The sequence below is a fragment of the Pseudomonas soli genome (assembly GCF_021283165.2).
In the GTDB taxonomy this organism is placed as follows: Bacteria; Pseudomonadota; Gammaproteobacteria; order Pseudomonadales; family Pseudomonadaceae; genus Aquipseudomonas; species Aquipseudomonas soli.
Genome location: NZ_CP128543.1, coordinates 2,370,350 through 2,482,906, shown reverse-complemented (window position 1 = coordinate 2,482,906; position 112,557 = coordinate 2,370,350). Strand labels below are relative to the sequence as shown.

Annotated in this window: 113 protein-coding genes, 1 tRNA gene and 4 pseudogenes (1 of these 118 running past the window's edge); 49 read left to right on the top strand and 69 right to left on the bottom strand. The window is 61.2% G+C overall.

Features of this window, described 5'->3' with window-relative positions; all coding sequences use genetic code 11:
* Window positions 1-1,045, bottom strand: the 5' portion of a protein-coding gene (locus LU688_RS11680) for an MFS transporter (RefSeq protein ID WP_038705870.1). It extends 260 nt beyond the left edge of the window; only the first 1,045 of its 1,305 coding nucleotides appear in the window; it begins with the start codon at window positions 1,043-1,045; its stop codon lies beyond the left edge, outside the window.
* Between the two features lie 259 nt (window positions 1,046-1,304).
* Here LU688_RS11680 and LU688_RS11675 point away from each other — a divergent pair, with 259 nt between their 5' ends.
* A complete protein-coding gene (locus tag LU688_RS11675; protein ID WP_094010376.1) occupies window positions 1,305-2,222 on the top strand; it encodes a LysR family transcriptional regulator in 918 nt (305 codons plus the stop codon).
* Window positions 2,223-2,284: 62 nt separating this feature from the next.
* Here the strand turns inward: LU688_RS11675 and LU688_RS11670 are convergent, their stop codons facing one another.
* Window positions 2,285-3,025: a hypothetical protein gene (locus LU688_RS11670; RefSeq protein WP_094010377.1), complete on the bottom strand. Its 741-nt coding sequence runs from the start codon at window positions 3,023-3,025 to the stop codon at window positions 2,285-2,287.
* 429 nt (window positions 3,026-3,454) lie between these two features.
* Here LU688_RS11670 and LU688_RS11665 point away from each other — a divergent pair, with 429 nt between their 5' ends.
* The 6 genes from LU688_RS11665 (at window position 3,455) to LU688_RS11640 (ending at window position 14,757) form a co-directional block, all read left to right on the top strand.
* Window positions 3,455-6,850, top strand: coding sequence for an Ig-like domain-containing protein (locus tag LU688_RS11665; RefSeq protein ID WP_094010378.1), 3,396 nt, complete (start codon window positions 3,455-3,457; stop codon window positions 6,848-6,850).
* 169 nt (window positions 6,851-7,019) lie between these two features.
* Entirely contained in the window at window positions 7,020-7,982 is a 963-nt protein-coding gene (locus LU688_RS11660) for an SCO family protein (protein WP_023629912.1), read from the top strand.
* Window positions 7,983-8,184: 202 nt separating this feature from the next.
* The gene (locus tag LU688_RS11655) at window positions 8,185-11,415 is read left to right on the top strand and encodes a DEAD/DEAH box helicase (protein WP_094010379.1); all 3,231 of its coding nucleotides are present in this window, start codon (window positions 8,185-8,187) and stop codon (window positions 11,413-11,415) included.
* Window positions 11,416-11,514: 99 nt separating this feature from the next.
* On the top strand, window positions 11,515-12,792 hold the full coding sequence (locus LU688_RS11650) for a bifunctional O-acetylhomoserine aminocarboxypropyltransferase/cysteine synthase (protein WP_023629910.1): 1,278 nt from the start codon (window positions 11,515-11,517) through the stop codon (window positions 12,790-12,792).
* 63 nt (window positions 12,793-12,855) lie between these two features.
* Window positions 12,856-13,623 (top strand): hypothetical protein, encoded by a 768-nt coding sequence (locus tag LU688_RS11645; protein WP_094010380.1) that lies wholly within the window; start codon window positions 12,856-12,858, stop codon window positions 13,621-13,623.
* Between the two features lie 72 nt (window positions 13,624-13,695).
* Window positions 13,696-14,757, top strand: coding sequence for a PDDEXK-like family protein (locus tag LU688_RS11640; protein ID WP_094010381.1), 1,062 nt, complete (start codon window positions 13,696-13,698; stop codon window positions 14,755-14,757).
* A 59-nt stretch (window positions 14,758-14,816) separates the two neighbouring features.
* Here LU688_RS11640 and LU688_RS11635 read toward each other — a convergent pair whose 3' ends face one another.
* On the bottom strand, window positions 14,817-16,244 hold the full coding sequence (locus LU688_RS11635) for a DUF8371 domain-containing protein (protein WP_143067519.1): 1,428 nt from the start codon (window positions 16,242-16,244) through the stop codon (window positions 14,817-14,819).
* 259 nt (window positions 16,245-16,503) lie between these two features.
* Here LU688_RS11635 and LU688_RS11630 point away from each other — a divergent pair, with 259 nt between their 5' ends.
* Together LU688_RS11630 and LU688_RS11625 are read left to right on the top strand one after the other, a co-directional pair.
* Complete coding sequence (locus LU688_RS11630; protein ID WP_110605676.1) at window positions 16,504-18,258, top strand: flavin monoamine oxidase family protein; 1,755 nt, start codon at window positions 16,504-16,506, stop codon at window positions 18,256-18,258.
* Window positions 18,255-19,934 carry an alpha-keto acid decarboxylase family protein gene (locus LU688_RS11625; RefSeq protein WP_094010384.1) on the top strand — a complete coding sequence of 560 codons (1,680 nt, stop codon included), beginning with the start codon at window positions 18,255-18,257 and terminating at the stop codon, window positions 19,932-19,934. Before LU688_RS11630 ends, LU688_RS11625 begins: the two co-directional genes overlap by 4 nt.
* 84 nt (window positions 19,935-20,018) lie before the next feature.
* Here the strand turns inward: LU688_RS11625 and LU688_RS11620 are convergent, their stop codons facing one another.
* A complete protein-coding gene (locus LU688_RS11620; protein ID WP_160291170.1) occupies window positions 20,019-20,315 on the bottom strand; it encodes a DUF3077 domain-containing protein in 297 nt (98 codons plus the stop codon).
* A 368-nt stretch (window positions 20,316-20,683) separates the two neighbouring features.
* Between LU688_RS11620 and LU688_RS11615 the strand changes: the two genes are divergently transcribed.
* The 11 genes from LU688_RS11615 (at window position 20,684) to LU688_RS11565 (ending at window position 31,968) form a co-directional block, all read left to right on the top strand.
* Window positions 20,684-21,589 carry an AraC family transcriptional regulator gene (locus tag LU688_RS11615; protein ID WP_094010386.1) on the top strand — a complete coding sequence of 302 codons (906 nt, stop codon included), beginning with the start codon at window positions 20,684-20,686 and terminating at the stop codon, window positions 21,587-21,589.
* Window positions 21,590-21,825: 236 nt separating this feature from the next.
* Complete coding sequence (locus LU688_RS11610) at window positions 21,826-23,136, top strand: ABC transporter substrate-binding protein (RefSeq protein ID WP_094010387.1); 1,311 nt, start codon at window positions 21,826-21,828, stop codon at window positions 23,134-23,136.
* A 71-nt stretch (window positions 23,137-23,207) separates the two neighbouring features.
* Window positions 23,208-24,131, top strand: coding sequence for a carbohydrate ABC transporter permease (locus LU688_RS11605; RefSeq protein WP_038705865.1), 924 nt, complete (start codon window positions 23,208-23,210; stop codon window positions 24,129-24,131).
* 10 nt (window positions 24,132-24,141) lie between these two features.
* Window positions 24,142-24,975, top strand: a complete 834-nt coding sequence (locus LU688_RS11600; protein WP_023632338.1) for a carbohydrate ABC transporter permease — start codon at window positions 24,142-24,144, stop codon at window positions 24,973-24,975.
* Window positions 24,976-25,029: 54 nt separating this feature from the next.
* Complete coding sequence (locus LU688_RS11595) at window positions 25,030-26,142, top strand: ABC transporter ATP-binding protein (protein ID WP_160291169.1); 1,113 nt, start codon at window positions 25,030-25,032, stop codon at window positions 26,140-26,142.
* Window positions 26,143-26,153: 11 nt separating this feature from the next.
* Window positions 26,154-27,623 carry a mannitol dehydrogenase family protein gene (locus LU688_RS11590; protein ID WP_160291168.1) on the top strand — a complete coding sequence of 490 codons (1,470 nt, stop codon included), beginning with the start codon at window positions 26,154-26,156 and terminating at the stop codon, window positions 27,621-27,623.
* Window positions 27,624-27,639: 16 nt separating this feature from the next.
* Window positions 27,640-29,130, top strand: a complete 1,491-nt coding sequence (gene xylB, locus LU688_RS11585; RefSeq protein ID WP_160291167.1) for a xylulokinase — start codon at window positions 27,640-27,642, stop codon at window positions 29,128-29,130.
* 41 nt (window positions 29,131-29,171) lie between these two features.
* The gene (locus LU688_RS11580) at window positions 29,172-30,116 is read left to right on the top strand and encodes a carbohydrate kinase family protein (RefSeq protein WP_160291166.1); all 945 of its coding nucleotides are present in this window, start codon (window positions 29,172-29,174) and stop codon (window positions 30,114-30,116) included.
* Window positions 30,117-30,197: 81 nt separating this feature from the next.
* Window positions 30,198-30,662 (top strand): hypothetical protein, encoded by a 465-nt coding sequence (locus LU688_RS11575; protein WP_160291165.1) that lies wholly within the window; start codon window positions 30,198-30,200, stop codon window positions 30,660-30,662.
* A gap of 356 nt (window positions 30,663-31,018) precedes the next feature.
* Window positions 31,019-31,582, top strand: coding sequence for a hypothetical protein (locus tag LU688_RS11570; RefSeq protein WP_160291164.1), 564 nt, complete (start codon window positions 31,019-31,021; stop codon window positions 31,580-31,582).
* Window positions 31,579-31,968: a hypothetical protein gene (locus LU688_RS11565; RefSeq protein ID WP_232888020.1), complete on the top strand. Its 390-nt coding sequence runs from the start codon at window positions 31,579-31,581 to the stop codon at window positions 31,966-31,968. Before LU688_RS11570 ends, LU688_RS11565 begins: the two co-directional genes overlap by 4 nt.
* 103 nt (window positions 31,969-32,071) lie before the next feature.
* Here LU688_RS11565 and LU688_RS27955 read toward each other — a convergent pair.
* From LU688_RS27955 to LU688_RS11550, 3 genes and pseudogenes are all read right to left on the bottom strand, one after another.
* Window positions 32,072-32,530, bottom strand: a pseudogene (locus LU688_RS27955) (DUF6998 domain-containing protein).
* Window positions 32,531-32,677: 147 nt separating this feature from the next.
* The gene (locus LU688_RS11555) at window positions 32,678-32,986 is read right to left on the bottom strand and encodes a DUF3077 domain-containing protein (RefSeq protein ID WP_232888022.1); all 309 of its coding nucleotides are present in this window, start codon (window positions 32,984-32,986) and stop codon (window positions 32,678-32,680) included.
* Window positions 32,987-33,062: 76 nt separating this feature from the next.
* The gene (locus tag LU688_RS11550) at window positions 33,063-33,299 is read right to left on the bottom strand and encodes a hypothetical protein (protein WP_232888023.1); all 237 of its coding nucleotides are present in this window, start codon (window positions 33,297-33,299) and stop codon (window positions 33,063-33,065) included.
* Between the two features lie 460 nt (window positions 33,300-33,759).
* Between LU688_RS11550 and LU688_RS11545 the strand changes: the two are divergent.
* Window positions 33,760-33,980: pseudogene (locus LU688_RS11545) on the top strand (transposase); the annotation flags it as partial.
* A 650-nt stretch (window positions 33,981-34,630) separates the two neighbouring features.
* Here the strand turns inward: LU688_RS11545 and LU688_RS11540 are convergent.
* The 16 genes from LU688_RS11540 to thrS all read right to left on the bottom strand — a co-directional run bounded on the left by LU688_RS11540 (window position 34,631) and on the right by thrS (window position 52,329).
* A complete protein-coding gene (locus tag LU688_RS11540) occupies window positions 34,631-36,679 on the bottom strand; it encodes an AIPR family protein (RefSeq protein WP_232888024.1) in 2,049 nt (682 codons plus the stop codon).
* Entirely contained in the window at window positions 36,679-37,692 is a 1,014-nt protein-coding gene (locus LU688_RS11535; RefSeq protein WP_232888025.1) for a PD-(D/E)XK motif protein, read from the bottom strand. The genes LU688_RS11540 and LU688_RS11535 overlap by 1 nt, the downstream gene beginning before the upstream one ends.
* Window positions 37,685-40,450: a Z1 domain-containing protein gene (locus LU688_RS11530; protein WP_232888026.1), complete on the bottom strand. Its 2,766-nt coding sequence runs from the start codon at window positions 40,448-40,450 to the stop codon at window positions 37,685-37,687. Before LU688_RS11530 ends, LU688_RS11535 begins: the two co-directional genes overlap by 8 nt.
* Complete coding sequence (locus LU688_RS11525) at window positions 40,451-41,965, bottom strand: ATP-binding protein (RefSeq protein ID WP_232888032.1); 1,515 nt, start codon at window positions 41,963-41,965, stop codon at window positions 40,451-40,453.
* Window positions 41,943-42,374, bottom strand: coding sequence for a very short patch repair endonuclease (locus tag LU688_RS11520; RefSeq protein ID WP_269152088.1), 432 nt, complete (start codon window positions 42,372-42,374; stop codon window positions 41,943-41,945). The genes LU688_RS11525 and LU688_RS11520 overlap by 23 nt, the downstream gene beginning before the upstream one ends.
* Before the next feature lie 2 nt (window positions 42,375-42,376).
* On the bottom strand, window positions 42,377-43,903 hold the full coding sequence (locus tag LU688_RS11515; RefSeq protein WP_232888028.1) for a DNA cytosine methyltransferase: 1,527 nt from the start codon (window positions 43,901-43,903) through the stop codon (window positions 42,377-42,379).
* A gap of 97 nt (window positions 43,904-44,000) precedes the next feature.
* The gene (mads1, locus tag LU688_RS11510; protein ID WP_094988466.1) at window positions 44,001-44,183 is read right to left on the bottom strand and encodes a methylation-associated defense system helix-turn-helix domain-containing protein MAD1; all 183 of its coding nucleotides are present in this window, start codon (window positions 44,181-44,183) and stop codon (window positions 44,001-44,003) included.
* A gap of 669 nt (window positions 44,184-44,852) precedes the next feature.
* Window positions 44,853-44,929, bottom strand: a tRNA-Pro gene (locus LU688_RS11505).
* Between the two features lie 99 nt (window positions 44,930-45,028).
* Window positions 45,029-45,385 (bottom strand): MerR family transcriptional regulator, encoded by a 357-nt coding sequence (locus LU688_RS11500; protein ID WP_023629031.1) that lies wholly within the window; start codon window positions 45,383-45,385, stop codon window positions 45,029-45,031.
* Window positions 45,366-45,668, bottom strand: coding sequence for an integration host factor subunit alpha (gene ihfA, locus LU688_RS11495; RefSeq protein ID WP_009394049.1), 303 nt, complete (start codon window positions 45,666-45,668; stop codon window positions 45,366-45,368). Before ihfA ends, LU688_RS11500 begins: the two co-directional genes overlap by 20 nt.
* A gap of 4 nt (window positions 45,669-45,672) precedes the next feature.
* On the bottom strand, window positions 45,673-48,054 hold the full coding sequence (pheT, locus tag LU688_RS11490; RefSeq protein ID WP_232888029.1) for a phenylalanine--tRNA ligase subunit beta: 2,382 nt from the start codon (window positions 48,052-48,054) through the stop codon (window positions 45,673-45,675).
* Between the two features lie 31 nt (window positions 48,055-48,085).
* Window positions 48,086-49,102, bottom strand: a complete 1,017-nt coding sequence (pheS, locus tag LU688_RS11485) for a phenylalanine--tRNA ligase subunit alpha (protein ID WP_023629191.1) — start codon at window positions 49,100-49,102, stop codon at window positions 48,086-48,088.
* 111 nt (window positions 49,103-49,213) lie between these two features.
* Window positions 49,214-49,570, bottom strand: coding sequence for a 50S ribosomal protein L20 (gene rplT / locus LU688_RS11480; protein WP_003250671.1), 357 nt, complete (start codon window positions 49,568-49,570; stop codon window positions 49,214-49,216).
* Window positions 49,571-49,597: 27 nt separating this feature from the next.
* Window positions 49,598-49,792, bottom strand: a complete 195-nt coding sequence (rpmI, locus tag LU688_RS11475) for a 50S ribosomal protein L35 (protein WP_003250667.1) — start codon at window positions 49,790-49,792, stop codon at window positions 49,598-49,600.
* 63 nt (window positions 49,793-49,855) lie between these two features.
* The gene (infC, locus tag LU688_RS11470; protein WP_023629190.1) at window positions 49,856-50,407 is read right to left on the bottom strand and encodes a translation initiation factor IF-3; all 552 of its coding nucleotides are present in this window, start codon (window positions 50,405-50,407) and stop codon (window positions 49,856-49,858) included.
* Window positions 50,407-52,329 carry a threonine--tRNA ligase gene (gene thrS / locus LU688_RS11465; protein WP_110605561.1) on the bottom strand — a complete coding sequence of 641 codons (1,923 nt, stop codon included), beginning with the start codon at window positions 52,327-52,329 and terminating at the stop codon, window positions 50,407-50,409. Before thrS ends, infC begins: the two co-directional genes overlap by 1 nt.
* A 336-nt stretch (window positions 52,330-52,665) precedes the next feature.
* On the opposite strand from thrS, the gene LU688_RS11460 reads away from it, so the two are divergent.
* The 3 genes from LU688_RS11460 (at window position 52,666) to LU688_RS11450 (ending at window position 54,895) form a co-directional block, all read left to right on the top strand.
* The gene (locus LU688_RS11460) at window positions 52,666-52,968 is read left to right on the top strand and encodes a hypothetical protein (RefSeq protein WP_110605562.1); all 303 of its coding nucleotides are present in this window, start codon (window positions 52,666-52,668) and stop codon (window positions 52,966-52,968) included.
* 162 nt (window positions 52,969-53,130) lie between these two features.
* A complete protein-coding gene (locus tag LU688_RS11455) occupies window positions 53,131-53,343 on the top strand; it encodes a cold-shock protein (RefSeq protein ID WP_007956027.1) in 213 nt (70 codons plus the stop codon).
* A 124-nt stretch (window positions 53,344-53,467) separates the two neighbouring features.
* Window positions 53,468-54,895, top strand: a complete 1,428-nt coding sequence (locus LU688_RS11450) for an ATP-binding cassette domain-containing protein (protein ID WP_160291157.1) — start codon at window positions 53,468-53,470, stop codon at window positions 54,893-54,895.
* Here the strand turns inward: LU688_RS11450 and thpR are convergent.
* A complete protein-coding gene (thpR, locus tag LU688_RS11445; protein ID WP_160291156.1) occupies window positions 54,859-55,404 on the bottom strand; it encodes an RNA 2',3'-cyclic phosphodiesterase in 546 nt (181 codons plus the stop codon). The genes LU688_RS11450 and thpR overlap by 37 nt on opposite strands.
* Before the next feature lie 216 nt (window positions 55,405-55,620).
* On the opposite strand from thpR, the gene lpxO reads away from it, so the two are divergent.
* The 5 genes from lpxO to LU688_RS11420 all read left to right on the top strand — a co-directional run bounded on the left by lpxO (window position 55,621) and on the right by LU688_RS11420 (window position 61,158).
* Window positions 55,621-56,520: a lipid A hydroxylase LpxO gene (lpxO, locus tag LU688_RS11440; RefSeq protein ID WP_023632669.1), complete on the top strand. Its 900-nt coding sequence runs from the start codon at window positions 55,621-55,623 to the stop codon at window positions 56,518-56,520.
* A 139-nt stretch (window positions 56,521-56,659) separates the two neighbouring features.
* Window positions 56,660-57,004 (top strand): carboxymuconolactone decarboxylase family protein, encoded by a 345-nt coding sequence (locus tag LU688_RS11435; RefSeq protein WP_038705853.1) that lies wholly within the window; start codon window positions 56,660-56,662, stop codon window positions 57,002-57,004.
* A gap of 78 nt (window positions 57,005-57,082) precedes the next feature.
* Entirely contained in the window at window positions 57,083-57,652 is a 570-nt protein-coding gene (locus LU688_RS11430) for a GNAT family N-acetyltransferase (protein ID WP_160291155.1), read from the top strand.
* A 142-nt stretch (window positions 57,653-57,794) separates the two neighbouring features.
* Window positions 57,795-59,624, top strand: a complete 1,830-nt coding sequence (locus LU688_RS11425; protein WP_038705852.1) for an SLC13 family permease — start codon at window positions 57,795-57,797, stop codon at window positions 59,622-59,624.
* Between the two features lie 115 nt (window positions 59,625-59,739).
* Window positions 59,740-61,158 carry a GGDEF domain-containing protein gene (locus tag LU688_RS11420; RefSeq protein WP_094010413.1) on the top strand — a complete coding sequence of 473 codons (1,419 nt, stop codon included), beginning with the start codon at window positions 59,740-59,742 and terminating at the stop codon, window positions 61,156-61,158.
* A gap of 1 nt (window position 61,159) precedes the next feature.
* Here LU688_RS11420 and LU688_RS11415 read toward each other — a convergent pair whose 3' ends face one another.
* Entirely contained in the window at window positions 61,160-61,921 is a 762-nt protein-coding gene (locus tag LU688_RS11415) for a sulfite exporter TauE/SafE family protein (protein ID WP_023631840.1), read from the bottom strand.
* Window positions 61,922-62,022: 101 nt separating this feature from the next.
* On the opposite strand from LU688_RS11415, the gene LU688_RS11410 reads away from it, so the two are divergent.
* The gene (locus tag LU688_RS11410; protein ID WP_094010414.1) at window positions 62,023-62,940 is read left to right on the top strand and encodes a LysR family transcriptional regulator; all 918 of its coding nucleotides are present in this window, start codon (window positions 62,023-62,025) and stop codon (window positions 62,938-62,940) included.
* A 121-nt stretch (window positions 62,941-63,061) separates the two neighbouring features.
* Here the strand turns inward: LU688_RS11410 and LU688_RS11405 are convergent, their stop codons facing one another.
* The gene (locus LU688_RS11405; protein ID WP_031315428.1) at window positions 63,062-63,253 is read right to left on the bottom strand and encodes a hypothetical protein; all 192 of its coding nucleotides are present in this window, start codon (window positions 63,251-63,253) and stop codon (window positions 63,062-63,064) included.
* Between the two features lie 609 nt (window positions 63,254-63,862).
* On the opposite strand from LU688_RS11405, the gene LU688_RS11400 reads away from it, so the two are divergent.
* Complete coding sequence (locus tag LU688_RS11400) at window positions 63,863-64,423, top strand: cysteine hydrolase family protein (protein ID WP_094010415.1); 561 nt, start codon at window positions 63,863-63,865, stop codon at window positions 64,421-64,423.
* On the opposite strand, the gene LU688_RS11395 is transcribed toward LU688_RS11400, so the two are convergent.
* From LU688_RS11395 to LU688_RS11385, 3 genes are all read right to left on the bottom strand, one after another.
* The gene (locus tag LU688_RS11395; RefSeq protein ID WP_023631242.1) at window positions 64,424-64,777 is read right to left on the bottom strand and encodes an SH3 domain-containing protein; all 354 of its coding nucleotides are present in this window, start codon (window positions 64,775-64,777) and stop codon (window positions 64,424-64,426) included.
* Between the two features lie 47 nt (window positions 64,778-64,824).
* Window positions 64,825-65,316, bottom strand: a complete 492-nt coding sequence (locus LU688_RS11390; RefSeq protein WP_023631241.1) for a GNAT family N-acetyltransferase — start codon at window positions 65,314-65,316, stop codon at window positions 64,825-64,827.
* A 78-nt stretch (window positions 65,317-65,394) separates the two neighbouring features.
* The gene (locus LU688_RS11385) at window positions 65,395-66,099 is read right to left on the bottom strand and encodes an SDR family oxidoreductase (protein WP_160291153.1); all 705 of its coding nucleotides are present in this window, start codon (window positions 66,097-66,099) and stop codon (window positions 65,395-65,397) included.
* Between the two features lie 103 nt (window positions 66,100-66,202).
* On the opposite strand from LU688_RS11385, the gene LU688_RS11380 reads away from it, so the two are divergent.
* The 6 genes and pseudogenes from LU688_RS11380 (at window position 66,203) to LU688_RS11355 (ending at window position 70,693) form a co-directional block, all read left to right on the top strand.
* Complete coding sequence (locus LU688_RS11380; protein WP_094010416.1) at window positions 66,203-67,114, top strand: LysR substrate-binding domain-containing protein; 912 nt, start codon at window positions 66,203-66,205, stop codon at window positions 67,112-67,114.
* 116 nt (window positions 67,115-67,230) lie between these two features.
* Window positions 67,231-67,371 (top strand): annotated as a pseudogene (locus tag LU688_RS11375) (alpha/beta hydrolase); the annotation flags it as partial.
* Between the two features lie 297 nt (window positions 67,372-67,668).
* Window positions 67,669-67,854, top strand: coding sequence for a hypothetical protein (locus LU688_RS11370; RefSeq protein WP_102682584.1), 186 nt, complete (start codon window positions 67,669-67,671; stop codon window positions 67,852-67,854).
* Between the two features lie 531 nt (window positions 67,855-68,385).
* Complete coding sequence (locus tag LU688_RS11365) at window positions 68,386-69,342, top strand: nucleoside-specific channel-forming protein Tsx (RefSeq protein ID WP_094010417.1); 957 nt, start codon at window positions 68,386-68,388, stop codon at window positions 69,340-69,342.
* A 97-nt stretch (window positions 69,343-69,439) separates the two neighbouring features.
* Window positions 69,440-70,255 carry an alpha/beta fold hydrolase gene (locus LU688_RS11360; protein ID WP_023629164.1) on the top strand — a complete coding sequence of 272 codons (816 nt, stop codon included), beginning with the start codon at window positions 69,440-69,442 and terminating at the stop codon, window positions 70,253-70,255.
* A gap of 108 nt (window positions 70,256-70,363) precedes the next feature.
* Window positions 70,364-70,693: a DHCW motif cupin fold protein gene (locus LU688_RS11355; protein ID WP_094010418.1), complete on the top strand. Its 330-nt coding sequence runs from the start codon at window positions 70,364-70,366 to the stop codon at window positions 70,691-70,693.
* Between the two features lie 468 nt (window positions 70,694-71,161).
* Here LU688_RS11355 and LU688_RS11350 read toward each other — a convergent pair whose 3' ends face one another.
* On the bottom strand, window positions 71,162-71,473 hold the full coding sequence (locus LU688_RS11350) for a hypothetical protein (protein ID WP_232888030.1): 312 nt from the start codon (window positions 71,471-71,473) through the stop codon (window positions 71,162-71,164).
* Window positions 71,474-71,689: 216 nt separating this feature from the next.
* On the opposite strand from LU688_RS11350, the gene LU688_RS11345 reads away from it, so the two are divergent.
* Window positions 71,690-72,028, top strand: a complete 339-nt coding sequence (locus tag LU688_RS11345; RefSeq protein ID WP_232888031.1) for a hypothetical protein — start codon at window positions 71,690-71,692, stop codon at window positions 72,026-72,028.
* A gap of 178 nt (window positions 72,029-72,206) precedes the next feature.
* Here LU688_RS11345 and umuC read toward each other — a convergent pair whose 3' ends face one another.
* On the bottom strand, window positions 72,207-73,478 hold the full coding sequence (gene umuC / locus LU688_RS11340) for a translesion error-prone DNA polymerase V subunit UmuC (protein ID WP_232888064.1): 1,272 nt from the start codon (window positions 73,476-73,478) through the stop codon (window positions 72,207-72,209).
* Window positions 73,468-73,896, bottom strand: a complete 429-nt coding sequence (locus tag LU688_RS11335) for a LexA family protein (RefSeq protein ID WP_050704511.1) — start codon at window positions 73,894-73,896, stop codon at window positions 73,468-73,470. Before LU688_RS11335 ends, umuC begins: the two co-directional genes overlap by 11 nt.
* A gap of 106 nt (window positions 73,897-74,002) precedes the next feature.
* On the opposite strand from LU688_RS11335, the pseudogene LU688_RS11330 reads away from it, so the two are divergent.
* A pseudogene (locus tag LU688_RS11330) lies at window positions 74,003-74,698 on the top strand (SOS response-associated peptidase family protein).
* Between the two features lie 611 nt (window positions 74,699-75,309).
* Here LU688_RS11330 and LU688_RS11325 read toward each other — a convergent pair.
* Window positions 75,310-76,104, bottom strand: coding sequence for a DNA adenine methylase (locus tag LU688_RS11325; protein ID WP_232888065.1), 795 nt, complete (start codon window positions 76,102-76,104; stop codon window positions 75,310-75,312).
* Window positions 76,105-76,283: 179 nt separating this feature from the next.
* On the opposite strand from LU688_RS11325, the gene LU688_RS11320 reads away from it, so the two are divergent.
* Window positions 76,284-76,859 (top strand): hypothetical protein, encoded by a 576-nt coding sequence (locus LU688_RS11320; protein WP_232888066.1) that lies wholly within the window; start codon window positions 76,284-76,286, stop codon window positions 76,857-76,859.
* A gap of 38 nt (window positions 76,860-76,897) precedes the next feature.
* Here the strand turns inward: LU688_RS11320 and LU688_RS27950 are convergent, their stop codons facing one another.
* From LU688_RS27950 to LU688_RS11155, 33 genes are all read right to left on the bottom strand, one after another.
* Window positions 76,898-77,122 carry a hypothetical protein gene (locus tag LU688_RS27950; RefSeq protein WP_434784945.1) on the bottom strand — a complete coding sequence of 75 codons (225 nt, stop codon included), beginning with the start codon at window positions 77,120-77,122 and terminating at the stop codon, window positions 76,898-76,900.
* Between the two features lie 270 nt (window positions 77,123-77,392).
* Window positions 77,393-77,944, bottom strand: coding sequence for a glycoside hydrolase family 19 protein (locus LU688_RS11310; RefSeq protein WP_232888068.1), 552 nt, complete (start codon window positions 77,942-77,944; stop codon window positions 77,393-77,395).
* 23 nt (window positions 77,945-77,967) lie between these two features.
* Window positions 77,968-79,032, bottom strand: coding sequence for a phage late control D family protein (locus LU688_RS11305; protein ID WP_232888069.1), 1,065 nt, complete (start codon window positions 79,030-79,032; stop codon window positions 77,968-77,970).
* Between the two features lie 57 nt (window positions 79,033-79,089).
* A complete protein-coding gene (locus LU688_RS11300; RefSeq protein WP_186713635.1) occupies window positions 79,090-79,296 on the bottom strand; it encodes a tail protein X in 207 nt (68 codons plus the stop codon).
* Window positions 79,271-80,113 (bottom strand): phage tail protein, encoded by an 843-nt coding sequence (locus LU688_RS11295; RefSeq protein WP_232888070.1) that lies wholly within the window; start codon window positions 80,111-80,113, stop codon window positions 79,271-79,273. The genes LU688_RS11300 and LU688_RS11295 overlap by 26 nt, the downstream gene beginning before the upstream one ends.
* A gap of 9 nt (window positions 80,114-80,122) precedes the next feature.
* Complete coding sequence (locus LU688_RS11290) at window positions 80,123-82,729, bottom strand: phage tail tape measure protein (RefSeq protein ID WP_232888071.1); 2,607 nt, start codon at window positions 82,727-82,729, stop codon at window positions 80,123-80,125.
* Window positions 82,730-82,860: 131 nt separating this feature from the next.
* Window positions 82,861-83,157, bottom strand: coding sequence for a phage tail assembly protein (locus LU688_RS11285; protein ID WP_232888072.1), 297 nt, complete (start codon window positions 83,155-83,157; stop codon window positions 82,861-82,863).
* Window positions 83,158-83,184: 27 nt separating this feature from the next.
* A complete protein-coding gene (locus LU688_RS11280; protein ID WP_232888073.1) occupies window positions 83,185-83,694 on the bottom strand; it encodes a phage major tail tube protein in 510 nt (169 codons plus the stop codon).
* A 12-nt stretch (window positions 83,695-83,706) separates the two neighbouring features.
* The gene (locus tag LU688_RS11275; protein WP_232888074.1) at window positions 83,707-84,873 is read right to left on the bottom strand and encodes a phage tail sheath subtilisin-like domain-containing protein; all 1,167 of its coding nucleotides are present in this window, start codon (window positions 84,871-84,873) and stop codon (window positions 83,707-83,709) included.
* A 74-nt stretch (window positions 84,874-84,947) separates the two neighbouring features.
* Window positions 84,948-85,355, bottom strand: coding sequence for a tail fiber assembly protein (locus LU688_RS11270; RefSeq protein WP_232888075.1), 408 nt, complete (start codon window positions 85,353-85,355; stop codon window positions 84,948-84,950).
* Window positions 85,355-86,974 (bottom strand): phage tail protein, encoded by a 1,620-nt coding sequence (locus tag LU688_RS11265; protein ID WP_232888076.1) that lies wholly within the window; start codon window positions 86,972-86,974, stop codon window positions 85,355-85,357. The genes LU688_RS11270 and LU688_RS11265 overlap by 1 nt, the downstream gene beginning before the upstream one ends.
* The gene (locus tag LU688_RS11260; protein WP_232888077.1) at window positions 86,971-87,576 is read right to left on the bottom strand and encodes a phage tail protein I; all 606 of its coding nucleotides are present in this window, start codon (window positions 87,574-87,576) and stop codon (window positions 86,971-86,973) included. The genes LU688_RS11265 and LU688_RS11260 overlap by 4 nt, the downstream gene beginning before the upstream one ends.
* Before the next feature lies 1 nt (window position 87,577).
* The gene (locus tag LU688_RS11255) at window positions 87,578-88,459 is read right to left on the bottom strand and encodes a baseplate assembly protein (protein WP_232888078.1); all 882 of its coding nucleotides are present in this window, start codon (window positions 88,457-88,459) and stop codon (window positions 87,578-87,580) included.
* Window positions 88,456-88,782, bottom strand: coding sequence for a GPW/gp25 family protein (locus tag LU688_RS11250; RefSeq protein WP_197865800.1), 327 nt, complete (start codon window positions 88,780-88,782; stop codon window positions 88,456-88,458). Before LU688_RS11250 ends, LU688_RS11255 begins: the two co-directional genes overlap by 4 nt.
* A 2-nt stretch (window positions 88,783-88,784) precedes the next feature.
* Window positions 88,785-89,000, bottom strand: coding sequence for a hypothetical protein (locus tag LU688_RS11245; RefSeq protein ID WP_232888079.1), 216 nt, complete (start codon window positions 88,998-89,000; stop codon window positions 88,785-88,787).
* Window positions 89,001-89,044: 44 nt separating this feature from the next.
* Entirely contained in the window at window positions 89,045-89,626 is a 582-nt protein-coding gene (locus tag LU688_RS11240; RefSeq protein ID WP_232888080.1) for a phage baseplate assembly protein V, read from the bottom strand.
* Window positions 89,623-90,138 (bottom strand): hypothetical protein, encoded by a 516-nt coding sequence (locus LU688_RS11235; protein ID WP_232888081.1) that lies wholly within the window; start codon window positions 90,136-90,138, stop codon window positions 89,623-89,625. The genes LU688_RS11240 and LU688_RS11235 overlap by 4 nt, the downstream gene beginning before the upstream one ends.
* The gene (locus LU688_RS11230) at window positions 90,131-90,793 is read right to left on the bottom strand and encodes a hypothetical protein (RefSeq protein ID WP_232888082.1); all 663 of its coding nucleotides are present in this window, start codon (window positions 90,791-90,793) and stop codon (window positions 90,131-90,133) included. The genes LU688_RS11235 and LU688_RS11230 overlap by 8 nt, the downstream gene beginning before the upstream one ends.
* Complete coding sequence (locus LU688_RS11225) at window positions 90,790-91,110, bottom strand: head-tail joining protein (protein WP_232888083.1); 321 nt, start codon at window positions 91,108-91,110, stop codon at window positions 90,790-90,792. The genes LU688_RS11230 and LU688_RS11225 overlap by 4 nt, the downstream gene beginning before the upstream one ends.
* A 2-nt stretch (window positions 91,111-91,112) precedes the next feature.
* Window positions 91,113-91,292: a hypothetical protein gene (locus LU688_RS11220; protein WP_232888084.1), complete on the bottom strand. Its 180-nt coding sequence runs from the start codon at window positions 91,290-91,292 to the stop codon at window positions 91,113-91,115.
* Between the two features lies 1 nt (window position 91,293).
* Window positions 91,294-92,325 (bottom strand): major capsid protein, encoded by a 1,032-nt coding sequence (locus LU688_RS11215; protein ID WP_232888085.1) that lies wholly within the window; start codon window positions 92,323-92,325, stop codon window positions 91,294-91,296.
* 10 nt (window positions 92,326-92,335) lie between these two features.
* Window positions 92,336-92,686: a head decoration protein gene (locus LU688_RS11210; protein WP_232888086.1), complete on the bottom strand. Its 351-nt coding sequence runs from the start codon at window positions 92,684-92,686 to the stop codon at window positions 92,336-92,338.
* 13 nt (window positions 92,687-92,699) lie between these two features.
* Window positions 92,700-93,920, bottom strand: coding sequence for a S49 family peptidase (locus LU688_RS11205; protein WP_232888087.1), 1,221 nt, complete (start codon window positions 93,918-93,920; stop codon window positions 92,700-92,702).
* Window positions 93,921-93,922: 2 nt separating this feature from the next.
* The gene (locus LU688_RS11200; protein WP_232888088.1) at window positions 93,923-95,530 is read right to left on the bottom strand and encodes a phage portal protein; all 1,608 of its coding nucleotides are present in this window, start codon (window positions 95,528-95,530) and stop codon (window positions 93,923-93,925) included.
* A gap of 2 nt (window positions 95,531-95,532) precedes the next feature.
* Entirely contained in the window at window positions 95,533-95,748 is a 216-nt protein-coding gene (locus LU688_RS11195; RefSeq protein ID WP_232888089.1) for a hypothetical protein, read from the bottom strand.
* Between the two features lie 11 nt (window positions 95,749-95,759).
* Complete coding sequence (locus tag LU688_RS11190) at window positions 95,760-97,691, bottom strand: phage terminase large subunit family protein (protein WP_353511531.1); 1,932 nt, start codon at window positions 97,689-97,691, stop codon at window positions 95,760-95,762.
* A gap of 4 nt (window positions 97,692-97,695) precedes the next feature.
* Entirely contained in the window at window positions 97,696-98,217 is a 522-nt protein-coding gene (locus LU688_RS11185; RefSeq protein WP_232888090.1) for a DUF1441 family protein, read from the bottom strand.
* 136 nt (window positions 98,218-98,353) lie between these two features.
* On the bottom strand, window positions 98,354-98,701 hold the full coding sequence (locus LU688_RS11180) for a phage holin family protein (RefSeq protein ID WP_084941496.1): 348 nt from the start codon (window positions 98,699-98,701) through the stop codon (window positions 98,354-98,356).
* A 500-nt stretch (window positions 98,702-99,201) separates the two neighbouring features.
* Window positions 99,202-99,567: a PA0613 family protein gene (locus LU688_RS11175; RefSeq protein ID WP_186713657.1), complete on the bottom strand. Its 366-nt coding sequence runs from the start codon at window positions 99,565-99,567 to the stop codon at window positions 99,202-99,204.
* The gene (locus LU688_RS11170) at window positions 99,564-101,783 is read right to left on the bottom strand and encodes a virulence-associated E family protein (protein ID WP_232887962.1); all 2,220 of its coding nucleotides are present in this window, start codon (window positions 101,781-101,783) and stop codon (window positions 99,564-99,566) included. The genes LU688_RS11175 and LU688_RS11170 overlap by 4 nt, the downstream gene beginning before the upstream one ends.
* A complete protein-coding gene (locus tag LU688_RS11165; RefSeq protein ID WP_289678359.1) occupies window positions 101,773-101,895 on the bottom strand; it encodes a TraR/DksA C4-type zinc finger protein in 123 nt (40 codons plus the stop codon). Before LU688_RS11165 ends, LU688_RS11170 begins: the two co-directional genes overlap by 11 nt.
* A 97-nt stretch (window positions 101,896-101,992) precedes the next feature.
* Window positions 101,993-102,511, bottom strand: coding sequence for a phage regulatory CII family protein (locus LU688_RS11160; RefSeq protein ID WP_084941400.1), 519 nt, complete (start codon window positions 102,509-102,511; stop codon window positions 101,993-101,995).
* Window positions 102,512-103,082: 571 nt separating this feature from the next.
* The gene (locus LU688_RS11155; protein WP_232887964.1) at window positions 103,083-103,307 is read right to left on the bottom strand and encodes a helix-turn-helix domain-containing protein; all 225 of its coding nucleotides are present in this window, start codon (window positions 103,305-103,307) and stop codon (window positions 103,083-103,085) included.
* Between the two features lie 103 nt (window positions 103,308-103,410).
* Between LU688_RS11155 and LU688_RS11150 the strand changes: the two genes are divergently transcribed.
* From LU688_RS11150 to LU688_RS11110, 9 genes are all read left to right on the top strand, one after another.
* Window positions 103,411-104,079, top strand: coding sequence for an XRE family transcriptional regulator (locus LU688_RS11150; protein ID WP_232887965.1), 669 nt, complete (start codon window positions 103,411-103,413; stop codon window positions 104,077-104,079).
* Between the two features lie 246 nt (window positions 104,080-104,325).
* Complete coding sequence (locus LU688_RS11145) at window positions 104,326-104,637, top strand: hypothetical protein (protein ID WP_232887966.1); 312 nt, start codon at window positions 104,326-104,328, stop codon at window positions 104,635-104,637.
* 9 nt (window positions 104,638-104,646) lie between these two features.
* The gene (locus tag LU688_RS11140; protein WP_232887967.1) at window positions 104,647-104,931 is read left to right on the top strand and encodes a phage antirepressor KilAC domain-containing protein; all 285 of its coding nucleotides are present in this window, start codon (window positions 104,647-104,649) and stop codon (window positions 104,929-104,931) included.
* A gap of 158 nt (window positions 104,932-105,089) precedes the next feature.
* Window positions 105,090-105,407, top strand: coding sequence for a pyocin activator PrtN family protein (locus LU688_RS11135; protein WP_232887968.1), 318 nt, complete (start codon window positions 105,090-105,092; stop codon window positions 105,405-105,407).
* A gap of 53 nt (window positions 105,408-105,460) precedes the next feature.
* Window positions 105,461-105,868: a hypothetical protein gene (locus LU688_RS11130; protein ID WP_232887969.1), complete on the top strand. Its 408-nt coding sequence runs from the start codon at window positions 105,461-105,463 to the stop codon at window positions 105,866-105,868.
* Window positions 105,865-106,605, top strand: a complete 741-nt coding sequence (locus LU688_RS11125; protein WP_232887970.1) for a hypothetical protein — start codon at window positions 105,865-105,867, stop codon at window positions 106,603-106,605. The genes LU688_RS11130 and LU688_RS11125 overlap by 4 nt, the downstream gene beginning before the upstream one ends.
* On the top strand, window positions 106,568-107,356 hold the full coding sequence (locus LU688_RS11120) for a DNA cytosine methyltransferase (protein ID WP_353511532.1): 789 nt from the start codon (window positions 106,568-106,570) through the stop codon (window positions 107,354-107,356). The genes LU688_RS11125 and LU688_RS11120 overlap by 38 nt, the downstream gene beginning before the upstream one ends.
* Window positions 107,357-107,365: 9 nt before the next feature.
* A complete protein-coding gene (locus LU688_RS11115) occupies window positions 107,366-107,650 on the top strand; it encodes a DUF4224 domain-containing protein (protein WP_269152081.1) in 285 nt (94 codons plus the stop codon).
* Between the two features lie 3 nt (window positions 107,651-107,653).
* The gene (locus LU688_RS11110; RefSeq protein WP_232887972.1) at window positions 107,654-108,721 is read left to right on the top strand and encodes a tyrosine-type recombinase/integrase; all 1,068 of its coding nucleotides are present in this window, start codon (window positions 107,654-107,656) and stop codon (window positions 108,719-108,721) included.
* Between the two features lie 11 nt (window positions 108,722-108,732).
* Here LU688_RS11110 and LU688_RS11105 read toward each other — a convergent pair whose 3' ends face one another.
* The 3 genes from LU688_RS11105 to LU688_RS11095 are packed head-to-tail and all read right to left on the bottom strand — an operon-like array spanning window position 108,733 to window position 112,214.
* Complete coding sequence (locus LU688_RS11105; protein ID WP_434784946.1) at window positions 108,733-109,866, bottom strand: DNA cytosine methyltransferase; 1,134 nt, start codon at window positions 109,864-109,866, stop codon at window positions 108,733-108,735.
* 57 nt (window positions 109,867-109,923) lie between these two features.
* A complete protein-coding gene (locus tag LU688_RS11100) occupies window positions 109,924-110,880 on the bottom strand; it encodes an O-methyltransferase (RefSeq protein WP_232887974.1) in 957 nt (318 codons plus the stop codon).
* The gene (locus tag LU688_RS11095) at window positions 110,880-112,214 is read right to left on the bottom strand and encodes an ATP-binding protein (protein WP_232887975.1); all 1,335 of its coding nucleotides are present in this window, start codon (window positions 112,212-112,214) and stop codon (window positions 110,880-110,882) included. Before LU688_RS11095 ends, LU688_RS11100 begins: the two co-directional genes overlap by 1 nt.
* Window positions 112,215-112,557 lie beyond the last annotated feature (343 nt).

Here is a 112,557-nt window from a genome sequence, read left to right as displayed (position 1 = left end):
ACGACGCCATGCACGCCGCCGCCAGGGCGATGCCGAGCACGATCAGCGGGCCTTCGCCGCTGCTCACCAGCACGAACATCGGGTACGGCGAGGCCATCGCCAGCAGCGCCATCAGGGCCAGGAAGCGCGTGGCACCAAGCCGCTCCGACAGCCACGCCGCCAACGGCTGCACGCAGAACTGGATGATCGCCACGAAGAACAGGCATTCGAGGATCAGCGAACGCTCCAGGTGCAACTGTTGGGTGGTGTAGCTGATCATGAAGGTATTGGTGAAATAGACCCCGGCGATGCCCAGGGTGTTGGCGCCTATGCACAGCAGCAACGGCCGCCAGGCGCTGCGCAGCACTTCCAGCACCGGTGCCTGCTCCTTGCGCCGGGTCTGTTCGGCCTGCTCACGGCTGGCGAGGAACTCGGGCGACTCGTTGACCCCCAGGCGGATTGCCAGGCCCACCAGCAGCAACAGCGCGCTGGCCAGGAACGGCAGGCGCCAGCCCCAGCTCATCAGGTCGTCTTCCGGCAGGCGGGTGACCGCGCTGAAAGCCAGTAGCGACAGGATCAGGCCTGCCGGGCTACCCAGCTGGGCGAACGAGGCGAAGAAGTTGCGCCGGCCCTTGGGCGCATGCTCCCCGGCCATCAGCACCGCCCCTCCCCACTCGCCACCGACGGCTATGCCCTGGACCACGCGCAACAGGACCAGCAGCACCGGCGCGCTGGCGCCGATCTGCGCGTAGGTCGGCAGCAGGCCGATGGCGACGGTGACCACGCCCATCATCAGCAAGGTGATGATCAGCGATTTCTTGCGCCCGATACGGTCGCCGATATGGCCGAAGATGATGCCGCCCAAGGGCCGGGCGAAGAAGCCCACGGCAAAGGTGCCGAAGGCAGCCATGGTGCTGAAAAGGCTGTTGTCGGAGGGGAAGAACAAGGCACCGAACACCAGCGCGGCGGCGGTGGCGTAGATGTAGAAGTCGTACCACTCGATCATGGTGCCGATGAACGCGGCGGCGGCGGCACGGCGCGGTTGGGGCGAAGCGGCGGGCTTCATGGGGTGGCTCCTTTGGTTGTTTTTCTGGCAGGAGTTGTCGGGTCACGGTGGCGCTCTGACGGCGCCTGGGCGGACGCATCGCGGGGCAAGCCCGCTCCCACCAGGCCTGGGTCTCCGTCAAGATCTGGAGGCAGCTGTGGTAGCGGGCTTGCCCCGCAATGAGGCCTGCACTGCTGGAGATCATTCATCGCGGGCGCCTATAATTCAATTTTCTATTTATTATTCGAACTATTAACCACGCTTATCATCGAGCCCGACAATGCCCGACCGCCTGCTCAACGACCGCCTCGACTGGAACCTGCTGCGCACCTTCCGCGTCATCGGCCAGGAACTGTCGATCAGCCGCGCCGCCGCCCGCCTGCACCTCACCCAGCCCGCCGTGAGCCAGGCGCTCAAGCGCCTCGAGGAGCAACTCGGGCGCCAGCTCATCGCCCGCCGTGGGCCGCGCTTCGTGCTGACGGAGGTGGGCGAGCAGCTGTTCCAGCTGGCCGGCGAGGTGTACGGGCAGATGTCACAGATCGGCGGCCTGCTGGAGCAGCCGGCGGACGAACTGGTGGGCAAGGTGCGCCTGTTGATGATCAGCCGTATCGTCAACGAACGCTTCGACGACTTCCTCGCCGACTTCCACCGCCAGCACCCCCGGGTTGAGCTGGAGATCGACGTGATGCGCAGTTCCGACATCGTCGCAGCCCTGCAGGAAAAAACCGCCACCGCCGGCCTCAGCCTCAACCGCCGACCCCAGCCACGGCTGGAGCAGCGGTTGTTCCTGCGCCAGCGCTACGCGTTCTTCTGCGGCAAGCACCACGCGCTGTTCGGCCAGATGGAAGGCGACCTGCAGCGGGAGAATTTTGTCAGTTTCACCAGCGACCAGATCGGCGGCATGCTCTCGCCGCTGACCATCTTCCGCGACCAGCAGGGCTTCGCCGGGCGTATCGTCGCCTCGTCGCCGAGCCTGGAAGAAGTGCGCCGCCTGGTGATCGCCGGCTTCGGCATCGGCTGCCTGCCCGAGCATGTGGTGGCGCCGGATGTGGACGCAGGGTTGTTGTGGAAACTGCCGCCGCAGGAGGGCATTGCCGACGTCGACATCCACCTGTTGTGGAAAAGGGACCAACGCATGAGCCGAGCGGAAAGCCTGTTCATAGAGGCCTTGCTGTCGGCCGCAACGGCGGTGATCTAGCGGGCAACCCTGTAGGCGGACAGCGGTCGAGCGTCAGGCCTGCCCAAGTTCGCGGTGATCGCCTACAGGCTCTGCGGTACCCCGGCCACCCGTGCCCGCCCCCACCAGGCATACGCAAGCGCCAGCCACCCCAGCCCCAGCGCGGCGAGCATCGCCACCACCACCTGGCTGTAACGCGCCAGCAATGCCGGGAACCCCGTCACTTCGCGAACCACTTGGATATCGGCGCTGCCGTCGGCATCGCGAATACTGATTCCTGCCTGGCGAATCTGTGAATAATCGGCGTCGAAGTACACCCACACCTTGCTCTCGCTCACCCCGTCGATGGCCGGCAGGTCGATGCTGCTGGTCGGGGTCGGCACCAGCGTGTCGTTGCCGGCCGCATCGCGCACCTGCACCAGCCCCTTGGCCGGCAGACGTATGTGCACGGCCTTGAGCGGTACTCGGGCGGGGTTGGACAACTCGATCAGCAAGCCGGTGCGGTGGTCCACAAGACCTGCTTCGAAGGGCCTGGCGAACAGTTGCAGGTAGGGGGCCTGGGCCAGATCCACCAACTTGTCGATCTGCGGATGGCTGAGTGTGCCGGCGCTGATTGCGCTGATCTGCGTGTGTAGCCGCTCATACTTGAGCAGGTCGTTGGCCTCGCTGATGCGTTCGCTGAATTGGCCCGGGTAGGTGAGATGGGCGTATGTCAGGCGCGCCTGCAGCCGGTCGTCCTCACGCAACGTCACATAGAGCGTGGCGGCGACGGCGACCAGGACCAGCAGGCCCACCATGGATTTACCGACTTTTTCCCAACTCACCTTGAGGTTCCTTAGTTTGGCGGGTGACGAGAGGCAATGGCTGGCAAGGGTGCCAAGAACAGGGGATTCGGGCAAGGGGCACTGCTGACGGCCCGCCAGCCACCGCGCCGCCAGCCTCAGCCGGGCCGCCCACCACCAACCGCAGGCTTGGCGATGACAGCGCCCAGGCCCATGAGGTAAAGCAGACCCCTTGCCCGGCCGCTTGGGCGGGAAATGGGGCACATTCCCCACCCAGCCCTGGGTGTCTTCCCCCAGGTTTGCGGCAACTGCCTCAGCAGGCGTTTTTCGCGACTTTGCAACATCTTGAAACACGTGGCGTTTGGCCATTTTCCGCTTGGCACAGCCGTTGCTGGTCCCCTCTACAGGGCATATCGCCACTCACTGAAAGTGGCAATAGATGCCAGCCTGTACAACACGGGGCATACGGTAATGAAGAATTCAACTGCAACATCGACCCAGGTGTTCAGGTTGTCCGCCATCACGGCGCTGCTGCTCAGCCTGGGGCTGGCCAACGTGTTCGCCGGGTCGCTCGACGACGTGAGCCAACCGCCGCCCACCGATCCGTCCGCCTTCAGTGACCCAGCCGCCGATCCGCTGGCCCAGGCGGCGGCGCTGGAGACCTTGAAGAGCATGCCGGAAGCCAACGAGGGCTCGCTCGAATTGACCGACGGGGTCTACGGCACCCGCGCCACGGTGACCAGCAACAATGCCCTGCCCCCCGCGCAGCAGACTTCACGCAACTATCCCACGAACGGCAAACCCAGCCCCTTGTTCGGCGCCGAGCCCTTCACCCAGCAGTTGCTGCTGTTCGAAGAATTCGGCCCGGAGAAACTCGACCCGGCCACTGCGCCCTACACCCTCACCTTCCCGCCCCCCGTAATCGGTGCCGCGCCCGCGCAGGATCCGGATTATGTGGCGCGCAGCAGCCCCAACGGCAACGCCCTGGAGGCCTTCCTCACCCAGCCAGGGCTGACACCGTTCCCGTCACAGTACGCCAACGTGCTCGACCGCAACCCGTGGAAGGCGCAGATCGAGATGTTCCTCAACCGCACCGGGGTCGGCTCGCCCGCCGAAGGCCGACCGCCAGGAAAGGGCTGGTCGCACCAGCGCTGGAACGAGTTCTACCCCCAGGCCGCGTTCAAGACCGCCCAGGCCGGGGCGCGCATCAACCAGGGCCTGCGCGACCGCAAGCAGTTGCACAACTATGCCAAGGGCGAGTTCGCCCCGGGCGGGCTGTACTACCAGACCTCCGACATCCCCACCACCCTCGGCACCACCAAGGGCATCGATACCCGCTTCCACCCGAAGATGCCCCTGCAGGGCCACAAGACGCTGTGGACCTTCGACGGCACCTTTCCACCCAAGCTTCTGATGGTACGCTACGGCCAACCGGTGCTGATGCGCCATTACAACGCCCTGCCGATCGACCCTTCGGCCAACAACGGCTTTGGCCTGCATACCATCTCCACCCACGAGCACAATGGCCACTCGCCGGCCGAGAGCGACGGTTTCGCCAACGCCTACTTCTTCCCCGGCCAGTACTACGACTATCGCTGGCCGATCCAACTGGCCGGCTACGACACCATCAACACCCGCGCCCAGGACCCGCGCGCGGCCTTCCCCTGCGCGCCGGGCGAAACCCTGTTCGTCAACGACGCATCCCCGGGCCTCAAGACCTGCGAGAACGGCAGCATCAGGATCCGCGGCGACTGGCGCGAGACCATGAGCACCCACTGGTTCCACGACCACATGCTCGATTTCACCGCGCAGAACGTCTACAAGGGCAACGCGGTGATGATGAACTATTACTCGGCCATCGACCGTGGCAACGAGGCCCTGGAGGATGGCGTCAACCTGCGTTTCCCCAGCGGCGCGGCGATGCCGTGGGGCAACCGTGACTACGACGTCAACCTGGTGATCGCCGACAAGGCCTGGGACGCCAACGGCCAGTTGTGGTTCAACCCGTTCAACACCGACGGCTTCCTCGGCGACCAGATCCTGGTCAACTGGCAGTACCAGCCCAAGCTCAAGGTGCGCGCGCGCAGCTATCGCTTCCGCATTCTCAACGGCTCGGTGTCGCGCTACTTCAAGTTCGCCGTGGTCCGTGAAATCGCCGGCAACGCTGGCGAGTTCAAAGGCCCGAGCGGCTCCAACGTCTCCTATGCCCGCGTGCCGTTCCACATGATCGCCAACGACGGCAATATCATGGAACACGCGGTGCCGTTCGACGGCACCCTCGACCTCAACGGCGACGGCAACTTGCAGGACAACAACGCCATCCTGCCGCTGCAGGGCATCGCCGAGCGCTACGACATCATCATCAATTTCGCCAAGAACGGGATCAAGGTCGGCGACAAGCTGTACTTCGTCAACCTCATGGAACACGACACCGGCAAAGGTCCGAAACAGGCCATCGCCTTGGCCGACGTGCTGTCGCAAAAATACAAGGCCGTGATCAAGCAGACCAGCAAGGGCCCGGAATGGGATGGCGGCGACCCGGTGGTCGGCAAGTTCATGCAACTGATCGTGCAGCCCTACACCGGCCAGGACCTGAGCATGGACCCGAGCCTGTATGAACCGGCCAAGCCCGGCAAGGCTGCCGGCCTGGTGATGATTCCCCTGCCGATCGACCGCAATAGCGCCAGCGACCAGGTCAAGATCAAGGCCGCCCGCCACCGAGAGTTCATCTTCGGCCGCTCCGACGGCACCGACAGCGCGCCCTGGACCATCAAGACCGACGGTGGCTTCGGCTACAGCATGGACCCACGCCGCATCGGCGCCGCTCCGCAACTGGCCAACGAGGCCACCGACGGCGGTTTCAGCGGCGACGGCACCCTGGAAGTGTGGAAGATCAAGAACGGCGGCAATGGCTGGAGCCACCCGGTGCACGTGCATTTCGAGGAAGGAGTGGTCCTCAGCCGTGACGGCAAGGCCCCGCCGGAGTGGGAAAAATGGGCGCGCAAGGATGTTTATCGCATCGGCCCGGACACAGACTCCTCCGAGGAAGTCGAGATGGCCATCCGCTTCCGCGAGTTCGCCGGCACCTACATGGAACACTGCCACAACACCCAGCACGAAGACACCTCGATGCTGCTGCGCTGGGACCTGGAGCACCCCGGCCAGTTCCAGATGATGCCAACGCCGCTGCCTGGTTGGGATGGCGTGGAATACGTCAATTCCGCCGCCCTGCCGACCTTCCGCACCTCGAGCAGTGGCTCGGGCAACGACAGCAACAAGCCGCCGGTGGCGGTCAACGACAGCGCCGCGACCATGGCCGGCAAGCCGATCGTGCTCAACGTGCTGGCCAACGACACCGACCCCGACGGCAACGTGCCGCTGAGCGTCAGCAGCCTGGCCCAGCCCGACTCCGGCCAGGGCACGGTCGCCAGCAACGGCACACAGGTCACCTACACCCCACCGGCCACCGTGGGCACGGGATTCACCGCCAGCTTCACCTACGCCGCACGCGACGCCAAGGGCCTCGAGTCGCTGGCCCCGGCTACGGTAAACATCGCGGTTTCGCCCGCAGTGCCAATGGACGAGATCCAGGTCAGCAGCGCTTCGGTGCAGTTGCGCAGCAACAACCGCTGGACCTGGGAGGTTTCGGGCACCACCTCGGTGGCCGCCGGCAACAGCATCCGGGTGACCAGCAACACCACCAGCGGGCCGCTCGACCTGGGCCTGGCGACGTTGAGCGCCAGCGGTTCCGGGGCGCGCTGGAAATTGTCGGTGACCACCACCGGCAGCGGCCCGGTCTCGCCACCGGCGGTAACGGTCAAATCGGCGCTGGGGCAGAGTGCGACGGTACCTTTGAGCATCAAGTGAAAGAAGGGCGGGGGCGCGCTGCGCCCCTTTCGCCGCGGTTCGTCGCCACGACAAGCCGGCTCCCACAGGTATTGCGCATGCCTTGTGATCGGCGCTGTACATGTGGGAGCTGGCTTGCCAGCGATGGCCTGCATCGCAGGCCCCATCAGATATCCAAGAGGGTAAGACCATGCCCCACACCTGGCGTCTGCTGCTCCCCCTGCTGATCATCCTCAGCCTGCCTTGCGCCCTGCCCCCGACCAGCGCCAGCGCTGACCCCGACACCCCCTGGGGCGCCGATTACTTCCCCAACATCCCCCTGCTCACCCAGGACGGCCAACAGGTGCGCTTCTTCGACGACCTGATCAAGGACAAGGTGGTGGCCATCAACTTCATCTTCACCGGCTGCGGCGACTCCTGCCCGGTGGAAACCGCGCGCCTGCGCCAGGTACAGAAGCTGCTGGGCGAGCGTGTCGGCCAGGACATCTTCATCTACTCGATCAGCATCGACCCCTATAACGACACCCCTGCCACCCTCAAACGCTACGCCGAGAAATTCGCTATCGGCCCGGGCTGGACACTCCTCACCGGCGAGGCCGCCGACATCGAACAACTGCGACGCAGCCTGGGCCTGTACATCGAGGGCCTGGAGAATGGCCGCAGCAAGGACCACAACCTCAGCCTGATCATCGGCAACCAGGCCACCGGCCGCTGGATGAAGGCCTCGCCCTTCGAAAGCCCGTACATCCTCGCCGACCGCCTGGCCAACAGCCTGCACAACTGGAAAACCGCCAGCGCCCAACACCGCGACTACACCCAGGCCCCCGACATCCGCCCGCCCAGCACAGGCGAGCAACTGTTCAGGACCCGCTGCTCGTCGTGCCACACCCTGGGAGACGCCGAGCCTGGAGCCACCCATGGCATCGGCCCGGACCTGCTCGGGGTGACCCGGCAGCGTGAAGAGGCTTGGCTCAAGCGCTGGCTGATGGAGCCCGACCAGATGCTCGCGGAGAAAGACCCCTTGGCGATGCTGCTGTTCGCGCAGTACAACCAACTGGCGATGCCCAACATGCGATTGGGGGAAACAGAAGTGGCGGCGCTGATCGGCTACCTCGAAGAGGAAACGACACGCTTGCAGCGCCCCGCTCAGTGACCACCGACCTTAGCGTAAAGCCACTACCAATATCATATGGCTACCAATACACGCTAAGCTTGCGGCCAGCCTGAGCATCCGCGCAAGCAGGCGGGACGCCTGTTCATTGCTGCGGATGCCTTCAAGCGCTGAAACTACCGCCACTCACTTTGAACCACCATCGCTTGGCGCAAAGCCAAACAAATCGCTGACAAGGATGTTGATGAACTCTTCAAGCATCGTGCGTTATTGGCACGCCGTCGAGCTCCTGCAGCCGCAGGCCGCCCCGAAGAAAAAGAAGCGTAACAAGGATTACGAACCATTCTTCCAGGACCTGCCGATCACCGCCCGCTCGCTCCCCTGGTCAGCGACGAACGTGCTGGGTCGACAGCGGCTGCCAAACAAGCGGGTCTGGAGTCACACGCTTTACGCCCATCTCTACGACAGCCTGCACGTCGCTCGCCGACTCGAAGCGCTGTACGGTGCGGATCAAGGCTACAAAGAGCCGCAAACCAGAGAGTCGGCTCTGTTCTCGCTGAAATTCGACGAGTTGGGGCAGATGGTCGTCGACAGCTTCGTACTGTCCAGCGAAGCATGGTTCCTTGGCTGCGCTATCCACAAGCGAGACTGGACATCGGGCTTCGAAGACACGCAGAACGCTTTGCGCGAGGACAGCAAGCGCCTGCTCGGTGGCGTGGTGAGCGCTGACGCCCTGGAAGAAATGACCTGGCAGGTTCGACATCATCTCGGGCTGGACGAGTTCTTCGGTGCCCAGAACCGTCAGCATCGCTTCCGCTCCCAGCCGGTCGATCCGAAGCAACCCGAGCAGGAAGACGATCCCCTTAACAGTTTCCTGCTCGACGACCTGGTCAAGGTAGCTAGCGCACTTGATCAGGGCCACGTCAGCCCGCCACTGGCACGTTACCTGACAGAGCAACACAGCGAACCGCGCTTGCATCTGGATAGCCGCGATGCCGACCTGCCCTTGATTCGATGCCTGGCCCCCGCTCGCTATCCCAAGGGTTGCTGGCCGGCAGACCGCCATCTGGGCTTGGTTCACTCACAACAAGTGGCGATCAACAGCCTGCTCGAGACCCTGGGAGACAGTCATGGGCTGATGGGGATCAATGGCCCGCCTGGCACTGGCAAGACCACTCTGTTGCGAGACCTGATCGCAGCAGTCGTCACCGAACGAGCGGACGTACTGGCGTCATTCGAAAAAGCCTCCGACGCCTTCCTGCAGGATGGCCGAGAGGTAGCCAGCGACGGAGGCACCGGCCGAACGACCTACGCGCTGCATCCAGACCTGCTGGGGTTCGAAATCGTCGTCGCCTCCTCGAACAATGGCGCCGTCGAGAACATCACGCTCGAGCTGCCACAGCAGGACAAGATCGATGCCTCCTGGCTGCCGCAAGCCGCGTATTTCAGCGAACTGGGAGGGCTAGTCAGCGGCCAGCCAGCCTGGGGGCTGGTCTCCGCCGCGCTGGGCAGCAAGGCCAAGCGCAAGCAGTTCGTGGAACGTCTTCTTGATGGCAGGCGCCCTGCAAAAACGTCGAAGGCGGGGCTCCCCGTCGAAGCCGCAGAGCTTGAGGACGACAACGACGACATGGATGGCCTCGGCGCTTCGAGCGCACCTGCACCACAGCCCCCCTCTCCCGAGCTGCCTCCTGTGCAGGGCATGACAGCCTGGTTGAACGAGCGCATACCGCGCAGCAAGGCACTGACGACCACCGAAAAAGCCAGGGTCTGGCAGAGCGCTATTGCCCGCTATCGCCAGGCTACTCAGGCGGAGCAGGCTGCTCGCGCCCAGCTCGACAGGTTACTCACACAAATCGATGCCGTAGTCGCTGCCCGCCAGCAGGTCAAACAGGCTGAACAGGCTCGCCAGACTCACGTCGAAGCGCTTCGCTCGCTTTCCGATCGGCAACGCGAAGTCGAAAGCAGCACGCTACAACCGGCCCGTGAACAATTGCGCCAGGCGCTGCAGGCGATTACCGCACACAGTGCAGAAAAACCCGGCCTATTGGCCAGCCTGCTGAGCCTCTGGGGTGCCCGTCGAGCCTGGGCCGCACGACAGCGGCTACTGGACAGCGGCCACGCCTTGGCACGCGAAGCATTCGCCAGTGCCGAGCGCCAGGTCCAAGAGCTGTGCGCACGCCGAGACGCAGCGGCTCAACAACTGGCGCAGGACGAACAAGCCATCGCCCAAGCCATAGATCTGGCTACCACGCAGATCGAAACTACCCGCAGCCTTGCCCTTGCTGGCGAGGCCAGGCACTTGCTGACTTGGCTTGAGCGTGGCGAACTCGATCGCAGCGCCAGCACCGAACTGCGCGAACCCTGGATGCTTGACGGCTGGCGGCAGGCCAGGGCCAACGTGTTCATCGAAGCGCTGGCGCTGCACCGCACTTTCTACGAACTCGAGCCCACTCGCCTGAAGGCCAACCTCGATTTCATTACCAGCGTGATCTGCAACGGCCATTTCGCCGGGATGTCACCGAACGCCCTGCGCTGCGCTTGGGCATCGCTGTTCATGCTGGTACCGGTACTGAGCAGCACTTTTGCTTCCTTCGCGCGTTCGTTCGGCAGCTTCGGCTGCGGCGAGATCGGCTGGTTGCTGGTGGATGAAGCCGGGCAGGCCACGCCACAGGCAACGGTCGGCGCCTTGTGGCGCTCACGCAGGGCGGTACTGGTTGGCGACCCCTTGCAGCTCAAGCCTATCGTCACTGTTTCCGACGCGGTCCTTGAATACATGCGCAACAAGTATCAGGTGAACGCGCACTGGCTGCCCAATCGCTACAGCGCCCAAGGCCTGGCCGACCTCGGCACGTCTTGGGGACGCATGGCCGGCCCCAGGGCTGGAAAGCGCTGGATAGGCCTACCTCTGGTGGTGCACCGCCGCTGTGACAAACCTATGTTTGATCTGGCCAACCTCATCGCCTACGACAATGCCATGGTATACGGCACGCTTACCCCTAGCCCAGACAAGGAAACGCCCGCCAGCCTGCCCACGGGGTGGATTCATGTGGCCGGCCCTTCAAGTGGCAATTGGGTAGAGAATGAAGGCATTGCGCTCGAACGCCTGCTTGCCAAGCTCGATGTCGACGGTGTGAAGCGCTCTGATATCGCCGTGATCACGCCATTCCAGGACGTGCGCAACCAGCTCAAGGGCCGCCTTCCAGAGAAGATGGTGCACGGCACGATCCACACCATGCAAGGCAAGGAGGCCGCCGTCGTCATCCTCGTGCTTGGCGGCAACAGCGAGCAACGCGGTGCACGCGACTGGGCCGTTGAACAGCCAAACCTGCTCAACGTGGCGGCTACCCGCGCCAAACGCCGGCTTTATGTGATTGGCGACTACCACGATTGGTCTACACGCCTGCACTTGCGGGATGTCATGCATTGGCTGCCACTGCTCAACAGACAGCCGGTAACGATCAACGCGCCCGCCTGACAACCGCTGACAGCGGTCTCGGGAGGCTCGCCCCTTGACCGCCGTGTCGCCATGACTCCATGCTCGTCCGCTTCCACCCCACGCTCAAGGAATGACCGCATGAAGCTGGAAACACTCGCCATCCACGCGGGCTTCAGCCCCGACCCGACCACCAAGGCGGTGGCCGTGCCGATCTACCAGACCACCTCGTTCGCCTTCGACGACACCCAGCACGGGGCCGACCTGTTCGACCTCAAGGTGGCCGGGAACATCTACTCGCGCATCATGAACCCCACCAACGATGTGCTCGAACAGCGCATGGCCGCCCTTGAAGGCGGGGTGGGTGCGCTTGCGGTGGCCTCGGGCATGGCCGCCATCACCTACGCCATCCAGACCGTGGCAGAAGCCGGCGACAACATCGTCTCGGTGGCCAAGCTGTACGGCGGTACCTACAACCTGCTGGCGCACACCCTGCCGCGCCAGGGCATCACCACCCGCTTCGCCGCCCACGACGACATCGCCGCCCTCGAGGCACTGATTGATGATCGCACCAAGGCGGTGTTCTGCGAGTCCATCGGCAACCCTGCCGGCAACATCGTCGATATTGCCGCGCTGGCGGAGGCCGCCCACCGCCACGGCGTGCCGCTTATCGTCGACAACACCGTGGCCACGCCTATCCTCTGCCGCCCGTTCGAACACGGCGCCGATATCGTCGTGCACTCGCTGACCAAGTACATCGGCGGCCACGGCACCAGCATCGGCGGCATCGTCATCGACTCGGGCAAATTCCCCTGGGCCGATCACAAGCAACGTTTCGCCCTGCTCAATACCCCCGACCCGTCCTACCACGGCGTCACCTACACCGAAGCTTTCGGCCCTGCCGCCTTCATCGGCCGCTGCCGCGTGGTGCCGCTGCGCAACACCGGCGCCGCGCTGTCGCCGTTCAATGCCTTCCTGATCCTGCAAGGCCTGGAGACCCTGGCCCTGCGCATGGAGCGCCATACCGAGAATGCGTTCAAGGTTGCCCGCTTCCTGCAGGAACACGACCAGGTGGCCTGGGTGAAGTACGCAGGCCTGCCGGACCACCCCGAACATGCCCTGGCCCAGCGCTATACCAGTGGCAAACCGGCGTCGATCCTCTCGTTCGGCATCAAGGGTGGCCAAGCGGCCGGGGCCCGCTTCATCGATGCGCTGCAATTGGTGGTGCGCCTGGTGAATATCGGCGACGCCAAGTCGCTGGCCTGCCATCCTGCCTCCACCACCCACCGCCAGTTGAACGATGAAGAGCTGGAAAAAGCCGGCGTACCACGGGACATGGTGCGCCTGTCGATAGGTATCGAGCACAGCGACGACATCATCGCCGACCTTGCCCAGGCCCTGGAGGCCAGCCGCGGCTGATCCACCCGCGCCCCACCCAATGCCGACGGCGGGCGCCCCCTTGCAGAACCGGAACCGCGCGCAATGACCCTCTTCTACCTGAAACTCCTCGTCACCCCGCTGCTGATGTGGGCCATCTCCCTCGCCTCAAGGCGCTGGGGCGGCCTGCTCGGTGGTTTGCTGTCCGGCCTGCCAATCACCTCGGCGCTGGTGATGACCTTTCTGTGCCTGGAGCAAGGCACGGCCTTCGCCCTGGGCGCGGTGCCGGGTGCGCTGGGTGGACTGGCGGCCGTGCAGGCCACCTACACCTTCTACCTGTTCGCCACGCGCAAGCTCGGCATCGCTGCGGCGGTATCGCTGGCGATCCTGTTCTATGGCCTGGCGGCCTATGCCTTCACCCACTGGGGCGGGTTGTACCTGTCGGTCGGCGTGGCGCTGCTGCTGATCGGCGTGCTGATCCGCGCCAGCGGCCGCGAGCCCAGGCCCGATACGCTTGCCCGGCCTCGGCACCGTTATTGGGAGATCCCCTTGCGCATGGTGTCCGCCACCGCGCTGCTGATGCTCACCACCAGCCTGGCCAGTTGGCTGGGGCCGGCGACCAGCGGGATGCTGGCGCCGATCCCGGTGATTGCCTGGCCGTTGGTGGTGTTCGCCCATGTCCAGGGCGGCCGCGCCGGGATGGCGGCGATGGTGCGGGGCAATGCGATTGGGGCGGTGGGGGTGATTGCGTTTTATCTGGCGATGGCGGGGTTGCTCGAACATACGGGCGTCGCCATTACCATGCTGGTTGCGATGGCGACCGCCGTTGGCCTCACCGTCGCCCTGGCAGCACTGTTGAAAGGGCGTGCCTAGCTGCCGAAATCGACGGCACATCGGTATCGCCGACATTGCTACCCCCGCAAGGGGAACACACGGAGAGACACCATGGATCTGGATCAGGCACGCACCCTGCTTGCCGAGGCTGAACGGCATCGCCAGCCGGCGTATGAGCCAAGCATTTTTGCCCTCGGAGGGCGCGGTTACTACGAAAACCCCACCACTGACCTGCTCGCATTCTTTCTCGACCCCAACCAGGTCCATGGTTTTGGTGATTGCTTCCTCGGCGCCCTGCTAGGCTGCATCTGCAAAGAGTCACCTCCCGAGCCGACCCTGCGCCTGCCTCCGCAACGTGAAGTGACCACCACCAATGGCAAGCGCATCGACCTGCTGCTGCAAGGTGAGGACTGGCTGCTGATTCTCGAGAACAAGATCTTCCACGCTCAGGTCAACCCGTTCGCCGATTACGAACTCTATGCCGAAACATTGGTGGGTGGCCGCGACAAGCGCGTGTTGTTCGCGGTGCTGTCACCGTCGGGCAGCAACGTCGCCGATGGTTGGACAGGGCTCAGCTATGCCGACCTGCTCGGCGCCCTGCGCAGAGCACTGTCGCAAAACGTCGAGCACAGCCGGCTGAACAAATGGCGTGTGCTGGCAGACGAGTTCCTGCTGCATCTGGAAAACATCACCGTGGAGCGTGACATGAACCCTGAGAGCATTGATTTCATCTTCGATCACCTGCCGCAGATCAATGCCCTGAACAAGCTGCGTGACCAGGCACTCGAGGCGCTGGATAGCAAGATCATCGCCCACTTGCAGGCCGAGATCGACGGCTTCGAAACCTACACCCGCCGGCAACCCTGGGCGGACGGACCGGCGCTGCGTTACGCCTGCAACGACTGGGTCGAGTGGTCGGATGTGGTGCTCTACCTGGATGGCAGCCAGGCGCCACTGCGACCGACCATCCGCGTGTACCTGATCAACGTCGACACGCGCCAGATGGAGTTTGGCCGCCATCTGTTCCTTGACACCACAAGGCAGCCCTGGACCGAAGGCCGGCGCGTGATCGGTTTTGAATGGAAGTTGGAAAGCTTCGACGAACGCGTGGTAATCGACACGGTCCTGGAGAAAATGCGGCTGTTGATGCAATTCGAGGCCGAAATGCGCTGACATCAAGCCACAATGGGCAGGCCGCCCCGCACTTGCGCAAGCGCGGGGTAATGTGGTTTTCAGCGTTTCTTGCTGGCCGACACCCGGGGCCGTGCATCGACATAGACAATATCGGATGCCCTTTCGCCCTTGGCAGATTGCAACGAGCGGACCCGCTCAAGCTTTCCACCCAGTTCCCCAACATCCACCAGCACGAAAATCCCATGCTCGGTGTTTTCCGAATCCTTGTAGCGCTCCAACTGACACTCATAACCATGCACCACACTGGTGTTGGTCGACAGCTTGAACTCGACCACGACCTTGTCGTGCCAGCCGGCAGAGATCTTGAAATCAACCGGCCCACTTCCGCCGTCCGACTCAGGCGAAATATCCAGGCCGTACGCACGGCAAAAGCTAATGGCACTGCTGAAGAACAGATTTTGCACACTGCTTTCTGGCTTGGGCTTGTCTCGGTCCCAAAGCTCCTTCCACAATCCATGCGCTTCAATCTGCGTCTTGAATACTTCAAGAATTTCATGCACCACATCATTCATGGTCCGTACACAGGGGGCGTTCTGGAACTGCCGGACGACCGCCGAGTGCGTCCGCCGTTGCTCGCTGCCAAGCCGCTGCCAGAAATCCGGATCACTCAAGTCATCTGCGAGTTGATCGATACGGCCAAGAACTGCAAGTTTCAGTTCATCCATGCGCTGGAGGAGATCTTCGCAAGACGATGACCTACCGATTCTCTGCAAATAATCCAGGATCTGGTCAGGCTGCGGGCTTATGCCGGCCTCCATGAGCAAAGCAATAGCTCGCGTTTGCACCTCATGCCCGGCCTCCCGTTCGAACCTGCGGGAGAGACACACATCCCACAGATCTCGCCTCGTCCCCTGGGAAAAGCCAGAGAGGATGTCGACATCGGGCGGGACAATCACATACTCCAGACAGTAATCGATGGGGAACCTGCTACGCAGGCTGGTGATCATCTTGATCAACCCAAGACCTATGCGGGCATCAGGTAGAAAGGCCGGTTTTTTTTCGCTGATCATCTCGAAGAGATCCGCAACTGGCTCAGCAGTGCGCAGCATATGGACATGAAAGTCGCAGGGGATATCCCAGAGCTCGTTGCCCAGCGAGAAACCGCGATCATCTATCTTGCAATAGGGGGTAAGTGTGCAGACCTCACCTGACTCGAACAGATAGACTCGAAACCCTTTGCTTTTGTAGATATAGGACCTTCTGCCACCTGCCGCCGCCGTAAGGCCATCGAACAGCAGGACCGCCTTGGAGGAGTGAAACTCTTCCATTGAACGAGTACGGGGGGAGTCCAGCCCACATTGTTCGATTGGAATTACTTCAACTGCCATACGCTCAGGCAACGCCTCGAACAGCTCGCGCTGATCGAGTACGCAGGACAGTACATCGCGGGTAACGCCAACAAAGTCGACTTGCTCCCCCCAACACTCCCTGACCGCTGCCAGCAACAGCGTTTCCAGCACGTCCATAACCTTCCTCATCAAAATCGCATGCCTTGGCAGGCTTCTGGCAACAAATAATGCCAAAACGATACCACGCCACCGTAGTGCCTAGGCCATCGACAGCTATGTCGAGATCACCATCGCCTGGGTTCCCCGCGCACCTCGTTGTAACCGCGCCGGGACCACGTTGAAAATTCAATGATGGCAAACTGGCATTCCGCCAAACCTCGACAATACTGGCTCGTCACATGGATTCCTTGCCCACAACAACAAAAGGGAATTTGCGATGAGCCAGCCCCAACCCTTGGACGTCGCCATCATCGGCGGCGGTGTCTCCGGTACCTACAGCGCCTGGCGCCTGCAACAGGCCCACGGCGACAGCCTGCGTATCCAGTTGTTCGAATATGGCGACCGCATCGGCGGGCGGCTGTTCAGCGTCAAGCTGCCCGGCCTGCCCAATGTGGTCGCCGAGGTGGGCGGCATGCGCTACATGCCCGGCGCCGACGGCCATGTCATGGTCGACACCCTGGTGCAGCACCTGGGCCTGCCGAGCAAGGACTTCCCCATGGGCAACGAACTGCCCAAGGACGCGCCCATCGGCGCCCAGGACAACCTGTTCTACCTGCGCGGCCAGCGCTTCCGTTTCCGCGATTTCGTCGAGGCGCCGCACAAGATTCCCTACGACCTGGGCTGGACCGAGCGCGGCTACAACCCCGAAGACCTCCAGGTCAACGTGATGAACAGCATCTATCCCGGGTTCGACAAGCTGAGCCTGGCCGAGCAGATGCAGGTACAGGTATTCGGCAAGCCGATCTGGCGCTACGGTTTCTGGGACCTGCTCTACCGCGTGCTGAGCAACGAGGGCTACCAGTTCATGAAGGACGCCGGCGGCTACGAGGCCAACGTCGCCAACGCCAGCGCCGTGACCCAGCTGCCCGCCACCGAATACAGCGACGCCACCGTGTTCCGCACGCTCAAGGATGGCTTCCAGAGCCTGCCGCTGACCCTGGCCCAGCGCTTCAGCGAACAGGCCGGCGGCCTGGTGCCCGCCGACCAGCGCATCCAGATGAACCGCCGCCTGGCCGCCCTGAGCTACAGCGATGACACCGAGTACCCCTACCGCCTGCACCTGCGCCACACCGAGACCGTCAACGGCAAGACCCACGACCTCGAAGGCGAGGACATCGTCCACGCCCGCCAGGTGATCCTCGCCCTGCCGCGCCGCGCGCTGGAGCTGATCGACTCGCCGCTGTTCGACGACCCGTGGCTCAAGGACAACCTCGGCTCGGTGCTGGTGCAGTCGGCGTTCAAGCTGTTCCTGGCCTATGAGCAACCCTGGTGGCGCAACCTGGGCCTGGTGGCCGGGCGTTCGGTCACCGACCTGCCGATCCGCCAGTGCTACTACATGGGCACCGAGTGCGATCAGGCCGGTGGCGAAAACACCTTCAACTCGCTGCTGATGGCCTCCTACAACGACATCGGCACCGTGCCGTTCTGGAAAGGACTCGAAGACGGCCCCGAATTCACCGGCTACACCCCGCGCAGCCTCGAAGGGCGCATCGCCAATGACGCGGTGGTGCCGCGCACGCAGTTCCAGATCAGCGACGAGATGGTGCGCATCGCCCAGCGCCAGGTCACCCAGCTGCACGCCCAGGTCGAGCTGCCGGCCCCCTACAGTGCCGTGTACCACGCCTGGGACGCCGACCCCTACGGTGGCGGCTGGCACGAGTGGAAGGCCAACTACCGCCTGGACCTGATCATCCAGAAGATGCGCCACCCAGTTAAGGACCAGCAGGTGTTCATCGTCGGCGAGGCGTATTCCTATGGCCAGGGTTGGGTCGAGGGCGCGCTGACCACCGCCGAGTCCGCCTTGCAGGAGTTCTTCGAACTGCCGCGCCCCAACTGGCTTCCGGCCAGCTACCAGCTGCTGCCGACCCCGGCACCGGAAGAGATCGACTACGCCACCCCGCCCATGCCCAGCCACGCGCCGCAGGTGCTCGAAGCTATCACCCAGGCCATCTGCGCGGGGGTCAAGCCATGAGCACTTTTACCGTGGCCGACTACCTGCTGACCCGGCTCAAGGAGCTGGGCCTGGACAAGGTGTTCCAGGTGCCTGGGGATTATTGCTCCAGGTTCATGAGCGCGCTGGACGCCTTCGACGGCATCGATGCCGTGGGCGAAATCTACGAGATGGGCGCCGCCTACAGCGCTGACGGCTACGCCCGGGTGCACGGCCTGGGCGCGGTGTCGCTGCAGTACGGGGTGGGCACTTTCAGCGCGGTTAACGCCATCGCCGGGGCCTACGTGGAGCGCAACCCGGTGGTGGTGATCTCCGCCAGCCCCTCCACCAGCGACCGCCTCAAGGCCAATGCCCAGAACGTGTTGTTCCACCACTCCACCGGCAACTTCGAGGCCGACCGCAACGTGCTGGAGCAGGTGACCGTGGCCTGCGAGATCCTGTCCGATCCGCACCGCGCGCCGTGGCAGATCGACAACGCGCTGATCGCGGCGCTCACCCACCGCCAGCCCATCTACCTGGAGGCCTATCAGGACATCTGGGGCGCCGAGGTCAGTCGCCCCCACGGCCAATTGACCCCCGCCCCGCGCCCGTCCAACCCCCAGGCTTTGCAAAGCCTGGTCGAGGCCAGCGTGCAACGCCTGGCCACGGCGCGCCAGCCGCTGGTGCTGCTGGGGGTGGAGATCATTCGCTACGGTTTGCAGGACGCCGTGCAACGCCTGATCGACAGTTGCGGCCTGCCCTTCTCCACCACCCTCGACGCCAAGACCGTGCTCGACGAAAGCCAGGCGCCATTCATCGGCACCTATGCCGGCCCCGCCTCCCGCCCGGAAACCTCGGCCCGGGTGGATGCCTGCGACTGCATCCTGGCCATTGGCGTGATCTTCACCGACGACTACCTGGACCTGCTCAAGGCCCGCTATGGCGAAATCGTCCAGGTCAACTGCGAACTGGCCCGCGCCGGCGCCGACTACTACCCCAACGTGCGCCTGCCCGACTATGTCGAGGCCCTGCTCAAGGCCCTGAAGGTGGATACTCAGTTCCCGCGCCCTGGCACCGCCCTGGCCGCCTCGCGCCCGCTGCTGGGCAGCGGCGCGGTGCCCAGCGCGCTGAGTTATGCGAGCTTTTTCGACAGCCTGGTGAATTTCGCCCACGAGCATCGCCTGTGGCAGACCAGCACGCTGATCCTCGGTGAAAGCTCGTCGCTGTATGTGGCCAGCAACATCAACGGCATGCCCCGCGGCAGTTTCATCTCCGATGCCATCTGGGGCTCGCTCGGCCACGAGACCGGCTGCGCCCTTGGCGTGGCGCTGGGCAGCGGCCGGCGCCCGGTGGTAGTGGCCGGCGATGGCGGGTTCATGATGGTCAGCCAGTCGCTGGCAGCACTGGCGCGCAACAAGGTCAATGCGGTGGTGTTCGTGATGAGCAACCAGGTGTATGCGATCGAGCAGGCCTTCGTCGACCCTGATGCGTTCACGCCAGAAGGTGAATTCGCGCCGTTCGACACCTTGCCCGCGCTGGACTATACAGCGCTGGCCTGCGGCTATGGCGCGCTGGGGTATCGGGTGGAAACGGTGGACGAGCTGGAACGCTTGCTGCCGCAGTTGCTGATGGTTGTGCAGCGGCCAGTACTGGTGGAGGTGAAGATTGCCGAGAAAGACTTTGCCGAGCAGATCAAACGGTTAGCCGGGCTGAGTTGATTGCACGGTTGATCGCCACACCTGCCGCCAAACAGTTAGCCGCTTTCGACTGCTCGAAAGCGGCTATTGCGCTGACAGCGCGGCTCAACTGTCGCCCTTCCCCTCGCTCACCGGCAGCTGCCCATCAATCATAGCCTTGGCGATCCCGCTGAGGTAATACGTTGCCCGCATAAGCGTCTGCGCCTCTTTCGGCTTGCTCAACGCCTGCTGCGTGAGCGCGGTGATGCAGCCCAGAATGATCGACGTTTCCTGCAACACCTCGGCCGTCGGCAACCCCGGTACAGCCTGCACCCAGTCGCGTATCGACCGACGCCGGGTACGGCCAACCAGGCTAACGATGTTCAGTACGTCTTTGCCCTTTGCTTGTTCGTCCTTGTCCATGACCCCACCCCCGAAAAAATGAAAGAGCCCGCCGCGTTTCATCGTCTGGCGCCAACGGGCCAAACCGCGCGATCCTTGCACGGTGCTCTGCCCAAAGGCCCGGCCAACCCCGAACGGCGAAACACGACGAGCAGGGCGAGACTAAAGGGCCTACCCACTCGCTACAACGGCCCGACAGGTGGAAAAGCTACCTTTAGGAAATGGACTACACGAACAGCGGAAGAATGGCTGTAGGACCTACAAAATCCGCCTTGAACAAGCACCCGCATGGGACGGTCGCAGCGCATACGCCTTCAGCTTTCTGCTCTGCCCTGCTCCGCCACTTCAGGCTAGGATGTCACCTCGCCCCGCCAGGCCCAGCCACTGCCATGCCCAGAACAAGCAAAGTCACCGACCCGTCCTACGAACTGATGGACGACCATGAAGGCGCCTCGCTGATCTACCGCCAGCATGGCTTCCCCAGCCCGCTGGTGCGCTGGCATTTCCACAAGGAATACGAGCTGCACCTGATCGTCGCCAGCGCCGGCAAGGTGTTCATCGGCGACTACATCGGCAACTTCGCTCCCGACACCCTGTTCCTCACCGGCCCCAACCTGCCGCACAACTGGATCAGCCAGGTCGGCCCCGACGAAGTGGTGGGCAAGCGCGACATGCTGGTCAACTTCACCGACGAGGTACTCGAGGATGGCAGCCAGGTGTTCGCCGAGCTCACCCAGCTGGCCCCGCTGCTGGCCCGGGCGCGCTATGGCATCGAGTTCCGCGACCCGGCACTGATAAACGAGAGCCGCCAGCTGCTGCAACGTATCGCCGACAGCCGCGGCATGACCCGCCTGGGATACTTTTTTATCCTCATGGAACAGCTCGCCGCCTGCGATGACTACCAACTGCTGTCCACCGTCACCTCTTCGCAACTGGCAGACGAACACAATGTCGAGCGTATCAACCGGGCGGTGGACTACATCTTCCAGCACTACGCCCAGGACCTGAGCCAGAACGAGGTGGCCGAGCACCTGGGCATGACGCCGACCTACTTCTCGCGGTTCTTCAAGCAGGCCGCCGGGCGCGGCTTCGTCGAGTTCGTCAACCGGCTGCGGGTGAGCAAATCGTGCGAGCTGCTGGCCAAGGGCGAACTGCCGGTGACCGAGGTGTGCTTCGAATCGGGCTTCAGCAACTTGTCGAACTTCAACCGGCGCTTTCTGCAACTCAAGGGCATGACCCCTTCGGACTACCGCAGCCTGGTGACCCAGCGCCTGACCGAGCAGAACCGCGGCTGAGCCTTGGGGCTGCTTTGCAGCCCATCGCCGGCAAGCCGGCTCCCATCCCGACCGCAGCGCCTTCAAGCCAGCGCCATCCCCGTGGGAGCCGGCTTGTCGGCGATGGGGCGCGCAACGGCCCCTGTTCAAGCACTGCAAAAAAGTATCAGCCAAGGTGCAGGCGAGGCTTTGTCGGCGTCGCCGTGCACGGGTGTAATCAGCGCCGAGCGATACAAAAACAATAAGGGAGTTCACTGATGAACGACTCGATCAAGGCCTGCCTGGCCGCCGCCTGCCTCAGCCTGCCGCTGCATGCCCAGGCCGCCGACACCCTGACCATCGCCACGGTCAACAACAATGACATGATCCGCATGCAGCGCCTGGCCAAGGTGTTCGAGCAGCAGCACCCGGACATCCAGCTCAAGTGGGTGGTGCTTGAAGAGAACGTGCTGCGCCAGCGCCTGACCACCGATATCGCCACCCAGGGCGGCCAGTTCGACGTGCTGACCATCGGCATGTACGAAGCCGCGCTGTGGGGTGCCAAGGGCTGGCTGGCGCCGATGACCGACCTGCCCGCCGACTACAACCTCGACGACGTGTTTCCCTCGGTACGCAACGGCCTGTCGGCCAACGGCACGCTGTACGCCCTGCCCTTCTATGCCGAAGCCTCGATCACCTACTACCGCAAGGACCTGTTCGAGCAAGCCGGGCTGAGCATGCCCGAGCAACCCACCTGGACCCAGCTCGGCGAGTTCGCCGCCAAGCTCAACCACCCCGATCAGGGCCAGTACGGCATCTGCCTGCGCGGCAAGGCCGGTTGGGGCGAGAACATGGCGCTGATCGGCACCGTGGCCAATGCCTTCGGCGCGCGCTGGTTCGATGAGCAATGGCAACCCGAGTTCAGCGGCAGCGAGTGGAAGAACGCGCTGAACTTCTATGTGAACACCCTCAAGCAATACGGCCCGCCCGGCGCCTCCAGCAACGGCTTCAACGAAAACCTCGCGCTGTTCAACAGCGGCAAGTGCGCGATGTGGGTCGATGCCAGCGTCGCCGGCTCGTTCGTCACCGACAAGACCCAGAGCAAGGTCGCCGACCAGGTCGGCTTCACCTTCGCGCCCAAGGAGGTCACCGACAAGGGCGCCACCTGGCTGTACTCCTGGGCACTGGCGATCCCCACCAGTTCCAAATCCAAGGACGCCGCCAGGACGTTCGCCACCTGGGCCACCTCCGAGGCCTACGGCAAGCTGGTGGCCGAGAAAGAAGGCGTGGCCAACGTGCCGCCCGGTACCCGCGCCTCGACCTACAACGACGCGTACCTGGCCGCCGCGCCATTCGCCAAGGTCACCCTCGAATCACTCAAGCGCGTCGACCCCAACCACCCCACCCTCAAGCCCGTGCCCTACGTGGGCATCCAGCTGGTGACCATCCCCGAGTTCCAGGCCATCGGCACCCAGGTCGGCAAGCTGTTCGCCGCCGCGCTGACCGGGCAGATGAAAGTGGACCAGGTGCTGGCCTCGGCCCAGCAGTCCACCGAACGCGAGATGAAGCGCGCCGGTTACCCCAAGTAGCCCGCAGCGTCCCCCGACCGCGCCGCCCCCCGGCGCGGTGACCGCCCCTTTTTGCTGCACACGGAGTCGCCATGAACACATCGGCCCTCGACACCCCGAGCCTCGCCACCGCACGCCCCGGCAAACGCCGCGTCGGCCCCGGCTGGTTCCTGGTCAGCCCTTCGGTGGCGCTGCTGCTGTTGTGGATGATCGTGCCCCTGGGCATGACCCTGTATTTCTCGCTGATCCGCTACAACCTGCTGTACCCGGGCGAAAACCAGTTCGTGGGCCTGGAGAACTTCGCCTTCTTCGTCACCGACGCCGGCTTCATGCCCGGCGCCCTGAATACCCTGACCCTGGTCGGCAGCGTGCTGGCGATCAGCGTGGTGCTCGGCGTGCTCATTGCTGCGCTGCTGGAGGCCGGCGAGTTCTGGGGCCGCGGCGTGGTGCGGGTGCTGCTGATCTCGCCGTTCTTCATCATGCCCACGGTCAGCGCGCTGCTGTGGAAGAACCTGATCTTCCACCCGGTGTCGGGCATCCTCGCCGCCGTGTGGCGCCTGTTCGGCGCGCAACCGGTGGACTGGCTGGCGCACTACCCGCTGCTGTCGATCATCCTGATCGTCTCCTGGCAGTGGCTACCGTTCGCCATCCTGATCCTGATGACCGCCATGCAGTCGCAGGATCTGGAACAGAAGGAAGCCGCGCGCCTGGATGGCGCAGGCCCCTTGGCGATCTTCTGGCACCTGACCCTGCCGCACCTGGCGCGGCCCATCGCCGTGGTGGTGATGATCGAGACCATCTTCCTGCTGTCGGTGTTCGCCGAAATCTTCACCACCACCAGCGGCGGCCCCGGATACGAGTCCACCAACCTCGCCTACCTGATCTACAACCAGGCGCTGCTGCAGTTCGACGTCGGCATGGCCTCGGCCGGTGGCCTGATCGCCGTGCTGATCGCCAATATCGCCGCCATCGTGCTGGTCCGCATGATCGGCAAGAACCTCACCGCGCGCAGCTGAGGAGCCCGCCATGCTGACACTCAAGCAAACCCGCACCCTGAAGAACGCCCTGCTCGGCCTGCTGTGCTGGGCCATCGCCCTGGTGATCTTCTTCCCGATTTTCTGGATGCTGCTGACCAGCTTCAAGACCGAGCTGGACGCCTTCGCCACGCCGCCGCAGTTCATCTTCGCGCCGACGCTGGAGAACTACCTGCACATCAACGAGCGCAGCGACTACTTCGCCTACGCCTGGAACTCGGTGCTGATCTCGTTCTCGGCGACCCTGCTGTGCATGCTTATCGCAGTGCCGGCCGCCTACTCGATGGCCTTTTTTGAAACCCGCCACACCAAGCGCACACTGCTGTGGATGCTGTCGACCAAGATGTTGCCGCCGGTGGGCGTCTTGATGCCGATCTACCTGCTGGCCAAGCAGTTTGGCCTGCTCGATTCGCGCCTGGCGCTGGTCATCGTCTACACCCTGATCAACCTGCCGATCGTGGTGTGGATGGTGTACACCTACTTCAAGGACATCCCCGTGGACATCCTTGAAGCTGCGCGCCTGGATGGCGCCGGCACCTGGCAGGAGATCGTCCGCGTGCTGCTGCCGATCGCCCGCGGCGGGCTGGCCTCGACCCTGCTGCTGTCGTTGATCCTGTGCTGGAACGAGGCGTTCTGGTCGCTGAACCTGACCTCGTCCGCCGCCGCCCCGCTCACCGCGCTGGTGGCCTCCTACTCCAGCCCCGAAGGGTTGTTCTGGGCCAAGCTCTCGGCCGTCTCGACCCTGGCCTGCGCGCCGATCCTGATCTTTGGCTGGTTCAGCCAGAAGCAGCTGGTGCGCGGGCTCTCCTTCGGTGCCGTGAAATGATTTCCCGCCATTCCCACGCCAATTCTGTTCTCGCCTCTGACAAGGACACCCACCATGGCTGACCTGAAAATCCGCAACCTGCACAAAGGCTTCGATGGCCACGCCATCATCAAGGGCATCGACCTGGACGTGCGCGACCGCGAGTTCGTGGTGTTCGTCGGCCCCTCCGGCTGCGGCAAGTCCACCCTGCTGCGCCTGATCGCCGGCCTCGAGGAGGTCAGCAGCGGCAGCATCACCCTCGACGGCGCCGACATCACCGACACCGCCCCGGCCAAGCGCGACCTGGCCATGGTGTTCCAGACCTACGCCCTGTACCCGCACATGACCGTGCGCAAGAACCTGTCGTTTGCCCTGGACCTGGCCGGCGTCGCCAAGCACGAGGTCACCGCCAAGGTCGACAACGCCGCGCGCATCCTCGAGCTGCAACCGCTGCTCGAACGCAAGCCGCGCCAGCTCTCCGGCGGTCAGCGCCAGCGCGTGGCGATCGGCCGCGCCATCGTGCGCAACCCGAAGATCTTCCTGTTCGACGAACCGCTGTCCAACCTAGACGCCGCCCTGCGCGTGCAGATGCGCCTGGAGCTGGCGCGGCTGCACCAGGAGCTGGCCGCGACGATGATCTACGTGACCCACGACCAGGTCGAGGCCATGACCCTGGCCGACAAGGTGGTGGTACTCAACGGCGGGCGCGTCGAGCAAGTGGGCTCGCCGCTGGAGCTGTACCACCATCCGGCCAACCTGTTTGTCGCAGGGTTTCTCGGCACGCCGAAGATGGGCTTCCTGCGTGGCCACCTGAGCCGTAACCAGGGCAACCAGTGCGAGGTGGCCCTCGAATGTGGTGCGCGCATCGCCCTGCCGCTGTGCGCGGACGAGCTGCACACCGGCAGCCAGGTGACCCTGGGGATCAGGCCCGAGCACCTGAGCATCAGCCCGGTGTGCCAGGGCACGCCGGGGTCGCTGCAGGTGACGGCCGATGTCAGCGAGCGGCTCGGCAGCGACAGCTACTGCCATGTGCGCGCCGCGTCCGGCGAGATGCTCACCGTGCGCGTGCGCGGCGACTTCGCGCCGACCTTCGGCGAGGCCCTGGAGCTGAGCTTCGACCCCACCCACTGCCACCTGTTCGACAGCAACGGCCAAGCCCTCGACAAGCGCCTGCAGCAGGCGGCCTAAGGACCTTCAGGATGAAACTCAACCAACACAACCTCCCCCGCCTGGCGGTCGCCCGCCCCAGCTACGACCCACGCCAATTGCGCCAGGGCATCGTGCACATCGGCGTCGGCGGCTTCCACCGCGCCCACCAGGCCGCCTACACCGACGCCCTGATGAACCTGGGCGAAGGCCTCGACTGGGCCATCTGCGGCGCCGGCCTGCGCCGCGAAGACCGCGCCATGCGCGATGCCCTGGCCGCGCAAGACCACCTCTACACCCTGTTCGAACTGGGCGACCAGCCCGACACCCAGGTACGCGTGATCGCCGCCATCAACGGCATGCTGCTGGCCGAGGACGGCGCCGAAGCGCTGCTGGCCAAACTGGCCGAACCCAACATCCGCATCGTCTCGCTGACCATCACCGAAGGCGGCTACTGCATCGACGACAGCACCGGCGAATTCCGCGCCGACCTGCCGCAGATCCAGCACGACCTGGCCAACCCCCAAGCCCCGCAGAGCGTGTTCGGTTTCCTCTGCGAAGCCCTGCGCCGCCGCCGCGAGGCCGGCAGTGGGCCGTTCACGGTGATGTCCTGCGACAACCTCCCGCACAACGGCGACGTCGCCCGCAAGGCCCTGCTGGCCTTCGCCCACCTGCAGAGCCACGACCTGGCCCGCTGGATCGACGGCCACGTCAGCTTCCCCAATGCCATGGTCGACCGCATCACCCCGATGACCAGCCCCGCCCACCGTCAACAGCTGCTCGAGCGCCACGGCGTCGACGATGCCTGGCCGGTGGTGTGCGAGCCGTTTCTGCAATGGGTGGTGGAAGACAAGTTCGTCTCCGGCCGCCCGGCCTGGGAACAGGTCGGCGTGCAGTTCACCGACGACGTCACGCCCTATGAAGAAATGAAGATCAAGCTGCTCAATGGCAGCCACCTGGCCCTCACCTACCTGGGCTTTCTGCAAGGCTACCGCTTCGTCCACGAAACCCTCGCCGACCCGCTACTGCGTCGCTACATGCACACCTTCATGGACCAGGACGTAACCCCGCAACTGGCCCCGGTACCGGGCATCGACCTGACGCGCTACAAGCACAGCCTGACCGAGCGTTTCGCCAACCGCGCCATCGCCGACCAGCTGGAGCGCGTGTGCTCCGACGGCTCGTCGAAATTCCCCAAGTTCATCGTGCCCACCGCCAACCGCCTGATCGCCGACGGCAAGCCCCTGGAGCGCGTGGCCCTGGTGGTGGCCGCCTGGGCCCTGTACCTGCGCGGCGAGGACGAACAGGGCACCCGCTACAGCATCCCCGACCCCCGCGCCGCCGACTGCCAGGCCCGGGTGGCGCAGCGCGACGGCCTGGCCGCCCGGGTGCTCGGCGACGAGGCGATCTTCGGCACGGCGATCCCCGCATCCAAAGCCTTCGTCAGCGCCTTCGAGCGCCTATACGACAGCTTGCGCGAAGTCGGCGTGAGTGAAACCCTGCGCCAGGTCCTCGGCGACTGACACGGAGGTTTTCGAAATGGACGGACTGTTCCTCGGCATCGATTGCGGCACCCAGGGCACCAAGGCCCTGGTGCTGGACGCCGGCAGCGGCCAGGTGCTGGGCCTGGGCAGTGCCGCCCATGCGCCGCCCCAAGGTCGCGATGGCCGGCGCGAGCAGGATCCGGCCGACTGGCTGCAAGCCCTGCGCACGGCGGTGTCCGCTGCGTTGCGCGATGCCGGTGTGGATGGCCAGGCCATTCGCGCCTTGGCGGTGTCCGGCCAACAACACGGCCTGGTGCTGCTCGACGCCCAGGGCCAGGTGCTGCGCCCGGCCAAGCTCTGGTGCGACACCGAAAGCGCGCCTGCGAACGCGGAGTTGCTCGATGCACTCGGCGGCGCCCAGGGCTCGCTTGAACGCCTCGGGCTGGTGATCGCGCCGGGCTATACCCTGTCCAAGCTGCTGTGGACCAAGCGCCAACATCCCGAACTGTTCGCCCGCCTCGCCCATATCCTGCTGCCCCACGACTACCTGAATTACTGGCTGACCGGTCGCGTCTGCACTGAGCCCGGCGACGCCTCCGGCACCGGCTACTACGATGTGCGCCGCCGCGCCTGGGCGCCTGATGTCCTTCAGCACATCGAGCCGGGCGAGCGTCTTTTGGCTGCGCTGCCTGAGCTGATCGAATCCGGCGATTGCATCGGCACCCTGCGCGCGCAGGCCGCCACTGCCCTCGGCCTGAGCCCACAGACTTTGGTAGCCACTGGCGGCGGCGACAACATGCTCGGCGCCATCGGCACCGGCAATATCGCCCCCGGCATGATCACCCTGAGCCTCGGCACCTCCGGTACCCTGGCCGCCCATGCCGACCAGCCCCATGTCAGCGCCCAGGGCGAAGTGGCGACCTTTTGCGCCTCCAGCGGCGGCTGGCTGCCGTTGATCTGCACCATGAACCTCACCAGCGCCTGCGCCCTGGTGCGCGACCTGCTGGAACTCAACCTCGACCGTTTCACCGAGCTCGCCACCCAAGCCCCGATCGGCGCCGACGGCCTGCTGATGCTGCCCTTCTTCGACGGCGAACGCGTACCCGCGCTGCCCGAAGCCACGGCCAGCCTGCACGGCATGACCAGCGCCAACCTGACCCGCGCCAACCTCTGCCGCGCCGTGCTCGAAGGCACCTGCTTCAGCCTGCGTTACGGCCTCGACCTGCTGCGCGCCAGCGGCCTGCCAGGCAGCGAAATCCGCCTGGTCGGCGGCGCGGCGAAAAGCCCGTTGTGGCGGCAGGTGCTGGCCGACCTGCTCGGCCTGCCAGTGGTATGCCCCCAACAGACCGAAGCCGCCGCCCTCGGCGCCGCGCTTCAGGCCGCCTGGAGCCTCGGCCGCCAGTTGGGCCAGGGCGACAGCCTCGAAGCCCTGTGCCACCGCTGCGTCGCCCTCGACGAAAGCACCCGCACCCTGCCCCGCCCGGCGCAACAGGCCGAGTACGAGGTCGCCTATCAACACTACCGGGATCAACTGCCTGCGCACTGAGCACAGGTATCCTGCCCTTATCAATCGTTCTGGAGAACTGCATGTACCTGGTGTGTGGCGAAGCCCTGTTCGATGTCTTCAGCCTGGAAAACAGCAACCGCAGCAGCGAGCTGGGGTTTACCGCGATTGCCGGCGGGTCGCCGTTCAACGTGGCCGTCGGCCTGCGCCGGTTGGGCGTGGAATCGGCGTTGTTCGGCGGGTTGTCCAGCGACTACCTCGGTGCCCGGCTGCGCCGGGTGCTGGAAGAGGAACGGGTGGACTGCCGCTACGTGGTGACCAGCGCTGCGCCGACCACCCTGGCCATGGTCGGGCTGGATGCCAATGGCTCGGCGCAGTATCAGTTTCGCGGTGAAGGGTGTGCGGATCGGCAGGTGATGCTGGAGCATTTGCCGGTGCTGGATGAGCGTGTGCGGGGATTGCATGTAGGCTCGTACACCCTGGTGGTGCAGCCCGTGGCCGATACGCTGATGGAGCTGGTGAAGCGCGAGCGGGACCGGCGCTTGATCAGCCTTGATCCGAATGTGCGGCTCAATCCGCAGCCGGATGTGGCGGTGTGGCGGCGGCAGGTGGAGGCGTTTGCCGGGCATGCGCATGTGATCAAGGCCAGTGAGGAAGACATCGGCACCCTCTATCCAGGTCGAGAAGCGCGTGACGTGGCCCGAGGCTGGTTGAACGAACGGTGCCGGCTGGTGTTCATCACCCATGGTGCTCACGGTGCCAGCGTGCATTGCGCACATGGGTCATGGCAGCGGCCGGCGGATACTTCGTTGCCGGTAAGCGACACAGTGGGTGCCGGTGATACCTTCCAGGCGGCCGTGCTGGCCTGTTTGGCGAAATTCGGCGCAGACAGTCCTTCAGGTTTGGCCGGACTGGGCGGGAAACAGATCGATGCGATGCTGGAATACTCGATTCAGGCGGCAGCGATTACTTGCTCCCGGGCAGGACCAGATTTGCCGTTTCACCACGAGCTGCAAGCGATACCCTGAAAACGTCTGGGAAGGAAGCGGTGACAAGGCGCACTATGCTCTAGTAGCCTATAGCCACCACCCAATGCACGGACCGCCACCATGAGTGATAAAAAACAGCCGCCAGCAGATATTTCGGCAATCAAGACCCCCGAAGATTTACTGGAATTAGCCGCAGATGAACGACTGAAACTCGCTCAATTAAAAACACTCATCGAAACTCATCCCGGCATTGTAAATGCCTCGATAGAAGCCGTGCAGGCGTTGGCTAAAACCAGCGAGGTAGCCGGTAAGAGCCAAGTGGAAGCCATCGCCGCGCTTAAAGCTTCTATCAACGGAACCATTGACGTACTGAAGATTCTGGCTCAGAACGCTCAATCGGATAGCACACGGGAAAAGATTGCTTTAGCGTTAATCGAATTGGCGAAACAGCATAAAGAACTCTCTCTCGCTATAGAGCGCATGAATTCTTCGAACAACGGGATCTGGAAGAACATTGCCATTGGTATCGGCGCCGTGGCAACGCTGGTCGTCGGTGGCGTCGCGGCCGCAGCGATGAAAAAGTAATTTGTAATACTAGCGAGAGCCCTGTCCGGAAGGATGCGACAGGACGATTTGCCTGAGTGACAGTTGCTGCCAATGAGTGCTTGGGCTCTGCAATCAGTCGGAGTCCATCCGTGGCACTGGCAATTGACCCACTTGTAGCCGTAAGCGGCAATGGGCTGGCCACCGATGCCACGTGATGCACTACGACAATGAAGCGTATGCCAGGCGCTGCCCAAATATGCGTGGTTAGCAAATCGCTCCTGTTACTGGCAGTTGTGCTACAAGCCCTTGGCCATTAGCACAAACGTGCTAATCGACCCTGCTCCCCAAGCACTCGTATAGTCCCTCCTTGATTAGACAAATCGGGAAAGGACACCATGCGTCACAGACTTCCACTCCCCTGCCAATGGCTGGCCATCCTGGCCCTGGCCTGCAGCACCCCGGCCGTGGCCGCACCCGCCTCGGGCGACTACTGGATCATCTACGGTAAAGGGGAACGCCTGCACAACGAGGTGTACGTCGCCGATGCCGCCGGCATCCTGCAAAAGCCCGGTGGCGTGCAATCTGCCCAGGTCATGCAGCTGTTCGAAGACCCGGCCTTCCCGACCCTCGTCGCCTACGAGGTGCAGGCCAAGTGCAAACAGCGCCAGATCCGCCTGGACAGCGCCCGGGCGATACGTCGCTTCGACGGTGCCGTGAGGGATGTGAAAACCAACGCCAAAGACTGGGTAGCACCAAAGGACTACTGGTTGCAGCGCACCTTCGCCTTCGTCTGCGCCCCCGATAACCGCGCACGCAACCAGATGCTGTCGATCGGCAAGATGCCGGCGGCGAAGATGGTCGCCACCATCCAGGCCATGTTCATCCAGTTGATTGGCGTGCAGGCGAACAGCCAGGCGGTGCAGGAGCTGGACGACATGCTGGCGAACACCCCACGATGAGCACGCGCCCTCTGCTGATCCTTGGCCTGTTGCTGCCGACGTTGGCCGGCTGCATCCCGACCCTGCCGGAGCTGATGGCGGGCAACCAATGGCAAGGCCGCGACGCCAAGCAGGCCATCGACTTCTTCGGCCCGCCCATGCGCATGGAGCCGTTGCCCGACGGCGCTGGGGTGCAGTTGGGCTGGTACCGCGATACCACCTACGTGCAAAAGGAGGTGGTCGGCAGCACCGCCGAGATGCAAGGCAACGTGATGGTCCATACCAACTACTGGGACGACGTGGCTCATCCTGGCGGCTGCACGATCCTGATGTCGGTGGACAAGGCGCGGCAGATTAACGACTTTTCCACCAAGGGCCGCTGTAACGGGGTGGATCTGGCGCCATAGCGACAAGGCGAAAATCAAATCCTGTGTGGCGGGCTTACACCGGCGCAGCCGGTGCCATGTAGCTTCGTAGCGAACGGGGCCTACCCTGCCAAAACAGCCCCGCTCAACGCCGCGGTATTCGATCCTGCTCAGCCACCGTGCCATTCAACCGCCTGAGCATGGCCATCAGATTCCCATGCAACCCCGTACGTGTAGGTCTTCGCCCAGCCAGTTGCTGCTGAATCAAGTAGCCCGGACCGTTATAGACCTCTTCAAACGTGCCGTCACGGTTCATGCGAATACCGAGGTAATAGTCAGGCACGTGGTGCACGGGGAATGTCAGGTGCCGAAGGTGGTCTTGATCTGCACATTACGCCCCGCATCACACCGCATCGTGATGCTTGGTGAGCCCGTCATTGAGCGTCAACCTGTACGCCAGGCTCGCCACCACCTCGCCGATATCGCCGACCAACCTGCCGTCCAGGGTAAAAGGCTTGCCAGGATAGGCCGCTTGTAGTTGCCCGACAGCGGCGAATAGATCGTGCAGCGCGTTTTTGATCTTCGGTTCAATGGTCGCATCCATGGGCGGGCCTATAGCTGAATACGGTGTCGTCGACGGTACAGCGCACAACGTTGCTCGGTAGCGCTGGACTAGTGCAGCTGATATTCCCTCACAACGTCAGAATGGGAAAGCGCCCAGGCAATATTGCCCGGGCGATTTACTCAATCGCTATTCGGCCGGCAAACGAACCGTCAGCCCATGATTCACATCCTGCGCCAACGCCTTGGCCATGCCACTGAGGTAATGCACCGCCGTCAGCAGCGTAGGCAGATGATCCGTCTCCACCATAGCCAGATCACTGATCTTGTGCACCGCACACATCAGAACGGTCGCCTGCTCCACCGCATGCTCCAGCGGATGCCCCGCCACCACGCGGAACAGCGGGTCTTGCACACCCACCTGCGCGCCTTCGCCGAAATGCCCGACGCCGGTGGTGGCGAGTTTCTTGATGCGCGGGATTTGCAATTCCTTATCCATACCATTCCTCCTGCGGCCCCGCGAACGGCACGGGGCCTGATCGGTGAACATCAAGTGCAAGTATTGGCTCGCCAGATCAATACCGGGACTGCACGCGGCTCAGCGCCACTTCCACCAGGGTGCGGGCGCTGTCGATTTCGTGCATGGCGGCGAGGGTCAGGACCTGGCCAGGGGGTTTGGCGTGGAGCAGGACGGTCTGCTGGCTGACGGTCAGGGCGCGGACGAGGTATTCGGAGATCTGGACCAGAAGGTCTTCGAGGGTATGGGTGGTGTATTTGTCGTGCAGGGGTGGATCGGGGACTATTTTCAGCATGGTAGAGCTCCTATTTTCCAAATGGAGCTACCGTTCTCTGCTGTCAAACAGAAAGGTGGCAGCTGTACGCGGGTTGACAGACCGGGAAAATAGGAAACCGGCGCACCGAAGTGCCCCACGTACAGCCACCATAGACGGCCTTGCACGCGCGTTACTATCTTCCCGGTCTGTCAAAACCGGTCGCTGAATTGGCAGCGACTTGGCGAGACTAGATGGGGGATGCGGCGGCTGCAACGGGCTGTTAGGGGGTAAGAGTATGTTTCGGAAACGGACTACATAGAAGAGGGAAAATCCGATCAGGTCAATCAAGAGCTGATGATGCTGTCTCCATTGACCGCTTGGAGCAAATGGCTTGACCGTCCAGCTAGGCTCTGTCTGAAATCCCAAGAAACTGAAATGTGGCCCCGGAACAGCCTAGGTTCTGTACAGTCGCCGGCCATTCACGGAAAGGAACTCTGTGATGGCAAAGCGGTACGAACTCTCGGATGAAGCGTGGGCAGTGGTCGCCGATCTCTTTACGGCAGTCCACGTCAGGGGCTGACCCCGCAGCAGTGATCGCTTGATGCTCGATGGTGTGCTCTGGGTACTCTGCTCAGGAGCAGCCTGGCGAGATATGCCCGAGCGTTCAGGTCTTGGGCGACGGTCTATCACCGCTTCCGAGTTTGGCGAAACCGCGGGACACCCTCTAACCGAGGCGAAGCTTTACCCTTGCGTTGCGCCTGGGGCGGATGCCCATTGAGGGCCCTTTCTTTCGCGAAAGGGATCGTCACCGTATGGCCGGGACAAGAGTTGTTAATTGACCCGGCGCGCGGCAGCGCGTAGAGCCCGGCCTGCAACACGAAGCGCAGCAGGTTCGCCTTCAGATCTCGTTACCATTTTCAGAACGGTCATCAGGGCTCCACATCTGCCTCCCTCGCCTTCTTTCATCACACCTCGCATGCGTCCTGATCTGTGAGCTTTCGCACAGGTGTCGTCACGTCGGTGCAGCAAGTCATGAATGACTCCTTCTCTGCCGTTGCGGCCCGTGATTACGGGTGCAGCCGTGGCCGTCACCTGTGCGTGGACGAGCGCCATGAGGCCGGCTGCCAAACCTGAAAGCGAACTGCGCGCTGTACCGCGAGGCCTTCAATGCGGCGGCGCGTGGCGACCGGACCGGCAGAGACTGCCGGAATGCTCTCGCCTCACTGGCGAATATCCGGCGTGTGATGAGCGCAAGGGGAATGCGCCCGTGATGCCATAAAGCCGAAAGCGACCCGGCAGGGTCGCTTTCGTTTTGCGATCAGGCTTGAACCCGGAGCACTAGGAGATTCGATGTGTTTCGCACAATCCGCTCAGGCTGAATTCTGCTCTTTGAACCCCAAGCGCTGCACCTCTTCCAGAATAGCGGCGCCGTGCTTGGCCTGCTTGATACTCACATTGCCCGATCTGCTCACCAGCTTACCCAGGGAAAAAGCAAGGCTTCGTTGCCATGGCTGAAGGTTGTCGGTTTCCTTTGACCATTTGGAAATCTGGAACCAGATATCAGCCGGTACGCCAGTGACATGGTCAATCAGGCTCTGCTCATGCTGGTTGGGAGCACTTACGCCCTGATTGCCATTCGCTTGACTGAACTTCCTGGATACATCAATGAGCTCATTCTCCAGCGCCGGATCAAGACTGATCTTCAGGTCCTTGATTTTTTCCCAGCACTCTTTGCGTTTACACCATTCAGTAACGTTCTTGCCGTTTGGAGGGCTGACAATGACGCGGTGAACAGAGGTTGAGACATCACGAATGGTATTGTGGAGCGCCACTGAGATATTCTGGCTCTTCCAGATACTGTCCAGATCAATTCGCTGAGATGTATTATTGGATATCCAGGCGATTGTATAGGTGACAATGTTGGCCTTGTATCCACCAAAATTCTGATCGCGGACAATCCGATCCGCCCGGCTGAAAATAATGGCTTTGGCAATTAGGTGTTCGAAGTACCGGGCATCCACATCAACGCGCCCGCGCTCTTTCAGTCTGATAGCGAAGTCATTAAAGTTTTTCTGCGCTCCCAGGCTGACAATGTGCGGGAGTTGCATCCAGGTGTTTTCGTACTTCGCCAGATCTGTTTTTGTGAACTTCTGGCGCGTGGGGAACATCGCATCAAACTGCCGTTTCCTGGCAGTCGTGCCCTCTCTGGCTTTTGCGTCGAGATACTGGCCCCTTGCCCGTTCATAAAACCACTTGGACTGCCTGCTGGAACCATCAACGGCGGGAGCCCAGACGGTCCGGGAGAGCCCTTCGATTTCTACATGGAACGGGTCATTGGCGTAGAAGTCAGCATCGTTGACCTTGTTCTGGCTGTTGGCAAACCGTGAGATAAGCGGAACGATATGTTCAAGATGCTCTTCGGGAATAACAGATATTTTTGCCTGAACAAAAATCCCCTGCAGCTCAGCCTTGTCTTTCTTAGCCGTATAGTAAAGAGAGGCGGTGGTCTGACCACCGTTCACGATCTGCAGATTGCGGATTTTTGAAATGGAGTATCCGTTCTCTTCGTCGAACTCAATATCATCAGCGGTTGCCGAAACACCGTTATTGTAGGCAAAGAAGCGATGAGGCTCCTCAAGAATGGTCTTTCTGATCCCTTTATTGACATTACCCCTAGCCTGAAGGAATGATCTGACGTTCCGCTCCAGCAGACGCGGCCCATACTTTTCGTAGATTCCTGCGAGAATTTCTCCGGGTATGACGGCAAGATAGCCTTTGTAATCTGATTTAGGATCGGCCAGCGAAAGACAGGGGATGTTCTGGCCGAATTCTTCTGGGAAGCTGATCTCAATCGGCTCGTATTTCTTCCCGGAACTGGCAAGGCGATACAGGCGTGCCGCGTCCCATACATGCAGCGTGACCGAGATATCGCCACCCTCTTCCGGATGGAACGCGTCCTGATTAACGATCCCATCCGTCAGCAGGAAAATTCTGCAGCTGACAAGACTGTCCTTGAGCTCATGGATTCTCTGAAAGGCATCGTAGCTTTCCGACGACTCTTCGAGGGTGCTGTGAAACCCCGTAAGGCCTCTGCGCAGACAGGTTTCCGCCTGCCTGAAAGCCGCTTCGCACTGAGCCTTTGTGACAGTGACAGGCGGTGTCTGCTGGTTAAATACAGACACAAATACGTCTAAACAATCCTCGTCCTGATTTACGTTGTAGCCGTTGAGCTGCATTCCACGGGATTTATAGAAGCATACGTCTACGTCTTCCACCTCACCGGCTTCAATAAGGTAATCCGCGACCATGCGCGTGAAATGGTCAACCTTGAACCCGCCTTCTTCCGCGTCACCTGCCCCTGCGAGAACCTCCTGTATCAGGTCCTCACAGAATGAATTAAGTCCTTCCTTGTCATTCATCAGCAGGCCTCCTTGATCGACACAGCAAGCTCGGACACGGGAATTTCGTAGCTTGTGCATTGCGCGACAGAAATCGAGTACTTCACATCACCCACACCTGAGCGAAGATCATTCTCACGAACTCTTGGGAAATCGTTCTCCACCAGAAAAACCGCAGACTCTCTTATGGAGTATCCGGTGGGATCGTATTTCGCTCTGTGCGAGTCCACATATCCTGCCTCGATCAGCAGGTTATCGAACTCTGAAACAGCTCCCGACTGTACTGAGAGATGGGCTCTGATGTCATCAACAAGTGCCGGTAACGTCTCAGCCCCACCCTCGATGAGAGCAACCGAAAGGTAATACAGGTAGAGCGCCCCTACGGTTGTTTCGTCAAGCTGCTGCTCGCTCGCAATCTGGAGTTTCTGATGCTGTTTTGAAGCACTGGTTTTTACCTCTACAGCTGCCGTCCCGAACTGAAAATCATGCTGCCTGCTTCTGGGACCGGTCCACGCAAGCACCGCCTTCTCCAGACTGGCAGCAGAAGGGAAAACATGGTCCTTGAGGAACCGGAGTTCGCCGTACAGACCGCGCTGCGCTTCTTCAGAAAGACCATCATCTCCCTGCTTTTCAAAAAACACCTGCCAGAGTCGGACACGGGTGAGAAAGCCCCCAATGACATCTCTTCGTTTGGTGAGAGCATGAAGCTTGCTGTAAAGATCTTCCGCGATAGAAGCAAATATCTCGTTATATCCGACAGCTGATGAGGAAAGTATCAGGCTCGCATGCTCCGGGAGGATTTCATCTCCCGTAATCTGAACCGTAAAATGCAGCCCTCGCGCCACAGGGATGATCTCGGGCAGCGGCGCGCTGTCCCTTGGGACTTCAAGGATGAAGGTACGCAGCATTGCGGGAGCCTTAACCCCGATAAACATGGGGCATATGGCATCCAGACCGACCAGGCGCTTGGCAGTGCCTGGTCCAGCCTTGCGGCTCGCAGATGCTTCAAGGTCAGTCCATAGATCCTTAAACATCGTCTTCATCATCCCCATAGCGATCAAGCCAGTACTTAGTATTGACCTGATACTCGACGGTGGTTCTGTTACGGCTCGCAGGGAAGCTCATGGCCATGCCGATAATGGGCATCTCCGTAAACCGCTCTCCGTCCACAAATACATTATTGGAATCCAGCGGATAAATCAGCAGGAGGCCTCGTTCAGGACTTCTTGCCCGGCGAATGAAGGGGCCGCTTGGCGAAGTGGGCTGCACCTTATGTCGTGTTTCACCGTTTGCCCAGGCATCAACCGTAGCGGCCAGAGCAGAGTCGAGCTGGGACTGTGTAAGATCTATGTACTGATCCTCAGGACTGATAAGGTTGGCATTACGCAACCAGTAAAGATCTTTAGCCGGCTGAACCTCATTACGTTCGGTCAGGCCGGTCTGGTGCCCACCCACAGGGTGCGGGGTTGCTTTAGCGGTGCTGCTGGATATTAAAACCACTGTCCATGAAGTGAGCTCTCCCAAGTCATTGACCTTCTCAATGTACTTGCTGATGAGTTCAGGGTCGGCACCACGCGAAAACGGATGAATCTTAAAGCCAGCAAGGAGATCGTGAATTTGATCTGGCTCGACCTCATCCCACAGGTAATTATTCTTCTTCTGAGCGCTGAATGACCCAAGACCGGCAATCCATTCATCGACGTGCCTGAAGTTATTTTCCTGTGTGTTTTGATTTTTATCAAAAACTATCGTCTGAGCCAGACTGTCGGCGAACGTGACCTGCATTTTTTTGCCGCTTCGGATCTTATTTGCAGCAGTGATGCTCAGGCCATTGGCATGCGTTCTGACTTTAAGGCCATAATCCTCAGGTGTCAGATTACTGAGCTCCATGAGTTTAAACTCGCGCTTCAACTCTTCAGTTGCTACTGCGATATGCTGATACCAGCCTTCAATTTCTTCGGTAGTATAAAGACGGCATAGATCGAGATACCCTGATCTGTATCCAAACCAGCGCCCCATCTGAAGCAGGGTGTCATAGTTTTTTGCCGGACGGGTATAGTAACTGACACTCAGCCCGTCAAGAGTAAGGCCACGGGACAGCTTGTCACCCCCAACCGCGATAACATTTAGTCCTTTAGGATGCTCGGCATAGTCAAGAACACCTTCAGCCAGGCCGTTAATACCTCTGACTTGGATTTTCAGTGCAGCCTCTGTCAGCTCTCGGGATACCTCACTCCACTGAATCGGAGTTATAAGAGGGTCACCTGTCAACTCTATGATAGATGAGGTGTTTTTAACGAAATGCTCTTCCCAGAGAGCCTTCAATTCCGCGAGAAGCTGTTTCCACTGCGGCCCCGTATTAAATTCAAGGGTTCTTTGAATACTGACAAGTTCATCTCCGACCAAGCCAATGACTTTCTCCTGGACGTCATTGAATCTGGTCACATGAATCAGCATTGTGTTGTGAACATTTTTCTGTCCCCTGACCCGGCGGGCCGCGCAGGACAGAACGAACGCTCGGATTGCCTCGATCATCGTGTCGGGAAGACTATCTACCGGAAGATGTTTTTTGTGTTTGCCGGGAAAATACTGCTCGGCATCTTCGGCGTGTCTGATGAGAGGAAGGCTTTTGTCTACGGGAGCCAGTCCGTCGATGCTTTCTGAAAGCCCAAAGACCTTCGTCGCCCCGATATAGTTATCAGGCGGATTTATATAGTAGATAAAGTTTCGCGGGAACAGATCTTCGCCATATTTTGACTTCTCACTGTTTTCATCCGGGGGCACGATGAAAATATTGGCAAAAGGTGTGGCTGTATAACCGATATACGAGCTCTGGGAAAACGTCTTGAGTATCTTCCTGATGGCTCGGTTGATGGCAGTAGGATCTTCTTCCGGATCTTTTGTGTTTACAGAGGCGTTATCGGCTTCGTCATCCAGCAGCAGAAGAGGAATGCCGTTGACGACTCTCTCACCCGTTTCAGGATTGGTCTGGCCCTGCCCTTCAACCCATGTCAGTATTCGGTTAAGAACGGATGTATTTTTCTTGACGACAAGAAGAAGAGGATTCCCCCCCAGCTGGGAGTTTGTGCCCTTTCTGGACCTGAAATCACCACCATGAGCGCTATATGTAAGGGGTTGAACAATCAGCTGCCCGTGGTCTTCAATTTTTCCTACCCCAATGCGGCTTCCGTTCTCATGAAACTTACCAAGCTCACTTTCAAAACCTAGGAATTCAGCATCAAGGCGGGACTGCGTCTGGCTGCGAAGGTCGTTCGTCATACCGGCCAGCACAATGACGAGTTTGTATCCGGCGTCTACGGCCTTGCAGATAAGCCCTGTGTAGTTTGCTGTTTTTCCTGACTGCACATCCCCGACAACCATCCCTCGCCGGTCCCATGCACCTGACTGTGCAGGGTTTCCGATGTCACCCAGGGTCGCATCTGTGACCTGATCCAGTTTCCCGGTAACAACAGAAGGCCAGTTCTTTTCTTCTTCCAGATACTGGCGATAGCGCTTCCAAAATCCCCAGCTGATCTCGGTTTTTCGTTCAGGAAGCCAGTTTTTGTGTTTTTTGTCGCGTAATACAGATGGATCAGGCTGCCATACGCTGACCTGGCTGGAGATTTCCCGGAACAACAGGTTACGGTCAATTTCCTCAGCCAGCCCCGCCGCTTCAAAAGCGTCGAGGAGCGCATTGATTTCTTTTGAAATTTTTTCAGAGGTAACGGTTTCTTCTTTTCGAAGCCTTTTCATGACCATTGACTTGACGTCATCGTATCCATACTGATCCATCTAAATATCTCCTTCGGGCTCTTCTCTAAAGGCTTCTATAAACTCAGGGTTCTGGCTGAACGGCTCCATGGTTGCAAGACGGTCGAATATTTCGTCCCGGCTGAAGCCATTCTTCTGGAATGAACTGTAAATCTTTTGCAGGAGCGGCCTGACCTCTGCGTATTTTGCGCCCTCCAGCGGGCTGCTCATCCTGTCCGGTTCTTCAGAACTGGTGATGATGATGTGAGATGCAGGGATGGTCTCTTCCAGCAGGCGCAGAATGGGCTCGACTTTATCGGTCCCGATTTCGCGGAGTGAAGACTGAATAAGAGGATGCTCACGGTTTATCTCGTAGAAATATTTTCCGTGCCGGGTCTTCTGCTGCCAGAGAAAAATATGATCCTGGGAGGACTTTCTGGCAATGACCTTTCCCCTGTGGCGGTATATCTGGACCGCCTGCTCTCGCGTCAGTTTGGCGATTCTCTTCAGATCAGCGCGGAGGTAACCCGGAGGCCGCGCCCGGGATTTCTTTACGTCGATCTGCCACTCATCATCCATGTTGTTGGGCAGATCAATCTGGATTCGTGCGAGCTTGTGGTGCTCTTCCTTCTGAAAACCAAGCCCGAGCCAGTCGCCAGGAACAAGGAGACGCTCATTTCGATAGATGTAGAAGCCCTGCTGTGCATTCCAGCCCTGCGGACCTGCTGCAGCTCGATGCTTTTCCTGAGCAAGCTTTGACTGATGTGGAAGTACATAAGGCGTGATGGTGAGATGAGCACCTTTGCAGAAGAGCTTTTCTGAGGGGAGCTCCTGGGTTGCCTTTTCTCCCCGCAGGAACGGGTCCCAGGCCTCTATCTGGCGGCCATTGATGAAGATACTGATGCCACCCCGCTTTTCCAGGTAGCGGTGAAATACCATCGCAAGGTGCTCTTTGACCTCCTCAATGGCTTCTAGAAAACGGTTGTAGGCATTCTTGTCGTCAGTACGCGCGGCCCCGGTAACCCGGTCCATTTCTTCCCACAGGACAATCGTCCCCCGCCGGGCTATCTCTTCCCCTGCTTCTGTGAGCCGGTGCTGATTGACCTTTTTCAGGAGACGCCACTCTCCGGCAGTGTTGATGTAATCAAGATCCCAGCAGCGTGCCACGCAGTCGCTGCCCTGCGTTCTGCTGATAACAGACAGACGCCTGCACTGAGAGAAGGAAGCGGTTTTAAGTCCCAGCCCAAACCTTCCAAGGTCGCCTGGTGCGCGGTCCTCCAGGGGGCTTCTTGAGCCCGGCCTCATGGCCGCCACCAGCTCTGCATCGTTCATTCCACAGCCATCATCCCTGATGGATATGAAGGACTGAGCGCCATCCCATTCGAACCTGATCCAGACATTTCTGGCTGATGCAGAAATGCAGTTATCAACGAGGTCAGCGACGGCAGTACGCAGGCTGTATCCAAAGGCCCTCAGTGACTCGACGAGGGCTGATGGCTCAGGCTCGGTCACATCGTACTCATCCGGTGACAGCTCAGCTATCAGAGCTTGATCCATTTTCACCCAGAAATCCTCTCAGCAGGTGCTCAATTGTTTCTCTGCTTTTTGTTTCGCACTCCCAGATGGTGAGAGATTTCCATCCCAGATCCGAAAGCTGCTTCTTAACTGTTTCGTCACGACGAACATTTGCTTCAAATTTTTTTTTCCAGAATTCCACTCTGGACTTTGGAACATAGGCAAATTTACAGCCCGGGTGCCTGTGCCAGAAACAGCCATGAACAAAAATGGCAGCTCTGAATCGCTTCAGCACAATGTCGGGCTTTCCGGGTACGGCTGTGCTGTGCAGTCTGTAGCGATACCCCATCCCGTACAGCACTTTTCGCACCGCCAGTTCCGGAGTGGTGTCCCGTGACTTAATACGGGACATGTTCCAGCTCCGCTTTTGACTGCTCAGCCGGTCCGCCATTCTCAGTCCTTAATACTTTCTAGAACATCTCTCACTATGATTGCAATTTTTAATGCCAGATATGCCGGAACCGCGTTCCCCACCTGATGGTACTGCTCAGTTCTGGGGCCTTCAAAGAAGTAGTTGTCCGGAAATGTCTGCAATCGGGCTGCTTCCCGCACTGTCAGACTGCGGCACTGGGCAGGGTCATAATGAATAAAATAATGCCCATCTTTCGATATATGAGAAGTTACAGTTGTCGACGGTTTTTCCGCCAACTGAACCCTGAAGCGATCATTAAACATTTTCCCTTTGACACCGACATCAACATTTTTATGCTTGGGCAGAAGCAGTGTTGGGAAGTCGGCAAGAACGGGGGAGACTTTGAATTTATTGGCATAGGAGGCAGCAAAAAGATACCGGTAAAGATCATCTTTCATATGTGCGCGCGCATCATGATGCGTCAGGCTTATCAGCCGCTCGTCGCCATACCAGTTGGTCAATGTATCCGGTAGTGAATAGCGTGTTGAATATTTCTGAGATGGAAGGCGGTAATTAGGAGAAATATATTTCTCCATGATATCCGACAGTGCATAATCTGAGCCGGTAGACATCCTGTACCACGGCGTAGCACTGGCGGACCGGATAATCTGCTGCCAGCGCTCCGGGCTATCGATATCCTTTGTCACACCACTTCTCAAGCGGGGCAGACCACCAATAATATCCCGCACACTTGGAGATTCACGCTGCCTCAGTATGCCGGGTATAGATTTTATGTCGCTCCTGATGCCGATGATAAAGATCCGGTGCCTGGCCTGCGGGATGCCATATTCTTCTGCTTTGACAAGAAATGAAGCGGGATCAGCATCCATACTGAACTCCCCCTTCTCACTTAAGGAGTAAAGGCGGTATGCCAGCCCATTGTCGCTTTTGCCAACGGCGGATTTTGGATGCGTCAGATCGCGCAGGATTTTCTGAATTACAGGTTCGCCTTTCACACTGGCGGAAAGCAGGCCTTTAACATTTTCCATCACAAACACAGGCGGCTTGTGATCGACGATTATTTTTAGATACTCCCTATAAAGAAAGTGTCTTTTATCGTCTTCAAAATCAGGCGAACCGCTCATTCTTGAGCGTCCGACGAGAGAGTATGCCTGGCAGGGTGGCCCCCCAATCAGCGCCCACTTTTTTGTACTGCCCAGCCGAGAGTTAATAATACTCTGAACAATGTCATGGTTTTCTTCGCCCAGAGAAATGCAAAGCGCTGACTTTTCCGCTTTACCCCACTGCTCAGGATACTTCTTAATCAACTCCTCTTTGGGAATCTCGCCACTGATGTACTGATAATATTCCTGCGGTGCTTTACCACGCCCGAATGAGCGGAAGAAATGTCGGAGCGTAAGCGTCTTATGAGCAAACTCGTTGTGCTCTATGGATACAATGCTGTGAAAGGACGATGCGCCTTTACCGTTGTGAAGAGCGGAGAAGCCTTCTCCCAACCCTCCAGGGCCTGCAAAGAGATCTACGATTGGGTAAGAAGTCTTAGTCACACTTGTTCCATATAAATCTTTAAATTGATCTGATCACTGGCTTGTGCGGACTGGCCATTACGCCTGCTTCGCCGGAGCCATCCGATAAAAGCCTGGGTCACGTCCGCCTGCTCTCAGTCTGCTGATCGATCCAGTTTTCTATAGCGTCTTTTCTGAACCGCCAGCTACCCCCTACCTTGAAGCCGGGAATTTTCCCTTCTGCGGCCAGCCGGTAGGCCGTCTTCTCCGCGAGCTTGAGGTACTCGGCGACTTCCTTGAGGGTCATAATTTCTTCAGGCATCACATGCGCCCCTGTCTTGACGCCTGAGAGAATAGAGGAAAATCGGGGAGTGGCCAATGAGAAATCAGGGCTTCGCACGCCTCACGGCAAGGGACGTTTAGGCTATCTCGGCGGAGAACAATTGCTGTGCATTCGCCACAGACTCGCCACAAGCTCACAACGCCCGTGACGGACAATGGCGGATTTCTGCGAGTTTCGGCGTGTGCCATTCTGTGGAAAAAACGGCCCCGAAAGGCCGTTTTGTTACCAGAATAATCAGCTAAGTAATTGATTTTAAAATGGTCGGAGTGACAAGATTCGAACTTGCGACCCCCTGCACCCCATGCAATAAAAGATCATTTACTTAGTGTGACTTAGGCTCTGCCTGAAAAAACCGTCGCATGACACAAGCTAGCAAGCAGTTTGCCGCTCTCCACGAACGGCTGCTCTGGGTCGAAAGCGGCCATCCAAAATTCACCATTTGCAGATCAGTTGGGTGCGAGCATCTGCCCCCAGAGGTAAACGGCCCTGAGGAGCCCTCCGTCACGGATTTAGATGTACTAAGCAGCCCGCGAAATCTAATCAACATCTCGGTGGGCAGAAAGTGAGGCGAAATTTCTATCAGCAGCAAAATGTGTAGGCATAAAAAAATCCAGTCACCGCTAAGTGACTGGATTCTTTGGAGTATTTTGGTCGGGACGGAGTGATTCGAACACTCGACCCCTTGCACCCCATGCAAGTGCGCTACCGGGCTGCGCTACGCCCCGACATCATTCTCGATACCGCTGAGAACGTTGAAGAATTTAACCTAACCTTTTGAATAATGGAAGCTTTTTTTCAAAAATTTCCACTCGTCGCCAACCAGGTCACTTCTTGAGCACCACCAACACATCCTCCAACTCCGCAATCATCTGCCGAATCAGCTGCTTGTACTGGCTGGACTCATCCTTGACCTCATCACTGGAGAGCCGTAACCGCGCCCCGCCAATGGTAAAGCCTTGGTCATACAGCAAAGCGCGGATCTGGCGGATCATCAGCACGTCCTGGCGCTGATAATACCGCCGGTTGCCACGGCGCTTCACCGGGTTGAGCTGCGTGAATTCCTGCTCCCAGTAGCGCAGCACGTGCGGTTTTACCGCACAGAGCTCGCTGACTTCACCGATGGTGAAGTAGCGTTTGCCCGGGATGGGGGGCAGCTCGTCGTTATGGCTTGGTTCCAGCATAGGCCTCTACCCGGGCTTTCAGCTTCTGCCCTGGACGAAAGGTGACGACGCGGCGCGCGGTGATCGGGATCTCTTCCCCTGTTTTAGGGTTGCGGCCCGGCCGCTGGCGTTTGTCGCGAAGGTCGAAGTTGCCGAAACCGGACAACTTGACCTGCTCGTTGTCTTCAAGCGCGTGCCGAATTTCTTCGAAAAACAGCTCGACCAGCTCCTTGGCCTCACGCTTGTTAAGCCCCAGCTCCTCGTACAGCCTTTCGGCCATCTCAGCTTTCGTCAGAGCACCCATGCCGTTATTTCCTTAACGTGGTGTTCAACCTTTGTTCAAGCGAGGTGAGGATGGTTTGCAGGGTTTCATTCACCTCATCGTCGTTAAGAGTGCGCGATGGATGTTGCCAGGTCAAGCCGACCGCAAGGCTTTTTCTATCAGGATCAATGCCTTTACCCTGGTAGACGTCAAACAGCCTGAGGTCTGTGAGCCATTCGCCCGCATTGTCACGAATTACTTCAAGCACCGAGCTAGAAGCTACATCACGACCTGCGATCAAAGCCAGGTCACGACGGGTTTCCGGGAACTTGGACAGCTCGCTGAACTTCGGCAGGCGGCCTTCGACTACATCGCCGAGCACCAGCTCGAAGACGAACACCGGGCGGTCGAGGCCGAGGGTCTTGGCCAGCTCGGGGTGGATCGCGCCGAGGTAGCCGACTTCCTTGCCGTCGCGCTCGATGCGGGCGGTCTGGCCGGGATGCAGGGCCGGGTGCTTGCCGGCGGCGAAGGTGAAGTCGCTCAGGGCACCGGAGTAACCCAGCAGGGCTTCCACGTCGGCTTTGACGTCGAAGAAGTCGATGCTGTCGCGGCCGTTGGCCCAGCCTTCCGGCAGGCGGCTGCCGGTGACGACGCCGGCGATCATCGGTTGCTGCTTGAGGTCACCGAGCTGGCCGACGAAGCGCAGGCCGCTTTCGAACAGGCGAACGCGGTCTTGCTGGCGGTTGAGGTTGTGCTGCATGGCCTTGACCAGGCCCGGCCACAACGAGGCGCGCATGGCGGCCATGTCGTTGGAGATCGGGTTGGCCAGCAGCAGCGGCTCGACGCCTGGGGTGAACAGCTCGAACAGTTTCGGGTCGATGAAGCTGTAGGTGATGGCTTCCTGGTAGCCGCGGGCAACCAGCAGGCGACGCAGGTTCGGCAGCTCGCCACGGGTTTCCGGGCGGGCTTGCGGGGCCAGGCGGGCCTGCGGGTAACGGACCGGCAGGTTGTTGTAGCCGTACAGGCGGGCCAGCTCTTCGATCAGGTCGACTTCCAGGCTGACGTCGAAGCGGTGGCTTGGGACCGTGACGGTCCACTCCCCTGCCCCATTAGCGCTGGTGTTCAGCTCCAGGGCGTTGAGCAGTTGCTCGACCTGGGCGGCTTGCATTTGCATGCCGAGCATCTGGGTGATGCGTTCGTCGCGCAGGGTGATCGGCGCGATGTTCGGCAGGTGCTGCTCGCTCACGGCTTCGACGATCGGACCGGCTTCGCCGCCGACGATCTCCAGTACCAGGGCGGTGGCGCGCTCCATGGCTTCACGGGCCAGTTGCGAATCCACGCCGCGCTCGTAGCGGTGCGAGGCGTCGGTGTGCAGGCCGTAGGAACGGGCCTTGCCAGCGACGGAGATCGGCTCGAAGAAGGCGCTCTCGAGGAACAGGTCGCGGGTCTTCTCGGTGTTGACGCCGCTGTGCTCGCCACCCATCACGCCGGCAATGGCCAGGGCGCGGGTGTGGTCGGCGATCACCAGGGTGTCGGCGCGCAGGGCAACTTCCTGGCCGTCCAGCAGGACGAGTTTCTCGCCCTCCTCGGCCATGCGCACGCGGATACCGCCGTTGATTTCGGCGAGGTCGAAGGCGTGCATCGGCTGGCCGAGTTCGAGCATCACGTAGTTGGTGATGTCGACGGCGGCGTCGATGCTGCGCACGTCGCTGCGGCGCAGGCGCTCGACCATCCACAGCGGGGTCGGCTTGCTCAGGTCGACGTTGCGGATCACGCGGCCCAGGTAGCGCGGGCAGGCGGCCGGGGCGCTGACTTCGACCGGGCGCACTTCGTCGTGGGCAGCCGGTACGGCTGGCACCACCGGGCGGGTGACCGGCACGTCGTACAGGGCGCTGACGTCACGGGCCAGGCCAGCGATGGACAGGCAATCGCCGCGGTTCGGGGTCAGGCCGATCTCGATGCTGGCGTCGTCCAGGTTCAGGTACTGACGGATGTCCTGGCCAACCGGGGCGTCGGCGGCCAGTTCCAGCAGGCCGTCGTTCTCTTCGCTGATCTGCAGCTCGGCAGCCGAGCAGAGCATGCCGAAGGATTCGACGCCGCGCAGCTTGGCCTTCTTGATCTTGAAGTCGCCCGGCAGTTCGGCGCCGATCATGGCGAACGGGATCTTGATGCCTGGGCGGGCATTCGGAGCGCCGCAGACCACCTGGAAGGTCTCCGCGCCGTTGCTTACCTGGCACACGCGCAGCTTGTCGGCGTCCGGGTGTTGTTCGGTGGTGAGGATCTCGCCCACCACGATGCCGCTGAACTGGCCGGCAGCGGGGGTCACGCTGTCGACTTCGAGGCCGGCCATGGACAGGCGGGCGACCAGTTCGTCACGGGAGACTTGCGGGTTTACCCAACCGCGCAGCCACTGTTCACTGAATTTCATGCTGTTCTCCTGAAAGTTGCGTCGATTGGGCCTAGCGGAATTGAGCCAAGAACCGCAGGTCGTTGTCGAAGAACAGACGCAAATCGTTGACGCCATAGCGCAGCATGGCCAGGCGCTCGGCGCCCATGCCGAAGGCGAAGCCCTGGTACTCTTCCGGGTCGATGCCGGACATGCGCAGCACGTTCGGGTGGACCATGCCGCAGCCCATCACTTCCAGCCAGCCGGTCTGCTTGCACACGCGGCAGCCCTTGCCGGAACACATCACGCACTGGATGTCGACTTCGGCGCTCGGCTCGGTGAAGGGGAAGAACGACGGGCGGAAGCGCACGGCCAGTTCTTTCTCGAAGAACACCCGCAGGAACTCTTCGATGGTGCCCTTGAGGTCGGCGAAGTTGATGCCGCGATCGACCAGCAGGCCTTCGACCTGGTGGAACATCGGCGAGTGGGTGATATCCGAGTCGCAACGGTACACACGGCCTGGGCAGACGATGCGGATCGGCGGCTGGGTGCTTTCCATGGTGCGCACCTGGACCGGCGAGGTGTGGGTGCGCAGCAGCATGTTGGCGTTGAAGTAGAAGGTGTCGTGCATCGCCCGGGCCGGGTGGTGGCCGGGGATGTTGAGCGCTTCGAAGTTGTGGTAGTCGTCTTCGACCTCAGGGCCTTCGGCGATGCCGTAGCCGATGTGGGTGAAGAACTGCTCGATGCGCTCGAGAGTACGGGTGATCGGGTGCAGCCCGCCGGTGGTCTGGCCACGGCCTGGCAGGGTCACGTCGATGCATTCGGCGGCCAGGCGAGCGTTCAGCTCGGCCTCTTCAAAGGCGGCCTTGCGTGCGTTGAGCACGTCGGTGACGCGTTCCTTGGCGTCGTTGATCAGCGCGCCGACCTTGGGGCGCTCTTCGGCTGGCAGGTTGCCCAGGGTCTTCATCACCTGGGTCAGCTCGCCTTTCTTGCCGAGATATTGGACCCGGATCTGTTCCAGGGTAGTGATGTCTTCAGCGCGTTCCACGGCCTCGAGGGCTTGGGCGACCAGCGCGTCCAGGTTTTCCATGTACAGACTCCAGATACGAAAATAGGGGAAGAGCTTTTGAAGGCTCTTCCCCTATCCGATGACGTTTTACACCCGACGGCGCAGGCGCCGCCGGATGATTGTCGTGGGTACTTAAGCCAGTACGGCTTTAGCCTTCTCGACAATCGCAGCAAACGCCGCTTTTTCGTTCACTGCCAGATCAGCCAGAACCTTACGGTCGATTTCGATCGACGCTTTTTTCAGGCCAGCAATCAGACGGCTGTACGACAGACCGTTGGTGCGGGCACCGGCGTTGATACGAGCGATCCACAGTGCGCGGAACTGACGCTTCTTCTGGCGACGGTCGCGGTAGGCGTATTGGCCTGCCTTGATGACCGCTTGCTTGGCAACGCGGAATACGCGCGAGCGTGCACCGTAGTAGCCTTTAGCCAGTTTCAGAATTTTTTTGTGACGCTTACGAGCGATAACGCCGCGCTTAACACGAGCCATGAGTAACTTCCTCTATCTTAACCAGAATTAACGAACGCGCAGCATGCGCTCGACTTTTGCCACGTCAGACGGGTGCAGCAAGCTGGCACCGCGCAGTTGACGCTTACGCTTGGTCGACATTTTGGTCAGGATGTGGCTCTTGAAAGCGTGCTTGTGCTTGAAGCCGGAAGCCGTCTTCAGGAAGCGCTTCGCAGCACCGCTCTTGGTTTTCATTTTTGGCATGTTGGAACTCCGCATTCGAATAAAAATTACACAATAATCATCAGGCCTGCCGTGCCCGGGAGATTACTTCTTCTTTTTGGGGGCGATGACCATCATAAGCTGGCGTCCTTCCATCTTCGGATGCTGCTCAACGGTGCCGTATTCCACGAGGTCAGCTTCGACCCGCTTCAACAGCTCCATGCCCAGCTCCTGGTGGGCCATCTCACGGCCGCGGAATCTCAGAGAGATCTTGGCCTTGTCCCCATCGCTAAGGAAACGTACCAGGTTGCGTAGTTTTACCTGGTAATCCCCTTCTTCCGTCCCTGGACGAAACTTGATTTCTTTGATCTGGATCTGCTTCTGGTTCTTCTTGGCTTCGTTGGCCTGCTTCTTCTTCTCGAAGAGGTGCTTGCCGTAGTCCATCACCTTGCAGACGGGCGGTTGCGCGTCTGCAGAGATTTCCACCAGATCCAGCTTCGCTTCATCAGCGATACGCAGCGCTTCATCAATCGAGACGATGCCAATCTGCTCGCCGTCAGCACCAATTAACCGAACCTCGCGTGCCGAGATATTCTCGTTGATCGGGGCTTTCGGTGCAGTTCGTTTATCGTTTCTCATTTCACGCTTAATAGTCATTACTCCGATTCTTGGCGACCACGCCGGGAAACCGCTTGCGACAGCAGCTCAGCGAACTGCGCGACGGGCATCGAGCCCAGGTCTGCGCCTTCGCGGGTGCGCACAGCGACGGTTTGCGTTTCGACTTCGCGATCCCCTATAACCAAAAGATAAGGGACCCGCAGCAACGTATGCTCGCGGATTTTAAAGCCGATCTTCTCATTTCTCAAGTCCGACTTGGCACGGAATCCGCTACCATTCAGGGCTTTTTCCACCTCGAGGGCGAAATCGGCCTGTTTGTCGGTGATGTTCATGATCACGGCCTGGGTCGGGGCGAGCCAGGCCGGGAACACGCCGGCGTAGTGCTCGATGAGCATGCCGATGAAGCGTTCGAACGAACCGAGGATGGCGCGGTGCAGCATCACCGGGCGCACGCGGCTGTTGTCTTCGGCGATGTAGCTGGCGTCCAGGCGCTCGGGCAGGTTCGGGTCGTACTGCAGGGTACCGCACTGCCAGTTACGGCCCAGGCAGTCGCGCAGGGTGAACTCGATCTTCGGGCCGTAGAAGGCGCCCTCGCCCGGCTGGTATTCCCACTCCAGGCCCGACTCGTTCAGGGCGTCGGCCAGCGCGCCTTCGGCGCGGTCCCAAAGCTCTTCGGAGCCCACGCGCTTGGCCGGACGGGTCGACAGCTTCATGGCGACGTCGGTGAAACCGAAGTCCTTGTACACGTCCAGGGTCAGCTTGATGAAGTCGGCGGCTTCCTTCTTCACCTGGTCTTCAGTGCAGAAGATATGCGCGTCGTCCTGCACGAAGCCACGCACGCGCATGATGCCGTGCAGCGCGCCGGACGGCTCGTTGCGGTGGCAGGCGCCGAACTCGGCCAGGCGCAGCGGCAGGTCGCGGTAAGACTTCAGGCCCTGGTTGAACACCTGCACGTGGCACGGGCAGTTCATCGGCTTTACCGCGTAGTCGCGGTTTTCCGACGCGGTGGTGAACATGTTCTCGGCGTAGTTGGACCAGTGGCCGGAACGCTCCCAGAGGATGCGATCGACAACCTGCGGGGTCTTGATTTCCTGGTAGCCGTTTTCACGCTGGACCTGGCGCATGTACTGCTCGAGCACCTGGTACACGGTCCAGCCGTTGGCGTGCCAGAACACCATGCCCGGGGCTTCTTCCTGCAGGTGGAACAGGTCGAGCTGCTTGCCGATCTTGCGGTGGTCGCGTTTTTCGGCTTCTTCGATGCGCTGGATATAGGCGGCCAGCTGCTTCTTGTCGGCCCAGGCGGTGCCGTACACGCGTTGCAGCTGCTCGTTCTTGGCATCGCCGCGCCAGTAGGCGCCGCTCAGTTTGGTCAGCTTGAACGCTTTCAGGAAGCGAGTGTTAGGCACGTGCGGGCCACGGCACATGTCGACGTATTCTTCGTGGTAGTACAGGCCCATGGCCTGTTCATCCGGCATGTCCTCGACCAGGCGCAGCTTGTAGTCTTCGCCACGCTGGGTGAACACGTCGATGACTTCGGCGCGCGGGGTCATCTTCTTGACGACGTCGTAGTCCGTGTCGATCAGCTGCTGCATGCGCTTTTCGATGGCGGCGAGGTCGTCCGGGGTGAAGGGACGCTCGTAGGCGATGTCGTAATAGAAGCCTTCGTCGATCACCGGGCCGATCACCATGCGGGCGGTCGGGTACAGCTGCTTCACTGCGTGGCCGATCAGGTGCGCGCACGAGTGACGGATGATCTCCAGTCCCTCTTCATCTTTAGGGGTGATGATCTGCAGGGTGGCGTCGTGGTCGATCTTGTCGCAGGCATCGACGAGCTTGCCGTCGACCTTGCCGGCCAGGGTGGCCTTGGCCAGGCCTGCGCCGATCGAGGCGGCGACTTCGGCTACGGATACCGGCTGGTCGAACGTGCGTTGACTGCCATCGGGAAGAGTAATAACGGGCATGGCGCCTCCTCTCCTAGTGGTGACCCCTACCAAAGGTCACGTGGGTTGGGATGAGCCAGTACAAGATCCGCCCTGCCTTTCCCGCGGGAAAGCCTGCCTCACAGTGGCAGAGACCTTTCGGCCTGCCAGGGACGAACCAGAGTGACTGGAAGGTATAAAAAGAAATGCGCCCGCACAGGGCGTGGCGCAAGGGAGGCATGCTAGCACGGGGCTAGAGCGGCCGGCAGAAATATTTGGAATTTACGCCTTGGCGGTGAACTCTTGCGGAAAATTTCCTATCAGACTTTCTGAAGCAACCTACTCTTGATGAGACCATTAACCAAGGAGTGTCCGGTTATGCGACTTCAGTCCCTTCTGGCTGCCTGCGCCGCAAGCGCCCTGCTGCTGCCCCTGGCTGCCAACGCAGGCAATTTCCCCGCCGGCAAGGAAGCGTCCTATATGACGCAGTGCCAGGATGTGGCGAGCGCCAAGGGCGTGGATGCGGCAATGGCCAAGAAGCACTGCGAGTGTGGTGCCCAAGCCATTAAAAAGAATTTCACTGACAAGGAGATCGAGGACCTCGACAGCAAGGACGGCGTAGACGCCAAGCTGATGCAGAAGGCTCAGCAGGTGGTCGAGGCCAGCTGCACCCGAAAATAGGCCGGTTTTCCGGCGATCCGTCGCATCTTTTGCCCTGGATCAACATCCTGCGAAGGTAATAGGCGCTAGATGCGAAGAATTAGACTATAGTGTCGTCGGTGCCACTGAAGCTTAGGCGACACTGCACCCCGATAAAAAATCATGTTTCTGGAGATTCACCCCATGTCCAATCGCCAAACCGGCACCGTCAAGTGGTTCAACGATGAAAAAGGCTTCGGCTTCATCACTCCTCAAGGCGGCGGCGACGACCTGTTCGTACACTTCAAGGCTATCGAAACCGACGGTTTCAAAAGCCTGAAAGAAGGCCAAACTGTTTCCTTCGTTGCCGAAAAAGGCCAGAAGGGCATGCAGGCTGCGCAGGTTCGTCCGGAGTAATTTTCGGATAGCTGCAAAAAAACCCGCCCTTGTGGCGGGTTTTTTATTGGGCGCCTGCCAAGGCAGGCTGGGCCCATGTGCGCTGCCGATCAAGCGCGACAGTGGCCAGGAGGGCCACCATCCCATGGCAATGATCGAACTACACGGCCTGGGCTTGTTCCATGGCCGCAAACACCTCTTCAGCGAACTCGACGCGCGCATCGAATGGGGGCAGCGCATCGCCATCATCGGCGACAATGGCAGCGGCAAGTCGTCATTGCTGCATTTGCTGCAGGGCGGCCTGGCACCCAGCGAGGGGCACATGGAGCGCCACGGCGGTTTGCGTGTCGGCCATGTGGCACAGGTACTGGGCGGCGAGTCGTCGCTCAGCGGCGGCCAGCGTGTCAACCAGGCATTGAGCCAGGCACTGGCCCTGGACCCCGACCTGCTGCTGCTGGACGAGCCGACCAACCACCTGGACGCCGCCAACCGCCGCTCGCTGTCACGCATGCTCGAGCATTTCCACGGCACCCTGGTGCTGGTGACCCACGACGTGGCGCTGATGAACCAGACCTGCAACACGCTCTGGCACTTGCACAACGGGCGCCTGGACGTGTTCAACGGCAGCTACGCCGACTACATGGCCGAGCGCGACCTGCAGCGCGGCTTGCTCGACAAGCGCATCGCCGAGGTGCGCCGCGCCCGCGACGACGCCCACGACTCACTGATGCAGGAACAGGCCCGCGCCGCCGGCGCCCGCAAGCGTGGGGCCAAGGCGATCCAGAACAGCAAGTGGGCTACCGTGCGCTCGCCGACCAAGCTGGGCCGCGGAAACACCACGGCCGGGCGCAAGCAAGCGCAGATCCTGCAGCAACAGCGCGAGCTCGGCGAACAGCTGGCCGAACTGCGCCCGGAGCCGGTGATCGTGCCACGCTTCCATCTGCCGGCGACGGGCCAGTCATCGCGGGTGCTGATCCAGGTGCGTGACGGCTGTGTGGGCTACGCAGACACAGCGGTGCTCAACGGCATCGACCTGCAGCTGGACGGCGGCGAACGCCTGGCCCTGACCGGCAACAACGGCAGCGGCAAGTCCACCCTGGCGCGGGCGATCCTCGGCGATCCACGGGTCTGGCGGCGCGGCGACTGGCTGCTGCCGGCGCCCGAGCAGATCGGCTACATCGACCAGCACTACGCCACCCTGCCTGCCGACGCCAATGTGCAGGAAGCCCTGTCGCGACAAGTGCCGGATTGGCCGCTGGAACAGTTGCGCGCCCACCTTGCAGACTTTCTGTTCCGCCATGCCGATGCGGTGCAGGCGCCGGTGGCGGGCTTGTCCGGCGGCGAGAAGGCGCGCCTGTCCCTGGCCTGCATCGCCGCGCGGCCGCCGCAGCTACTGATCCTCGACGAGCCGACCAACAACCTCGACCTGCGCATGCGTACCCATCTGCTGGAAGTGCTGGTGGTTTACCCCAACGCGCTGCTGGTGATTTCCCACGACCGGGACTTCCTCGACGGCCTGGGCATCGACCGTCACTTTCACTGCGTCAGGGACCACTCGGCCAAAGGCCAGTAGCGGCCCTTGCGTGACTCGTACAGGGTGAAGTGGCGGGCGACGAGGTGGAACGCCGGCGCCTCGCCCGCCTCCGGCAATGGCTCGCGAAAATCCCGGGACAGGGTCAGGTGCGGCCGGTACTCACGCACCGACGGCTCGATGCCCAGCGGCAGCAGCGCCTGCTGCAAGTCGTACACCAGCTGGCGCAGGGCCAACGGCGCCTGCGCCGGCGCCAGCACCAACGCCGAAGCCCGCGGCCATACCTGCAACTGGTCCAGGACCAGGCGCAGCTTGGCTTCAGGAAGCCGCAGTGCATCCACTACGGCGCACACCGCCGGCACCTGGGCGGCATCGACATCGCCCAGGAACAGCAAGGTGACATGGAAGTTCTCGCTCGGCACCGGCTTGCCGCTGCGCAAGCCCAGGCCACGCCGCCACTGGCTGATGCCACGGCGCTGTTCTTCGCCCAGTGACAGGGCGAAAAACAGCCGCTTGAAGGGAGCCCCGCTGGGGCGTACATCCTGGGTCATCGGGAGTTCCTTGCTGGATGGACGTCCACCCGATTGTAAACGCCGGGTCGCCAGAAAATACCCGCACATACGGATGAATCGTTTGCGCAAGCTGTAGGCCATGCCACCTAAGTCGGGCGGTTTTGTCGTAACAATAAGTACAAACCCGCGCCACGATTGTTTATGCTGGCTGGCTTACGCCATGGCGCATGGCCATTTTTCGACAAGTAAACGTCCATGAAAATTGCACTCGTACTGATCTTCGTCCTCTCGATCGCCTATGTTCACCTGCGCGGTCGGGTACGTCACAAGCTGACCCGCCAGCTGGGCGACCACTCCAGCTTCCTGGCCCCGGTCAACGCCTTCCTGTACCTGTTCTCCAAGCACCCGGCCAAGCCTTACCTGCCGGTCAGTGCCTTCCCCGAGCTGCAGGTACTGCAGGACCACTGGCAGGAGATCCGCAAGGAAGGCCAGCAACTGCTGCAGGCCGGCGAGATCAAGAAGTCCGACAACTATGACGATGTCGGCTTCAACTCGTTCTTCAAGACCGGCTGGAAGCGCTTCTACCTGAAGTGGTACGGCGAGAGCCACCCCTCGGCGATGACCCTGTGCCCACGTACCACCGAGTTGCTGCAAGGCATCGGCACGGTCAAGGCGGCGATGTTCGCCACCCTGCCGCCGGGCGCCAAGCTGGTGCGCCACCGCGACCCCTACGCCGGCTCGTACCGCTACCACCTGGGCCTGGACACGCCCAATGACGATGGCTGCTACATCGACGTGGACGGCGAGAAGTACTCCTGGCGCGACGGTGAGGGCGTGGTGTTCGACGAGACCTACATCCACTACGCCGCCAACACCACCGAGCACAACCGCATCATCCTGTTCTGCGACGTCGAGCGCCCGCTCAAGTACCGCTGGGCAGCCGCGTTCAACCGCTGGTTCAGCCGCAACGTGATGGCCGCCGCCGCCGCGCCCAACGACGCCAATGACAAGACCGGGGGTATCAACCGCCTGTTCACGCGCATCTACAAGATCCGTGAACGCGGCAAGGCCATGAAAAAGCGCAACCGCACCCGCTACTACCTGGAGAAGTGGGCAGTGGTCGCGGCGCTGGTACTGGTGTTCATCTACATCTGATCCGGTCGTTATCCTCGCGGGGCAAACCCGCTCCTGCCAACAGCGGGAGCGAGCTTGCCCCGCGCGTGTTTTCCCCGCTGCAAATCCCGTCTTCGACTAGCCTGAAAGCTCCTGTTGCCAACCTGACAAGGTGAAGACGATGAGCATGATGGACTGGGACGCCTACCGTAAGCAGTTGATGGCCGGCATCGGCGATCTCAAGCAACTGTCCCCCGATACCGTGGCCGGCTACATGACTGCCAGTGGCGCCGGGGCCAAGACCAACCACCTGGACGCCAAGACCCGCGAACTGATCTCCCTGGCCGTGGCGGTCACCACCCGCTGCGACGGCTGCATCGCCGTTCACTCGCAGCAGGCGGTCAAGCATGGCGCCACCCGCGAGGAGATCGCCGAGGCCCTGGGGGTAGCGGTGGCGATGAACGCCGGCGCGGCACTGGTCTACTCGGCCCGGGCCCTGGACGCGGTGGGCAAGACCGGCGCCTGACACACCAAGGCGTCGCCGCCCTTGCGCGACGACGCCGCGCCACCCAGACTTGGCGGCCCAGCCCGTGCAGGAACCGCCATGATCCAGATTCGCCCCATGACCCCGGAAGACTTCAAGCGCTTCTGGCCGACCTTCCAGGCCATTGTCCAGGCTCGCCAGACCTACGCCTTCGACCCCGCCCTGAATATCGACCAGGCCCGCACGCTGTGGCTGGAGAATCCGTTGCGCACCCTGGTGGCCGAGGCGGACGGCGAGCTGCTCGGCTCTTACTTCCTCAAGGCCAATGCCGCCGGCCCTGGCGGGCATGTGGGCAACTGCGGCTACATGGTGTGCGAAAACGCCCGTGGCCGCGGCGTGGCCAGGCTGATGTGCGAGCATTCGCAGAAGCTCGCCCGCCAGGAAGGCTTCCTGGCCCTGCAGTTCAATTCGGTGGTGGCGACCAACGAAGTGGCAGTGGCGCTGTGGCACAAGCTCGGCTTCGAGACTGTCGGCCGCCTGCCCAAGGCCTACCGCCATGGCGAGCTGGGCCTGGTCGATTGCCTGGTGATGTACAAGTGGCTGGCCGACGAGCCGGTGGTGGAGAAACCGCCGCTGTTGATCGGGCGCAAGAACATCGAGGCGCGGGTGTCGCGGCGGCGCGGCCGCTAGCGACTGCTCCAGCGGGCCGCCCCTGCCCCTTGCCGGGTCATCACCCGGCAAAACACTGCAGCACGTCAACGACGCCGTCGCGTCAAGCTGCCACACTAGAGCCATTGCCTTTCGTGCCTGTGTGAAGGAACACCCCCTCCCCATGAACCATGAGCTGCTCTGGGTCCTTGGCCTGCTGGCCGTCGTCGTCGTCCTGTTCATCCTCAACCGCCCGCGCATGGACGTGGTCGCCCTGCTGGTGATCGTCGCCCTCCCCCTGTCGGGCATCCTCACCGTGGAGCAGGCCATGGCCGGCTTCAGCGACCCCAACGTGGTGCTGATCGCCGCGCTGTTCGTGATCGGCGAAGGGCTGGTGCGCACCGGCATCGCCTACCGCATCGGCGAATGGATGAGCGAGCGCGCCGGCAACAGCGAGGCGCGCCTGCTGGTGCTGCTGATGGTGGCCGTGGCCGGGCTGGGCTCGGTGATGAGCTCCACCGGCGTGGTGGCGATCTTCATCCCGGTGGTGCTGAGCATTGCCGCGCGCCAGCAGCTTTCGCCCAGCCGGCTGATGATGCCACTGAGCTTCGCCGGCCTGATCAGCGGCATGCTGAGCCTGGTGGCGACGCCACCGAACGTGGTGGTGCACAGCGAACTGGTGCGCCACGGCGAACAGGGCTTCGGCTTCTTCAGCTTCACCCCTTTCGGCCTGGTGGTGCTGGTGCTCGGGATCGGCTACATGCTGCTGACCCGCCACTGGCTCAACGGCGAGGTGCGCAAGGACGGCCGGGTCGAGAGCCGCCGCACCCTGCTCGACCTGGTGCTGGACTACAAGCTCAACGGCCGCGAGCGGCGCCTGCGCATCCGCCCCCATTCGCCGCTGATCGGTCATACCCTTGGCGAGCTGGAACTGCGCACCCGCCACGGCGCCAACGTGATCGGCATCGAGCGCCAGCACAAGTTCACCACCAGGGTGATCAGCGCCGACTCCGGCACCCTGCTGCAGCAGGGCGACGTGCTGTTGCTGGACTTGTTCGCCAACCGCGACGACCTGCGCAGCCTGTGCCAGACCATGCTGCTCGAACCGCTGCACTTCAAGGCCGCCTACTTCATCGACCAGTCCCAGGAGCTGGGCATGGCGGAGATCTCGCTGCCGCCCGGCTCGCAACTGATCGGCAAAAGCATCCTCGAACTGGCCTTCCGTACCCGCTACGACCTCAACGTGGTCGGCCTGCGCCGTGACCAGCAAGCCATCGAAGGGCAACTGGTGGAAGAAAAGCTGCGCCTGGGCGACACCCTGCTGGTGGTCGGCCCGTGGAAGGCTGTACGCCAGCTGCAGGGCAAGCCGCGCGACTTCCTGGTGCTCAGCCTGCCGGCGGAAATCGACCAGGTCGCGCCGGCGCGCGCCCGAGCACCCTATGCACTGATCAGCCTGGCGGTAATGGTCGGGCTGATGGTCAGCGGCCTGGTGCCCAACGTCATCGCCGCGCTGATCGGCTGCCTGCTGATGGGCGCCGGGCGCTGCATCGACATGAACAGCGCCTACCGCGCCATCCACTGGCAGAGCTTGGTGCTGATCGTCGGCATGCTGCCCTTTGCCCTGGCTCTGCAGAAGACCGGTGGCATCGACCTGGCCGTCGGTGCGCTAGTCGGCGCGCTCGGCGGTGCCGGGCCCAGCGTGATCCTTGCCTGCCTGTTCGCCGTGACGGCGCTGATCGGGCTGTTCATCTCCAATACCGCAACTGCGGTGCTGATGGCCCCGGTGGCGGTGAGCACTGCGCAGCAGCTGGGCATGTCGCCCTACCCGTTCGCCATGACCGTGGCCCTGGCGGCATCGGCGGCGTTCATGACGCCGGTGTCGTCGCCGGTCAACACCCTGGTCCTGGGGCCCGGTCAGTACCGCTTCGCCGACTTCGTCAAGGTTGGCGTGCCGTTCACCCTGCTGGTGATGCTGGTGACCGTGCTGATGGTGCCGTGGGTATTCGGGCTGTAATCGTCGGCACGAACCGCGCTGATTGCGGCGAATTGACATCAAATGACCAGTTGAAAGACACTGACATGACATCGTCCCAGGTGCCTACAGCCGTTTTCCTGGATTCTGTCTTCGCTTGCCGGTCGAGCCCATGGTGTCTCCAGTCCCGTCGCGCCTGCTGCCCCCGCTGATCCTGTTCGGCTTGACCCTGGCGCTGACGCTGGGCGGCATCCTCGCCCGCCCGATCGAGTCACTGTCGCTGTTCTGGCCAGTCAACGCGGTGCTCGCGGGCGTGCTGCTGCGCAATTCCCGCCAGGCCAACCCCGGCGGCTTCGCCCTGATCTACCTGGCCATGGTCGCTGCCGACCTGGCCTGTGGCAGTGCCTGGCGTCCGGCCGTGTGGTTCAATCTGTGCAACCTCGGCGCCATCGCCACCATCTGGTTCTTGATGGCTCGGCTGCCGCGCGTGCATCGTCGCCTGCGCACCCCGCATGGTACTTTGTGCCTGTTCGGCGCCTGCGCCGCTGGGGCGATTGTCGCCGCAAGCCTGGCCTGCGTGATGGCCGCGCCGTGGTTCGAACAATCGCTGCGCGCCACTTGGCTGGCCTGGTTCAGCGAACAGTTCTCCACCAGCGTGCTGGTGCTGCCGGTGCTACTCACCGCGCCATCACCCAGAGCCTTGACGCGGCCGGGCAGTGCCAGCCAAACGGTGCGCCTGGCGCCGTTGCTGGTGCTGCTGGCCTCGCTGAGCGTCAGCATCGTCTTCGGCGGCCCCGGCGCCATCGCCTTCCCGATTGCCGCGCTGTTGTGGTGCGCGCTCAGCTATTCGCCCTTCCTCGTCTCGTTGCTGGCCCTCACCTCGGGCAGCACCTTGATCGTCGCTGTAGCGCAGAACCTCATGCACTTCAACATCCCGCAGAGCGAGACAGGGGTCACTACCTTGATGTCGGCGCGCCTGGGCATCGCCATGTTGGTGCTCGGCCCCTTGGTGCTGGCCTGCGTCAGCAGCGCCAACCGCAGCCTGATGGCGCGCCTGGCGCATCAGGCGACCATCGACCACCTGACCGGTGCCCTCAGCCGCAGCGCCTTCATCCGCCGTGCCCACGCCCTGCTCGACAACCGCGAGCAAGCGCCGCTGACCTTGATGATGCTCGACATCGACCACTTCAAGACCATCAACGACCAGCATGGCCACGCTGTCGGCGACCAGGTGCTGCGCCAGTTCGCCACGACCCTGCAGGACCAGTTGCACGACGGTGAACTGTTCGCCCGCCTGGGCGGCGAGGAGTTCGTCATCGTCGTGCCGGGGCTGGCGCCGGAGCTGGCCAGGTTTACCGCCGAGCGCCTGCGCCGGGCGGTGCAGGACCAACACATCGCACAGCCCGGGCAGCCGCTGCGGATCACCGTGAGCATCGGTGTGAGCGGGTGCGCTGCCGACACCCTGGCACCCAGCCTCGACGAGCTGCTGGCCAGCGCCGACCAGGCGCTCTACCGGGCCAAGGCCCAGGGCCGCAACCGCGTCGAACAGGCCGACGGGCAGCGCCAGGTGGTGTGAGTCAACCTGCCAGCAGGTCCCAGCTCAGTTTGGCGATCAGCACGCACAGCAGCACCAGGAACAGCCCTCGCACGAACCCCGCGCCCTTGCGCACCGCCAGCCAGGTGCCGGTCAGCGCGCCAAGGACATTGAACAGCGCCATCGGCAGTGCAATGGCCCACAGCACATTGCCCGACGGTATGAAGAACACCAGCGCGGCCAGGTTGGTGGCGATGTTGACCAGCTTCGCCGAGGCCGAGGCATGCAGGAAATCCAGGGCAAAGAAACGGATGAACAGGAAGATCAGGAAACTGCCGGTGCCCGGCCCGAACAGCCCGTCATAGAAGCCGATGGCGCCGCCGATCAGCACCGCCAGGCATTGCTCCTTGCGGCCGATGGCCATGGGTTTGTGCAGGGTGCCGAAATCCTTCTTGCAGAACGTGTAGATGGCCATCAGCACGATCAGCACCAGCACCATCGGCCGCATCACGCTTGCCGGCACCAGGGACACGGTGGCCGCGCCGAAGAACGACATCACGAAGGCGCTCAGCGCCGCCGGCACGATCAACCCCCAGTCCAGCTTGACCTTGCGGATGAAAGAGCGCGCCGCGAACGAGGTCCCGCACACCGAAGCCAGCTTGTTGCTGCCCAGCAGCGCCGCCGGCTGGGCGTTGGGCAGCACGTTGAACAGCGCGGGGATCTGGATCAACCCACCGCCACCGACGGCAGCGTCGATCAGGCCAGCGGCAAAGGCAAACAGCGAAAGCAGGGCAATATCCATCATCTCGGGGGACCAGGCGGCACAAAACAGGCTGCCAGACTAATCAAAGTGGTGCTGTTGTGTTGAAATGCCACATTGCAAAAACTGCAACAAGGAGCTCCCGCATGGCCCTGGACATGCTGCGTGAAATACAAGCGTTCGTCAGTGTCGCGCACAAGCGCAGCTTCGTCAGCGCCGCCCGCGCGCTGGGCCGTTCGCCCAGCGCGGTTACACGGGCCGTACAGGCCTTGGAGGACAACAGCGGCGCCAAGCTGCTCAACCGCAGCGCCAGCGCGGTGTCATTGACCGAAGCTGGCGAACGCCTGCTGCCCCACGCCGAACGCTTGCTGGATGTGCAACGGGATGCCGCCGACGAATTGGCCGCGCTGACTGGCAACGCCCAGGGCTGGATTCGCCTGGCCGCGCCCGAAGTGCTAGCTCAGCATGTATTGCCGGGAGTGCTGGCCGAGTTCTCTCGTCGCCACCCCCATGTCACCCTCGACGTGCAGTACAGCGACCAGGCCCTGGATCCGCTGCAGGGCAAGCTGGACTTTGTGATCCGCGGAGCCTTCCCGCAGTCCAGCGAGCTGATTGGCTATCCACTGTGGCGTTACCGCCGCCACCTGTACGCCAGCCCCGACTACCTGGCCCAGGCTGGCACCCCCCAAGGGCTGGAAGACCTGGAACGGCATGCACTGATCCTGCATACCGCGCCGCGCATCCTCAAGGCCTGGCATTTCAGCAAGAACGGGCGTATCTCCAGCCTGCGCCCACGGCCACGTCTGCGACTGGGTTCGGGGGCCGCAGTATTGCAAAGCACGCTGGCGGGGGCCGGCATCGCGCGGCTGGCGGATTGGCTGGGGGAGCCGGAGGTACGCGCCGGACGGCTGGTGCGGGTCTGCCCTGACTTTCACCTGACATCCAGCACGGGGCACGACCCGCAGATGCATGCCGTATACCCCGCCGGCGACCTGCCAGCGCGGGCTCGCGACCTGTTGCAGGCACTGCGCGATGGCCGTCCGCGCCTGGGGGAACAGCCCTGAACAGGGCTGCTCAATTTCTGCTCAATCTAACAGAGTGCTTGCCAATACTGGCCTGTAGCGTTTTATCCACAGACCTACCCACGATTTTTGTGGACAGTTTCCGCAAGGCTTGAAGGAAAAATTACAAACGCAGCAAAGCCACGTTGGCCAGCTTGACCAACTCGATCCATTCGCTTGCACTGATCACACCGGAACGCTCCAACTCTTCGGCACGGCGCAGTGCCTGATCGTAATCCTCTTCGTGGAGGATGCCCTCGCCGAGAAAACGACCGCGCCACTCCAGCATCGCTGCAGTGCCTTTCTTGCATTCCATAGTGTGTATTGTCTCCAAGGCAAGTGAATAGCCCGTGTGCCCGGGCCCTTTGATTGGGGGCGGGAGATTACACGAGCGCCTTGAACTTGAGAACGACATGCAGCTACCGCTTGTCTAGACGACCGCGGTATTTGGCGGGGAAGCCTGGGGGAAGGGTCTGGCCCGCCATTGCGGCAGGCGGGCCGGGACAGGAAAAATTGCGGCTCAGCTTGGCGGAATGGTGCCCAGCAGGCCAATCATGATAGTCAGCAGCAGAAAACCACCCAGAAACAGCGCGAGCTTGCCCATCGGAACCTCTACAGTGTAATGACGTAACGGCGGGGCTGGCCGCTGCGGTAGTGCAGCAGGGCAGCCTGCCCAGCGCACACCGGATTGGAAGGCTGGGCCTGAACGTATTGTCCGGCAGCGGCTGATACGGTTACAGATTCAGGTTCGCGGAAAAAAAGCGGATCAGATGGTAGCCGACCATCGCGGGGCACCCGCTCCCACGCGTGTGCACAACCGGAGGTCAATGCGCTTGGCGTGGGAGCGGGCTTGCCCAGCGATACATCCGCGCAGGCAGCACACCTGTGCTACGGTCCGAAGCCCAGACAAGGAGAACTACCGCAGATGACCGCGCTCGCCAGCAATGCCGCCCTGCTGATCATCGACATGCAGAACGGCATCAACCACCCTCGCCTGGGCCGTCGCAACAACCCCGAAGCCGAACAGCGCATCAGCGAACTACTGGCCTTTTGGCGCGCGAGCATGCGCCCGGTGGTGCACGTGCGGCATATCTCCCGCGATCCGGATTCGGTGTTCCGGCCAGGTCAGCCCGGCTGCGAGTTTCAACCCGCGTTCGTCCCGCAGGCTCACGAGGCCGTGTTTGAAAAACACCTGCCCGATGCTTTTTGCAACAGCGGCCTGGAACACTGGCTGCACCAGCGCGGCATTCATCAACTGGTCATCCTCGGCGTGGTCACCAACAACTCGGTGGAATCGACTGCACGCTCGGCGGGCAACCTGGGGTTTGCAACGGTGGTGGTGGGCGACGCCTGCTACACCTTCGACCAGCGCGATCTGCAAGGCCGGCTGTGGTCGGCGGAGGATGTCCATGCCCTGGCCCTGAGCAACCTGGCCATGGACTATGCGCGCATTCTGGACAGCACGGCGGTGCTGGCCGCAGGCTGATCACGCCAGGGCGCGCAGCTTGGCCAGCGGCACCCAGCCGAGCTCGCCATTGCTCACACGGCGGCACCAGGCCCAGCCATTCAAGGGGCGCAGGCTATCGAGCTGCTGGCCGGGGTCGACGTCCAGTTCATGGGCCGAATAGGCTTCCAGCGCCCTGCCCCGGCCCACGCCCAGCCGCTCGATGAACTGGGCTGGCACCCAACCCGCTGCCTGGCCCTGGCAACTGCACAGGTACCAGTCCTCCCACTGCTCGTCGCCCTCATAGCGCTGGCCGATCTCCAGCAGCGTGCCACGGGCGAAGGTGATGGGCGCGGGGTACTCACTGCGATGTGTCTCGATCACGACGTACTTCACAAGCCTCTCCCTGGCTGCGAAAAGCGTCGATGCTAGACCAAGGGCCTCTACAGCACCATGACCATTTCATGCCAGGCCATACCGCCATGGTCGGAAGCCGACGGGCGTACATAGGCGTAGCCCATCTTCTCGTACAACCCGACATGGCGCTCCTTGCACATCAGGTGGATGGTGGCCTTGCCGCGCTCGCGCATCTGCGCGACGAAGCGCGCCATCAACCGGCTGGCATGGCCCTGGCCCTGGTACGCGGGGTCGAGCACCACCGACATGATCACCACATTGGGCGCCTGGGGGTCATGCCCGACCAGTTCCTTGAAAGCCTCGTCCGACATCACCACCTGGTCGGCGCAACCGCTGTTGATGAAGCCAATCACCTGGCCCTCGGTTTCCAGCACGAGAAAGCCTTCCGGATACTGGGCGATGCGCGTGGCGATCTTTTCCCGGGTGGCGGCTTCGTCGCCTTCATAGGCGCTGGTCTCGATCTGGTAGCAACGGTCCACGTCGCTGGAGGTGGCCTGGCGGAATGTCGGTGTGCTCATGGGCGGAATCCGGATAGCGGGAAACAGGGGCGACATCCTAACGGAAGTCGCCGCCCTGCTACAGGCTCGCCATGTCTCTTACACCGAACGGGTAATACCCCCATCGACCCGCAGGTTCTGCCCGGTGATGTAACCCGCGCCCTCGGAGGCAAGGAAGCTGACAGTGGCCGCGATCTCCTCGGCCTTGCCGTACCGCTCCATGGGAATCCGGCTACGGAACTCCTCCTTCTCCGGCAGGCTGTCGATGAAGCCTGGCAGTACGTTGTTCATGCGGATGTTCTCGGCCGCGTAACGGTCGGCGAACAGTTTGGTAAAGGCCGCGAGCCCGGCACGGAACACGCCGGAGGTCGGGAACGCCGGATCCGGCTCGAAGGTGGCGAAGGTCGAGATATTGATGATGGTCCCGCCTTTTTGCCGCTGCATGATCGGGGTCACCAGGCGGGTCGGGCGCACCACGTTGAGGAAATACACCTCCATGCCCCGGTGCCAGTCCTCGTCGCTGAGCTCGAGCACCGGTGCACGCGGGCCATGCCCGGCGCTGTTGACCAGTACATCGATACGCCCCCATTGCTGCATCACGGTATCGACCAGACGCTGCAGGTCCTCTGCTGACTGGTTTGAGCCCGTCACACCGATGCCGCCCAGCTCGGCGGCCAGGGCCTCGCCCTTGCCCGAGGACGACAGGATCGCCACCCTGAAACCGTCGGCAGCCAGCCGCCGCGCAGCCTCCGCGCCCATGCCACTGCCACCTGCGGTGATGATTGCCACTTTCTGAGAAGACATATGCCGCTCCTTCCGGGAGTTGATCAAGTGGGCCCATGAAGCCAGAATCCGGCTCAACGCACCAATCACGAATACTGGCAGCAGCCTGCAGGAAATCTACTGGATGAGCGCGCCCAAGCGACGCAACGCCCCCGCCATCGTCAATCACCTGGTGGCCTTCGAGGCCGCCGCCCGCCTGGGCAGCTTCCGCGCTGCCGCCGACGAGCTGCATGTCACGCCGGGCGCGGTCGCCCAGCAGGTGCGCACCCTGGAAGACAAGCTCGGCCGCCCCTTGTTCGAGCGCCTGCCCCGCGGCCTGCGGCCCAACCGGGACGGCGCCGACTACCTGGCCCGCGTGCGCCTGGCCCTGGAGATCATCGAGGACGCCACCGGCGAACTGCTGGAGCGGGACAACCAGCGCGATCCGCAGCAGGTCCTGCTCAGCACCACCCCCGCCTTCGCCAGCCGCTGGCTGATCCCACGCCTGGGGCGCCTGGCCGAGGCGCATCCGCAGGTGGCCCTGATGATCGACGCCTCCGACAGTACCCGCCCCCTGAGCGGCAAGGGTGCGGTGGACCTGGCCGTGCGCTGGGGGGCGCCGCCCTTCGTCGAAGCCTACGCCCTGCCCCTGCTGCCCGGCGTGGCGGTGCCAGTGTGCGCGCCGGGGTTGCGCGGCGCGCACCCTTGGCGGCAAGCCGCGGATCTTGCGCACCACCCGCTGATCTCCGACAGCCACAACAACTGGAAGCGCTGGTTCGATCACTACGCGTTGCCCGGCGCACGCTTCAACGGTCCGGTGTTCTCGCAGACCATCCTCGCCATCGAGGCCGCCGAGCAAGGCATGGGCATCGCCCTGGTGCCCCGCCTGCTGGTGGAGAACGCGCTCAAGGCCGGGACCTTGGTGCTGGCCCTGGAAGGCCATGAATTGCACAGCGACGCTGGCTTCCACTTGCTGGCCAGCCATGCACCGCTGGCAGGCTCGGCCGCCGAGCAGGTGGTGCAGTGGTTGCAGATGCAAGCGAACAAGCAAGACTGAGCCTGTATCGCCCCACGCGACGGCACTTGGCCTGAGGGCGGCGCGGTCGGAGTGGGAGCAACTGTCTTGAAGGGAGTTTTTTAGAAAGATCCTTTCAGACATAGCTTCGCCAGCGACACCCTCCGGCCGACGCCTATGCCAAGCGCTTCACCGGCAAGTACGCCTATCGCCTGGTGAGCGGCGGGATCGGCCACAACCTGCCGCAGGAAGCGCCTGAGGCGTTCGTCAAGGCGGTGGTGGATGCGGACCATCTATAGGGGTAATTGCAACATATCGTTTCAGTAGCGCGTGTCGGGTGCCGGGATGCTCGCATTATCGCTACAACCGGTCTTTTGCGCGGCAGGCCTTGTATTTCGGGGCCTGCCGCAAAATGCGCGGAAGCATCCCGAAACAGTCACCCAAACCATCTTGTAAGACGCCTCTTTCGTCTCCGTAGGACGTTTCTACGGGATTGTGAGCCTGTGTATGAATAATCAGTATTGGCGGGAGAATTGAGCTGATACCGTCGAGCCTCACTTACAACGGCACGGATGCCCACGACCAACGAGTACAGCATGGACAACTACGACAGCTCGGCACTTGGACTGCAAAAATGCCTGTTGAACCTGCGAAGAGATCATGCCCGAATGAAGGCGTCAGGAGAGCTGGAAAGAGCGGCGATACTGGCGCAGGTGATCGGGCGGATGGAACAGGGATTGAAGGAGGCTTCCCAGGGGAGGAAGCCCGAGACGTTGCAGTGAAGTGATACCCGGCAAATGGCGATGGGTATGCGGTGTGCTCCGGGCTCCCCATCGCTCAGCCCCGAAGCAGGGTCAACAGCCAGCCGGCATTGCCGAAGGCGCTCGCAGACCAACGTTCAAGTTCCACGGTACGTCGCCCTCATGGCTTAGCTGAAGCCCGCTTCGCCGCGGTTCAGCGGAGGGCGCGGCCTCGGCCTGCTCCTCTGTTCCCTGGGCACACATGCCTCCCGAGGGCGGCGGTCATGCCAGAAAGCATTTTTTGCTGGATTGTTTCAATCGAACGGGTTGTTGCAACACAGAACGATCAGACCCCTCCATGCGTTCATGCGCACGCGCCATGCCTGATTTCGGGGCGTTTTTCTATCTCAATGATCAGCTCAAGCGCCGAATCGGCTTGTTATTTCAAAGACCTCGGGTGATTTGGTACAGACTATGCAAACGTTTGCTCCAAACCTTTGAGCGAACAATCGCTGCAGCTTTCGCCACATCGCAGCCTCCAGGGGCTTACCACTGCATGAACAAGGATTTTCAATGCACCGACCGTCTTTACCCGCAACCGCCCACTTCTCCCTGCCTGCCAAACTGCTACTGGGCGCTGTTACGGGACTACTCAGCGTCACCACCCAGGCCCAAGACAATCCCGCAAGCGAGTCGGCCCAGGGCGAGACCTTGAGCCCGGCCGCCGCGCCTGCCAAATCGGGCCCCTATCTGTCGGACTGGTACAACCAGAACTTCACCCTGATCGGCACCAAGGACATCAGTTTCGGCCCCCGCCCGGTCGATGATATCTACCTCGAATACGAGTACTTCGGCCGCAGGGGGCCGTTCGAGCTGTACGGCTACATCGACATCCCGAAGATCCTCGACATCGGCAACAGCCATGACAAAGGCGCGTGGGACCACGGCTCACCGTTGTTCATGGAGCATGAGCCGCGGATCTCCATCGACTACCTGGCCGGACGCAGCCTGGCCGTCGGCCCGTTCAAGGAGTGGTACCTAGCCTTCGACTGGATCTACGACCACGGCAGCAACAGCGCCAACCGTGCCAATACCCTCTTCAGCGGCCTGGGCACCGACATCGACACCCATTCGCGGGTCAACCTGTCGGCCAACTTCTACGGCCGCTACCAGTGGGAAAACTATGGCGCCAGCAACGAGTATTCGTGGGACGGTTACCGGGCCCAGCTCAAGTACATCGTGCCCCTTGGCAAGTTCGACAACGGCGCCTCGCTGACCTATATCGGTTTCACCAACTTCGATTTCGGCTCGGACCTGCACAAGGACAACCCCAACCGCACGGCCAATGCCACGGTATCCACCAACGTGTTGCTGTACGCCTTCACTCACCTGCGCTTCACCCTGGTGGGCCGTCATTTCCACAATGGCGGCAACTGGCAGGACGGCAGCCAGCTGAATTTCGGCGACGGCGATTTCCGCGGTCGGTCCGATGGTTGGGGGTATTACGCCGGGGTTGGTTACCAGTTCTGATTACTTGGGCCATGGAGGCCTACCCTGCTACACGGAGCGATGCCGAGCAGTGGATTTGCACGGGCGTTGTAGAATCTTTGACTAGATGAGGTGAGCCATGTTGGATTTACCCTACACATCGAGCATCGAAGGCAACACCGTCAGATGGGGAAAAATAGGCACAGGCGCGCCGCTGGTCGCCATCCATGGCACCCCTTTCTCTTCGCAGGTCTGGAGGCGCGTCATACCGCACCTCACTGACCGCAGAACCGTGTATTACTTCGACCTGGTTGGCTATGGCCTGTCTGAAATGCGGGAGGGCCAGGACGTTTCACTGGCGATTCAGAACAACGTCATGACTGCGCTTTTCGAGGAGTGGGGCATCGAGCGCCCCGACGTCCTGGCCCATGATTTTGGCGGCGCTACAGCGCTGCGCGCGTACTACCTGAACGGTCTGCGCTATGCATCCCTCACCATTTTTGATGCCGTAGCCCTGGCACCCTGGGGCTCTCCTTTTGTTCAGCATGTCCGTCAATATGAGGCCGCCTTTTCCGGGATGCCCGACTACATGCACCGCGCGCTACTGGCCGCCTATCTGCAAACCTCTGCGGCCAATCCCCTCAGTGACGAAGCCCTGCAGGTTTACAGCGCACCATGGCTGGGGCCGATTGGCCAGGCGGCCTTTTACCGACAGATCGCACAGATGGATCAGGTCTATACCGAGGAAATTGAACCGCTTTACGGGAAGCTGGATTGCCCCGTGTCGGTGCTTTGGGGCTCGGAGGACGCCTGGATTCCCTATTCCCAAGGGGAGCGTCTTGCTGGGCTTATCTCCCAACAGCCCTGCGTCCGAGTGGAGAACTCAGGCCATCTGATGCAAGAAGACAGGCCGGAAGCGATTGTGGCGGCGGTTTTGAAGCAGATTGGCCTCTGAGACAGGTTCGCTGGGCTGTCTGTATGTTCAAATTCCCAGCGGTCTGTGCCTATCGGCAGAGCGACTTCATCGGTACGGTTCAGGCCTCACTGTTTCTACGAGGTTGTCATGGACCTGACAGCAATCCCGTTTGGCACCACGGACTGGTCAAAGATCGATCCCGTCGCTTATCCGGGCGAGAACGGTACGGCGTATTGGCGTACCTGTCTGTTTGGGGAGGTTCGGGTTCGATGGGTTGAGTACACCCCTGGATATGTGGCCGATCATTGGTGCCGGAAGGGGCATATTCTGTTTTGCCTGGAAGGTCGACTGGACACTGAGCTGGAGGATGGTCGGACTTTCACCCTGCAGCCGGGCATGAGCTATCAGGTGGGCGACAATGCGGAGGCGCACCGGTCATCGACGACTATCGGAGCCAAGCTCTTCATTGTGGATTAAACAGATGGCTCTGATTGCACAGCGGGTGGAGCTGGCGCGCAACGGTGCTAACGACAAAATCATTTGCAGAATGCAATCAGGCTGGGTGGTGATGAAAACCTGAGGATCAACTGTGAAATTCTTGGATTCCGGGTCCTTAACTGCTCGTCCCTCCAAGAACGTCCTCCTGGACAATCCCCCCCAGAAACGCAAAAAGCCCTGACATTGTCAGGGCTTCAAAAATGGCGGAAGCGTAGAGATTCGAACTCTAGGATAGTTGCCCATCGACGGTTTTCAAGTCTTTAGATTTTTTCTTATAAATCATTAGCTTACGCTATTTTCATTTCCGCATGTGCGTGCCTACACCGCCGCTGGAGGCCGCATGCCACGAGGACCACCAGACTGGTTGCGGAACAGATTTCCCAATCTCATCCGCGCCATCCAAGGGCTGCGGTGAATTGCTGGTGGGGTGACCCACCAGCCTGAGAATCACGCCATCAGTGCGTTCAGCTCTTTCGTCAGTTCAGCCATGGCCTCAACCTTGGTCATGGTCTTCCACTTCCAGTAGCTGCCGCGATCGATTGCCGACACCTGCTGATTGGTAAGGCAGTCGTAGAAATACTGCACGTCAGCGACCAAGGCGCTGGTCTCTGCCGGCGGAACCAGCTTGAAATCCATGTTGATGTTGGTGACGACATGATTCAGATCCAAGCCGCCAGCTTGGCTCTCTAGAGCAATGCAGTAATTGGCAATATGCATTTTTGCCAGGTTCAGGCGCTGGCCTTCGATTTTTCCAAACATGGGTATTTCCTCACAGATTGTCGGGATACAGCCTGTGTGAGATGGGGGCGAGCCGCTCCGATTCAAGGCTCGCATCAACACAAACCCTTAATTGAGAACTACTGGCACTCCCACCGCCCTATCAACAACCCTTTCCGAATACCCCTAATTTCTTTGGCCTGGGTAAGTGGCCTAGTGCTATCTTCATCCCTTCATATGGAATTCGAGGACGAATTGATGGCCGATGAAGAGAAGGCATTAGAGAAACTGCTTGAGTACGGACACCTTGATCAGGACAACACCAAGGCTGAAGGCATCGCCAAGCGGGCTATGAGCCACGGCTTCGACAGCCTTTCACAACCGCAAAAAGCGGTCCTTAGTAAATTCCTCGCGCGCGAGTGCGAAGGAGTTACGGATCCAGGCGGATACCACAACGGCTGTGAAGTACAACTTGAAGGTGAATCCCTCGCTGAAGCCCTCACCAGAGAAAGCTATGGTGATGGTTTCATCTGCGAATCGTGCGACGATGAATCCAATGAGTACAAGCGTCAGTGGGAGCGTATAGAGGCTGAGTAAGCTACGACCTGCACACCCCGATTGTGCTGGAGTATTGACGAGAAAATGCGCCCAAGCCCCATACGCAAAGGGCTTGGGCGCTTTTCTCTACCTGCCGGTGAATAGTTCAAATGGCATAGAGGGGCATGGAATGGCGCTCAGTTTGCCCCCTTTTTGCCCCATGATCTGGACTGCCTTCCTACCGGACTCGCCATAGCTGATCGATCCGCGTGGTGTACGAACGACTCATCATCTCACGCCGCATCCCCCAGTCAGGGGTGTCGGGGACGCTGGCCGTACGCATCGTCCCTCGACCGTACTTGCCGTTGATTTCGTCCAGCATCGACATCAACCGATCGCAAGCTGCCGGCTGCGTCACGGCGAACAGATCATCGCTGAACTCCCCCGGCTGACGCAGATCCATTAGCAGAACCTCGGCCTTGCTATAGCGGAAACCCGAGCGGTAGACCTGCGCTGCCGCTTCGGTGGCGGCCCTGGTGAGCAGCAGCGTGTCATTGGTTGGATATGGCAGTTCGACCAAGGCGCCCTTGGCATACTTAGCTTCATCTGGATTGAACATCCCGGTACGAATGCTGACACGCATGCGCTTGCATACCGATCCCTGGGCACGCAGCTTCTCCGCCGCTCGCGCCGTGTAGGTGGCCACCGCCTGCTTGATCGGCGCCAGCTCCGTCAGCCGCTTGCCAAACATCCGACTGCAGCAGATCTCCTGCTTCGGCGGGTCTGCTTCATCCAGCTCGAGGCAGGGTGTGCCGGCGAGCTCGCGGGCGGTCTTTTCCACCACCACGCTGAACTTGTCGCGCAGCATCCGCGGGTCTGCCTTCGCCAGGTCCATAGCCGTGTGGATGCCCATTGCCTCGAGGTGCGCCGTCATTCGCCGGCCAATGCCCCACACCTCTTTCACCTCCGTGTTGCGCAGCACCCAGTCGCGCTTGAAGTCTTCGGTGATATCGACCACCCCACCCGTATGCGCCTGCAGGCGCTTCGCGGTGTGATTGGCGAGCTTTGCCAGAGTCTTGGTGCGGGCGATCCCTACACCGACGGGGATGCCAGTACAGCGCAGCACCTTGGCGCGCACCTCCCGGCCGAACTGGGTCAGGCTTCCCTGCACGCCAGTCAGGTCAGCGAAGCATTCATCGATCGAATAGACCTCAGCCGCCGGCACCATCGACTCAATCAGCGACATGACCCGCTCGCTCATGTCGCCATACAGCGCATAGTTGGACGAGAACGCCACGATGCCATGCCGCCGCAGCTTCTCCTTGGCCTGGAAATAGGGCTCGCCCATCTTCACGTACGGCTTGGCGTCGTATGACCTGGCGATCACACAGCCGTCGTTGTTGCTCAGCACCACGATGGGCGTTTTGGCCAGATCCGGCCGGAACACGCGCTCGCAGCTCGCGTAGAACGAGTTGCAGTCGATCAGCGCGAACACCTGGTCACTGGGCATGGTCGCGCACGCTGTAGCGAACCACACCCCAGATTACCAGGTCGTCGCCTTCCATGACGTGCCGCGGCGGGTAGGCGGGATTCTCCGATTGCAGAATCAGCACGCCGTCGCGCCGGTACAGGCGCTTGCACACGGGCTCGGCGTTGATCGCAGCGATGACGATGTCGCCGTGCTCGGCCTCTTTGCTGCGGTCTACGATAAGAAGGTCGCCCGAGAAGATCCCGGCGCCCTGCATGCTGTCGCCCTCCACCTGCACCAGGTACACATGCGGGGCACGCAGGTCGAACAGCTCGTCGAGGGAGATATGGCGCTCCAGGTGATCCGCCGCCGGCGAAGGGAACCCGGCCGGCACACGGAACGAATACACCGGCAGCAGCGCAGGGCCGCCCGTCGGCGCGCCCAGGAAGGTGATGGTCATGGCAGATCAACTCAAATGAATGGCTGTATATTCATACAGTAAACTGTCAGCCCATTCTGACGTCAATGCGCGGACGCAAGGCAGCCGACAAACGAGCGAGGTGGTTATGTGCGGGAGGTACTCGATCTACGAGAGCATGGACGACTACCTGCGGCAGTTGGCTCTCGATCTGGTGGTCATCAACGGGTACGACCATGAGCGGATCAACCGGTACAACGTGGCGCCTTCTACCCGTGTAGAGCTGATAAGGCCAGTGCCTGGAGGGTTGAGCGTCGATTGAGTGAAATGGGGGTGGTCGCCATTCTGGGCGAAGGGGAAGCGGCCCGACCCGATCAATGCGCGGGCCGAGACGGTGATGACGGGGAAGTTCTTCAAATCGCTTTGGCCGAATGGCCGAGCCTTGGCGCCGGCCAATGGCTGGTTCGAGTGGATACCCGATCCTGCGGACCCGAAGCGCAAGCAGCCTTACTACATCCAGGCTGCGGACGAGGCCCCGCTGTTCTTCGCGGCGCTGGCTGAAGTCCACCCGGGGCTCGAGCCAGACGAGCGCAATGGCTTTGTGATCATCACCGCAGCAGCTGACCAAGGCCTCGTCGATATACACGACCGCAAGCCCCTGGTGCTGAGCCCTGAGTTAGCTCGTGAATGGATCAACCCAGACACCTCGATCAAACGCACTGCAGAAATCGTCACCTCAGGTTGCCGACCAGCAGGCGTCTTCAAGTGGCACGCGGTCAGTAAGCAGGTAGGGAATGTGCGTAATCAGGGTGAAGATCTGGTACGGGCTATAACTGACGGATGAGCCGCCCCACCGCTATCCCCGTATCTCTAGAGGTCAGGTGGGCGTGAAATTTGTGGTCGCATGCAGCATTCGAATAACGATCCTATCAAACTCATAACCACCCGAACTAATCATTCAAAACAGAATTGAAAACGGAATGCACCGGCGCACCGAAACAGAAAGCTTCGTCGTAGGGACCAGAGGAATCAACACGAACAAAATGCTTAGCATAACGAATTATTGATTTAACGAATTCAACAATTAAAGAATTCACGAATTCGTGAAAACAACAAATCGACATCGCAACAAACCAACATTCACCGCATATTCAAATGAACAAAAACGCTTTTGCGCAAAAACGTAAAAACACATAAACGCTAAGCAGCACGGGCCTTCCAGCCTCAGCAGTGACTGCTGCGCGACTGGCAATTATTTCTACCGCCCAGTTGACAGCACCTATTTTTTGCAGTTTAAATTCACCCTCTCAGATCAACCGCAAGTCACACCCAGCGCTCACAGCAGCGTTGGGCGGACTCGCTTAACCTGGAGTTTATTATGAGCCTGATTGTTGTTGCACAACTTGTATTAGTGTTGGCGATTGAGCTGGTCAGACTTGCGCAAATGCTTGTTGCTTAGAACAACTGCCCGAGCCCTTCGGGCTGCCAATTCATGATCACCAGCTCACCAGTAACATCGGCCTTTCCCTGCCGCTGGTTGGTGTTGCTGTAGCGGATGTCCAGGTATTCAAAGTGGAAGCCTTCGAACGCCCGCCGGATTTCCGGGTGGTCGTTGATGCTAACCATCACCCTGCCCTTGCAGCTCCGCATGAAGTCAGCCATGCGCTCGTACTCCTTGAACGGGAAGTCGACGCCGTAGCCGGCGGTCTGCCAGTAAGGCGGGTCCATGTAGAAGAACGTGTGCGCTCGATCATAGCGCTCGGCACAATCGTGCCAGGACAGGTTTTCGACGTAGGTGCCGGCCAGGCGCTGCCATGCGGCCGAGAGGTTCTCCTCGATGCGCAGCAGGTTGATGGCCGGCCCGGTGGTGGCGGTACCGAACGTCTGCCCGGTGACCTTGCCGCCGAAGGCGTGCTGCTGCAGGTAGAAGAAACGGGCTGCACGCTGGATGTCGGTTAGCGTCTCGGGGCGGGTCATCTTCTGCCACTCGAAGATCTGGCGCGAGCTGAGCGCCCACTTGAACTGGCGAACGAACTCCTCGAGGTGGTTCTGCACCACCCGGTACAGCGTCACCAGGTCGCCGTTGAGGTCGTTGAGCACCTCCACCGGAGCGGCTTGGGGACGCATGAAGTACAACGCGGCACCGCCAGCGAAGACTTCGACATAGCATTCATGAGGGGGAAAGAGGGGGATCAAGCGGTCGGCCAGGCGGCGTTTGCCGCCCATCCAGGGGATGATAGGAGAGGTCATAGTTTAGCAAGTCTTTACTGTATGGATAAACAGGTGATAGGCTCGCCACGCTTTGTGCACAAGGCAGGGGCCGCGGCTGGACTTGCAGGAAGGGTCTGCGGGTTTGGCGGGTCTGGCTGGATGTTGGCGCATCCAGCCGGCTCGCCCCTTTTTCAACTTTTAAAAAATGGATTTGGATTATGAGCGCGAGAGATTTTGCAGCGAAACTTAGAGCTGAGATCCAGGAGCTTTCAGAGAAAGGGCAAGAATCTATTCAGTGCGAGACCCTAACCTCAGCATTAGATCATTTCATTCAATCAAACCCGGCCGAATCCGATGCTATTCAAATCGAGCGATTCAAGGCAGACCTCCAGAAAAATATTGAAATTGAAAAGCACAATAACTCTGCCAGCCTTGAGTCATTTAAATCAATTATCGCGAGCGGGCAAAACGCGATAAAAACAACTTTACTCCTAAACGGAGGTGCCGCAGTAGCACTTCTGGCATTTATTGGAAAATTATCAGAATCTAACCAAAGCAAAATTCCAGAATTTGCTTTATCCCTGACGATCTTCGTAGTTGCCGCACTTTGCTCGGGCATTTCATCCGGAACAACGTACATATCCCAATCACTTTACGATACCGACGGAAAGTGGCACGAGCGATTTGCAGACTTATTTCGATACATAGCAATCACTGCAGGTGCAGCGTCCTTGGCGCTTTTCGCCTACGGTATTTACAATTCATACCACTCTTTTATATCCCTAGCGAGATAGTATCGCCCGCACATAATCTTGGCATGCTCGCAAACGTATTATTCCTCTATCGCCTTCATCTGTGATGCCGATAATTCGTCGAGCATGCGCTGGGTCAAGTTGGGTGCGTAGCGCTCCAGCCACCACGCCTCCGGTGCTGGCGGGCGCTCGCACCCCACCGTCACAACCCTGGGCGGCAACGGTTCCGGCGTCGACCAGGACTGACAACCGCAAGTCAGCAGTAGCAAGCCGGTCGCGCAGGCGAGCCTGAGCTTGTTGGGCATCGTTCATCTCCTTCCAGTGTGTTTTGTCCTGCAGCTGCAGGCGGTCTTCCAGAGCTCTCCTGGCCGCCTGCTGGATCTGCAACTGATCGAGGGCAGCGCCGACAGCAGCCTCTCGCTCTCGGCTGTGCGCCAAGTCCTTCTCCGCGAGCTGCCGCTCATACCCCGCCGCCTGTGTCTCGAGCTCATCGGCCTGCCACGCCCAGGCTAGGCGCGCCCCCACGGCAGCGCCGAACACAAGGGACAGCAGCACCCATCGCGCACCGAGCGACATCAGATCAGCACCTGCTCGGCGCGCCTGTAGATCGCCAAGCGATCCTCCAGGCCATTCAGGCCGCCGTTAATGCGGCGCGTGATGGCTTCGAACGCCGACGGCCCCTTGTCGGCCAGCGAGTTAAGGCCCGCCTGGTGCCAGAACCACCCGGCCGAGTCAGCAGCATGCTCGGGGCGCTCGAGGAGTTCCGGGTGGGCCAGCAGGTTCAGGCCCAGGGCCTCGCCGCAGCACTTGTAGTTGTCGTGGCCAGTGATCTGAATCAGGCCTCGGCCGCGGTACTTCTGGCCGTCACCGTCGGCCTCGGGCGTGTTGCCCAGGCGGGCGGCGAGCTTGCCGGTGTCGTACCTGCTCAGGTACTGATCGCTGCCCAGCTCGCGGACGTAACGCAGCTGGCCAGATTCGTGGCCGACCTGGGCGAGCCAAGCACGCTTGCGAAAGGGAGTGACGATCCCCCACTTCACCATCGCCGCGTTCAAGACAGGAAGAAAAACGCCGGCTTGAGTGCCGGCGTTGGGAAGGATCTGCTGCAGCTGCTTGAGAGTGACTGTCATCTTAAATCTCCTGTTATGGCCGCTCAGGCCGGGTTGACTGCGACCACCTTCAGTGGCTTGTCGGATTTCGATTTCTTGCCCTTGCCTTTGGCCTTGGCCTTGGCCTTGCCCTTCTTCCCGCCGTTGCACTCCACCGCGGTGGACCAGCCCGAGGCATCGAACGTCTGCTCAACGCTGTCGACCAGGTACTGCCCATCCAGCCCATCCTTGAAGCCCTGGGCGTTGATTACCCGCTCAGCGAAGAGATCAGTTCGCCCAGCCATCTGCAGGCGCACGCCGGCCGTGCTGCGGTTGAATGCCGCGAGCTTGGCTTTGGCCGCCTGCTGGGCGGCCGACTTGTTCGGGTAGATGTGTCGATCGGTGTGCACGCCTGGCAGGCCGGTAGGTGCGTCCTCGTTGCTCAGCTCGATGACGGCCAGCGCTCCAGTGTTCTTGTCCTGGTGCGTTGTCTTCACCGCCGCCTGCGCGTTGCGATCGCCAAGTCGGAACTGCCACCGACTCACGTCCGCCGGAGTGATGGTGACCGTGCCAAAGGCTTTGCCGCTGGCACTCAGGCTGGCTTCGCGGGGCATGACCAGCAGCTTGCCGTCGGCCACCTTCGCCGTGCAGTCGTACTGCTTGGCCAGGCGGGTGATGAAGTTGAAGTCGGATTCGTTGCGCTGGTCGACGCGATCAACCTTCGTCTGCACTGGGCAGACCGGCGTCCAGCCATTGCGCGCGGCGATGTCGCGGACGATCTGAGACAGGGGCACGCCTTCCCAACTGCCACTGCGTGTGGTCTTGCCGGTGCCGCGCATGTCGCTGGCCTTGCCACGGATCACCATGGTGCGGGGCGGCGCCGAGACCTCGATCTCGTCGACGGTGTATCGGCCCAAGCGAGCCAACGGCTGGCCAACGTAGCCCAGGTGGACCTCGATCCGGGCGCCTCGGGCGGGCAGCGCCACCGCGGCGTCGCGGTCATCAATTCGCAGCTCGAACTCGTCGGAGTCCATGCCGGGCTTGTCGGTGGTTCTCAGTAGGATCAACCGGTCGTTGATCAGCGTCGTGATGTCCCTGCCATCAGCGACGATGCGGAAAGTGGGTTGCATAGCCCCTCCAGAATGAAAGAGCCCCGCACTGGGCGGGGCTCGGTGTGTGGCGGTGGGTCATCCCCACAGCTCGATGGTCTCGATCGACGGCGCTGCCAGCTCGGGGAGCACGATGATCACCCCGGCGCGGTAGGGCTGCGGCTCATCCGCCAACCCAGGGTTCTCCTGCAGCACCAGCTCGACGGTGCCGTTGAGGTGCCCGTAATGCTGGTAGCACAGCGTGTCCAGCAGATCCCCGTCAGACGTTCTGCATGTCATTGCCATAACTCACGAACTCCAGTGAGAAACCCTGCTTGCGCGGAATGCCGCCGGCCAGCAGCGCGCCTTGCTCTTCGTCCAGGCTGGTCAAACACCAGGTGCCCAGCACGTCGCCGTAACCGGTCACCAGGCTGACCGGCTGCAGCCGGCGGACGATCGTGCGCAGCGCATCCAGCTGCTTGATCCCGCCCCTGCTGGTGAAGATCACCCCCTTGAGCGTGATCTTGTCCTCGCCCTGCCCGACCGCCTGCTGCGCAATGGTTCGCGTCAGGCGCTCTTGGCCGGCCCAGCGCGCCGACGTCTGGCGGCGCAGTTCGTCGAAAGCCGCAGTATCCAAGTTGAAGTAGTACGGCTGCTGCTTGGCATCGAGCGGCTGCAGAATCAGCAGGTGCGGGAAAGGCTTGATGGCATCAGCTGCCGGCGTGGCCAGCGGCGCGAGCGCACTGGTCGGCAGGATGTTGGCCAGCGTAGGGCTTGCCTGCCCAGCGATGCGGCTGATCGCCGCCGAGGCCCTGCCGGCCTGCTCCTTCAGGGAGCCGATGCGGTCTTGCACCGCTGCCGCTCCGCTAACCACCTGGCTATAGGTTGATGCGACCTGCCCCACCGAGGACTGGGCCGCGTTGATGGCTCGCATCGTGCGCTGCAGCTTCTGGCCGAGGGCCGGGCCAAGGACTGGCAGCCCCTCAAGCTCCGAAGCGGCTCCGGTCATGTCACCGACAGCACCGGTCAGCGGGCCGAGCATACCGTCGAGGCTGGTACGGCCAGCCTCCCCCGCCGCAATCAACGACGACAGCGTCGATTGCATGGACGCCATGTAGGCCATGGCACCTCCTTAAACGTGAGGTTGATCGAAGAGCTGACCAGCGGCCTGGCGCGCCAGGCTTTCCCGTGACCAGGTTTCCCAGCTATTGCGGATCATCCCCTCGAGCGAGCGGAACACCTGCTGCGGATCCTTGACGTCACCCTGAACCGTGATCGGCATGTTGGGCATGTAGGAGAACTGCTGGTCGACCTTGGGCGGGTCTGCTTTCGGCTTGGCCTGCTCGAGCGCCTGGGCCACGACGGGCGCCGTGGGAGCGGGCGCTGCGGCGGCGATCGATCGCGCGACATCCCCTGGCGCGGCTTTGTCCTTGTCGGCCTTCGCCACCTGCTCGTCCTCGCCGAACAGCTTCTTGCCCAGCCAGCCGCCCAGGCCTTCACCGCCGAGGCCGCCGATCGCAGCGCCGATGGCACCACCAATCGCCGTGCCCAACACCGGCACAACAGAACCGAGCGCCGCACCTGCAGCACCGCCCGCCAGCGCGCCGGCTAACCCACCCGCCGCACTGCCGTAGCCCTCGGCCTTCTCGTCCTGGGTTTTCGCGTTCATGGCCGTCTCGACCACGGTCATGCCCGCATCGAGCACCTTCCCGCCTGGGAGCCTGCCGACCACCTTCGACACCTTGCCGACTGCGCCCATCATCCGGCCTATGCGCCCGACCTCGGCTGCAGCCGTCGCAGCACCTGCGGCCGCCACACCTGTCGCAGCGCCTGCTCGAGCGACTCGGCCGATAGCCCCCGTAGGAGCAGATCGACGCGGCGTAGGCCCACCCCGGCCCCTGCGCTGCCGGCGGCGCCGTCGACTACCCGGCTCACCCACGCCGGCCGATGAGCCAAACCCGCCGAGGTCCTTGGCGTTGACGACAAACACACGCTGCGGCTCGCTCGTGAGGCCACCACGATCATCGTTCGCAGCACCCGCACCAAACACCTTGCCTAGCGCGCCGAGGCCTGCGTCGACCACCGGATTGCCCGTCTCCGGCATCTCCCCCTCGCCACCGGCGCCACGCCCCATCCTGCGGCCACGTGCGAGGTTGAACACCCCACGCCCGATCCTGAGCGCGCTGCGGGCCGTGAGGAACGCCATGACCGCCGCAGCAACGCCCGAAATGCCTATTACCAACCCAGGCAGCTTGTCCGACAGATAGGTGATGCCATGAGCAGTCTTGGTCAGCCCTGTCGCCAGCAGATCAGTGGCCGGGCGGATCGCATCGCCAATGCTGCGCATCGAGTCGTCCACGGCCTGGCCCAGCTCGCTCCACTGTTGCTTGGACGTTTCCCGACGCTCGGCCAGGTTCTTGTCGAGGATGCCCCCTACCTTTTTCGCATCAGCCGAATCGGCCTTGAGGGTGTTGTACAGCCCCCGGTTCTGCGCATAGGCCGTGAGTGCCGCCTTGACTTGCATGTCGGCGAACACATCACCGGTGCGCAGGCTTCTTTCCAGCGCCTCGAGCGACGCCTTGACCTTCTCCGGGTTAGCCTCCTTATCGATGTTGGCCTGGGCGTCCTTCATCGCCTGGGCCTTCTTCGGGTCGGTCTTCTCGACGTACTGCATGGCCAGGCCCATGGACGCCTCAATGACGTTCATGCCCTTTTGCAGCCCGGTGTTCAGCGACTTCTGGTAGTCAATCCCGGCCTTTGCATAGTTCTTCTGGATATCACCGGCGCCGATCTTCTCAATCCAGTTCTTGAAGTTGTTCGCCGCCTCATCGGCGCTGCCAGCGGTCTTCATCTGCACCTGCAGCATCGAGCCCAGCGAAGTGACCGCATCCAGCCCGGTGACGCCGCTCTTCTCCATGCCAGCCAGCAGCTGCGGGAACCACTTGGCCATGTCGGACGCTTCGAAGCTGCCCGCCTGGCCTTGGTACGCGATGGCCTCCAACGCCTGCTGCATGACCTTGGGGTCGGTGATCTTGGCGTTCTGCTGCAACGCCATGATCATCGACGCCGTGTCGACGCCCGAGGCGCCTTGACCGACGGCGAACTTGGCGGCCACAGGTGCATAGGCCTGCGCCTTGTCCACCTCCATGCCGGCGCCGACCAATTGGTTCACCAGATCCGCGACATCGTTGCGCGTCATACCGCTATCACGTGCAGCACTGCGCACCGACTGGCTCAGCAAAGTTTCTTGCGGCTTGTTAGCGATATCCGACTTGATCGCAATGTCCCGGATGATCGCTTGATAATCCGCACTGATCTTCGTCGGGATCGCAGCCAGACCGGCGCCGACCACCGTGGCACCGATGTTGGACTTGAGCGACGACTTACCCGCATCGATCTGCTGCCGACCTTTGTGCTGCAGATCTGCAGCTTTTGCCTCGCGCCCGAGTCGCTGGTATTCCTTGGACAGCCGGCCGACCTCGACGCCCTGTTTCTTCAGCGCAGCGAGATTGCCATCGAGGCGCCGCAGCAACCCGGAGGCTGCGGCCGAGCCGCTGTCGTGCGCCTTCTTCCATTCCTCCCGGAGCTTGATCGTCTCGCCGATGGTGTTCTTCAACACCTTTGCGCGGCTGCCGCTCTCCTCGAGCTTTTTGATATGACCCTTGGCAGTGCCGAATGCCGAACCAAGCGACGCAGCAACGGCCCCACCGATTTCCAGCGCGATCGCCAGCTTTGCCATGCGCTACCCTCCTGCAGGCTCAATCCGTGAGCCACCAGACGATGTCCATCCACGACATCGCCGAAATCTCGACCGCCGAAAAACCCAGCTCCTTCGCCAGCTGCTTGGCCAGCCGCTTCTGGGATAGCGGGTCAAAGTTCGTCGTCTTGCACCAAGCGAAAATAGCCGGCCTGCAGGCGGGTGTAGTCCTTCAGGGTCAGGCCTTCCAGGTCCTTCACACCGACCTCAGCGAGCGAAGCGAACAGGTTCAGTTCACGTTGCTCGTCATTACCGTTGGTGAGCTGCTGTGCAGCACGAATGTCGCGCACCGTCGGCGCCCGCAAGCTCAGCTTGTCCACCTGCACGCCATTGCACTCGGCGGGCTTGCTCAAGGTGACGATGACGCGGTCGGCATCAACCTGCAGGTAAGCGGGGATTTTCTTGCTCATGGGGTGTTGTCCTTGTCTGAGAATGCGTTAGAGGCCCAGGGCCTGGCGTTGCTGGGCGAGCTGGTCGACGCCATCGATCACGCGCTTCATGCCCAGCGCATCGATCTCGTAGATCAGGCGGCCATCGACTTCGAGCTTGTAGTAGGTGACGGCGACGTTGTGCTTGATCTCGGCCTTGTCGCCCGGCTTCCAGTCGCCCATGTCGACCTCCTTCAGCGCGCCGCGCAGGGTGACGATCACCGGGGTGATCTTGCCCTTGAGGCCCTTGAAGGCGCCGCGGAAGGTGCCGTTGAAGGCGGTGCCGTCGGCCAGGCCGAAGAACTTCAGCGCCTCCCGGCGAATGCCAGTGGTGGTGAAGGCGGCTTCTTGCTTCTCCATGCCCTGCTCCATCTCGATCGGCATATCCATGCCGCCCGGGCGGTGCTCTTCCATCTTCAGGGTGAGCTTGGGCAGGGTCAGGCTGGGCACGTCGCCCTGGAAGCTGACGCCGTCAACGAACAGGTTCAGGTTGGCCAGGGTTTCGGGAATCATCGCCATGGGGTTCGCTCCTTATGCGTTGGCGTCGAGGACTTCGGTCAGCCACTGGTTGGTGACCTCGACACGGAAGTTAGGGTTTTCGGCAGGCGGGACATCGGTGAAGCGGATGTTCCAATACACCTTGCCCTGCTCCAGCTGGCTCGCGGTGTTCAGCTCGGGGTCGGCGAACACCTCGAAGTTGATGATCGCGCCCTGGTTCTTCAGGTCGCGCATGAACGCCTGCAGGCCCTCGGTCACGTCCTTGACATAGGTGGCCGTGATCGAGCGGTCGACGGCCCACTTATGGCCGTAGAGGATCGCGTCCATGACGATGTCCATGGTCCGCACGCGGGTGACGAAGGCCCACTTCGGATCGCTGGACAGCGTGCGGTTGCCCCACAGTCGGTAGCCGTCGTCGCGGATGATCGTGGCGATGTTGGCGTTGTTCAGCAGGTTGGCGCGGCAGGTCTCGTCGCCGTCGAGGAACTCGATCGGTCGCGAGGTGCCGGTGATGCCGACGAACTCTTTGTTCGACGGCGAGGCCCAGAAGCCGTACTCGCGGTCGGTCCAGGCGAACAGGCCGGCGACCCAGGCCGAGCTGGGGGCATTCACCGTCGTGCTTGCGTCGGTGTCCCAGTACTGCACGCCGGGATCGACCAGGAACGCGCGCTTGGCGCCGAACTCGCCGGCATAGGCCGTAGCCGCTTCGTCGGTGGTATTCGGTCCGTCGAGGATGGCGATACCGCGCAGCTTGTCGGCCAGCGCCACCAGGGCGGTACCGACGGCCTGGGTGGCGCTGTGCTTGGGCGCGATCAGCAGCCGTGGCTGTGCGTTGAACCGGCTCTTGCCGTCGAGCAGGGCCTGCAGGCCGGTGCGCTGACCGCCCGCCTTGGTCCCGCCGATGATCGCCGAAGTCTGCTCTGCGGCGTCCTCGACCTTGGCCACGCCGCACGCGAGGATGACCGCCTTGGCGCGGGTGTAGACGGCACGGCAGGCCTTGGTAATCGCCGCGCCCTCGCCGAACGCTGACACCGCCTCGCGCTCGCTGGTGATCAGCACCAGGTCATTGGCCTTGGCCGTGGCGCCTGGACCTTCGGTGAAGGTGTCTACCAGGCCGATGATCGAGGACGACGGCAGCGCAATGTTGCGCGCACCGGTGTCGACGTTCGTTACGGTAACGCCGTGAAAGAAACCGCTCATACACTCTCCAGAAATGAAAAGGCCCCGCGAATGCGAGGCCAGTTAGCAAACAGGTGGGAAACGCGCAGGGGGCGCTATGCAGAGCCGTCAGGTATGGACGGCCAGGCAATCGCGACGGGATAGCCGTCTTGTTGCTCAATGCGGTTCAAGTCGACCCGGTATTGCTTCCATGCAACCAGCGCCTCGGCCTCAGCCTCGGTCGGAGCCCCCAGGTCCGCAGCGTCTTGCAACGGTGCAATACGAAGAGCCGCCACAGCCAACAACTGATCACGCCGAGCCAACGCGGCAACGCGTAGTTCGTCATCGGTCGGCGGCAGCTCTTCAGGCGCGGCCGAGGACACCAGCGACAGTGCGCCGTCCTTGATTGACACGGTGAGCCCGTCGCACATTCCGGCAATCGCTTCTCGATATTGCTCGGTAGTGATCTGGATCGAGTCCGGTAACGGGTCGGAAGAAACCCCGCCATTGGCCGCATATGGCATCAGTAAATTCTCATGTAGTAAGTGACCCCGACGTTTTTCGGTCGGGTTTCATTGCCGATCCGCGGCGTACCGTTAACACCGTCAGTCACGACCGGCGTCTTGGTTGCGTTCACCGCGCCATTGACCCAGATGTCGAACGCCGCACCACCGGAGCCGTTTCCAGTACCTGCGGGTAACGTGAAGCCTTGCAGTTGGTCGGCCTCGACTGTGCCGACAGACCCGGCGCGCAAGAAGCGCCTCTCTGTGTTGATCAGCCTGACGACCGAGTTGTGCAGCAAACTGCCGGGCAAGTTGACGATCGCGTAGGCATCGAGCAGAGGCGCTGACCCGGAAACAACTTCTCCGGTCAGCAGGCTGTCGTTGTAGGAGTCAGCAGCTGTCAGGCGGATGTAGCGATAGGCCTTGCCCTTGGGTGGCGCCAGCCCGCCGCTTGCGCCGTCGAACACGGGGATCGGAACCCCGATGGGCTGGAACGCCCATGGATCGCCGAGGGCAGTGTCAACCTGGGACTTGGTGTAGGCATCGGTGATCCCATAGCCGCCGAGCGTCGTGGCTTTGGCGGCCTTTCCGTTTAGCGCGGTATCGGCCTGGGTCTTGGTGTAGGCGTCGGTGATGCCGTAGCCGCTGAGCGTCGTGGCGGTGGAGGCCTTGCCGTTCAGCGCAGCGTCGACCTGGGTCTTGGTGTAGGCGTCCGCAATTCCGTAGCCGGCCAGGGTCGTCGCCTTGTCGGCCTTGCTGGTTGGCGTGAAGTTGCCGGAGTGCCACAGCTCGCGCGTACTCCCCCACTCGCTAGGCCCCTTGGTCGAACGAACGAAAATCTGCGGCTCTGCGCCTGCGAACTTGAAGCCCAGCTGCGCAGCTTGGGTCTCCACGGTGTAAGGGAAGTGCAGCACCGACACATAGTTAGCAAGCGTCGTCGCGCCCGACGTGTAGGCATGAAAGCCACCAGGCAGTGCAACGTTGTCGATTTCTGACACCGCAGTCGTCTTGCCAGCCAGGCCGTAACTACCGGACTTGATCGCGTCGGTGATGCCGTAACCGTCGAGCGTCGTCGGGTTGGAGCCCACAATCACAACCCCGCGTTCGCTGATCGTGACTTTCGTGTATGTGCCGGCCGGGCGGGTTGCGGGCAGAACTTCGACAATCCGGGTATCGACGTATTCCCGTGTCGCCAGCACGACCGCAGGATCGATCTTGAGCTGAATATTGGCCGTGCTGGTCACAACGATGTTCAGCCGCACTACCTGGGTCTTGCCCGTGCCCTGTGCAAGCAGGGGCTTGAAGCTCGGCGCGCAGTTGGCGACCGCCACCAAATCACCCGCAGCGTCGTACAGACCGATTTCGCGAATCCACCAGCCGCCGACGTCGGGCGGAATGACCTGCTCAGCGATGATGATGCTGGCATTGCCTGGGTCAACCTTGACCTGATTGAGCGCCGCCCGGCGCCGCTCGTTGATCAGCTTGGTTTGCGTACGCGAGGGCACCGGGTCGCCTCCATTGGCATCCCCTACCCCCATCTGCGCGAAGGTCCAGGGCACGCCCAGGGCGTTCGCGTTGGCCTGCTTGGCTTCCCCCACCGCCGTGAGGATCGCGAAAAACTGGCTGTTCTGGTCAGTCATGAGTAAACGTCCAGGTATTCGATTTGATGATCACGGCCGACATGGCCGTAAGTGCCGCTGACCTCAATGTCGCGCGAGGCCGGCGGATAAATGTCGATGCTTTCGCCTTCGACCAGGCTCGCGCCGAGGCGCAGGTAACCAGCGCTGGACAGTGCTATGGCAAGGCCAATGAGCTGCCGGCTGACCGGCTTGGCGTCATCGATCAGGCGCACAAGCTCGTCGTACATTTCTTCAGTGATACCCTGATCGAGCACGCCGACTTGCAGTGCAAAAGTGCCTGGCACGCCTTCGGGGACGCCTTGCCACCACTCGCGAACTTCGATCAGGTAGCCCAGCGGCTCGACCACCCGACGCAGCGCGCCGATCGTGCCCTTGTGCGCATGCACGAAGAACGCGGAGCGGATCACCGACCGCTTGACCGCCTCTGACCAGGTGTCGTCCCAGCGGTCCACCGACCAGGCCCAGGCCAACTGGTACAGCAAGTGCGCCGGGCAGGTGTCAGGGTTGTACAGGGTCCGCAGTGGGATATCGGTCAGCTCGTCCGTGGCGACCTCGACGGCGCGTTCCAGCTGGCTGCTGTTCACGGGGAGCAGGCTTTTCATGTCAGCCACCCCATGCAACGTCGATCCCCTCGCACCACGCCGCCTGTTCCTTGGTAGGGCGGATGTCCGTCCACCCCACCAGCTCCACGCGACTCACACCGTCGATGTGCAACTGCGCATCGATCCCGGACCGCGAGACCTCCAGGCCCAGCCGGCGGCGGGGGTTCACCCAGGCCTGCAGCCGAGCCTTGCATGCCGCCAGGATGGCTTCGTTCTCCGGTCCTGTGCCGGCCTTGTACAGCACGGCCTCGACTCGGTACGGCAAGATCTCGGCGGACTGAACCGTGAGCCGATCGCCCACCGGGCGCACGTCGTCGTCGCTCAGGTGTGCGCTCACGGTCTCAAGCAGCTCCGGCGGGGCCACGCCTCTGCCCTCCAAGTCCAGCACCGTGACTACCACCACAGCCGGGGCCGGGCTTTCGGCTGTCGCGTCCGCCACCCGCCCGGAGGCGTTGCGGGCATGCAGGATGTAGCTGTTGCGAGGGCCTGCGGTGGTCAGCCCCTCATAGACCAGCTGCACGCGTTCACGTAGCGCATCGTCCACCTCGAGGACGCGCTCGACCGGAGGCACTGCATTGAGATCCTCGGCCTGCACCACCAGCCGCTGCAGGTTCACATTGGCGGCCAGCTGGTCCAGGTCAGCGCCGCGGGCATAGGCCAGCATCAGGGCCTTGGCCGCGTCGTTGACCCGCGCCCGGTTCTGCATGCGCCGGTAGGCGCCCAGCTCGAGGAGCTTGGTGATCGGGTCGCTCTCGAGCAGCGCATCCCATTTGTCCCCCATATACTGGCGAAAACGCTGCAACTCCTCGCCGTACACCCCTTCGAAATCAAGGCTCTCCAGCACCTGCGGCGCCGGGAGCTGCGATAGATCCACTGCACTCATGCACTCACCTCCAAGACTGCGCTGTCACCCAGGTACGTGCCGGTCAACTGCAGGTCGATCTTGCCGTCGATGACCGCAAGCACCCGCACCCGCTCCAGCTGCAGCCGCGGTTCCCAACGGCCCAGTGCACGGGCAACCTCGGCCTGCACCGCACTTTTCCAGCCTTCGTTCACCGGCAGGTCGACGTAGCGGCGCAACTGGCAACCGTACTCAGGACGCATCCGGCGACTGCCCACCGTGGTAGTGAGGATGTCCTCGATGGACTGCCGCAGATGCCCCAGGCCGGAGACTGACTGGCCCGTTCGACGATCCATGCCGATCACGGTCAGGCTTCCTTGAAGTCGGACCGGTTGCGCATGTAGGCCAGGCCCACCGCGTCCTCGCCGCTGATCGTGACCTGGCCCCGCACCACCTCAAGCTCCACCCAGTCGGGCAGGATCAACTTGCGGCGGGTGTACTCCTGATCGATGAAGGTCACCGGCCCGTGCGGTACCGGCGCCGCTTCGCTGCCCTCTTCAGGCTCTTTCTGTGTTCTGGCCATGCTTTCCTCCAGGCATGAAAAAGCCCGCACTAGGCGGGCTGTGGTCAGTGTTTGTGGTTTGCCGTGTTGCCGGCGGTGTCGATGATCCTGCCCCCGCCGTTGATGTCGCCCGTGACCATCAGTGTTCCGTTGACCGTGACCGCGCCGGTCAGCGTGATCGTGTCGGCCTGGGCGGTGATGCTCGAGGACTGGGCCGTGATGGCGTCGTCTGTCAGCACTGCCTGGGAGGCTCCAACCTTCACCGTAACCGTGCCGCTGGGCAGCTCGATCGTGTAGCTCTTGGCCTGCCAGTCGTAGACCAGGGAGCCACCGTCGTCGAAACGCCAGACCTCGACATGGTCGCGGTTGTCCGGCGCCGGGCCGGCGTTGCCGTACAGCCCTGGAACGAACGTGCCCTGGGCAGGTTCGCCACTGGGACTGATCAGAGCGCCCTGCTCGTCCAGGCTTGGCGCCCGCCAGTGGCGAGCCTTGCCGGCGGCCTGGCTGTGCCAGCGCACCCAGGCGCTGGTCCAGCCGCTGCCGTCCGACACGCGCACCATCGCGGCGGCCAGGTCGACGGCGACCACTCGGCAGGGGATCACCAGGCAGGCCAGCATCCGGTCGTGCATCGCGGATGCGTAGCTCATGACAGATCCTCCGGGCTGGCGGGCTCAGCGTCGGGGCCGACCTTCAGCACCAGCGAGCCGGGCGGCTGGATTGGCCAGGGCCACTCCTCCTCGCCGAGGTAGATGATCTGCGTCCACTCGACGACCCAGACCGCCATGTTGTCTAACTCGGGGCGACTCCAGTCCCGCTCCGCCCGGACGAACTGTGCGGGCTCGACTTCAATGCCCCAGGTCTGCAGCCGTAGCAGCACGGCCAACTGCGCAGCGATGAACGCCACGACATGCAGATGATCTTCGTCCTCGACGCCAACAATGGGCCGTGCCTCGAAGCGAGCCTCAACCGCCACTTCCCCGGTGCCAGGGTCACGCTCTGCAGCGTCGAACCCCGCGAGCTCGATCACCACCGCCGGCACATCAACGACGGTGAGCATTCCGGGCATCGTGCCCACATAGTGCAGACCCGGTATCGCCTGCGTGATGGCTTCTTCCATCGCCGCGTACACCCTGGCTAGGGGGATTGGATCGTCAGCCATTTCCGACCCTCCGTGTAAGCTTGACCATCTCGAAGTTCAACTCCTGCTCCATCACCACCAGCAGGCGCTGGTGGGCCTTGTTCGTCCATGACTCGAAGTGAGGCCTGACGTCCTCCAGCGAGATCTTGGCCTTGGCCAGGGGGAAGCGACTGTCGTTCTCGGCGATCCAGCCTGAGCTGGCCCCACCTGCCTTGGAGACCTCGCTGTCGGGGTAATCGCTGGGGTCAAAGTGCTTGCTGGCCGTGCGGATCCAGATATCGGCCTTGCTGCCGTACACCTGGCGATAGAACGCACCTTGATAGCGGCGCCCTGCCACAGAGACACCCGCACGGGTCTGCCGTGGCCGCCCCGCACGGCTGGCCTCGATCGGATTGAGACCGAACCACAGCTTGCCCTGGCCATTGCTACCGGCCTTGTAGGCCCGCAGGCGCTGCCGCACGGCCTTGATGGCAATGCGCTCCTGCTGGCCCACCGAGCGGGCAACGCGACCCTGCAGCCAGCGCAGGGTCTTGTTGATGGCTCTGCGCTCCGCTGCGGCGATAGCCTTGGGCACCAGCCCGGCGAACTGCTCGAACCCCTTGACCTGCCGGGGGTTGGCCTGCAGCGTAATCAGGCCTGTGCTGCCGGACTGCTTGTAATAGCTGCCAACGCTCATTTCACCTCCCGCAGGGCAAAGTTGATCCAGCCGCTCCCATCCGGCTCGCGCTTGGCGATGACGTACCGTCCACCGCCATCTGCCGGGGCGAGATCACACACCAGGTGCAGCCCCTCCCTGATGCCATTGGCCTGGGCTACGCGCACCGAGAACACGGGCTGCCGCAAGCCGGTGTTGATCGTACCGACCCGTGGTTGCTGCCACGGTACCGACATGAACCCTTGCACCGGCTCAGCGAAGCCCTCGATCTCGACCTCGTCGCCCAACTCCTCGAGCAGGGATTCGTCCATATCCGATATCGCCGCACGGAAGGACATAATCAGTCACCTTCTTCCAGCTCGTCTTTCGGCAACTGCCCACGACGTGCGATCTTGCCTTCGCCCACCAGAGTCTCGGCAACCTCCTTGCTCGGCGGGGCATAAACCTCACCCGAGCAAATCACCTTGTTGCCGTCCTGCAAGCACCCATCGACGACCACGTACTCGATTTTCGCGGCCATGTCACACCACCTTGGCGAAGAGGAAAGCGTTCGGCTCCAGCAGGCCAGCCAGCGGTGCGGCCTGAACCTTCAGCCAGCGCTGGCTCGGCTCTTGGGTGACCCAGCTTTTGGGGAAGCGGGCCGCTTCGACCATGCCGCTCTCGATGGCCTCCATATCCTGAATCGCCGCATAGAGCATCGCGTTGCGCGTCCCGGTGGACCCCAGGATCAAGCCGCCGGCAGGTACCAGGGGCTTCTCGCCGTCCTCGCCGTCCGCCAGATACCACTCGTCATAGGCGTAGAGATCAACGCCTGGGTCATTGAGGTAGCCCAAGTAGGTCACCCCATCCGGCAGCAGCTCGGGCTTGATGATGCCGAGGTCGACACGACGGTTGTTCAGTTGCTTGAGCACCGTATCGTTGCTGTGGAAAGCGTCTTGAGCCTCAGCGCTCAACACCGCTATGTTTGCTGAACGGCCCGAGTCCTTGGCGATCAGGCGTCGCCACTGACGCATGTTGGCGATCGGATCGGAGTCGCTGGTGTTCCAGCGACCGGTGGCCAGCGTGACCTTGTGCGTGTCCTCCATGCGGAAGTCGATGGTGTCATCCACACCGTCGCCGACAACACGAATGCGCCCGGTGGTCAGCGCTTGGGCGCACATCCACTCTTCCCGACGGGTGATCTCGCTGTCGAGTTCAAGCAAATCCCGGCCGAGCCGCTCGCCTGCACGCTCAAGTGGCGTGCGGGTCGAGAACGGGGTCTCACCCGCACCACGCTTCAAGATCAGCTCGGCACGGGTAACGCGCTTTGGCTGAATGTAGGGCGGCTTGTAGGTCGAAGAGCTGATCCCGCCACGCTGCGAGACACTGCCTGGCAGGGTGGGGTGAACGAACGGTGCCATTTTGCGTTGTCCCTTCACGATGTCGATCGTCACCGTTTCGGTACCAAAAGTCTCGGGGGCGCCGGCATTGAAGAAGGTGTCCATCAGGAAGCGACGCGGCGTCGGCATCTGCTCGATGGCTTCCATCATGGTCAGGGTGTCAAAGATATCCATTGGAGCTCCGTTATCGAATGAAGATGCTGAGAGGACGCAGAGCGGCCTTTGCGGCAGCGAGGGTCAGCCCTTCGCCAAAGGTGAGTTGGCTGCCCAGCACCTGGCCGGTCAGGCGGATCGGCGTGCTCTTGGCACCGTCGGTGGTGTCGACGTCCTGGTCGAGGATCGCGCAGGGCGCCTGCGAGCCGTCCTCGGCCGCCGCCTTGCACAGCACGTACTCATGACTGGCCGTGATCTGGCCCAGCACCGCGCCAGCGGTCAGCTTCTGGCCGGCGGCGATCAGGCCGGTATCCATCACGATGGGGAAGTCGCCCGCCGAGAGCTGGCTCGGCAGGTAGGAACTGCAGGTAGGGTTTGGCATTGGAACCTCCTAGTTAGCGGCGCGTGGCGCCTGCAACGATTGCGTTGACGGCGGCCTTGCGCTCACCCTCCTTGCCGCCGGCTGGTGGGGCGGTACCGGTAACGCCTTGGGCGTCGCTCTTGATACCGGCCAGCGAGATACCGCGATCCTGCGAAGCCTTGAGCAGCGACAGGGCGGTGGCCTCCACCGAACTGCCATCGTCGATGGCAGCGCCGATCTCCTTCTCGAAACCTTTCACCGCCAGCGCGTTGATGCCCTTGATGCGGTCACGTTCGGCCGTGGTGGCCTCGGTACGGATCGCCGTGGTGTCCACCTGCTCGGCCTGGGCGATCTCGATGGTGTTGGGGTCAGTGCCCGCCGCAATCGCGGTGCGCAGTTCTGCCGTGGTCTTGACGGTGGTCATGGTGTGTATCCTTGGGGGGGTGATGGCCGGCTTGGCCAGTTCGGTGATCAGGGATTCCAGCGAGCCCGTGCGGTGGGCCAGGCCGTGCTTGACGGCGTCCGCACCGACGCGGATGCCGCCGTGATCGCCCATCTCGGGCACCTTCTCGGCAGCCACGCCGAGGTTGCGAGCAACCTTGCTCACGAAGACTTCGGCCATTGCGTCGATGGTCTCGCCCACCTTGGCGCGCCCTTCTTCGGTACCAAGGTCGGGGCGCTTGTTCGGCGCGTTGCGGCTGACAATCTGATAGCGGGCTCGCCCGGCCTTCTTGTCGTCCTCGACTACAGCCTCGACGACAACGCCAATGCTGCCGGCCAGGCTGGTCTCATCGACGACGATTTCGCCAGCCGCCGAGGCGATCCAATAGGCCGCGCTCGCGCCCATCCCACCGATGTACGCCACGATGCGCTTGCGGGCACGGCCTGCGTAGATCATCTCGGCCAGCTCGTTGATGCCCGAGGCGACGCCACCAGGGCTGTCGATGTTCAGCACGATGGACTTGACCTTGGGGTCGTCCAGGGCACGCTGAATGTCGGTCGCCAGGACCTGGGTGCTGGTGGCACCGCTGATCTCGGTGAACAGGTTTGCGTAGCGGAAGATCGGCCCGGTGACTGGCACCACCGCCACGTTGCCGCGCATCGTGACGCGGCGGCTCTCTTCCAGCCGCTCGCCGCGCTTGGTCGCCAGCGCCACCGGATCGCCCATGCGGTCGGAGATGGTCAGCAGGTTGTCCAAGGCGTCGGGCATCATCAGCCAGGGCTGCGAGGCAGCCAGCTCAAGTGCTCGAGGCATTTCTAGTCCTCTTTGGGTTCGGGGTCTGGCGGGTTTTCAAGGCCACCCTTGGGCAAGGCCTGCATGCTGTGCTGCCGCCGGTAGGCGACTTCGCGGGTTCGCTGCCGGATCACCTGCTGCCAGGGCTCGCCGGTCATGGCCGCGGTCTCCAGCGTCTCGTTGCTGACGCCGATCTCGATGCGCTTGCCGGCGGCGTTGGCCTCCTTCAGCTCGTCGATCGCGCCGCGCGCCGGGCCAATCCAGAGCGCCTGGCAATACGCTTTGCGCTTGGCGGGCTCGCTGTACCCGGGCAGGTTGATCAGCCCCCTGGCCACGGCTTCGTCGATAATCAGCTCGCGGCTTGGCTGGCAGAAGTCACAGGCCAGCCACCAGCGGCGCAGGCTGTAGAAGCGCCAGGCCTGGAGCATGGCGGCACGGGCGGCGCTGTAGCTGCTGCTGTAGTGCAACAGCAGCTCCTCCAGCGGCAGCTCCAGCGCGGCACCGATCTCCTTCACCACCGCGGTGAAGAACGGGTCGAACTGAGCGTTGGGCCGGCCGGGGTTGGCCACCATCGGCTCTTCACCCACACCGAGGTCGACAATGGCCCCCTCGCCCAGCGCGAGCACACCGTCGGAGGTGTCATCGCCGCCGGGCTTCTCTTCGCTGAGTGCCGACATCGGCAGGTTGCCGGGGTTGAAGCCTTCGCTCTTCTTGATGAAGACGGTGAACATCGCCGAGATCACCGCCGCCATCAGCTCGGCGCTGCTGTAGCGCTCCAGCTTCTGCAGCGGCTCCAGCACCGGAGACAGGTACGGTGCCCCGCGCTTCTGTCCGGGCCGCTCTTTGTCAGCCATGACATGCAGCACACGGCGCCGCCCGGTCTCGGCGCCGAACACCGGCAACCGCTCCCACTGCAGCGTCTTGCCCTGCAGGTGCTCGCCGGGGTAACCGGTGCACACGTGATAAGCCACCGGCGCGCCCAGGCCGTCGAACTCGACACCCTCTACCAGGTCGACCCGGTCTAGGCCGCTGTTGGGGTTGCCGACACGGTCAGACTCGATCAACTGCAACCGCGTACTGAAGAGGCAGCCGGGCCGCTCCTGGTCTGGGCTGGCGACGAACACATCACCCGCCACCATCGACGACACCAACACCAGCGCCTGGAGCTGATAGTGGTTGAGCGTCGCTTCTGCGTCACACTCACGCGGGTCATCGGCATACAAGGACCACAACCGATCCAGCTGGCCATTGAGCTGCTCGGCTTCTTCTTCGGTGATACCCAGCGCTTCATGATCAACCTGCGCCCGGCAGACCAGCCCCGTTCCCACCACGTTGGTGCGCAGCCGCGTGATCGCCGCGCGGGCCACCAGGTGGTTGCGCATGGCATCGCGGGAACGCGCCACCAGCGTGCGGCGCTCGCTCTGATTGAAGTCGCGCCGGGGGCTGCCGAGACCAGGCAGCCAGCTGGCCATGCTTCGAAGTACCCGCGACGCTCCGCGCCAGCGGGTTTCAACCCCACCGCCGCCGCCCTGCGCTGAGATCTGCTGGTCATCGACCGATGCCCTGGCCACCCGAATGGCTTCGGCCATCAATTGCTCGGCAGCCGATTCCCGTTTGCTGAACGGCCACATGGTCAAATCCCCGCGTACGAAACGCGGTTGCGGCCACGGCCCAAGAGAGCGGCCTGCTCTCGGGCGACCTCGTCGGCGTACTGCTTTTCCAGCATCCGTAGACTGCTGAGTTCGGCCAGCTGGACCTCGCGATCCTGCCGGCGCAGCCGCTGGCCATTCTTCAGGACGCGCGAGATCGCCGCCCGGACCTCGTCGAGGCGTTTTTGTGCTTCAGTCATGGTGACCTCGGTTATTGGACGCGGCTCCGCGTGCCCCGGCCGCGCGTGACAGCCCGGCGAGGAACCGGCGCCACCGCCTGTTCAGTTGTGAAGAGGGTGGGCTGCAGCAGCTGCTGCTCCAGCTGGTCCCATTCGTGATCACGCAGCAGGTGCGTCTTGAGGCTGCGAGCCGCATGCAAGGCGTACACCTCGCAATCCAGCGCCTCGTTGCGCCGGCCGGCTTTCTTTTGCCAGACCATCTTGCTGGGGTTGCGTGGGTGCGGAGCCAGGACCTCGTTGGTTACCTGCTCGTAGTAGTCCGAGCGGATCTCGCTGTACCAGTGCATGCGCCCTGGTCCCGAACCTTTAAGCTTCATCCGGCCATCGATCAGCGTCTTGGCCTTGTGGGTGCCGACGATGAACACCCGCAGGCCATACTTCGAGGCCTTGGTGTTGTCCTGGCTGGTGTCCGCCGACTGGGCCGGCTTGGTGAAGATCTCCCGATCCCGGCTGTCGATGGAGGCGCCCTTGATCGCCATGATGTTGAAGCGTTGGCGATCCCGAACGTAGGTGTACACCGCGTCGCTAGTGTTACCGTCAGAGCTGTCGATGCTCACCGCCGACACGGCGATCTGGGCGCCGCTGTCGGTCGGGATCGGCGTGGCGATCATCTTGTCCAGCTCGGTCCACACCGGGTCGTGGGGATCGATAGGGTTGCCGGGGAGCTCGCCCCAGTACAACCGCCAGGACTCCTCCCCGCGTCCCCAGCCCGTGAACAGCACCGCGAGGCGATCGCCCTGGACGTCAACACCGACCGTCACCAGCAGCACACCCTTTGGCGCAGTGAGTTCGGCATAAGGCTCGGCGCGCTTCTCCAGCTCGTCGGTCTTGGGCGCGTCGCTCTTGTACTCGTAGCTTTCACCCATAGAGCTGTTGGTGAAGGCGATCATCGGGCCGATGTTGCCCTGCCGCTGGGCGTACTCGGCCTGCAGCTTCTTCTCCATCAGCACTTCGAAACGAGAGCCGGGGAACGTGGCATACAGCTCGTTGATGATGTAGCCGGCAATACCGCGGAACTCGGCCGTCGCCTCCCAGCGGCAGCGAGGGTCACCCAGGTTGGCGTTCTTCTGGTGGTCATCCCAGATCTCGCCGCAGTGTGGGCAAGCGTAATACGCCGTCTCCGGACGGCGCTTGCCGTACACCTCATGGAAGTAGTGCTCGTCCTCGTCGCAGTGCAAATGCTCGAAGCTCGGCGTATGCAACTGTCCGCATCCATGGCAGGGGATCAGGCCCACGCGCTTGTCTGAAAGCTCAAGCTCGGCATCGATCGCCGACAGGCCCTTGATGGTGGGGGTGCCGCCGATGATGATCTTCGATCGCAAGAACGTCTTCAGACGCTCCTTGGCGAGCTTGATGCTGTCCCCTTGCCCCCGCAGGTTCAGGTTGCAGTCGTCGGGCTCCTCGATCGCGACCCGTGGTACCGGCGTCGATTTCACACTGGCCGGGCTGTTGGAGCCGACCATCTTCAGGAACCCGCCCGGAAACCGCTTGAAGTCCTGCCGCTGCTGCAGCTTGCGGCTGCGCAGGTCGACCTTTTTACGCAGGCGCTTGGTGGCCTGGATCATCGGCTCGAGCTTCTCGGCGACGTACTGCTTGGCCGCTTCGGCTTTGGGGAACAGCACCAGGATGGGTGACGGATCGAGATCTATCCACTTGCCCAGGGCGTTGCCCAGCACGCCCGAGGTCCAGGCCACCTGAGCCGACTTGCGCGCCACAATTTCGGTGACGTTTGGATCGTCCAGCGCCTCGAGCGGGCCACCCGGCCAGATCAGGTGCGGCGTTTTGTCGAACCGGTATTTACCTGGTGCTGCCGACTCTTCGGGAGCCAGCCAGCGGAACCGGTCAGCCCATTCGATGATGGACATGCGTGGCGGCGGCGCCCACTTGCGGCAGACGCGGCGCATCGCCTTAGTCGCCGTCTTCTTCAGAGCCCTCCTCGTCGTCTGGCTCGTCAGGATCCCCGGCGAGATCGTCGTCCTCGTCATACGCGGACAACCTCCTCAGTATGGATTCGATGGGATCGCGGATCAGCTGGTTGTCCACCGGCACGCCGTACTTGGCGGTCAGCGTCATCGCCAGCTCATCAGGGAAGGTGTTCAGCAACTCGATCTTGGCGGCGGTGATCACCGCCTCGAAGCGCTCGACCATTTCGGCCTCGACCACCACCTCGCCCAGCTCCCTAGCGAGCGCGATCTCTTCGCGGTCGCCGCGCAGCCTGTCAAGCCGGTCCCGTGAGGATTCCTTCTTGCCGTTCAACGAGGCCTGGCGCATCAGCCATTCGATCACCGCCTGGGTGTCGTACTGGTTTTCGTTGCCGCGCCCCACGCCGAACTCGTTCACCGGCATGCCTTCGTTCTGCCACCGGCTCAATGTGCGCTCGTCGCGTCCCACGATCTCGCTGAGTTCAAGCTTGCTGACTGTCCTTCCCATCGCTAAGTCCTTGAAAAGACGGACATCCCTGCCAGATTCTCAGCTGCAGGGAAACCGCGAGTCTGCGCACCCGTGTAGGGGGCGGCCCAGGGGGAGGACCCAGAAAAGCAGCCCCCACCCCCTGCCCTCGGCCGGGTCACTGGCCTGCCTCGGTACCAGCTGGCGGCACCTGCGCCAGGCCCAGCCGCTTGGCGGCCCAGCGCTCGTAGAGGTTGATCGCCACATCGGCGCCGGCCATCGCGGTCAAGCAACCGACCGCCGCCGACGCCCACACCGAAACCCCGAGGGCGTACAGCAGCATGTTGGTCGACAACCCGCAGGTGACACAGGCCCCCGAACGCAAGGCCAACCGGCGAACCAGCCCCCACCCGCGAGCACCCGCCTTATCCGCTCGCCACATCTCACCCGATACACCGCCCACCAGGGACAGCACGATCACCATCCAGACCGGCAGCTCGGCTAAGGCTTGTTGCTCGCTGTTCATCCCTTCCCCCAAATGCAAAAACCCCGGCGCCAAGGCCGGGGTTTCTGGTGTATGGCGGGCTGCTTTGTGCGCCCGCACGTCTCGAAGATGGGTACTTTTTACAGGTCGAGTTTCCTGGCAGCAAGCAAGTTTTAATGCCACCCCCCAATAAGTAGTAAATGTCTGGTGAATGTCTGGGGAATACATCCGCCCGGCTTTCTTTCGCTTTAGTGAAGTCCCAAGAGTCCCAAACTGTTCGCAAGTGGTGGGACTAGCTGAGGCCTTTAAAATCAAGGGCTGTCCCACCGTCCAACTGTTTTAACCCTTTCTCACGTATAAAGGAGGAATTACTAGCACGCTGCGCGCAACGCGCGCGTAACGCTATGCATGTGCCCTATGTGTGCGCCTGCGGGTGGAAGGTGGGACAGCGGGACAGCCCGCCAACTCAGCGGCCTTGACTTGGCCAGCCCGCTCGAAGGGAGGCGGGACAAGGGAGGGACGGCGGGACCAAACAACGCGGATCATGCAGCCTTCTTCCCTTTCAGCAGCCCCTGGATAGCCACATGGGCCTGGTGGAGGCGGTCATAGTACGTCTTTCTACTGCATCTGCAATAAGCCATCTTCTGCTCGAGGAAGCTGTCATGGTTGCAGTAGTGCTCCCTGACGATGACGTACAGCTGGGGCTCTAGGTGCTTGTTCACAATGATTTCAATGTCTGCCGACTCGTCCAGCAGCACCCTGCTACCTCGAGTGCCACGGATCAACTCCCCCTGGCAGTCCATCAACAGGCCCAGCATGCTGCCGCCTCCTGAACCATGACCGCGAAGATCCGGGGTGTGCAGCTCCTGCGCCCACAGCTTCAGCATCTCATCGATGTGCTTGATCAAAAGCACTCCTCCCTTGCCGTCACCACAGACTGCTCCAGCGGGCTGGGCGTGCCCCACCCCTTCGGCTTCTGATAGGCCCAGGGGCGCACCCCGCTTTTCTGCAGCGCCGGCATCCGCCGCCGACGCCAACCCAGCCGGTGCATGATGGCACCGACCCGCATCTGCTCGGGTTTCCCCCAATGGCCGAAGTCCAGATTCAAAGCGTCCTTCAGCAACTCACTCCCCGTGACCGTTTCGCCGACCTGGGACTTCTCCAGCCAGTCGAGGATCGGTCCCTCCCACTCATCAACGACAAAACGCTCCTCTTGCTCACGCGTGAACAGCTCTTCCTCTTCGCGCGCCACCCACCATATATCACCCGCCAAGTAGCAGAAGACCGCCTCCGCCCACAACTGGTCCCTTACACGTCGCAGCGTCTCGAGGTCGACCTTGGTACACGCCACCGGCCAATAGCGCCGGTTCCCCGTGGCGTCCTTGAGGTACTCGTCCTGGTTGGTCGTACCCACGAAAACACACTGGCGTGGCACATCGCTCGTTCTGCGGCCATAGCTTTCGCGATAAGTGTCGATGGAGGCCGAGAAGAACTGCTTGGCCTTGGTGCTCTCTGCTTTATTGAAACTGTCCAGCTCGCCCAACTCGACGATCCACTTGCCCCGGATCGCCTGGAAGGCATCCTTGTCACCCAGCGTGAAAGGTGTGTCCATGAACCACTCACCGCCTAGCACACTCATGGCGGTGGACTTGCCTGCGCCCTGTGCCCCTTCAAGGATCAAGACGTTGTCGGCCTTGCAGCCAGCCTTCATGACCCGCGCAACAGCCGAAATCATCCAGCGCTTACCGACCTTGGCGCTGTAGTCGTTCTGGGCCACACCGAGCACCTTGTGCAGCCACACCTCCAACCGCGGCGTACGGTCCCATTCCAGCTTGGCCAGGTACTCGCGCACCGGGTGGAAAGCGTTATCGTGAGCCACAACGCTGACCGCCTCGACAACGTGCGTCGCCTTGACGCGAAGGTTGTACTGCTGGGCCAGCCATTTCATCACGCGGGTATCATCAATATCGCCCCACTCCCCCGGCTCACCACCATAGGGCGCGGCCCGTAGCTTGACGATCTTGGAGCTGAATGAGCTGTATCCGATCACCCCGGCCCAGCGCTCGTCGTTGCTCAGAATAAGCTCGACGTTTTGCATGTGAGCGATGAGCGCGCCGCTCTCAGTACGCGCCAGCATGTCTTTCCAACCGCCAGTGGCCGGGGGCTTGATCACCGCCATCACCTGACGCCGAACAGCCTCCAGACCTTCAGCGCAGTGCAGGTCGTTGAAGTCGGTCCACTTCACCTCACGCTCAATGGAAAAGATTGGGGCGACCACCTGGCCGCCCACTACCACCGCCGCATTGTTGGCCTTTTCCTCACCAGGGTTCCAAGGCTCGCCGCTGGGCCGCGAGGTCTTCCAGTCATCGTCGCGGCAAATGATGATTGGCCGTCCAGGGAAGCGCTCACGCATGTGCTTGGCCACCGGCAGCAGGTTGCCTGCATCGAAGGCGATGGCCACCGCCTGGGAGGTCGCCATATGCAGGCTAGCGCCGGTAGCGTACCCCTCGCACACCAGCACTGGCTCGCCGGGCTCAGGGTGGCCGCCAATCATGTGGAAGGCACCCTCCTTCGCCATGCCATGAGGCCAGTAGGACTTGTCGCGACCTGTGCTCTCCTGGACCGCAGGATAGATCACCTGCAGGCCGACGATCGTATCCTGGGCGTTCTGCATGGGGATAAGCACGGCGCCCGACTTCGGCGCGTAACGCACCCCGAACCCGACCACCTGCTTGCGATCGAGGTAGAAGCTTCGCCCCTTGTCCGGCATACGCTTGAACATGCCCGATGCCCGGTTGGCCGCGCGGCGGGCTGCATTCGCAGAAATCTCGGCGGCACGTCGCTTGGCGTCGGCCTGCCGCGCGCGCATCACCTCACGCTCTTCAGCGGACAGCCCGCGCCCGTCAGTCTTCACCTTTTGAGTTTCGCCGTGGCGCCAGTCACCGAAACTACCAAATATGAGCGTTTGCCCCTTCTCGGTCTGGTGTTCATGCAAGACGTACCAGCCGTTCTTTTCCTTGCCCTTGTCATCCTGGGTGCGGCAGCGGGTCAGCTTACCGAAGACCAGGGGTTGCACAGGCTGCAGGCCGTAGTCGTGCAACTGGTCAAGAACCTTATCGAGCATACCGAGCCCCCCTGCCCTCATGAGTCTGCTGGCACTCGATGCAACGCATGCAGCCCCTCTCTGCCACCCTCCTGGCTTCGGGGATTGGCTCGTCACAAACAACGCAGTCCACCAGGGACTCAGGAAGCACCTGCGCTCTACGTTTCGCCGCAGCCGCAAGTGCTGTGTCGTTATGCCACTGGGCTTGATCATTCGCCCGGTCGATTACATCACCCACGGCGCGCCCCCCGAGTGGTCTGGTTGACGTACTCGGCCCGACGGTACATACCGAGCAAACCCTGAATACCTCGGAAGACCTGGTGCTGGATCTCGGCCAGCTCTTTATCGTCGACTTTTCCATCGCCAATGCTACGAGCCCAAGTCTCGGACAAATTGGCGACCTGCCGGAAGAACTCGGCGAGACCCATGGTCAGCGTCTCGGGGATATCGTGGGTGTAGGCGTCCGACAGCTCCTGCCAGATGGTGTCGCCAACCAGTGCATGCACCGAGTCGAGGATGCGTGGATCCTTCGTCAGCTCAAGGATCTCGCTAAACTCTTGAACGTTCACGGTATGGGTAGGATGGGTGGGAGAAAGCTTGTGCTGGAGGGTCGTGGCGTTGCGGCCGGTAGTGGCAGCGATAGCAGCAGCGCCACCCGGATAATCCCGCACGGAATGGTAGAGGGCGAGTTCGAGGGGCAACACTTCGCGCTTGGCGCGCTCGGTGCAGCTCATTGCAGTTCGGCTCATGGCGTTTGTCCTTGTCGGTAGCCAGTGCCTGCGGCGAGTCGTGGTGAGACCATCGCCGCACAGCTTATGAGAGGGCAATGCCAGCCAGCCAAAAGGCCGGATCGGCTCCATGCCGGGGCGCCACTCCATTGACCGCCCCAGGCGAAACAACCGCCTCCCGTGGTGAAGGAGGCGCCGCCCCAGCTCCATGCCAGGCCGGTGCAATCAAAGCGCGCGGACAAATGGTGTGCCCGCCCACTTGTCATGCAGCCCGGCAGCATCGTGGTGCTGCTACCGGGCAAAGGAGGCGACTAGTCGCCTCCCTTTCGGCACCTGGCATTACCCCAGAAAGGCTGCCAGTGCCGGCGACGAGCGGTGGTGTTACACTCGCCGCATGGCTTGAGAGGGCCATATTGCTGCCCTATCTGTGGTGGAGAAGGCAGCAAACCCAGGCTTTCGTGCCTGGGCTCCGCGAACAAGGCAAGTGGATACGTGGTGTGCCCGCCCAACTTGAACGCGGCCCGGTAGCACTGTGGTGGTACTACCGGGGGAAACAGGGCGACCTTTGGGTCGCCTTTTTTCTATTCAGCCGCTAGGCCGCTCGGGGCTCATCCAGTTCAGGCGGGAAGACATCATCCAATGCACACTTCGCCCCCAGATCATTCAAAGCTGCCGTTATCGCGCGGCATTCGCTCAGCCCTGGCATGCGATTACCAGACTCATAGTTACTGACTCGGGTCTGGGTCCATCCCAATCGAGCAATCAGCTCCCTTTGCTTAATACCCGCACCCTTTCTCAGTTCCGCAATTCGATTCATGAAGAACACTCCGGTTGACTCGCCTCAAAAGATAACACGAGACGTGGTTTTCACAACACGGTTAGTGCAAAAAAACCATTTCAGTACGTGTTAAACATCAGGGATGAACACACTCGCACAGCGCATCAAACAGTTTCGCAAAGCCAAACACCTGACCCAGCAGGCGCTTGCCATTGCCTGTGGCTGGGAATCGCAATCGCGCGTTGGCAACTACGAGCGCGGGATTCGGGAGCCTAACCTGGCCGACATAGAGAGAATGGCAACCGCACTCGGCGTCACCCTAGGCGACCTGCTGGAAGGCACTGAGGAGTCCAGTACAGCCCCCAGCACCAACATTTCTTTTGCAAGACGGGCCTTGGAGGGCGCGGTGCCAGTAGTGGGTTACGCACAACTCGGAGTGAATGGTTACTTCGAAGCCCTGGATTTTCCGGCGGGGCATGGTGATGGCTATCTGAATATCCATAGCGATGACCCTAAGGCGTACGGCCTCAAGGTGACCGGGGACAGCATGCACCCCAGGATCAAGAACGGTGAATATGTGCTGGTAGAACCCAGCAAGGCCTACTTCAGCGGTGACGAGGTAATGGTCCGAACTACGAATGGCCGCACCATGATCAAGGAGTTCATCTACCTACGCGACGGGATGTATCGTTTCGATAGCGTCAATGCCGAACACGCCCCGATCCACATCGTAGAGGACGAGATCGAACACATTCACCTAGTGGGCGGCATCCTAAAATCATCACGGTTTATGCACACCACCAAAAAATAAAACGAATCGTGTTGACACAGTAAAGCACATTGCGTGATATTTGCCCCACTCTTCCACCACAGAGTGAGGCAACACCATGCACACCACTGCATCGTTATACGTCCACCCGGCCGCGGCATCCACAGACCTCATATTTAAGGTCCGGCGTCTGGCCAGACAGCACGGCTGCGCGTTCTCCACCACCAAGCACCGAGCCACCACACATAGCACCCGCCCACTGCCCCCTGACGACGGGGGGCGCGCGGCATGAGCTATGCACTCAGTCATAACGCCTTTGCTTGCCTGAAGGCCCAGACCAATCTCTCCGGCCACTTCACCCACATCCTTAACGATGAGTCGAGCGGCACGCGCGCCAAGGCAACACTTCAGACCGAGGTTTACCTCGACAAGGTGACCGTGGTCATCCGCATGGGGCCGACAGTGAATACCCTGACGCTGCAGGCAAACAGCCTCCCCAGCGCGAGGACCATCGCGCGGCATCTTGAGGCCATTGCCAACGGTGAGCTGGACTCCGCCGAGATGTCCCCCGCCGAGCAACTGCTCGCTGATGTCGCCTAGGAGGCGCCCATGGAACGCAACCTGGCACAGACCGCGAAACTGTTCGGGATCACCCGCAATGAGCTGATCCGCCTCATGCGCGAGCAGGATCTGCTGGACCAAAAGAACCTGCCCCGCTACCCCACGCGAGACCGCTACTACCTGCGGAAAAAGGAGGGCTGCTGGTTCCATCCGGTATCTGGCATGCAATACAGCGAGTCCACCCGCGTGAAGCAGGCCGGGATCCCCTGGCTTACAGAGCGGCTCCAGCTGCAGCTTCCGACACCACCGGAAGACAAACGCTATGCGGCCTAGGCAGTACGCGGCCCAGATCCTACAGCTCAAGACCCGCGAGGAGCGCAATGCCGCGCTCCTGCAGGTTCCTGAAGATTGGCGCGACCTGGTACGCAAGCACTGCGAAACCACCTGGCACCATCCGTCACGCCACAAGCTCAGGGAGAGCCCGAAGCCTGATGAGCAATACAGACCAACTAGCGCTGCGCCTGCCGCACGCACCTGATGCAACGACTATAGAGCTGCTGTACCGCACCTTCGGCGATGTTCTCATCCCGCTCGACAAAGTGCGCATGCAGTACTTCCGCAACCTCAACGAAGACACCTTTTCCGAGCAACTGAAGGTCGGCCGGATCTGCCTGCCAGTGACCACGCTGGACAACAGCCAAAAGGCATTGAAGTTCGCCCACATCCGCCATGTTGCCGCCCTGATCGACAGCAGGGCCTACCAGGCGGACGAAAAGCAGTCTCGGCAGACCGAGCAAGAAAAGCAGTAACCATACGACCAGGGCCGCCACCACCGGCCCGCATACCACAAGGAGCAAGCCCCATGACCACCCAACAGGTCATCGCCCTAATCGTCATCAGCGCATTTGTCATTGGACTGTTCGCTTACGCTTACTGGTTTGGCCGCAATGAAGGGCGAATTCAAGGCCAGGTAGCAAGTGATCGCGAACACAAGGAGACCATCCGGCAGCTCAAGGAGTCCCTGGAGCTCCTGCGCAACGACCACCGCCATCTAGCAGAGCACGCCAACCGGCTCAAGGATGCTAGCTCCCTGCAGGAGCACCTCTCCCACGTACTTGTCGAGATCGGGGAAGCACTGCGCATTGCCGCAGAGACCTGGGCCGCATTCAAAACTGGCAAGATGCTCGAGCGCGACGGGCGTCGTTTGCGCCTGGAGGCCCTCAATCTCACCCACTTGCTGAAGCCCGCCGAGCAGGAGGCCGGAGCATGAACCAGGCCCACCACCACCCCGGCTTGCTCTTTGAATCCGCGCCCTGCACCGCACATACCCGCGCCATCGCACCGGGACAAACACCGATCCAGACCTCGGAGGAAAGCGGGCGCGCGCGCGATCAGCTGAACGCTACCCGCCCCCCCGCTTTGCTCCGTGAAGCTGCAGGCGTCGACCCGCAAGAAACAAAGAGCCTCTGCTGCGCAGCAGCAGGCATTATTCCCACCCTCAACGCCCACTCCAACTCGCATGCACCCCATGACAGGCTGCGCCAGGCAGCGCCCGCCGATGCAACGCTGATCGCTTCAGATCGCCCGCCCGCGCAGCTTGTTAAGGGGTATACGCTCCTCCCCCTCTATAAACCCAGCTCAAAAGCGCAGGCCGTCTGCGACTGCATCGCCAACACCATTCATTCGACGTTGGCGGGGAATGCCGCAGGCACCTTCAGCACCGTCGAAGAAATGGTCCTGAACATCTCAGGCGCTTTGCTGCTGAGCGGGATCCTGAGCCCTGAGTACGCGCACCAAGAACCCGCCGCAGATGGCTGCCAAGCGTCCGACCTTGAACACGACTCCGTCGCTTGGCTCGGCCGTGCCGGACTCTATCGCACACGATTCGAAGCAGTGCAGAACGGCGAACAGATGGTGACCCCGGTTTCCGGCTGCGAGTTGTACAAGTTCGCGCAACTCCACAGCCCCAATGAACGTTGTCCCAAAATGGTGGGGCCTCATGAATGAGCTGGCTCTTTTCGCGGGCGCTGGTGGAGGAATACTCGCCGGCCACCTGCTCGGATGGCGCACGGTGTGCGCAGTTGAGCGTGATGCCTACGCCGCACAGGTTCTGGCGCAAAGACAAACCGATGGATTACTCCCGCCTTTCCCAATTTGGTCTGACGTGCGCAGCTTTGACGGTCGACGCTGGAGAGGAATTGTTGACGTCGTTTCTGGAGGCTTTCCGTGCCAGGACATATCAGGCGCCGGACCCGGCACCGGTATCGAAGGAGCGCGCTCCGGACTCTGGAAAGAAATGGCTCGAATCATCGGTGAGGTATTGCCGAGCGACGTCTACCTGGAAAACTCACCAATGCTTGTGGGCCGAGGACTTGCACTGGTCCTCGGCGAGCTTGCCGAAATGGGGTATGACGCGGAGTGGTGTGTTGTTTCAGCGGCAGATCTCGGAGCGCCCCATAGGCGGGACCGCATCTGGCTCCTCGCCAGGAGATCGGACACGAATCTGGCCCACTCCAGTAGCCAGCATGTCCAAGGGCTCCTCCCCCAAAGCACTTACCCGCAGATCGGGAGCCGATCGCTCCAACGATCGCCTGGACCACGCAGTGATGGCCCTGCACGGTGGCCATCTGAACCCGACATGGGTCGAGTGGCTGATGGGGTGGCCTTCAGGATGGACCGACTTAAAGCCCTTGGAAATGGGCAGGTTCCGCGCGTGGCAGCAACAGCATTCCACGGTTTGCATTCAGGTCAGTGGTGAGGCGACAGCATGAAAGAAACCAACTCCGCAATCATCTCCAACGCGTTCATCAATCCCGTGAAGTACCTCGGAGAACTACTGACGGACGATGAGGTGGCCAGTATTACCGGCTACCAGACGCCCTCAAGGCAGATCCAGTGGCTCGCTTCAAACGGGTGGCAGCACGTTCTCAATGGCGCCAGACGCCCCGTCGTGGGACGTCTCTATGCCCGCCTCAAGCTGGCCGGACTGAAACCTTCCGAATCAACTGCCGTGACCGAAACATGGACGTTTGATCTGACCCGAGTGAACTGACGCATGCGCTTGAAAAAACCGCGTAACCGGGACCTGCCGCCGCGCATGCTGCGGCGGGTCCGCACACTGAAGTCCGGAAAACAATGGGTCGGATACTACTACGACGGGCGCGATGAAAATGGCAAACGCGTCGAGATCCCGCTCGGCACTGACCTGGACGTAGCCAAAATTGAGTGGGCCAAACTTGATCGCAAGGCCGTGCCGAAGATCACTCGCCTTCTTGGTGATGTCTTCAACCGGTACGAGAGGGATGTAGTCCCCGGAAAGATGCCGCGGACGCAGAAAGACAACCTGCTGTCACTGAAGCAACTCCGGGCTGCCTTCGGGGAGGCGCCAATCGATGCCTTAACCCCTCAGATCATTGCCCAGTATCGAGATAAGCGCTCGGGTAAGGTCAGGGCCAACCGTGAAATTTCCCTCCTGTCGCACATTTACAACATGGCGCGGGAATGGGGGATCACGGAAAGGGAAAACCCAGCTGCTGGCGTGCGCAAGAACAAGGAGCGACCGCGCGACTTTTATGCAGGACCGGAAATATGGAATGCCGTGTACGCATGCGCTGCGAGCGAGTTGCGCGATGCAATGGACTTGGCCTACTTAACTGGCCAACGCCCGGCAGATGTCCTCTCAATGCGAGCCTCAGATTGCGATGACGACTACCTCCAAGTCGCACAGCGCAAGACGTCCAAGAAGCTGCGCATTGAGCTCCGCTCTGGGGACGTGGTAAACCATCTTGGCCTGCTTGTAGAGCGGCTGCTTTTGCAGCGGATTGAGCGCAATGTCCGTAGCCCGCATCTGGTCACCACTGAAAGCGGCAAAACCGTCACCGCTTCAATGCTTCGACTTCGCTTCGACGATGCCCGAAAGGCCGCAGCCTCGGAAGCGCGTGCCGCAGACGACCAGGTTCTAGCGGAGCAGATTCGTCAGTTCCAATTCAGGGATATTCGCCCCAAGGCAGCAAGTGAAATTGGCGACTTGGGACATGCAAGCCGCCTCCTAGGTCACACTGACAAACGTATCACAGAAACGGTATATCGCCGAGTTGGCGAGGTCGTGAAACCAACCCGCTAGAGCCGAAACAACTATGCGGCAGTTTCTAAATCAAATGCCTCTCTTACGAGGCTTAAAACATACTTCGACATGATCGGAGAGACACTATTCCCAATCATCCTGAAAGAGTGCCAAATGGTTGGATGAAAAACAAACCAGTCCGGGAAACCCTGAAGTCTGGCCGCTTCCCGGACAGTAATTACGCGGGGCTCGGAAGGATGGATTGGGCGCATGGCCTGGAAACTGCCCTTGTCACTACCAGTACCCGCCCTAAGAGTCGGACAGTATCCATCCCAAGACAATCTCGGATATCGACTCACTTCTTCAACAGCGCCAGGTGCGGTATTTGAGAAACGACGTATCACTGCATCGGTATGCCGCGTTCTCATCAAACCGGAAACCATCCCGTTTCTAAGCATTTCCTTGGCAAATTTTGCACCAACAGCCGGTGATACTTTATTCAGCTGCTTCGCATACTTGCTTACAGAAGCATCACGATTGTAACCCCACCAACCGTAGCCACTACTGGTGAGCTCGACCATATCTACAGGAGAAGGCAAGTCAGAAATCGCCTCGCAAACCGTTACAGGGCGAACTTGAGGAATTGCTAATATACGTTCAAACGAAGGAACAGACATGTCATTGTGACAACCAATCACAAGCACTCTTTTCCGGGATGTCGCCGCACCGCATTCCAATGCATTCACTTTAAACGGGCCGATTACATGGTAGTCTGCGCCGATCAAGCTAAGCGCCTCATCCAAAATAAACCTATTTTTGGCATCAAGTATTCCCTCGACATTCTCCATTACGAAAAACTTCGGCTTGAGAATAAGCACTTGATTAAAAAAGTGGGTGATTAGACTATTTCGAGGATCCTCTGGTTTTCGCAAGCCAATTCGGCTGAATCCTTGGCAAGGCGGACCACCGATAACCAAATCCGGACGAGCATTACCGATGGCTTCCCGCCAAAAGGCGGCATCTAGCGTCGAAATATCCGCCAAGTGAACTTTCGAGTTTGGGAAATTCAGCTTATATGAATACTGCAAGTCTGGATCAATATCCACCGACGCAATGTTCTTGAACCCAGACAGCTCTGCCCCCAGGCCAAAACCTCCGCACCCACTGAACAAATCAACGAAGGTTGGCCTACTCAAACCGCTCACCTACAAATAATCAAAAGCCCGCATTATATAGCATTTCTCAAAAGAAATGAAGACCCGTCATAAAACCAGCTCTCCGTACGAAGGGTACAACTTATAGAATTTCGCATAGTCGTCGAGCTGGCTTTGATCCAACTTAAAACCTAGCTTTTCCAAGACTTCCGCCTCGCTGATCTTTTCACTGGACGGCAAGAGCGCATCTAGAGATATACGTTCACGATGGGTCAAAGGGGGTACCTGAATAGGATACAACGCCGGACCGATGTATTCCGAATTCAAGAAGCATCTATTTTCATTCAGCTTTAAGTCACTTTCCTCATCTACAAACATCCCACCAACAGTAATCATTGGCGCATTATCCTTGTAGTAATAATTCAAGAAAGATACAAATTTCCCACCTCTCCCAGAACGCCTATGAGCACGCTCAATATGCCTTGTTAGACATGTCGCCAATACATTGTGATAGTTCTTAACATTTATATGCTTGAACTCCTCAGCGCTTGGCGCAGCATCACCGATAATCTGCTCCAGCCCTTTATGTCGGCCTTGAGGATTTCCCTCTGAATCCTTATCGGGAACCCGCCCCATGTGAGCATTCACTGTCACCATTAGAATTGAAGCAGGAGAAATTTTTGAGGCCACTGTTGCGCTATCCTCAAAAACTGCTGGATTTTCAGGTCCACAGTCGTAGTCAAGCCAAACGATAGAAGGCTTCGACCAGTCGGTAGCCTCTATTCCCTCCGCAGCAAGACCAGGGAAGACACGGATATTTTTATAAGGCCGGTTGAACATGGCTCTAGGCGAATATTCTTCAAGCTCAAAAGAAACTAACTCTTCTATCCCTAAGCTCTTGTGCGCCAGTATGAAGTCAACAAACCACATCGACCCCATACCCAAATATTGATATGTCGAAAAATCAAAACTACTCGACAACCCGACTAGCGTCTCGAATATTATTTTCCGCTCAACACACTTGTTCGGTCGAAGCGAATAATTAATTGCTTCAAACGAGGCCATTACTCCCCCACCTCATTTTCAACATAATATTCAAATGTCTTTTGGCCGATCTGCTTGTAGCTCATCTGGCTATTACCAAGTGCCTGAGCAACCTTGGTTAAAATTGCGACAGGCTGTTGGTATGAGACCGTACCCATTTTAATCTTCGGCGCTGATTCAAATACCGGAAGTTTCATCAAAGCTGGCTCAGGAGCCCTTGCTTTGAATTCAGTAATTGCCTTAATTGCCGCACTGGACTCGAACGCCTTTGCCTTGTCCAGATTGGCCTTACGCGTATTGGTATAATCAAGATATTTACGAGTTGCATCACGCATAAACGTGGTTGCACGCCGGAAGACTGGCAATGTCTCGTCGATTTGCCTCTTGGTCGTTGTCCAAGGAAGCTCCCCTGGTTGATCAGAGGTAAAGAATATCAAACCTACAAAACCATTATATTGTGGGTGCCAGGCGGGGAATGCGTCCCCCCAAATTGTTTTGTCAGTTTTATCCCCAGCGAGCACTACCCTATCATTACATATGACGTACCATCCCCAGCTCTCAGAGTCTTTGCTCAGGCTGTTTGGATCACCAGCGTCTTCTGGAGGAGTACCAGCGACGCCTGAGACAATACGAACATTCACACCTGTCTCGGTGTCCGTATATTCATGAACATAGGGGGATATAGCTTCCCCATCTCGCACGCCATAGATATGCTGCGTAACAGCTACCCCGTTGATTTTGATTTCGAAACCATTCTGCAAGAAAAAAGAATAGTATTTACCAATATCTTTGCGCAATTTATTAACAAAAATTTGATCTGAAAACTCAGAGGCAGTACCTTTTCTCAGCTCACTTACAGCGATTTCAGTACCAACAAAACCATCCGGCGATATCTGATCAAGATCGAATTCCCACTCTGGCTTGGCCGCCCACGAAGAAACATTTATGTTTGTTTCAAATGCCTCCTCCGGCGCAGAATCCGTCGCACTCCTGATTTTTATTATCTTACCAATCTTGAATATGGCACGCTTCATGCCAATTCCATATAAACCAATGGAGTTTTCAGCATCTTTGGGCGCATCCGCCCTACGACCGAAATGAAAAGCATACTCTCGAGCATCATTCAAAGACATCCCACCACAGTTGTCTTTTATCTCGAAAGTGTTTTCATTCAATAAAACATCTGCAAAGTAGCCGTTCAGGTTATGCCGGCCATTTAGCTGTGCATGTCGTGACGCACCATCAATACTGTTATCCAAAAGATCAAAGATACATTCATCGAGCCCGATATCTCGAGTGATCATATCAATGAAGAAATCTTTGGTTGGATCAGCTTTAGCCGTCCACTGCGTCATCGGTAAACCCTCCTTTCCGCTCCGACCCACTCCGGAGCAATCCTGACTGCACGCTGGTTTAAAGCTGCAGGAGCCAATGATTGCATATTGCCAGAGCTCGAGACCTGCTTGCTAGCTCCCGCAGGCGTGGCATTCGGACAAAGTAGAAGCGGCTGAGATAAGGATGGCTCGCCTTGAGGCATGTGCACAGGCGCGCGCGGAAATCAGCGCCCTGCCCGTCCAGCCATGCACCTGAGAGACGCGATGCGGAAATGGAAGGAAGGATGCGGAAACGACAGGATCGCAGACAGGGCGATTTTTGCTGCCCCAGAAATGCAAAAAGCCCTGAATAATCAGGGCTTTG

Coding starts and splice junctions, on each gene's coding strand:
- LU688_RS11200 (WP_232888088.1), bottom strand. CDS start 95,530: ATGTGGCCGTTCAGCAAACGGGAATCGGCTGCCGAGCAATTGATGGCC.
- LU688_RS11150 (WP_232887965.1), top strand. CDS start 103,411: ATGAACACACTCGCACAGCGCATCAAACAGTTTCGCAAAGCCAAACAC.
- LU688_RS11620 (WP_160291170.1), bottom strand. CDS start 20,315: ATGGACAAGGACGAACAAGCAAAGGGCAAAGACGTACTGAACATCGTT.
- LU688_RS11260 (WP_232888077.1), bottom strand. CDS start 87,576: ATGAAAAGCCTGCTCCCCGTGAACAGCAGCCAGCTGGAACGCGCCGTC.
- LU688_RS11135 (WP_232887968.1), top strand. CDS start 105,090: ATGAGCAATACAGACCAACTAGCGCTGCGCCTGCCGCACGCACCTGAT.
- LU688_RS11245 (WP_232888079.1), bottom strand. CDS start 89,000: ATGGCCAGAACACAGAAAGAGCCTGAAGAGGGCAGCGAAGCGGCGCCG.
- LU688_RS11655 (WP_094010379.1), top strand. CDS start 8,185: ATGAACTCTTCAAGCATCGTGCGTTATTGGCACGCCGTCGAGCTCCTG.
- LU688_RS11650 (WP_023629910.1), top strand. CDS start 11,515: ATGAAGCTGGAAACACTCGCCATCCACGCGGGCTTCAGCCCCGACCCG.
- LU688_RS11360 (WP_023629164.1), top strand. CDS start 69,440: ATGTTGGATTTACCCTACACATCGAGCATCGAAGGCAACACCGTCAGA.
- LU688_RS11535 (WP_232888025.1), bottom strand. CDS start 37,692: ATGTTTAAGGATCTATGGACTGACCTTGAAGCATCTGCGAGCCGCAAG.
- pheT (WP_232888029.1), bottom strand. CDS start 48,054: ATGAAATTCAGTGAACAGTGGCTGCGCGGTTGGGTAAACCCGCAAGTC.
- LU688_RS11530 (WP_232888026.1), bottom strand. CDS start 40,450: ATGGATCAGTATGGATACGATGACGTCAAGTCAATGGTCATGAAAAGG.
- LU688_RS11130 (WP_232887969.1), top strand. CDS start 105,461: ATGACCACCCAACAGGTCATCGCCCTAATCGTCATCAGCGCATTTGTC.
- LU688_RS11410 (WP_094010414.1), top strand. CDS start 62,023: ATGGCCCTGGACATGCTGCGTGAAATACAAGCGTTCGTCAGTGTCGCG.
- LU688_RS11240 (WP_232888080.1), bottom strand. CDS start 89,626: ATGAGCTACGCATCCGCGATGCACGACCGGATGCTGGCCTGCCTGGTG.
- LU688_RS11190 (WP_353511531.1), bottom strand. CDS start 97,691: ATGCGCCGCGTCTGCCGCAAGTGGGCGCCGCCGCCACGCATGTCCATC.
- LU688_RS11660 (WP_023629912.1), top strand. CDS start 7,020: ATGCCCCACACCTGGCGTCTGCTGCTCCCCCTGCTGATCATCCTCAGC.
- LU688_RS11225 (WP_232888083.1), bottom strand. CDS start 91,110: ATGTCCTTCCGTGCGGCGATATCGGATATGGACGAATCCCTGCTCGAG.
- LU688_RS11370 (WP_102682584.1), top strand. CDS start 67,669: ATGGACAACTACGACAGCTCGGCACTTGGACTGCAAAAATGCCTGTTG.
- LU688_RS11430 (WP_160291155.1), top strand. CDS start 57,083: ATGATCCAGATTCGCCCCATGACCCCGGAAGACTTCAAGCGCTTCTGG.
- LU688_RS11565 (WP_232888020.1), top strand. CDS start 31,579: ATGAGCACGCGCCCTCTGCTGATCCTTGGCCTGTTGCTGCCGACGTTG.
- LU688_RS11110 (WP_232887972.1), top strand. CDS start 107,654: ATGCGCTTGAAAAAACCGCGTAACCGGGACCTGCCGCCGCGCATGCTG.
- thrS (WP_110605561.1), bottom strand. CDS start 52,329: ATGCCCGTTATTACTCTTCCCGATGGCAGTCAACGCACGTTCGACCAG.
- LU688_RS11540 (WP_232888024.1), bottom strand. CDS start 36,679: ATGAATGACAAGGAAGGACTTAATTCATTCTGTGAGGACCTGATACAG.
- LU688_RS11170 (WP_232887962.1), bottom strand. CDS start 101,783: ATGCTCGATAAGGTTCTTGACCAGTTGCACGACTACGGCCTGCAGCCT.
- LU688_RS11195 (WP_232888089.1), bottom strand. CDS start 95,748: ATGACTGAAGCACAAAAACGCCTCGACGAGGTCCGGGCGGCGATCTCG.
- LU688_RS11160 (WP_084941400.1), bottom strand. CDS start 102,511: ATGAGCCGAACTGCAATGAGCTGCACCGAGCGCGCCAAGCGCGAAGTG.
- LU688_RS11615 (WP_094010386.1), top strand. CDS start 20,684: ATGCCCAGAACAAGCAAAGTCACCGACCCGTCCTACGAACTGATGGAC.
- LU688_RS11525 (WP_232888032.1), bottom strand. CDS start 41,965: ATGGATCAAGCTCTGATAGCTGAGCTGTCACCGGATGAGTACGATGTG.
- LU688_RS11385 (WP_160291153.1), bottom strand. CDS start 66,099: ATGTCTTCTCAGAAAGTGGCAATCATCACCGCAGGTGGCAGTGGCATG.
- LU688_RS11630 (WP_110605676.1), top strand. CDS start 16,504: ATGAGCCAGCCCCAACCCTTGGACGTCGCCATCATCGGCGGCGGTGTC.
- LU688_RS27950 (WP_434784945.1), bottom strand. CDS start 77,122: ATGCCCAACAAGCTCAGGCTCGCCTGCGCGACCGGCTTGCTACTGCTG.
- LU688_RS11455 (WP_007956027.1), top strand. CDS start 53,131: ATGTCCAATCGCCAAACCGGCACCGTCAAGTGGTTCAACGATGAAAAA.
- LU688_RS11140 (WP_232887967.1), top strand. CDS start 104,647: ATGGAACGCAACCTGGCACAGACCGCGAAACTGTTCGGGATCACCCGC.
- LU688_RS11575 (WP_160291165.1), top strand. CDS start 30,198: ATGAGTGATAAAAAACAGCCGCCAGCAGATATTTCGGCAATCAAGACC.
- LU688_RS11100 (WP_232887974.1), bottom strand. CDS start 110,880: ATGGCCTCGTTTGAAGCAATTAATTATTCGCTTCGACCGAACAAGTGT.
- LU688_RS11305 (WP_232888069.1), bottom strand. CDS start 79,032: ATGCAACCCACTTTCCGCATCGTCGCTGATGGCAGGGACATCACGACG.
- ihfA (WP_009394049.1), bottom strand. CDS start 45,668: ATGGGTGCTCTGACGAAAGCTGAGATGGCCGAAAGGCTGTACGAGGAG.
- infC (WP_023629190.1), bottom strand. CDS start 50,407: ATGACTATTAAGCGTGAAATGAGAAACGATAAACGAACTGCACCGAAA.
- LU688_RS11425 (WP_038705852.1), top strand. CDS start 57,795: ATGAACCATGAGCTGCTCTGGGTCCTTGGCCTGCTGGCCGTCGTCGTC.
- LU688_RS11115 (WP_269152081.1), top strand. CDS start 107,366: ATGAAAGAAACCAACTCCGCAATCATCTCCAACGCGTTCATCAATCCC.
- LU688_RS11450 (WP_160291157.1), top strand. CDS start 53,468: ATGGCAATGATCGAACTACACGGCCTGGGCTTGTTCCATGGCCGCAAA.
- lpxO (WP_023632669.1), top strand. CDS start 55,621: ATGAAAATTGCACTCGTACTGATCTTCGTCCTCTCGATCGCCTATGTT.
- rplT (WP_003250671.1), bottom strand. CDS start 49,570: ATGGCTCGTGTTAAGCGCGGCGTTATCGCTCGTAAGCGTCACAAAAAA.
- LU688_RS11095 (WP_232887975.1), bottom strand. CDS start 112,214: ATGACGCAGTGGACGGCTAAAGCTGATCCAACCAAAGATTTCTTCATT.
- LU688_RS11350 (WP_232888030.1), bottom strand. CDS start 71,473: ATGTTTGGAAAAATCGAAGGCCAGCGCCTGAACCTGGCAAAAATGCAT.
- LU688_RS11665 (WP_094010378.1), top strand. CDS start 3,455: ATGAAGAATTCAACTGCAACATCGACCCAGGTGTTCAGGTTGTCCGCC.
- LU688_RS11155 (WP_232887964.1), bottom strand. CDS start 103,307: ATGAATCGAATTGCGGAACTGAGAAAGGGTGCGGGTATTAAGCAAAGG.
- LU688_RS11500 (WP_023629031.1), bottom strand. CDS start 45,385: ATGCTGGAACCAAGCCATAACGACGAGCTGCCCCCCATCCCGGGCAAA.
- LU688_RS11290 (WP_232888071.1), bottom strand. CDS start 82,729: ATGGCAAAGCTGGCGATCGCGCTGGAAATCGGTGGGGCCGTTGCTGCG.
- LU688_RS11400 (WP_094010415.1), top strand. CDS start 63,863: ATGACCGCGCTCGCCAGCAATGCCGCCCTGCTGATCATCGACATGCAG.
- LU688_RS11580 (WP_160291166.1), top strand. CDS start 29,172: ATGTACCTGGTGTGTGGCGAAGCCCTGTTCGATGTCTTCAGCCTGGAA.
- umuC (WP_232888064.1), bottom strand. CDS start 73,478: ATGCCCAGTGACCAGGTGTTCGCGCTGATCGACTGCAACTCGTTCTAC.
- LU688_RS11625 (WP_094010384.1), top strand. CDS start 18,255: ATGAGCACTTTTACCGTGGCCGACTACCTGCTGACCCGGCTCAAGGAG.
- LU688_RS11520 (WP_269152088.1), bottom strand. CDS start 42,374: ATGGCGGACCGGCTGAGCAGTCAAAAGCGGAGCTGGAACATGTCCCGT.
- LU688_RS11570 (WP_160291164.1), top strand. CDS start 31,019: ATGCGTCACAGACTTCCACTCCCCTGCCAATGGCTGGCCATCCTGGCC.
- LU688_RS11275 (WP_232888074.1), bottom strand. CDS start 84,873: ATGAGCGGTTTCTTTCACGGCGTTACCGTAACGAACGTCGACACCGGT.
- LU688_RS11310 (WP_232888068.1), bottom strand. CDS start 77,944: ATGACAGTCACTCTCAAGCAGCTGCAGCAGATCCTTCCCAACGCCGGC.
- LU688_RS11125 (WP_232887970.1), top strand. CDS start 105,865: ATGAACCAGGCCCACCACCACCCCGGCTTGCTCTTTGAATCCGCGCCC.
- LU688_RS11460 (WP_110605562.1), top strand. CDS start 52,666: ATGCGACTTCAGTCCCTTCTGGCTGCCTGCGCCGCAAGCGCCCTGCTG.
- LU688_RS11235 (WP_232888081.1), bottom strand. CDS start 90,138: ATGGCTGACGATCCAATCCCCCTAGCCAGGGTGTACGCGGCGATGGAA.
- LU688_RS11300 (WP_186713635.1), bottom strand. CDS start 79,296: ATGGCAATGACATGCAGAACGTCTGACGGGGATCTGCTGGACACGCTG.
- rpmI (WP_003250667.1), bottom strand. CDS start 49,792: ATGCCAAAAATGAAAACCAAGAGCGGTGCTGCGAAGCGCTTCCTGAAG.
- LU688_RS11345 (WP_232888031.1), top strand. CDS start 71,690: ATGGCCGATGAAGAGAAGGCATTAGAGAAACTGCTTGAGTACGGACAC.
- LU688_RS11405 (WP_031315428.1), bottom strand. CDS start 63,253: ATGGAATGCAAGAAAGGCACTGCAGCGATGCTGGAGTGGCGCGGTCGT.
- LU688_RS11295 (WP_232888070.1), bottom strand. CDS start 80,113: ATGGCCTACATGGCGTCCATGCAATCGACGCTGTCGTCGTTGATTGCG.
- LU688_RS11335 (WP_050704511.1), bottom strand. CDS start 73,896: ATGACCATCACCTTCCTGGGCGCGCCGACGGGCGGCCCTGCGCTGCTG.
- LU688_RS11635 (WP_143067519.1), bottom strand. CDS start 16,244: ATGGACGTGCTGGAAACGCTGTTGCTGGCAGCGGTCAGGGAGTGTTGG.
- LU688_RS11185 (WP_232888090.1), bottom strand. CDS start 98,217: ATGGGAAGGACAGTCAGCAAGCTTGAACTCAGCGAGATCGTGGGACGC.
- LU688_RS11415 (WP_023631840.1), bottom strand. CDS start 61,921: ATGATGGATATTGCCCTGCTTTCGCTGTTTGCCTTTGCCGCTGGCCTG.
- LU688_RS11600 (WP_023632338.1), top strand. CDS start 24,142: ATGCTGACACTCAAGCAAACCCGCACCCTGAAGAACGCCCTGCTCGGC.
- LU688_RS11285 (WP_232888072.1), bottom strand. CDS start 83,157: ATGAGCAAGAAAATCCCCGCTTACCTGCAGGTTGATGCCGACCGCGTC.
- LU688_RS11675 (WP_094010376.1), top strand. CDS start 1,305: ATGCCCGACCGCCTGCTCAACGACCGCCTCGACTGGAACCTGCTGCGC.
- LU688_RS11595 (WP_160291169.1), top strand. CDS start 25,030: ATGGCTGACCTGAAAATCCGCAACCTGCACAAAGGCTTCGATGGCCAC.
- LU688_RS11220 (WP_232888084.1), bottom strand. CDS start 91,292: ATGGCCGCGAAAATCGAGTACGTGGTCGTCGATGGGTGCTTGCAGGAC.
- LU688_RS11210 (WP_232888086.1), bottom strand. CDS start 92,686: ATGCCAAACCCTACCTGCAGTTCCTACCTGCCGAGCCAGCTCTCGGCG.
- LU688_RS11640 (WP_094010381.1), top strand. CDS start 13,696: ATGGATCTGGATCAGGCACGCACCCTGCTTGCCGAGGCTGAACGGCAT.
- LU688_RS11280 (WP_232888073.1), bottom strand. CDS start 83,694: ATGGCGATGATTCCCGAAACCCTGGCCAACCTGAACCTGTTCGTTGAC.
- LU688_RS11145 (WP_232887966.1), top strand. CDS start 104,326: ATGAGCTATGCACTCAGTCATAACGCCTTTGCTTGCCTGAAGGCCCAG.
- LU688_RS11550 (WP_232888023.1), bottom strand. CDS start 33,299: ATGCTGAAAATAGTCCCCGATCCACCCCTGCACGACAAATACACCACC.
- LU688_RS11365 (WP_094010417.1), top strand. CDS start 68,386: ATGCACCGACCGTCTTTACCCGCAACCGCCCACTTCTCCCTGCCTGCC.
- mads1 (WP_094988466.1), bottom strand. CDS start 44,183: ATGCCTGAAGAAATTATGACCCTCAAGGAAGTCGCCGAGTACCTCAAG.
- LU688_RS11255 (WP_232888078.1), bottom strand. CDS start 88,459: ATGAGTGCAGTGGATCTATCGCAGCTCCCGGCGCCGCAGGTGCTGGAG.
- LU688_RS11230 (WP_232888082.1), bottom strand. CDS start 90,793: ATGAGCGTTGGCAGCTATTACAAGCAGTCCGGCAGCACAGGCCTGATT.
- LU688_RS11355 (WP_094010418.1), top strand. CDS start 70,364: ATGGACCTGACAGCAATCCCGTTTGGCACCACGGACTGGTCAAAGATC.
- LU688_RS11555 (WP_232888022.1), bottom strand. CDS start 32,986: ATGGATAAGGAATTGCAAATCCCGCGCATCAAGAAACTCGCCACCACC.
- LU688_RS11605 (WP_038705865.1), top strand. CDS start 23,208: ATGAACACATCGGCCCTCGACACCCCGAGCCTCGCCACCGCACGCCCC.
- thpR (WP_160291156.1), bottom strand. CDS start 55,404: ATGACCCAGGATGTACGCCCCAGCGGGGCTCCCTTCAAGCGGCTGTTT.
- LU688_RS11120 (WP_353511532.1), top strand. CDS start 106,568: ATGAACGTTGTCCCAAAATGGTGGGGCCTCATGAATGAGCTGGCTCTT.
- LU688_RS11270 (WP_232888075.1), bottom strand. CDS start 85,355: ATGCCATATGCGGCCAATGGCGGGGTTTCTTCCGACCCGTTACCGGAC.
- LU688_RS11435 (WP_038705853.1), top strand. CDS start 56,660: ATGAGCATGATGGACTGGGACGCCTACCGTAAGCAGTTGATGGCCGGC.
- LU688_RS11380 (WP_094010416.1), top strand. CDS start 66,203: ATGAGCGCGCCCAAGCGACGCAACGCCCCCGCCATCGTCAATCACCTG.
- LU688_RS11325 (WP_232888065.1), bottom strand. CDS start 76,104: ATGACCTCTCCTATCATCCCCTGGATGGGCGGCAAACGCCGCCTGGCC.
- LU688_RS11390 (WP_023631241.1), bottom strand. CDS start 65,316: ATGAGCACACCGACATTCCGCCAGGCCACCTCCAGCGACGTGGACCGT.
- xylB (WP_160291167.1), top strand. CDS start 27,640: ATGGACGGACTGTTCCTCGGCATCGATTGCGGCACCCAGGGCACCAAG.
- pheS (WP_023629191.1), bottom strand. CDS start 49,102: ATGGAAAACCTGGACGCGCTGGTCGCCCAAGCCCTCGAGGCCGTGGAA.
- LU688_RS11320 (WP_232888066.1), top strand. CDS start 76,284: ATGAGCGCGAGAGATTTTGCAGCGAAACTTAGAGCTGAGATCCAGGAG.
- LU688_RS11215 (WP_232888085.1), bottom strand. CDS start 92,325: ATGGATATCTTTGACACCCTGACCATGATGGAAGCCATCGAGCAGATG.
- LU688_RS11180 (WP_084941496.1), bottom strand. CDS start 98,701: ATGAACAGCGAGCAACAAGCCTTAGCCGAGCTGCCGGTCTGGATGGTG.
- LU688_RS11645 (WP_094010380.1), top strand. CDS start 12,856: ATGACCCTCTTCTACCTGAAACTCCTCGTCACCCCGCTGCTGATGTGG.
- LU688_RS11265 (WP_232888076.1), bottom strand. CDS start 86,974: ATGACTGACCAGAACAGCCAGTTTTTCGCGATCCTCACGGCGGTGGGG.
- LU688_RS11590 (WP_160291168.1), top strand. CDS start 26,154: ATGAAACTCAACCAACACAACCTCCCCCGCCTGGCGGTCGCCCGCCCC.
- LU688_RS11610 (WP_094010387.1), top strand. CDS start 21,826: ATGAACGACTCGATCAAGGCCTGCCTGGCCGCCGCCTGCCTCAGCCTG.
- LU688_RS11205 (WP_232888087.1), bottom strand. CDS start 93,920: ATGCCTCGAGCACTTGAGCTGGCTGCCTCGCAGCCCTGGCTGATGATG.